The sequence below is a fragment of the Marinobacter pelagius genome (assembly GCF_900114925.1).
Classification (GTDB): Bacteria; Pseudomonadota; Gammaproteobacteria; order Pseudomonadales; family Oleiphilaceae; genus Marinobacter; species Marinobacter pelagius.
The window spans coordinates 172,185-287,090 of sequence record NZ_FOUR01000004.1; the positions used below are offsets into that span (position 1 = coordinate 172,185).

General features: G+C 59.7%; 107 protein-coding genes and 5 tRNA genes (2 of these 112 running past the window's edge). 49 read left to right on the top strand and 63 right to left on the bottom strand.

What is annotated here, in order from left to right; genetic code table 11:
- A protein-coding gene (locus BM254_RS10220; RefSeq protein WP_092003134.1) for an ABC transporter ATP-binding protein crosses the window boundary here: on the bottom strand, positions 1–33 show its beginning. 687 nt of this gene lie to the left of the window's left edge; only the first 33 of its 720 coding nucleotides appear in the window; it begins with the start codon at positions 31–33; its stop codon lies beyond the left edge, outside the window.
- Between the two features lie 78 nt (positions 34–111).
- On the opposite strand from BM254_RS10220, the gene BM254_RS10225 reads away from it, so the two are divergent.
- Positions 112–753 (top strand): arylesterase, encoded by a 642-nt coding sequence (locus tag BM254_RS10225; RefSeq protein ID WP_281248050.1) that lies wholly within the window; start codon positions 112–114, stop codon positions 751–753.
- On the opposite strand, the gene BM254_RS10230 is transcribed toward BM254_RS10225, so the two are convergent.
- Positions 748–1,656, bottom strand: a complete 909-nt coding sequence (locus BM254_RS10230) for a YheT family hydrolase (RefSeq protein WP_245777425.1) — start codon at positions 1,654–1,656, stop codon at positions 748–750. The two genes, BM254_RS10225 and BM254_RS10230, sit on opposite strands and share 6 nt — an antisense overlap.
- A 130-nt stretch (positions 1,657–1,786) precedes the next feature.
- On the opposite strand from BM254_RS10230, the gene BM254_RS10235 reads away from it, so the two are divergent.
- Positions 1,787–1,862, top strand: a tRNA-Asn gene (locus BM254_RS10235).
- A 52-nt stretch (positions 1,863–1,914) separates the two neighbouring features.
- On the opposite strand, the gene BM254_RS10240 is transcribed toward BM254_RS10235, so the two are convergent.
- Positions 1,915–3,204 carry a M18 family aminopeptidase gene (locus BM254_RS10240; protein ID WP_092002732.1) on the bottom strand — a complete coding sequence of 430 codons (1,290 nt, stop codon included), beginning with the start codon at positions 3,202–3,204 and terminating at the stop codon, positions 1,915–1,917.
- A 116-nt stretch (positions 3,205–3,320) separates the two neighbouring features.
- Between BM254_RS10240 and BM254_RS10245 the strand changes: the two genes are divergently transcribed.
- Both BM254_RS10245 and BM254_RS10250 read left to right on the top strand, forming a co-directional pair.
- Entirely contained in the window at positions 3,321–3,806 is a 486-nt protein-coding gene (locus BM254_RS10245; protein ID WP_092002735.1) for a hypothetical protein, read from the top strand.
- A 279-nt stretch (positions 3,807–4,085) separates the two neighbouring features.
- Positions 4,086–4,703, top strand: coding sequence for an outer membrane beta-barrel protein (locus tag BM254_RS10250; protein WP_092002738.1), 618 nt, complete (start codon positions 4,086–4,088; stop codon positions 4,701–4,703).
- 15 nt (positions 4,704–4,718) lie between these two features.
- On the opposite strand, the gene rlmKL is transcribed toward BM254_RS10250, so the two are convergent.
- Entirely contained in the window at positions 4,719–6,893 is a 2,175-nt protein-coding gene (rlmKL, locus tag BM254_RS10255; RefSeq protein ID WP_092002741.1) for a bifunctional 23S rRNA (guanine(2069)-N(7))-methyltransferase RlmK/23S rRNA (guanine(2445)-N(2))-methyltransferase RlmL, read from the bottom strand.
- 320 nt (positions 6,894–7,213) lie between these two features.
- Between rlmKL and rmf the strand changes: the two genes are divergently transcribed.
- Positions 7,214–7,426, top strand: a complete 213-nt coding sequence (gene rmf, locus BM254_RS10260) for a ribosome modulation factor (RefSeq protein WP_092002744.1) — start codon at positions 7,214–7,216, stop codon at positions 7,424–7,426.
- Positions 7,427–7,587: 161 nt separating this feature from the next.
- Here the strand turns inward: rmf and BM254_RS10265 are convergent, their stop codons facing one another.
- Positions 7,588–8,616, bottom strand: a complete 1,029-nt coding sequence (locus BM254_RS10265; protein WP_092002747.1) for a quinone-dependent dihydroorotate dehydrogenase — start codon at positions 8,614–8,616, stop codon at positions 7,588–7,590.
- 408 nt (positions 8,617–9,024) lie between these two features.
- Between BM254_RS10265 and BM254_RS10270 the strand changes: the two genes are divergently transcribed.
- Complete coding sequence (locus tag BM254_RS10270) at positions 9,025–10,185, top strand: cation diffusion facilitator family transporter (RefSeq protein ID WP_092002750.1); 1,161 nt, start codon at positions 9,025–9,027, stop codon at positions 10,183–10,185.
- 16 nt (positions 10,186–10,201) lie between these two features.
- Here BM254_RS10270 and BM254_RS10275 read toward each other — a convergent pair whose 3' ends face one another.
- Entirely contained in the window at positions 10,202–11,701 is a 1,500-nt protein-coding gene (locus tag BM254_RS10275; RefSeq protein ID WP_092002753.1) for a RimK family protein, read from the bottom strand.
- Between the two features lie 197 nt (positions 11,702–11,898).
- Between BM254_RS10275 and rimI the strand changes: the two genes are divergently transcribed.
- Positions 11,899–13,017 (top strand): ribosomal protein S18-alanine N-acetyltransferase, encoded by a 1,119-nt coding sequence (rimI, locus tag BM254_RS10280; RefSeq protein WP_092002756.1) that lies wholly within the window; start codon positions 11,899–11,901, stop codon positions 13,015–13,017.
- Here rimI and uvrB read toward each other — a convergent pair whose 3' ends face one another.
- Entirely contained in the window at positions 13,018–15,078 is a 2,061-nt protein-coding gene (gene uvrB, locus BM254_RS10285) for an excinuclease ABC subunit UvrB (protein WP_092002759.1), read from the bottom strand.
- Between the two features lie 184 nt (positions 15,079–15,262).
- On the opposite strand from uvrB, the gene BM254_RS10290 reads away from it, so the two are divergent.
- Together BM254_RS10290 and BM254_RS10295 are read left to right on the top strand one after the other, a co-directional pair.
- Positions 15,263–16,447 (top strand): pyridoxal phosphate-dependent aminotransferase, encoded by a 1,185-nt coding sequence (locus BM254_RS10290; protein ID WP_092002762.1) that lies wholly within the window; start codon positions 15,263–15,265, stop codon positions 16,445–16,447.
- A 70-nt stretch (positions 16,448–16,517) separates the two neighbouring features.
- Positions 16,518–16,593, top strand: a tRNA-Asn gene (locus BM254_RS10295).
- Positions 16,594–17,096: 503 nt separating this feature from the next.
- On the opposite strand, the gene pyrF is transcribed toward BM254_RS10295, so the two are convergent.
- The 12 genes from pyrF to purU form a co-directional block, all read right to left on the bottom strand.
- Positions 17,097–17,807 carry an orotidine-5'-phosphate decarboxylase gene (gene pyrF / locus BM254_RS10300; protein WP_092002765.1) on the bottom strand — a complete coding sequence of 237 codons (711 nt, stop codon included), beginning with the start codon at positions 17,805–17,807 and terminating at the stop codon, positions 17,097–17,099.
- 31 nt (positions 17,808–17,838) lie between these two features.
- A complete protein-coding gene (lapB, locus tag BM254_RS10305; protein ID WP_092002767.1) occupies positions 17,839–19,008 on the bottom strand; it encodes a lipopolysaccharide assembly protein LapB in 1,170 nt (389 codons plus the stop codon).
- Positions 19,008–19,310, bottom strand: coding sequence for a LapA family protein (locus tag BM254_RS10310; RefSeq protein ID WP_092002770.1), 303 nt, complete (start codon positions 19,308–19,310; stop codon positions 19,008–19,010). Before BM254_RS10310 ends, lapB begins: the two co-directional genes overlap by 1 nt.
- A 57-nt stretch (positions 19,311–19,367) precedes the next feature.
- Positions 19,368–19,664, bottom strand: a complete 297-nt coding sequence (locus tag BM254_RS10315) for an integration host factor subunit beta (protein WP_008938050.1) — start codon at positions 19,662–19,664, stop codon at positions 19,368–19,370.
- A gap of 130 nt (positions 19,665–19,794) precedes the next feature.
- Complete coding sequence (gene rpsA / locus BM254_RS10320) at positions 19,795–21,486, bottom strand: 30S ribosomal protein S1 (RefSeq protein ID WP_092002775.1); 1,692 nt, start codon at positions 21,484–21,486, stop codon at positions 19,795–19,797.
- Between the two features lie 130 nt (positions 21,487–21,616).
- On the bottom strand, positions 21,617–22,297 hold the full coding sequence (gene cmk, locus BM254_RS10325; protein ID WP_092002778.1) for a (d)CMP kinase: 681 nt from the start codon (positions 22,295–22,297) through the stop codon (positions 21,617–21,619).
- The gene (locus tag BM254_RS10330; protein WP_092002780.1) at positions 22,297–24,525 is read right to left on the bottom strand and encodes a bifunctional prephenate dehydrogenase/3-phosphoshikimate 1-carboxyvinyltransferase; all 2,229 of its coding nucleotides are present in this window, start codon (positions 24,523–24,525) and stop codon (positions 22,297–22,299) included. The genes cmk and BM254_RS10330 overlap by 1 nt, the downstream gene beginning before the upstream one ends.
- Positions 24,526–25,650 (bottom strand): histidinol-phosphate transaminase, encoded by a 1,125-nt coding sequence (gene hisC / locus BM254_RS10335; RefSeq protein WP_092002784.1) that lies wholly within the window; start codon positions 25,648–25,650, stop codon positions 24,526–24,528.
- Between the two features lie 12 nt (positions 25,651–25,662).
- Positions 25,663–26,760: a prephenate dehydratase gene (gene pheA / locus BM254_RS10340; protein ID WP_092002787.1), complete on the bottom strand. Its 1,098-nt coding sequence runs from the start codon at positions 26,758–26,760 to the stop codon at positions 25,663–25,665.
- Positions 26,761–26,762: 2 nt separating this feature from the next.
- Entirely contained in the window at positions 26,763–27,845 is a 1,083-nt protein-coding gene (serC, locus tag BM254_RS10345) for a 3-phosphoserine/phosphohydroxythreonine transaminase (RefSeq protein WP_092002790.1), read from the bottom strand.
- Positions 27,842–30,409 carry a DNA gyrase subunit A gene (gyrA, locus tag BM254_RS10350; RefSeq protein ID WP_092002793.1) on the bottom strand — a complete coding sequence of 856 codons (2,568 nt, stop codon included), beginning with the start codon at positions 30,407–30,409 and terminating at the stop codon, positions 27,842–27,844. Before gyrA ends, serC begins: the two co-directional genes overlap by 4 nt.
- A 126-nt stretch (positions 30,410–30,535) precedes the next feature.
- Positions 30,536–31,390: a formyltetrahydrofolate deformylase gene (gene purU / locus BM254_RS10355; RefSeq protein ID WP_092002795.1), complete on the bottom strand. Its 855-nt coding sequence runs from the start codon at positions 31,388–31,390 to the stop codon at positions 30,536–30,538.
- A gap of 144 nt (positions 31,391–31,534) precedes the next feature.
- On the opposite strand from purU, the gene ggt reads away from it, so the two are divergent.
- The 3 genes from ggt to ftsH are packed head-to-tail and all read left to right on the top strand — an operon-like array spanning position 31,535 to position 35,437.
- Complete coding sequence (gene ggt, locus BM254_RS10360) at positions 31,535–33,238, top strand: gamma-glutamyltransferase (RefSeq protein WP_092002798.1); 1,704 nt, start codon at positions 31,535–31,537, stop codon at positions 33,236–33,238.
- A 43-nt stretch (positions 33,239–33,281) separates the two neighbouring features.
- Positions 33,282–33,530, top strand: a complete 249-nt coding sequence (locus tag BM254_RS10365; protein WP_092002801.1) for a YkoF family thiamine/hydroxymethylpyrimidine-binding protein — start codon at positions 33,282–33,284, stop codon at positions 33,528–33,530.
- On the top strand, positions 33,527–35,437 hold the full coding sequence (ftsH, locus tag BM254_RS10370; protein ID WP_092002804.1) for an ATP-dependent zinc metalloprotease FtsH: 1,911 nt from the start codon (positions 33,527–33,529) through the stop codon (positions 35,435–35,437). Before BM254_RS10365 ends, ftsH begins: the two co-directional genes overlap by 4 nt.
- 9 nt (positions 35,438–35,446) lie before the next feature.
- Here ftsH and BM254_RS10375 read toward each other — a convergent pair whose 3' ends face one another.
- Genes BM254_RS10375 through BM254_RS10385 form a run of 3 tightly spaced genes read right to left on the bottom strand, consistent with a single transcriptional unit; the run spans position 35,447 to position 39,465 of the window.
- On the bottom strand, positions 35,447–36,172 hold the full coding sequence (locus BM254_RS10375; protein WP_092002807.1) for a ZIP family metal transporter: 726 nt from the start codon (positions 36,170–36,172) through the stop codon (positions 35,447–35,449).
- A gap of 31 nt (positions 36,173–36,203) precedes the next feature.
- Positions 36,204–37,073: a universal stress protein gene (locus tag BM254_RS10380; protein ID WP_245777426.1), complete on the bottom strand. Its 870-nt coding sequence runs from the start codon at positions 37,071–37,073 to the stop codon at positions 36,204–36,206.
- On the bottom strand, positions 37,060–39,465 hold the full coding sequence (locus BM254_RS10385) for a Lon protease family protein (protein ID WP_092002810.1): 2,406 nt from the start codon (positions 39,463–39,465) through the stop codon (positions 37,060–37,062). Before BM254_RS10385 ends, BM254_RS10380 begins: the two co-directional genes overlap by 14 nt.
- Positions 39,466–39,764: 299 nt before the next feature.
- Here BM254_RS10385 and BM254_RS10390 point away from each other — a divergent pair, with 299 nt between their 5' ends.
- Positions 39,765–40,499, top strand: a complete 735-nt coding sequence (locus BM254_RS10390) for a DUF2202 domain-containing protein (RefSeq protein ID WP_092002812.1) — start codon at positions 39,765–39,767, stop codon at positions 40,497–40,499.
- A 76-nt stretch (positions 40,500–40,575) separates the two neighbouring features.
- Here BM254_RS10390 and yghU read toward each other — a convergent pair whose 3' ends face one another.
- From yghU to BM254_RS10420, 6 genes are all read right to left on the bottom strand, one after another.
- Positions 40,576–41,451, bottom strand: a complete 876-nt coding sequence (gene yghU / locus BM254_RS10395; RefSeq protein ID WP_092002814.1) for a glutathione-dependent disulfide-bond oxidoreductase — start codon at positions 41,449–41,451, stop codon at positions 40,576–40,578.
- 91 nt (positions 41,452–41,542) lie between these two features.
- On the bottom strand, positions 41,543–42,658 hold the full coding sequence (locus BM254_RS10400; RefSeq protein ID WP_092002816.1) for a Glu/Leu/Phe/Val family dehydrogenase: 1,116 nt from the start codon (positions 42,656–42,658) through the stop codon (positions 41,543–41,545).
- A 103-nt stretch (positions 42,659–42,761) separates the two neighbouring features.
- Entirely contained in the window at positions 42,762–43,673 is a 912-nt protein-coding gene (locus tag BM254_RS10405; protein WP_092002819.1) for a homocysteine S-methyltransferase family protein, read from the bottom strand.
- Between the two features lie 43 nt (positions 43,674–43,716).
- Positions 43,717–44,565, bottom strand: a complete 849-nt coding sequence (locus BM254_RS10410) for a sulfurtransferase (protein WP_092002821.1) — start codon at positions 44,563–44,565, stop codon at positions 43,717–43,719.
- Between the two features lie 102 nt (positions 44,566–44,667).
- Positions 44,668–45,057 (bottom strand): hypothetical protein, encoded by a 390-nt coding sequence (locus tag BM254_RS10415; protein WP_092002824.1) that lies wholly within the window; start codon positions 45,055–45,057, stop codon positions 44,668–44,670.
- A gap of 203 nt (positions 45,058–45,260) precedes the next feature.
- The gene (locus BM254_RS10420) at positions 45,261–45,710 is read right to left on the bottom strand and encodes a hypothetical protein (protein ID WP_092002827.1); all 450 of its coding nucleotides are present in this window, start codon (positions 45,708–45,710) and stop codon (positions 45,261–45,263) included.
- Positions 45,711–46,159: 449 nt separating this feature from the next.
- On the opposite strand from BM254_RS10420, the gene BM254_RS10425 reads away from it, so the two are divergent.
- The 3 genes from BM254_RS10425 (at position 46,160) to BM254_RS10440 (ending at position 48,486) form a co-directional block, all read left to right on the top strand.
- Entirely contained in the window at positions 46,160–46,399 is a 240-nt protein-coding gene (locus tag BM254_RS10425; protein ID WP_092002830.1) for a type II toxin-antitoxin system ParD family antitoxin, read from the top strand.
- Positions 46,399–46,695 (top strand): type II toxin-antitoxin system RelE/ParE family toxin, encoded by a 297-nt coding sequence (locus tag BM254_RS10430; RefSeq protein WP_092002833.1) that lies wholly within the window; start codon positions 46,399–46,401, stop codon positions 46,693–46,695. Before BM254_RS10425 ends, BM254_RS10430 begins: the two co-directional genes overlap by 1 nt.
- A gap of 300 nt (positions 46,696–46,995) precedes the next feature.
- The gene (locus BM254_RS10440) at positions 46,996–48,486 is read left to right on the top strand and encodes a helicase HerA-like domain-containing protein (protein ID WP_092002839.1); all 1,491 of its coding nucleotides are present in this window, start codon (positions 46,996–46,998) and stop codon (positions 48,484–48,486) included.
- Between the two features lie 36 nt (positions 48,487–48,522).
- Here BM254_RS10440 and BM254_RS17685 read toward each other — a convergent pair whose 3' ends face one another.
- The 4 genes from BM254_RS17685 to BM254_RS10455 form a co-directional block, all read right to left on the bottom strand.
- Positions 48,523–48,702: a hypothetical protein gene (locus tag BM254_RS17685; RefSeq protein WP_139227061.1), complete on the bottom strand. Its 180-nt coding sequence runs from the start codon at positions 48,700–48,702 to the stop codon at positions 48,523–48,525.
- A 17-nt stretch (positions 48,703–48,719) separates the two neighbouring features.
- Entirely contained in the window at positions 48,720–49,022 is a 303-nt protein-coding gene (locus BM254_RS10445; protein ID WP_092002842.1) for a type II toxin-antitoxin system RelE/ParE family toxin, read from the bottom strand.
- Positions 49,010–49,267 (bottom strand): type II toxin-antitoxin system Phd/YefM family antitoxin, encoded by a 258-nt coding sequence (locus tag BM254_RS10450; RefSeq protein WP_092002845.1) that lies wholly within the window; start codon positions 49,265–49,267, stop codon positions 49,010–49,012. The genes BM254_RS10445 and BM254_RS10450 overlap by 13 nt, the downstream gene beginning before the upstream one ends.
- A 127-nt stretch (positions 49,268–49,394) precedes the next feature.
- Complete coding sequence (locus tag BM254_RS10455; RefSeq protein ID WP_092002848.1) at positions 49,395–49,742, bottom strand: 4a-hydroxytetrahydrobiopterin dehydratase; 348 nt, start codon at positions 49,740–49,742, stop codon at positions 49,395–49,397.
- Between the two features lie 122 nt (positions 49,743–49,864).
- Between BM254_RS10455 and imuA the strand changes: the two genes are divergently transcribed.
- From imuA to BM254_RS10470, 3 genes are read left to right on the top strand one after another with little or no spacing between them, the layout of a single operon-like run.
- On the top strand, positions 49,865–50,554 hold the full coding sequence (imuA, locus tag BM254_RS10460; RefSeq protein ID WP_092002851.1) for a translesion DNA synthesis-associated protein ImuA: 690 nt from the start codon (positions 49,865–49,867) through the stop codon (positions 50,552–50,554).
- A gap of 7 nt (positions 50,555–50,561) precedes the next feature.
- On the top strand, positions 50,562–51,980 hold the full coding sequence (locus tag BM254_RS10465; RefSeq protein WP_092002854.1) for a Y-family DNA polymerase: 1,419 nt from the start codon (positions 50,562–50,564) through the stop codon (positions 51,978–51,980).
- Complete coding sequence (locus BM254_RS10470; protein ID WP_092002857.1) at positions 51,964–55,098, top strand: error-prone DNA polymerase; 3,135 nt, start codon at positions 51,964–51,966, stop codon at positions 55,096–55,098. The genes BM254_RS10465 and BM254_RS10470 overlap by 17 nt, the downstream gene beginning before the upstream one ends.
- 242 nt (positions 55,099–55,340) lie before the next feature.
- On the opposite strand, the gene BM254_RS10475 is transcribed toward BM254_RS10470, so the two are convergent.
- The 4 genes from BM254_RS10475 to dbpA all read right to left on the bottom strand — a co-directional run bounded on the left by BM254_RS10475 (position 55,341) and on the right by dbpA (position 60,367).
- Complete coding sequence (locus BM254_RS10475) at positions 55,341–56,675, bottom strand: sodium ion-translocating decarboxylase subunit beta (RefSeq protein WP_092002860.1); 1,335 nt, start codon at positions 56,673–56,675, stop codon at positions 55,341–55,343.
- Positions 56,676–56,688: 13 nt separating this feature from the next.
- Entirely contained in the window at positions 56,689–58,476 is a 1,788-nt protein-coding gene (oadA, locus tag BM254_RS10480) for a sodium-extruding oxaloacetate decarboxylase subunit alpha (protein WP_092002863.1), read from the bottom strand.
- Positions 58,477–58,517: 41 nt separating this feature from the next.
- Complete coding sequence (locus tag BM254_RS10485; protein ID WP_092002866.1) at positions 58,518–58,769, bottom strand: OadG family protein; 252 nt, start codon at positions 58,767–58,769, stop codon at positions 58,518–58,520.
- 224 nt (positions 58,770–58,993) lie between these two features.
- Positions 58,994–60,367: an ATP-dependent RNA helicase DbpA gene (dbpA, locus tag BM254_RS10490; RefSeq protein ID WP_092002869.1), complete on the bottom strand. Its 1,374-nt coding sequence runs from the start codon at positions 60,365–60,367 to the stop codon at positions 58,994–58,996.
- A 106-nt stretch (positions 60,368–60,473) separates the two neighbouring features.
- On the opposite strand from dbpA, the gene BM254_RS10495 reads away from it, so the two are divergent.
- Both BM254_RS10495 and BM254_RS10500 read left to right on the top strand, forming a co-directional pair.
- Positions 60,474–61,010, top strand: coding sequence for a DUF2058 domain-containing protein (locus tag BM254_RS10495; RefSeq protein ID WP_092002872.1), 537 nt, complete (start codon positions 60,474–60,476; stop codon positions 61,008–61,010).
- A gap of 74 nt (positions 61,011–61,084) precedes the next feature.
- Positions 61,085–61,591, top strand: coding sequence for a hypothetical protein (locus BM254_RS10500; protein ID WP_092002874.1), 507 nt, complete (start codon positions 61,085–61,087; stop codon positions 61,589–61,591).
- Between the two features lie 86 nt (positions 61,592–61,677).
- Here BM254_RS10500 and BM254_RS10505 read toward each other — a convergent pair whose 3' ends face one another.
- The gene (locus tag BM254_RS10505; protein ID WP_139227063.1) at positions 61,678–63,645 is read right to left on the bottom strand and encodes a choice-of-anchor F family protein; all 1,968 of its coding nucleotides are present in this window, start codon (positions 63,643–63,645) and stop codon (positions 61,678–61,680) included.
- Between the two features lie 196 nt (positions 63,646–63,841).
- Here BM254_RS10505 and BM254_RS10510 point away from each other — a divergent pair, with 196 nt between their 5' ends.
- From BM254_RS10510 to BM254_RS10555, 10 genes are read left to right on the top strand one after another with little or no spacing between them, the layout of a single operon-like run.
- Entirely contained in the window at positions 63,842–65,326 is a 1,485-nt protein-coding gene (locus tag BM254_RS10510) for a putative PEP-binding protein (protein WP_092002878.1), read from the top strand.
- Entirely contained in the window at positions 65,323–66,732 is a 1,410-nt protein-coding gene (gene atpD / locus BM254_RS10515) for a F0F1 ATP synthase subunit beta (RefSeq protein WP_092002880.1), read from the top strand. Before BM254_RS10510 ends, atpD begins: the two co-directional genes overlap by 4 nt.
- Complete coding sequence (locus tag BM254_RS10520) at positions 66,722–67,150, top strand: F0F1 ATP synthase subunit epsilon (RefSeq protein ID WP_245777427.1); 429 nt, start codon at positions 66,722–66,724, stop codon at positions 67,148–67,150. The genes atpD and BM254_RS10520 overlap by 11 nt, the downstream gene beginning before the upstream one ends.
- The gene (locus BM254_RS10525) at positions 67,143–67,457 is read left to right on the top strand and encodes an AtpZ/AtpI family protein (RefSeq protein ID WP_092002883.1); all 315 of its coding nucleotides are present in this window, start codon (positions 67,143–67,145) and stop codon (positions 67,455–67,457) included. Before BM254_RS10520 ends, BM254_RS10525 begins: the two co-directional genes overlap by 8 nt.
- Positions 67,450–67,767 carry an ATP synthase subunit I gene (locus tag BM254_RS10530; RefSeq protein ID WP_175497253.1) on the top strand — a complete coding sequence of 106 codons (318 nt, stop codon included), beginning with the start codon at positions 67,450–67,452 and terminating at the stop codon, positions 67,765–67,767. Before BM254_RS10525 ends, BM254_RS10530 begins: the two co-directional genes overlap by 8 nt.
- On the top strand, positions 67,764–68,477 hold the full coding sequence (locus tag BM254_RS10535; RefSeq protein WP_092002890.1) for a F0F1 ATP synthase subunit A: 714 nt from the start codon (positions 67,764–67,766) through the stop codon (positions 68,475–68,477). Before BM254_RS10530 ends, BM254_RS10535 begins: the two co-directional genes overlap by 4 nt.
- A gap of 11 nt (positions 68,478–68,488) precedes the next feature.
- Complete coding sequence (locus BM254_RS10540) at positions 68,489–68,767, top strand: F0F1 ATP synthase subunit C (protein WP_092002893.1); 279 nt, start codon at positions 68,489–68,491, stop codon at positions 68,765–68,767.
- A gap of 3 nt (positions 68,768–68,770) precedes the next feature.
- The gene (locus BM254_RS10545) at positions 68,771–69,538 is read left to right on the top strand and encodes a F0F1 ATP synthase subunit B family protein (RefSeq protein WP_092002896.1); all 768 of its coding nucleotides are present in this window, start codon (positions 68,771–68,773) and stop codon (positions 69,536–69,538) included.
- A 4-nt stretch (positions 69,539–69,542) separates the two neighbouring features.
- Positions 69,543–71,072, top strand: a complete 1,530-nt coding sequence (locus tag BM254_RS10550; protein ID WP_092002899.1) for an alternate F1F0 ATPase, F1 subunit alpha — start codon at positions 69,543–69,545, stop codon at positions 71,070–71,072.
- Between the two features lies 1 nt (position 71,073).
- The gene (locus BM254_RS10555; RefSeq protein ID WP_092002902.1) at positions 71,074–71,976 is read left to right on the top strand and encodes a F0F1 ATP synthase subunit gamma; all 903 of its coding nucleotides are present in this window, start codon (positions 71,074–71,076) and stop codon (positions 71,974–71,976) included.
- Positions 71,977–71,979: 3 nt separating this feature from the next.
- On the opposite strand, the gene BM254_RS10560 is transcribed toward BM254_RS10555, so the two are convergent.
- The 8 genes from BM254_RS10560 to alaS form a co-directional block, all read right to left on the bottom strand.
- Positions 71,980–72,489, bottom strand: a complete 510-nt coding sequence (locus tag BM254_RS10560) for a BCAM0308 family protein (RefSeq protein ID WP_092002905.1) — start codon at positions 72,487–72,489, stop codon at positions 71,980–71,982.
- Between the two features lie 38 nt (positions 72,490–72,527).
- Complete coding sequence (locus BM254_RS10565; RefSeq protein WP_092002909.1) at positions 72,528–72,719, bottom strand: hypothetical protein; 192 nt, start codon at positions 72,717–72,719, stop codon at positions 72,528–72,530.
- Positions 72,720–73,065: 346 nt separating this feature from the next.
- Positions 73,066–73,142 (bottom strand) — tRNA-Arg (locus BM254_RS10570).
- Positions 73,143–73,358: 216 nt separating this feature from the next.
- Positions 73,359–73,435, bottom strand: a tRNA-Arg gene (locus BM254_RS10575).
- 81 nt (positions 73,436–73,516) lie between these two features.
- Positions 73,517–73,606: transfer RNA gene (locus BM254_RS10580), tRNA-Ser, on the bottom strand.
- A gap of 126 nt (positions 73,607–73,732) precedes the next feature.
- Positions 73,733–73,930, bottom strand: a complete 198-nt coding sequence (gene csrA / locus BM254_RS10585) for a carbon storage regulator CsrA (protein ID WP_092002912.1) — start codon at positions 73,928–73,930, stop codon at positions 73,733–73,735.
- Positions 73,931–74,128: 198 nt separating this feature from the next.
- Positions 74,129–75,367, bottom strand: a complete 1,239-nt coding sequence (locus tag BM254_RS10590; RefSeq protein ID WP_092002915.1) for an aspartate kinase — start codon at positions 75,365–75,367, stop codon at positions 74,129–74,131.
- A gap of 106 nt (positions 75,368–75,473) precedes the next feature.
- Complete coding sequence (alaS, locus tag BM254_RS10595; RefSeq protein WP_092002919.1) at positions 75,474–78,104, bottom strand: alanine--tRNA ligase; 2,631 nt, start codon at positions 78,102–78,104, stop codon at positions 75,474–75,476.
- A gap of 141 nt (positions 78,105–78,245) precedes the next feature.
- Between alaS and BM254_RS10600 the strand changes: the two genes are divergently transcribed.
- A complete protein-coding gene (locus BM254_RS10600; protein ID WP_092002922.1) occupies positions 78,246–78,791 on the top strand; it encodes an RDD family protein in 546 nt (181 codons plus the stop codon).
- A 14-nt stretch (positions 78,792–78,805) separates the two neighbouring features.
- On the opposite strand, the gene lptG is transcribed toward BM254_RS10600, so the two are convergent.
- Complete coding sequence (gene lptG / locus BM254_RS10605; protein WP_092002924.1) at positions 78,806–79,867, bottom strand: LPS export ABC transporter permease LptG; 1,062 nt, start codon at positions 79,865–79,867, stop codon at positions 78,806–78,808.
- Positions 79,860–80,963 (bottom strand): LPS export ABC transporter permease LptF, encoded by a 1,104-nt coding sequence (gene lptF, locus BM254_RS10610; protein ID WP_092002926.1) that lies wholly within the window; start codon positions 80,961–80,963, stop codon positions 79,860–79,862. Before lptF ends, lptG begins: the two co-directional genes overlap by 8 nt.
- A gap of 229 nt (positions 80,964–81,192) precedes the next feature.
- Here lptF and BM254_RS10615 point away from each other — a divergent pair, with 229 nt between their 5' ends.
- The 5 genes from BM254_RS10615 (at position 81,193) to BM254_RS10635 (ending at position 87,787) form a co-directional block, all read left to right on the top strand.
- Entirely contained in the window at positions 81,193–82,686 is a 1,494-nt protein-coding gene (locus BM254_RS10615; protein ID WP_092002929.1) for a leucyl aminopeptidase, read from the top strand.
- The gene (locus BM254_RS10620; protein ID WP_092002932.1) at positions 82,686–83,198 is read left to right on the top strand and encodes a DNA polymerase III subunit chi; all 513 of its coding nucleotides are present in this window, start codon (positions 82,686–82,688) and stop codon (positions 83,196–83,198) included. The genes BM254_RS10615 and BM254_RS10620 overlap by 1 nt, the downstream gene beginning before the upstream one ends.
- A 258-nt stretch (positions 83,199–83,456) precedes the next feature.
- Entirely contained in the window at positions 83,457–86,309 is a 2,853-nt protein-coding gene (locus tag BM254_RS10625) for a valine--tRNA ligase (RefSeq protein ID WP_092002935.1), read from the top strand.
- A gap of 4 nt (positions 86,310–86,313) precedes the next feature.
- The gene (locus tag BM254_RS10630; protein ID WP_092002938.1) at positions 86,314–87,210 is read left to right on the top strand and encodes a ketopantoate reductase family protein; all 897 of its coding nucleotides are present in this window, start codon (positions 86,314–86,316) and stop codon (positions 87,208–87,210) included.
- 19 nt (positions 87,211–87,229) lie between these two features.
- Positions 87,230–87,787, top strand: coding sequence for a cob(I)yrinic acid a,c-diamide adenosyltransferase (locus tag BM254_RS10635; RefSeq protein WP_092002940.1), 558 nt, complete (start codon positions 87,230–87,232; stop codon positions 87,785–87,787).
- A 27-nt stretch (positions 87,788–87,814) separates the two neighbouring features.
- Here the strand turns inward: BM254_RS10635 and BM254_RS10640 are convergent, their stop codons facing one another.
- The 3 genes from BM254_RS10640 to BM254_RS10650 are packed head-to-tail and all read right to left on the bottom strand — an operon-like array spanning position 87,815 to position 91,490.
- Positions 87,815–88,702 carry a histidine kinase gene (locus BM254_RS10640; RefSeq protein WP_092002943.1) on the bottom strand — a complete coding sequence of 296 codons (888 nt, stop codon included), beginning with the start codon at positions 88,700–88,702 and terminating at the stop codon, positions 87,815–87,817.
- Complete coding sequence (ampD, locus tag BM254_RS10645) at positions 88,702–89,295, bottom strand: 1,6-anhydro-N-acetylmuramyl-L-alanine amidase AmpD (protein WP_092002946.1); 594 nt, start codon at positions 89,293–89,295, stop codon at positions 88,702–88,704. Before ampD ends, BM254_RS10640 begins: the two co-directional genes overlap by 1 nt.
- The gene (locus tag BM254_RS10650) at positions 89,295–91,490 is read right to left on the bottom strand and encodes a DUF1631 domain-containing protein (protein ID WP_092002949.1); all 2,196 of its coding nucleotides are present in this window, start codon (positions 91,488–91,490) and stop codon (positions 89,295–89,297) included. The genes ampD and BM254_RS10650 overlap by 1 nt, the downstream gene beginning before the upstream one ends.
- 220 nt (positions 91,491–91,710) lie before the next feature.
- Here BM254_RS10650 and nadC point away from each other — a divergent pair, with 220 nt between their 5' ends.
- Complete coding sequence (nadC, locus tag BM254_RS10655) at positions 91,711–92,550, top strand: carboxylating nicotinate-nucleotide diphosphorylase (RefSeq protein ID WP_092002952.1); 840 nt, start codon at positions 91,711–91,713, stop codon at positions 92,548–92,550.
- Positions 92,551–92,556: 6 nt separating this feature from the next.
- Here nadC and BM254_RS10660 read toward each other — a convergent pair whose 3' ends face one another.
- The 5 genes from BM254_RS10660 to BM254_RS10680 are packed head-to-tail and all read right to left on the bottom strand — an operon-like array spanning position 92,557 to position 96,383.
- A complete protein-coding gene (locus BM254_RS10660; protein ID WP_092002954.1) occupies positions 92,557–92,892 on the bottom strand; it encodes a YqcC family protein in 336 nt (111 codons plus the stop codon).
- An 8-nt stretch (positions 92,893–92,900) separates the two neighbouring features.
- On the bottom strand, positions 92,901–93,698 hold the full coding sequence (locus BM254_RS10665) for a ParA family protein (RefSeq protein ID WP_092002957.1): 798 nt from the start codon (positions 93,696–93,698) through the stop codon (positions 92,901–92,903).
- 55 nt (positions 93,699–93,753) lie between these two features.
- Positions 93,754–94,452, bottom strand: coding sequence for a DnaA regulatory inactivator Hda (gene hda / locus BM254_RS10670; RefSeq protein WP_092002960.1), 699 nt, complete (start codon positions 94,450–94,452; stop codon positions 93,754–93,756).
- Positions 94,449–95,009 (bottom strand): CDP-alcohol phosphatidyltransferase family protein, encoded by a 561-nt coding sequence (locus BM254_RS10675; RefSeq protein ID WP_092002963.1) that lies wholly within the window; start codon positions 95,007–95,009, stop codon positions 94,449–94,451. Before BM254_RS10675 ends, hda begins: the two co-directional genes overlap by 4 nt.
- Positions 95,010–95,030: 21 nt before the next feature.
- The gene (locus BM254_RS10680) at positions 95,031–96,383 is read right to left on the bottom strand and encodes a DUF2066 domain-containing protein (RefSeq protein ID WP_217647749.1); all 1,353 of its coding nucleotides are present in this window, start codon (positions 96,381–96,383) and stop codon (positions 95,031–95,033) included.
- Positions 96,384–96,495: 112 nt separating this feature from the next.
- Between BM254_RS10680 and purM the strand changes: the two genes are divergently transcribed.
- From purM to BM254_RS10695, 3 genes are all read left to right on the top strand, one after another.
- Positions 96,496–97,560 carry a phosphoribosylformylglycinamidine cyclo-ligase gene (purM, locus tag BM254_RS10685; RefSeq protein ID WP_092002969.1) on the top strand — a complete coding sequence of 355 codons (1,065 nt, stop codon included), beginning with the start codon at positions 96,496–96,498 and terminating at the stop codon, positions 97,558–97,560.
- Positions 97,557–98,219 (top strand): phosphoribosylglycinamide formyltransferase, encoded by a 663-nt coding sequence (gene purN / locus BM254_RS10690; RefSeq protein ID WP_092002972.1) that lies wholly within the window; start codon positions 97,557–97,559, stop codon positions 98,217–98,219. The genes purM and purN overlap by 4 nt, the downstream gene beginning before the upstream one ends.
- A gap of 136 nt (positions 98,220–98,355) precedes the next feature.
- Positions 98,356–99,045: a DUF3108 domain-containing protein gene (locus BM254_RS10695; protein ID WP_342714241.1), complete on the top strand. Its 690-nt coding sequence runs from the start codon at positions 98,356–98,358 to the stop codon at positions 99,043–99,045.
- Here BM254_RS10695 and BM254_RS10700 read toward each other — a convergent pair.
- From BM254_RS10700 to apbC, 4 genes are all read right to left on the bottom strand, one after another.
- Positions 99,042–100,319 carry a valine--pyruvate transaminase gene (locus BM254_RS10700; RefSeq protein WP_092002975.1) on the bottom strand — a complete coding sequence of 426 codons (1,278 nt, stop codon included), beginning with the start codon at positions 100,317–100,319 and terminating at the stop codon, positions 99,042–99,044. The genes BM254_RS10695 and BM254_RS10700 overlap by 4 nt on opposite strands.
- A 65-nt stretch (positions 100,320–100,384) precedes the next feature.
- Entirely contained in the window at positions 100,385–100,984 is a 600-nt protein-coding gene (locus tag BM254_RS10705; RefSeq protein WP_092002977.1) for a YjaG family protein, read from the bottom strand.
- Positions 100,981–101,547 carry a dCTP deaminase gene (dcd, locus tag BM254_RS10710; protein WP_092002980.1) on the bottom strand — a complete coding sequence of 189 codons (567 nt, stop codon included), beginning with the start codon at positions 101,545–101,547 and terminating at the stop codon, positions 100,981–100,983. Before dcd ends, BM254_RS10705 begins: the two co-directional genes overlap by 4 nt.
- A 292-nt stretch (positions 101,548–101,839) precedes the next feature.
- Positions 101,840–102,940 carry an iron-sulfur cluster carrier protein ApbC gene (gene apbC, locus BM254_RS10720; protein WP_092002986.1) on the bottom strand — a complete coding sequence of 367 codons (1,101 nt, stop codon included), beginning with the start codon at positions 102,938–102,940 and terminating at the stop codon, positions 101,840–101,842.
- Positions 102,941–103,130: 190 nt separating this feature from the next.
- Here apbC and metG point away from each other — a divergent pair, with 190 nt between their 5' ends.
- The 8 genes from metG to nth are packed head-to-tail and all read left to right on the top strand — an operon-like array spanning position 103,131 to position 111,294.
- Positions 103,131–105,161: a methionine--tRNA ligase gene (metG, locus tag BM254_RS10725; RefSeq protein ID WP_092002990.1), complete on the top strand. Its 2,031-nt coding sequence runs from the start codon at positions 103,131–103,133 to the stop codon at positions 105,159–105,161.
- 25 nt (positions 105,162–105,186) lie between these two features.
- Positions 105,187–105,768 (top strand): electron transport complex subunit RsxA, encoded by a 582-nt coding sequence (gene rsxA / locus BM254_RS10730; RefSeq protein WP_092002993.1) that lies wholly within the window; start codon positions 105,187–105,189, stop codon positions 105,766–105,768.
- A gap of 16 nt (positions 105,769–105,784) precedes the next feature.
- Positions 105,785–106,363, top strand: a complete 579-nt coding sequence (gene rsxB, locus BM254_RS10735) for an electron transport complex subunit RsxB (protein ID WP_092002996.1) — start codon at positions 105,785–105,787, stop codon at positions 106,361–106,363.
- Positions 106,363–108,195, top strand: a complete 1,833-nt coding sequence (gene rsxC / locus BM254_RS10740; RefSeq protein WP_092002999.1) for an electron transport complex subunit RsxC — start codon at positions 106,363–106,365, stop codon at positions 108,193–108,195. The genes rsxB and rsxC overlap by 1 nt, the downstream gene beginning before the upstream one ends.
- 21 nt (positions 108,196–108,216) lie before the next feature.
- On the top strand, positions 108,217–109,269 hold the full coding sequence (rsxD, locus tag BM254_RS10745) for an electron transport complex subunit RsxD (RefSeq protein WP_092003001.1): 1,053 nt from the start codon (positions 108,217–108,219) through the stop codon (positions 109,267–109,269).
- Between the two features lie 3 nt (positions 109,270–109,272).
- Positions 109,273–109,908, top strand: a complete 636-nt coding sequence (gene rsxG, locus BM254_RS10750; protein WP_092003004.1) for an electron transport complex subunit RsxG — start codon at positions 109,273–109,275, stop codon at positions 109,906–109,908.
- Between the two features lie 2 nt (positions 109,909–109,910).
- Positions 109,911–110,627, top strand: a complete 717-nt coding sequence (locus BM254_RS10755) for an electron transport complex subunit E (RefSeq protein ID WP_092003006.1) — start codon at positions 109,911–109,913, stop codon at positions 110,625–110,627.
- A 28-nt stretch (positions 110,628–110,655) separates the two neighbouring features.
- On the top strand, positions 110,656–111,294 hold the full coding sequence (nth, locus tag BM254_RS10760) for an endonuclease III (RefSeq protein ID WP_092003009.1): 639 nt from the start codon (positions 110,656–110,658) through the stop codon (positions 111,292–111,294).
- A 79-nt stretch (positions 111,295–111,373) separates the two neighbouring features.
- Here nth and BM254_RS10765 read toward each other — a convergent pair whose 3' ends face one another.
- The 4 genes from BM254_RS10765 to BM254_RS10780 all read right to left on the bottom strand — a co-directional run.
- Positions 111,374–111,949 (bottom strand): chalcone isomerase family protein, encoded by a 576-nt coding sequence (locus BM254_RS10765; protein ID WP_092003012.1) that lies wholly within the window; start codon positions 111,947–111,949, stop codon positions 111,374–111,376.
- Between the two features lie 200 nt (positions 111,950–112,149).
- Complete coding sequence (rpoS, locus tag BM254_RS10770; RefSeq protein WP_092003015.1) at positions 112,150–113,139, bottom strand: RNA polymerase sigma factor RpoS; 990 nt, start codon at positions 113,137–113,139, stop codon at positions 112,150–112,152.
- Between the two features lie 206 nt (positions 113,140–113,345).
- Complete coding sequence (locus BM254_RS10775; protein ID WP_175497254.1) at positions 113,346–114,137, bottom strand: peptidoglycan DD-metalloendopeptidase family protein; 792 nt, start codon at positions 114,135–114,137, stop codon at positions 113,346–113,348.
- A gap of 205 nt (positions 114,138–114,342) precedes the next feature.
- Positions 114,343–114,906: the 3' portion of a polyprenyl-phosphate transporter gene (locus BM254_RS10780; protein ID WP_483869255.1), read on the bottom strand. 372 nt of this gene lie beyond the right edge of the window; only the last 564 of its 936 coding nucleotides appear in the window; its start codon lies beyond the right edge, outside the window; it ends in the stop codon at positions 114,343–114,345.

Genomic DNA, 114,906 nt, shown 5'->3' on the forward strand with positions numbered 1-114,906 from the left:
CGGCGGCTGGCTTTCAGGTGTCGGTTTGGTCATCTGATTCACGGGCACTCCCGGCTCAATGGTTTAAAACGTTTTATCAAGGTAAACGAATTGTCTATGGATACGCTATTGATGCACGCCAGATCAATCCTTCTGGTGCTGTTCACCGCCCTGGCCGCTCCGGCACTGGCCAGCCAGAACACCATCCTGATCATGGGTGACAGCCTGAGTGCTGCCTATGGCGTGCCCTCCGAAACCGCCTGGGTCCAGCTGCTGCGCCAGCGCCTGGAGCAGAATGGTCTGAGCCACTGGCAGGTGGTCAACGCCAGTATCAGTGGCGAAACCACCGATGGCGGCGCACGACGACTGCCCGAGCTGATCGAGAAACACGGCCCCGAAGTCGTGGTCATCGAACTGGGTGGCAATGACGGGCTAAGGGGCTTTCCGCCGAACGTGATCGAGTCCAACCTCGCGTCCATGATCGAAAACACCCAGCAGTCCGGCGCGAAAGCACTGCTGGTGGGTATGCAGATGCCACCCAACTACGGGCCCCGTTACACACAGATGTTTGCGGAGCTGTATCCGACTCTCTCGGACCGCTACAACACCGAACTGGTTCCCTTCTTTCTGGATGGCATCTACAACCATGAGAATATGATGCAGGAGGACGGCATTCACCCGACCGAACAGGCCCAACCGAAACTCCTGGACAAGGTCTGGCCGGTACTCGAACCCATGCTGGAAGAAGCGCGTACAGCCGCTACCGGCTCATGACAGGTGACTGAGGAATCCCAGGGCACGGCGTTCCGACCAATAGAATCCGTCCCGGGCGTGCTCGACAAAGCCGACATGCCCACCCCACCGGGGTGCTTCAAGGCGCACATGGTCGCCCAACAGCTTTCGCGTCTCCGGAAAGCATTTTGCGGACAGGAACGGGTCATCCGTGGCATTGATCATCAGCGCAGGTACCCGGATGTCCCGAAGACGCGGCAGGGCCGAACACTGGGCCCAGTAATCCTCGGCATTCCGGAACCCATGCAGGGGCGCGGTATAGCGGTCATCGAATTCCCTGAACGTCCGGATCGACTCAAATCCATTGGTATCAATAAGATCCGGGAATCTTCTCGATTTCTCCTGCATTTTTACGTGCAGGTCCTTCAAAAACCTCTGCATGTAGATCCGGCGACTGGGAAGTGCAAGCACCTCCGCGCTGCCGGCCAGGTCGCAGGGCACCGAATAGGTCACGGCACCACAGATCCGGCTGTCCACCATCTCCCCCTGCTGCCCCAGGTACAATAGCGTCAGGTTTCCGCCCATACTGAAGCCCGACAGGAACAGGGATTTGTAGTCGCCGGAAAGGGCGTGATTGACCACGTGGGTCAGATCCTCGGTGGCGCCACTGTGGTAGAAACGGGGCTGAAGGTTCATCACCCCGCCACAGGATCGATAGTTCCAGGCCAGCACGTCCCATCCTTCGGCCAGCAGGGCACGGGCCAGGCCAAGCACGTAGGGTCTGCGGCTGTGGCCTTCCAGGCCATGGGAGATGACCGCCAGACGATCGCTACCCTGGCGGTACCAGTCCAGCTGCAGCTCGTCTTCATCCAGAGTGGGCAGTACTTCCCGGGTCGGCTCCTGCATCGGCACGGACCGGAACAGGGTTGACCACACCGATTGCACGTGGCCATTCCTCAGCCACACCGGCGGCCTGTACCGTAACGTCTTGCTTCCGTACAATTTTTAACCTTTCATTTCAGGGGGTTGACGACTCAAATCAAAGCGCTTAATATGCGCGCCACTTCGACATTGTTCCCCGATAGCTCAGTTGGTAGAGCAACGGACTGTTAATCCGTTTGTCGCTGGTTCGAGCCCAGCTCGGGGAGCCACTTATTCCGAAAGGCCGCTAATTTCCGATCAGCGGCCTTTTTCATTTCTATCCTAGAATACTTTCTCACGCTGCATGAACTCCGCCAGCACGCGGAACAGGGTGAAGCCATCCTCCGCCCCGATCAGCTCGCGAATCGAGTGCATGCCGAACTGGGGCACCCCGATATCCAGCGTGGTCACCCCCAGGTTGCCGGCAGTCAGCGGCCCGATGGTGCTGCCACAGCCCATGTCGCTGCGCACCACGAAGGTCTGGTGCGGCAGGCCCAGCTCATCGCTGATGTGGCGGTACAGTGCCGCGGACCGGCTGTTGGTGGCATAGCGCTGGTTGTGGTTGACCTTGATCACCGGCCCCTGGTTCAGGACCGGCCCATGATTCTCGTCGTGTCTGTCCAGGTAGTTCGGATGCACCCCGTGGGCGTTGTCCGCGGAGATCATCATGGAATGGGCAATAGCCCGGGCCTTGCCGGCGCCGCACCAGCGATCCAGGACCGCGGTCAGGAATGGCCCCTGCGCACCCTCGGCGGACATGCTGCCCACTTCCTCGTGATCGTTGCAGACCAGCAGCGCGGCCTCGTCACCGGAAGTGTGGATCAGGGACTGCAGGCCGATGTAGCAGCTCAGCAGATTGTCCATCCGGGCGGAGGCGACAAAGTCATTGCGCAGCCCGACGAATTCCGCCTGCTGGGCATCGTAAAAGCTCAGCTCGTAACCCAGGATCTTGCGGGCCTTGATACCGCTTTCCGCAGCCACTTGCTGGCTCAGCAAATCCGCAAAACTGGTGGTGTCGTCCTCCGGCACCTGCATGAGCACCGGCGGTAAATCGGTCTGGGCGTTGATCGACCGGTTGCTGTTGGCTTCCCGGTCGAGGTGGATCGCCAGGCTCGGGATAAACGCGACCGGCTTGCGGAAATCCACCAGAACATCCTGCACCTCACCGGCTTCGTCCAGCAGGGTGACGCGACCGGCCAGGGACAGGTCCCGGTCAAACCACGGGTTCAGCAACACGCCCCCGTAGACTTCCACACCAAGCTGGAAGTAGCCCTTGCGGCGCAGCTCCGGGTTAGGCTTGACCTTAAGGCACGGGCTGTCCGTGTGGGCACCAACCATGCGGATACCGCTGGTTGAGACATCCTTGTTGCCGGTTCGGAAGGCCACGATAGAGGAGCCGTTGCGAATGACGTAATATCCGCGGTTACGATCCAGTGACCAGTCATCGCGCTCGTCCAGCTGCTGGAATCCGGCTGCATCAAGCCGGCTTTTCATGGTCGACACCGCATGCCAGGGAGTCGGTGAGCTGTTCAGAAATTCAATCAAATCTTTGTTAAATTCAACGTGTTCCATGATGTCCCTGATTGATTGATAATTGCGTTGTAACAGTATGGCATGAAGCGATAACAGCTCCTACAGGCCATAGTGACATTCCTTATATCCACCCATGCGGCGGAGCGGAGACGACCTTGTCCCTACCCAGATTTCTCGATATCGAATACTGCCAGACCGACGATGTCCTGTTCCCCACGGCGATAGCCTGGTCCCTCGGTGACGGGCAGATGAAGGCCGTGGTCATTGCCCCGGATGAGAGCTGGCTACCTGACGACGGCGACCCGGGTGATACTGATATCCGCTACCTGATGGAACAGGGCGTTCCACTCATCGAACTGGTCCGGGAGCTGCACGAAGACCTGCCCGACCAGACCGTGTACGTCGACAGCCTGGATCCGGACGAGATCCTGGTGGACCTGATCTTCAGTGCCGTCGGCCACGAGGCGCCTTTCGAGATTGCGCCGATCGGCGATCTGATCACTGGCCTGGATATTGAAAGCCTGGAGGATCGTCGCCATCAGCTGATGATCGAGGAGGGGCTGGAGCCGCAGTTGCCGGAGAATGGAGTGTATGCGTTGCTGCTGCTGGCGCGGGAAGAGGGCTACCTGGACGAAGACTGAGGCCCGGGAGATATCGTCGTGAAGATGGGGTCAGATGAAAGCGTTCATCTGACCCTGGAGTTTGAAGTCGGGGTCTGTCGTGTGAAAGTGAGGTCAGATGAAGGCGTTCATCTGACCCCGGGGTCGAAGTCGGGGTCTGAAGAAAGCCTTCTTCTGACCCCTTTCTAGACCAACCCTCTCCCCAGTGGGCACAGGGAACTGTGACACGGGTCGACGTAACAAACCGTTACACAAGGCAGAATCGGGCCAACCGCTCACCCGTCAGGAAGCCCGATAACAATGACAAAGGTTGTACCCACTGCCCTTCGATCCGCCCTGGCACCGTTTTTCTTCTGCGCCCTTCTGGCCTCGCCACAGGCACTCGCCCAGGAAACCACCCCAAGGGCCGACAAGCACTACATCGGCCTGCTGGCCACGGCCATTAATCACCGCACCATCGGACCCGCCGCCGAGCGCGCCTGGGGCAGCGCCGCTACCCTGGTGGTGGGTGGGCACATCACCGACCTGTTCCATGCGGAGTTGCGAGCCGGGGGCGGCTACAAGGATGCCGAGGTCCCGGACAGCGACTTCACCCTGGCGGTGGATTATTTCGCCAGCTGGTATATCGGGATGCACTACCCCCTCGGCGAGTACGCCAATATCTATGGCCAGTTCGGATTTTCCTACATTCACGGCGAGGCCACCCTGGAAAACCCAGAGGCCGACCGCAACGTTTTCTATCGCAGCTTTGGCGAGGAGTTCCCGGACAGCGGCTTCAGCACCAGCTGGCTGGCCGGCTTGGATATCGAGGTGATGGACGACACCTTCCTGGTGTTCGAGGGTGGAAAGCTGTTCGAAGACACCGGCAGTGAAGTGAACAGCTTCCAGTTCTCGGGCGGCCTGAGATACGAGTTCTAGTTCCCGGGCCGTTTCTCAGACCTTGTGCCGAATGTGCCAGCAGCGGTGAATCCTCGGATTGCGCTGGAAATCCTTGTCCAGGGTGCTGCGTGAGACTTCCTCCACCGCAAACTCCTCCTCCAGCGCCTCATCAAGCCGGAACCTTCTGAAGTTATTGGAAAAGATCAGCAAGCCGTCCGAGGTCAGCCGTGCCATCGCCTGCTGGATCAACGTGGCGTGATCCCGCTGGATATCCAGCACCCCGGCCATGCGGGCGGAATTGGAGAAGGTCGGCGGGTCCATGAAGATCAGGTCAAAACGCTGGTCCGCCGCAGGCTTCTCCGCCAGCCACGCCAGGCAGTCTGCCTGTTCCACCATGTGTTTTTTCGGGTCGGCATCGTTGAGCGCCAGGTTTTCCCGGGCCCAGTTCACGTAGGTCTTCGACATATCCAGGCTCAGGGAGCGGCTGGCGCCACCCACTGCTGCATGGACCGAGGCCGCGCCGGTGTAACAGAACAGGTTGAGGAAGCGCTTGCCCCGGGCGTTCTGCTGGATCCAGTGCCGCACCGGACGATGATCGAGGAACAGGCCAGTGTCGAGGTAATCCTTGAGGTTCACCCGCAGCAGACAGCCATGTTCATGCACGGTGAAGAACTCGCCGCTGGCGGCCTGCTTCTCGTACTGCTGGGTACCGGCCTGACGCTGGCGCTGTTTGCACACCAGGTCCGAGCGCTCGATCCCGAGCACGTCCGGAATCACCGCCAGGGCTTCGGCCAGCCGCTCCCGAGCGGCACGCTCATCCACAGACTTGGGCGCAGCATACTCCTGCACATGCACCCGGCCCTCGTAGATATCGATCGCCAGGGCATATTCCGGCATATCGGCATCGTAAAGCCGGTAGCAACCGATGCCCTGTTTCCGGGCCCACTGGCCGATGGTTTTCATGTTCTTTTTCAGGCGATTGCGCAGCATAGCTGCGCGCTCTTCGTTGGCGATACGCGGGCGAATTTCCCCGGGAACGTCCGGCTCCCGCGGGGTCATGGCATTCTCCTCGGCCACCTCGAACAGCAGCAGCTGGGCCGGGAGCTTGCCATTGAACAGTTTGTACTGCTTGAAACTGCGCAGCCCGACGGACTTGCCGAACTCCGGCGCGCCGGTAAAGACCCCAAGCCGCCAGCCTGGTACTGACTGTTTCACGGCATCACCGAGAGCCTGGTAAAGACCGCTCAGCTCCTTGCGCTCGCTCAGGCGCTCACCATAAGGCGGGTTGGTCAGCACCAGGCCACGCTCCGACCACTGCCCTTCCACAGTGAATTCCTGCACCGCCCGGGCTTCCACATGCACCACACCGTCAAGACCCGCACGCTCGATGTTCTTCCAGGCTGTGGCGATCACCCGGGAATCCTGGTCAAATCCGGCAAACCTGGGGATCCGGCCCTGCTTGCCCTCATGGGCCCGGCGTTCCGCTTCCTGCCGGAGCGCGAGCCAGACTTCGGGCTGGTGACCGGGCCACTTCTCGAAACCGAACCGTTCCTGCCGGCGCCCGGGAGCGATATCCAGGGCCATCATCGCAGCTTCAATCAGCAGCGTCCCGGAGCCGCACATCGGGTCCACAAAATCACCGCCCTGCCCGGCAATCTCCGGCCAGCCGGACCGCATCAGCAGCGCTGCCGCCAGGTTCTCCTTCAGCGGCGCAATGCCCTTGTCGGTACGGTACCCGCGCATGTGCAGGCTGTGACCGCTGAGATCCACACCAATGGAAAGCCGGTTGCGATTGAGACGGGCGGAGATCGTCACGTCGGGATTCTTGGCATCCACCGCCGGCCGGGCTGCGCCCTTGGCGCGAAAACCATCGACAATGCCGTCCTTGACCCGCTGGGCGCCGAACTGGGTATTGCGGATCGCCTGGTTCTGGCCAAGAAAAGTTACCCGGAAGCTGCCCTTCTCAGGAATGTGCTGTGTCCAGTCCACGCCGAGCACGCCTTCGTACATGGCGTCCCCGTTACCCGCATCCACCTCGGCGATGTTGAGGATGACGCGGTTGGCCAGACGCGACCACAGGCAGGCCCGGTATCCCGCTTCCAGCTCGCCTTCAACCCATACCCCGGCCGGCGCGTTACGGACCGTTTCCAGGCCGAAGGTCCGAAGCTCATCCCCCAGCAGGTACTCAACACCTTTCGGGCAGGTTACGAAAAAGACACATTTAGACAAAGCGAGCTCCTGGGCAAAATAACAATCCGGGTAAGTTTCCGTTTTTCGCAGTAATTCCAATTTTGCTGCGTCATTTTTAGTTCATAAAACTATAAGAAAACGGTCACATAGATGAAATAATTAGTGTACACGCGCTCAAGGTTCGTTCTACCTTGTACTTGACGCGTCGTTCCGGAGGTCTGAAAAGCCTCCGTTAACAGGATCCTGACTGCTCTGGTCAAAGCTGGCAATAGGGGGTTGTCCCGGAGGGAAACCCGGATCGCCACGACCACTGCAGATGTGCACACGCTTGTTCTGTTAATCCATTAGTGAGGAACGGCATGAAAAGACAGAAAAGAGACATGTACGCCCGTGCATATAAAAGGGGTTATCTCGCCGGAGTGTCCGGAAAGCCGAAAGACAGCTGCCCGATTGAACAACCGGAAGTGCGACAGGAATGGCTGAACGGGTGGCGCGAAGGTCGCACAGATAACTGGGAGGGCATGACCGGCGTCTCCGGTATTCACAAACTTGCCAATGTCACATCAGCGTGACGGACATTCACCAGCAACCCCGAATCTTGATCTGATCTTTTTCTACACAATTTGACGCAGTACCAAGAGCAACCAAAACGGGGCCTCCCGCCCCGTACCATGCGAAGAAGCGCAACGGGGTTTATTCCCCGCACGGGCCCGCTAAGCGGGCCCATCTTTTTTCAGCTTCCCGATGTTTCCCGCCGAATGGCCTCCACCGCCTCTTTGATCAACGCCGGCCCCTTATAGATGAAGCCCGTGTAGATCTGCACCAGTTTTGCACCCGCCCTGACCTTCTCTGCGGCACTCTCGCCGTCGGTAATGCCACCTACGCCGATAATGGGCAAACGTTCCCCGAGTTCTGCATAGAGCCCCTGAATAACTCTCAGGGAGGCCTCACGGACCGGATCACCACTGAGGCCACCCGCTTCGTCCGCGTGGCGGTGGCCGGCCACGGCATCACGGCTGATGGTGGTGTTGGTGGCGATAACGCCGTCAAGGCCGGTGTCCAGCAGCGCATTGGCAACAAACCGGATTCCGGTGTCGTCCATGTCCGGCGCAATCTTTACCGCAATGGGAACGTACTTTCCGGTCTCCTGTTCACACCGGCGCTGCTCGTCCTTGATCGCCTCCAGCAGACCTTTCAGGGAATCCCCGAACTGCAGGTCCCGAAGCCCCGGGGTATTGGGCGAGGACACGTTCACCGTGATGTAATCAGCCCGGGAGTATACCGCTGCGATGCCCTTGCGATAGTCAGTCTCGGACTCGTCGTTCGGAGTGTCCTTGTTCTTGCCGACATTGATCCCGAGAATGCCCCGGTAACGCCGGTGATCCACCCTGTCGAGCAGGTGCTCCAGGCCTTCATTGTTGAATCCCATCCGGTTGATGATGGCCTGGTGCTCCGGTAGACGGAACATACGGGGCTTGGGGTTACCCGGTTGAGCCCGCGGTGTGACCGTGCCCACCTCGATGAATCCAAAGCCCAGGGCGCCAAGGGCGTCCAGATGATCGGCATTCTTGTCCAGGCCTGCCGCCAAGCCTACGGGATTGGGGAAGTCCAGCCCCATAACATTGACCGGCAATGCATCTATCTTTGGCGAAAAAGCACTCAACAAGCCCAGTTTCTGGGCAACATCAAGGCTGCCCAGCGCGATGTTGTGAGCTTGCTCGGGTGGAAAACGGAATAACAGGTTGCGGATAACGCCGTACATCAGATAACTCCCTGAATGTCAGTGGGCGGGAGTATACCGGAAGTTTTCCACAGCATCCCGTCTGCCTGAGCAATCGCTCGTAACTGCTTGTCTCATTAACATCTCGTGAGCTTTTCCACGGAATCTGTGGATAACCCTGTTGAAAATCACGGGGCAAACTTTCAGACCCCTTGATAACTGCGCCAGCCTACAAATTGATCATTTTTTGACCAGTTTATTTTATTTTATTTTTCAATAACTTATAATTTACAAAGCTCCCATGGCTACACATAGTCAAGGTTCTTTACACCGTCATCAAAATGCAACCATGTGCATAAATCGCACGATCACGCGTGTAACGCCCGTCCCCACAGGAGCGGGGTTTAACGTTATACTTTCCGGATCACTCAACCGCCGGAGCCATTCCGAATGCAAGACCCCGTTTCCACAACGTCCAGCACCCAGGATGCCCTGAACAAGGAAATGAGGGCGGCCTCGAAAGTCACCATTATCGGAATGATTCTTGATGCCGTCCTCGGCGTCATAAAAGTCATCGCTGGTACACTTTTCAACTCCCAGGCCCTGTTTGTTGACGGCATCCACTCCTTTACCGATGTCGTTTCTGACTTCGTTGTACTGGCGGTAATGCGCGTATCCCGGCAGGAACCGGACGAGAATCACCCCTACGGCCACCAGCGCATCGAAACCTTTGGTACTTTGCTGCTGGGCAGTATTCTCATCGCTGTTGGTGCCGCACTGGCGTGGGAAAACCTGTTGCGGCTCTTTGCCGGTGGAATCAGCGAGGTGCCGGGCTGGCCGGTCCTGGTGGCCGCGGCGTTATCGGTCGCCGGCAAGGAGTGGATCTATCATTACACCCGCCACGTGGGTAAGGCGATCCGTTCGGACCTGATCATCGCCAACGCCTGGCACAGCCGCACCGATGCCTTCTCGTCGGTTGTGGTCCTGCTCTCCACCGTGGGAGCCATGATGGGTTGGGAATGGCTCGACGTGCTGGCCGCGGTAGTCATCGCTCTGATCATCATCCACATCGGCTGGAAGTTCACCTGGGACAGCGTCAAGGAACTGGTGGATACCGGGCTCTCCCAGGAAGACACCCAGAAGCTGAAAACCATCGCCCGGGAGACCGACGGTGTGCGCAATGTCCATGAACTGCGCACCCGCCGCATGGGCCATGACATCCTGCTGGATGTCCACCTGGTGGTGCGACCCGATATCAGCGTCTCGGAGGGTCATCAGATCGGCATGAAGGTGGTTTCGGGCATGCGCGACGCCCTGGACAACATCCGGGACATCAACTTCCATATCGATGCCGAGAATGACGAGAACCAGCCGCACACCTCCGAGAGCCTTCCCTCGCGGGAACAGATCCGGGATGTTCTTTATCAGAAAATCGGTGAGTTGCCGGCCAACAGCCGACTCAGGCTCCACTACCTGAAGAACAAGGTGCATCTGGAGCTGTTCTTCGACGCACCGGACAAGTCCGATGGCATCACCAGCGAAAGGATCAGGGAAGCCCTTGAGGACTGCTCCTGGTTCGGCAGCGCCAGGGTCTGGCTGGGCGAGCCGTAACAGCCGCCCTGCCCCCTCAGCCCCGCCGCTTGGCCTCCATGCGGGACAGGAACTCCTGCATGATCAGGGTGTAGAGTTCGCCACCGAGGAACTTGTCCTCGACGCCGGAATCGACACTGGGGTTGTCATTCACCTCGATGATCGCCACCCGGTTTCCGGACTGTTTGATGTCGACCCCATAGAGCCCATTACCAATCAGCCGCGTAGCGTTCAAGGCGGCCTGGATCACGGCTCTGGGCACCTCATAGGTGGGCAGCGTCTCGAAATCGCCACTCTCCACCTTGGACTCTCCATGCTGGTAGATCTGCCAGTGCCCTTTGACCATCATGTACTTGCAGGCATAGATGGCACGGCCACCCAGCACGCCGATCCGCCAGTCATAGTCCGTGTACAGGTATTCCTGGGCCAGCACCAGGGCTGACTGCCGGAACAATTCCCGAAGCCCAGCCCGCAATTCCTTCTCGTCCCGGGCCTTGGTCACCCCACGGGAGAATGCCCCGTCCGGGATCTTGATGACCACCGGGAAGCCCAGCGTACTGACCACATGCTCCACCGCATCTTTCTGGTCCCGGGACAGGATCAGGGTTTTCGGTGTCGGCACCTTGTTGTTTCGCAGCAGGTCCGCCAGGAACACCTTGTTGGTACAGCGCAGGATGGAGACCGGGTCATCAATGACCACCATGCCCTCGGCTTCGGCCTTGCGGGCAAAACGGTAGGTGTGATGGTCAATGGCGGTGGTCTCGCGGATAAACAGGCCATCGTATTCCGGCAACCGCATGTAGTCCCGCCGGGTGATCCGTTCCACATTGATACCCAGTTTCCGGCCTGCTTTCTCGAAACGCTTGAGGGCTGCCTCATCGCTCGGCGGCATCTCCTCCTCGGGATTCACCAGCATCGCCAGATCAAAGCGATAGCGCCGGCGGGTCCGGGGCTTGCGCCAGACCATGGTACTGAAACGGTCCAGTGCGGTCGCAAAAAGATCCTGTTCCTGCTCGGACAGGTCCGCCGGTGCCGCAGGCCGCATGGAGGCAATCTGCCACTTCTTGCGGCGCTTGAAGACGATTTCCAGGATCGGGCACGGGAAACTCTCAAACAGCGCCCTGGCGACCGGCTTCAGGTCCAGGTGCTCGGCCTGGCCAAAGTAGGTGCGGATCCGTACCTCAGGGGTTGCCTCCTTTTCCTCGCTCGCAGATTCAATTTCGGAGCCGGCGGCATCCAGCCAGTTGAGTACGCTGGGGTCCAGCTCTTCCAGCTCCAGCGAGAACAGGCCCTTGCGACTGAGATCGTTGAGGGTCATCACGGAAGGCACCACGTGGTGACCACGGGCTTCTGCCAGCAGCGAACAGTAGTAACCCTTGCTCAGGTATTTTGCGCTCTGGCACAGGTTGATGACCCGCACCCGTCCGGTGGATGACGAGGAGTACTGCAGATACTGGTCAAAGGTCAGCACATCTTCGCTGGGGTAGTACGGTGCCCAGTCTTTGGCGCGATCAACAACAATGAGCAAACGGGACATCTGTGGCATTCCTCCCTGAAGGTCAGCCGCCTGAATTTGCGCAACAATACGCCCGGCCCCGAAGTTGCACAATCACCGAGGCGTGCGTGCTTTTACGCATGCCGGCGGGGCTTGCGTACCAGCCACTCTCTACCATAATAGCCGCGAGAGGGAAGCCCGCGAGCCTGCCCTTCCCACCGACCAGGGCCAGCAAAACCATGCCTGATGTAACACTTCGCCAAGCCGCCAGTACCGACCTGGACAACCTGGTACAGCTGGAGCATCGCTGTTTCAGTGACGACCGGCTTTCCCGGCGGAGTTTCCGTCGTTTCCTGGAGATGCCACGGGACCGGCTGATTGTGGCCGAGCAAGACGGCGAGCTGATCGGCTATTGCCTGGTGTTGATGAATGCCGCCACGCGCCTGGCGCGGATCTACTCCATTGCGGTCGCTCCCGCGGCCCGGGGCCGGGGTATTGGTGAAATGCTGATCCGGGAGGCCGAAAAGGAAGCAGCCGAGGCCGACCGCATTATCATGCGCCTGGAAGTGCGGGAGGATAATCCCGGCGCCATCAATCTCTACAAGCGCCTGGGCTACCGGCAGTTCGGTACCTACCGCGATTACTACGAAGATCACGGCAATGCGCTCAGATTCGAGCGCAGGATCCTGTACTACGAGCCAAGCCGGGAGTTTGTGCCGGTTCCCTATTACCCGCAGACCACCGAGTTCACCTGTGGCCCTTCAGCCCTGATCATGGCCATGGCTGCACTGGATGAGAACCAGCCGGTCACCACCCTGGAAGAACTGAAGATCTGGCGCGAGGCCACGACTATTTTCATGCTCGCCGGCCACGGAGGCTGTGGTCCCCATGGCCTGGCCCTGGCCTGCTGGAACCGGGGTTTTGACGCCAGTGCCTGGATCAGCCAGGAAGGTGCCCTGTTCAAAGACACAGTGCGGAATGAAGACAAAAAAAGAGTGCTGGAACTGGTGCATGAAGGTTTCCTGCACGATATCGGCGCCACCGGCATCCAGCTTCACCATGACCCGCTGACCCTCGAGGGCATGGAGAACGCCCTTCACGAGGGACGCATCCCGGTCATCCTGATCAGCACCTGGCAACTGAACCGCAGCCGGGTGCCGCATTGGGTCACCGTCTGTGCCATCGACGAGGAGTTCGTTTACCTGCACGATCCGGAAATCGACGTGCAGGCGGGCGAAACCGTTGCGGACAAACAGTACCTGCCGGTGGACAAACGGGTCTTCACCCGGATGTCCAGCTACGGCCGGAACCAGCCGCTGCAGGCAGCCGTCATTGTCGGGCCAAAGCGAATCGGCTGATTACCCGGTTCGCAGGGCCGCCTCCTTGAGTTCGGCAATCTCGTCCCGAAGGCGCGCAGCGGTCTCGAAATCCAGATCCGAGGCCGCCTTGTACATTTCGTCCTCCAGGCGCGCCACCTCCTTGAGCACTTCCTCCGGTGACCGGTTGCCGGCCTTCGCCCGATATTTTTCGGCTTCCTCGGCCGCCTTCTGACCCGGACGCTCAACCTTGCGACGGCCACGGCCGCCACCACCGGCCGCACCCTCCATGATGTCGGCGATCTTCTTGTTCAGGCCAGTCGGCGTGATGCCATGCTCTTCGTTGAAAGCCGTCTGTTTCTCCCGGCGCCGCTGGGTCTCATCAATGGCCCGCTGCATGGAACCGGTGATCTTGTCACCGTAGAGGATCGCCTTGCCGTGCACGTTACGGGCAGCCCGGCCGATGGTCTGGATCAGGGAACGTTCACTGCGCAGGAAGCCTTCCTTGTCGGCATCCAGGATCGCCACCAGGGAGACTTCCGGCATGTCCAGACCTTCCCGCAGCAGGTTGATCCCCACCAGCACATCAAACTCGCCCCGGCGCAGGTCCCGGATGATCTCAACCCGCTCCACGGTGTCGATATCCGAGTGCAGGTACCGGACCTTGATGTCGTGTTCCATCAGGAAGTCGGTCAGGTCTTCCGCCATGCGCTTGGTCAGCGTGGTCACCAGAACCCGCTCCTGCACCTTCACCCGGGCGTGGATCTCGGACAGCAGGTCATCCACCTGGGTGGAGGCCGGCCGAACCTCGATTTCCGGATCCAGCAGACCGGTGGGACGGACCACCTGCTCAACCACCTGGCCGGCATGTTCGGCCTCATAATTCCCCGGCGTCGCCGAGACAAAAATCATCTGCGGCGCAATACGTTCCCATTCCTCGAAGCGCATCGGCCGGTTATCCAGCGCCGAGGGCAGCCGGAACCCATACTCCACCAGGGTTTCCTTGCGCGACCGGTCACCCTTGTACATGGCACCGATCTGGGGAATGGTCACGTGGGACTCGTCCACCACCAGCAAGGCATTGGGTGGCAGGTAGTCAAACAGGGTTGGTGGAGCCTCCCCCGGCCTGCGTCCGGACAGGTACCGGGAGTAGTTCTCGATGCCGTTGCAGTAACCGAGCTCCAGCATCATCTCGATGTCGTACCGGGTGCGCTCCTCGAGGCGCTGGGCTTCCACCAGCCGGTTGTTGTCCCGCAGCTGCTGCAGACGCTCATCCAGCTCCACCTTGATGTGCTCCACCGCATCCAGCACCGTCTGGCGCGGAGTGACATAGTGGGATTTCGGGTAGATGGTCACCCGGGGCACCCGACGCAAGACCTCGCCGGTGAGCGGATCGAAATAGCTGAGATTCTCCACCTCATCATCGAACAGCTCGATCCGGATGGCCTCCTTCTCTGATTCTGCCGGGAACACATCGATGACATCGCCCCGGACCCGGTAATTGGCCCGGTGGAATTCCACGTCATTGCGGGTGTACTGCAGCTCGGCCAGCCGACGCAGGATGAAGCGCTGGTCAATCTGATCGCCCCGGTCCAGGTGCAGCATCATCTTCAGGTAGGACTGGGGGTCACCCAGACCGTAGATGGAGGACACCGTGGCCACGATGATGGCATCCGGCCGTTCCAGCAGCGCCTTGGTGGCGGACAGCCGCATCTGCTCGATGTGCTCGTTGATGGAGGCGTCTTTCTCGATAAAGGTATCCGAGGACGGCACATAGGCTTCCGGCTGGTAGTAGTCGTAGTAGGAGACGAAGTACTCCACCGCGTTGTCCGGGAAGAACTCGCGGAACTCGCCATACAGCTGGGCCGCGAGAGTCTTGTTGTGGGCCATGATGATGGTGGGCCGCTGCACCTGCTCGATCACATTGGCGACGGTGAAGGTTTTCCCCGAACCAGTCACCCCGAGCAGCGTCTGGTGCGCCAGGCCGGACTGGATACCATCCACCAGCCCCTCGATCGCCTTGGGCTGATCACCGGCCGGCTGGTAGGGGGAATCGACTCGGAACACCCCGCTCTGTGCGGTACTGGTTTCTTTCTTTGCCATAACTGGCGGATAACCTCCGGATTTGCGCGGCGCCCGCCGTGGCGGACTTATACCATCGAGAAATTTAGCGTTACGCTGGCTTCATGATACCATCAGTGCGATCGACGGCTGGGCGAAAATCAGCCAGCAATGGCTCCCCCGGCCGATCGCAGCCCAATAGGACGCAGCTTTAAGGAGCTCAAGTTTGGACCTTCAACTTTCCAGCCGAGTACAGGCTATCAAGCCCTCTCCCACCCTCGCAGTCACCAACAAGGCCGCGGAACTCCGCGCAGCCGGCCAGGACATCATTGGCCTGGGTGCAGGCGAGCCGGACTTCGACACCCCCGAGCACATCAAACAGGCAGCCATTGAAGCCATCAACAACGGCCAGACCAAATACACTGCCGTGGATGGTACGCCGGCCCTGAAGAAAGCGATTATTGCGAAGTTCAAACGGGACAACGGCCTGGAATACGAAGCCAACCAGATACTGGTAAGCAGTGGTGGCAAACAGAGCTTTTTCAACCTGGCACTTGCCACACTGAACGAGGGTGACGAGGCCATCATCCCGGCCCCGTACTGGGTTTCCTACCCGGACATGGTACTGGTCGCCGAAGGCAAGCCGGTCATTATCGAGACCAGCGCCGACACCCGCTTCAAGATCACCCCGGAGCAGCTGGAAAACGCCATCACCGAGCGTACCCGCCTGTTCGTGATCAACAGCCCGTCCAACCCGAGTGGCATGGCCTACTCCATGGAAGAGCTGAAGGCGATCGGTGAGGTGCTGAAGAAGCATCCGAACATCATGATCGCCACCGACGACATGTACGAGCCGATCCTGTGGACCGGCAAGCCGTTCTGCAACATCGTGAACGCCTGTCCGGAACTGTACGAGCGTACCTTCGTACTGAACGGTGTCTCCAAGGCCTATTCCATGACCGGCTGGCGTATCGGCTATGCCGCCGGCCCGGCCAAGATCATCGGCGCCATGAAGAAGATCCAGTCCCAGAGCACTTCCAACCCCTGCTCCATCTCCCAGGCCGCTGCTACCGCCGCCCTGGACGGTGATCAGGCGTGCGTGGGCGAGATGGTCAAGGCGTTCAAGGAACGTCACGACTGGCTGGTAGATGCCCTGAACAAGCTGCCGGGTGTTGAGTGCCTGACCGGCGACGGCACCTTCTACGTGTTTCCGAGCTTCCAGGGTGCCATTGACGCCGATGACAGCGTCAGCACTGACGTGGAATTCGCCGAGAAGCTGCTGACCGACGCCGGCGTGGCGATCGTTCCGGGCTCCGCCTTCGGTGCTCCGGGCCACATGCGCCTGAGCTTCGCGACCAGCATGGATAACCTGCAGAAGGCGGTTGAGCGTTTGCAGAAGGCGCTTGGCTAAAAAGTTTTTGTCAGGGGTTGACGAGGCGGTATAGCCACCTTAATATACGCGCCTCGTCACATGACGACGTTCCCCGATAGCTCAGTTGGTAGAGCAACGGACTGTTAATCCGTTTGTCGCTGGTTCGAGCCCAGCTCGGGGAGCCAATATTTCGAAAGCCCGCTAATTCTCTGAGTTAGCGGGCTTTTTTGTGTTTGTTCGTTTTTTGGTGCTTTGTCGTTTTGGTCCTGCCCTAGCCTTCGAGTGTTGGGGGAAGGGGCATCTGGCAGGGCTTTCAAAAACACGCTACGAGCACGTCCATGTGCGCTTGTTTCGGGCCGTCCCTGGCCCTCAACAGTTTTTGAAAGCCCTGCCAGATCCCCCTCTCTTAATACCGGAGGGGTCAGCAACCTTGTGAACAGAACCTTTGAGTCAAGCCTGATCAAACAGGCCAAAGTTTGCAGTCTCCCGCCGCTCGTTTTCAGCTGTTTCCTATCACTGCTTTTGCTGAGTGGCGTGGTGGGGGCTGCCTCCCAAAAATGTTGAAGGCCAAGGATGGCCTGAAACAAGCGCACATGGACGTGCTCGTAGCGGTTTTTGGGAGGCAGCCCCCACCGCGCCACACCCCCGAACCATGCAGGCTAGGTCAGGATTCGAAGCCAGGAAAACGCTAGAGGCCAACCACCTCAGAATGGATAGCCTCCAGAGCAGCCAAAGGATCCGGCGCCTGGGTAATCGGACGGCCAATAACGAGGTAATCGGAACCGGCCTTGAGGGCATCCGTGGGAGTCATGATGCGTTGTTGGTCGCCTTTTTCGGCGGTCAGCGGCCGGATACCCGGGGTGATCAGTTTGAAGTCGGCGCCCTGCTCGGCTTTGAGCTTTGGGGCTTCCTGAGCGGAGCAGACGACGCCGTCGAGGCCGCAGTTGCGGGTCAAGGTTGCCAGGCGTGAGACCTGGGCTTCAGGGGAGTCGGTGATGCCAATGCCGGCCAGGTCTTCGGCGCCCATGCTGGTGAGAACCGTGACAGCAATCAGTAGCGGTTTATCTGCACCGAAGGATTCCAGGCGTTCGCGGCAGGCGACCATCATTTTTTCACCGCCGGACGCGTGGACATTAACCATCCAGACGCCCAGATCCGCAGCAGCGGCGACCGCTGCGGAGGTGGTGTTCGGGATGTCGTGGAATTTCAGGTCCAGGAACACGTCGAAGCCCCTGCCCTGCAGTGACTGCACCAGTTGCGGACCGGAGCGGGTGAACAGCTCCTTGCCGACTTTCAGGCGGCATTTGGCCGGGTCCAGCTGGTCGACCAGGGCCAGTGCCGGGTCCTGGGAGGGGAAGTCGAGGGCGACGATGATTTTGGGGTCAGAGGGGTTTTGCACGGTTCGGTTCCTGGGGTAAGTCGTAACGGATTTATTCGGCTTCCACGCCCTGGATCGGGCGGATGGTTTCCCACTGTTTGCAGCTCGGGCAGAGCCAGTGTAACTGCTGGCCGGAGAAGCCGCAGCTTACGCAGCGGTAGACCGGGCGATTGGACAGGAGAAGATGGCCGATCCGGCTCACCAGGCGGCCTTCATCCGTGGTCATGCCCTTCTCGTAACCCGCCATTTCCACCAGCCGGAGCAGTCCACGCACGGACGGGCGGCTTTCCAGTTCCTGGCGCAGCAGGTCAATCGCCGCCGGTCGCCCGGAGGCGCGTTCGACAGATTCTACCAGAGCCAGCAACAGACTCGTGCTGGGATATTTCTCGTAGAGTTTGCGCAGTTTCTTTGCCAGGCGGCCGACGTCGCCGTGCTCGCGCTCGAGTTTCATAAGGCGGTCAATCGCCTCCGGCCCGAACTCCGGGTTCTGGTCGAATACCTTCAGGCTTTCCTTGCCCGCTTCACGGAAGCTGCCCTGGCGAATGAGGAGGCTCATCAGGATAAGCGTGGCGCGAACGCAGGAGTGGTCGTATTCCAGAGCCTCCTTGGCCAACTTCTGGGCCGTCCACCGGTCGTCGTGTTTAAGCGCCTGCTCGGACAGCTCACAGGTGATGTAGGCCAGGGTCTTGAACAGCGCCACATCGGAGTCGCCCTTGGCGAGTGTGCGGGCCACGTCGGCGGCTTTGCCCCACTCGCGTTCCTGCTGGTACAGCTCGATCAGCTGGAGCGCGGCGTCGCGGCCGTATTCCCTGTCACCCATGATCTGGTGCAGGAGCGCTTCGGCGCGGTCCAGCAAGCCGGCATTGAGATAGTCCAGGGCAAGCTCCATCGTCACCTGTGGCGAAAAACGGCCGGGCAACTCGGGGCGGGCAAGGAGGTTCTGGTGAATGAGGATGGCGCGGTCGGTCTCGCCCTTGTTCCGGAAGTGACTGCCGATGGACAGGTGCAGGCTGACGGTGTCCTTGTTGACGGCGAGGGACTGGACGAAGTTTTCGACCGCCTGGTCGGAGTAGTTGGTAAACAGGAACTGGAGGCGATCGCGGACCGAGTCTTCGTCAGAGATGGCGCTTTTCGAACTGCGGTTGTTACTGCCAAGCCGGCCCGCCATCCAGCCGGCCGCAACTGCCGCAGTCAGCAGCAGCCACTGAAGCACTATATCCATTAAAGAGTCCGGTCGTTCTCAGCCCTGGATTTCTCCAATGCCTGCTCGGCACGATCGAGTCGTTTCTTGAGGGTTCGCCGTGACACGGATGTCCGCACGGTCGCCAGCATGGTCATCAGAACGCCAAACAACGCGCCAATGACAAACGCCATGATAATCCAGACGGCCACGCCGTGGGGTTGGGTCTCGAACAGCAGAAAATTAAGGGATACCGCCATCTGGTTATTCAGCGAGAATACGAGTGCCAATAAAATCAGGACCAGTACCAACAGAATAATGAGGATCTTCTGAAATCCTGCCATAGCGTAAGCACTCCGTAGGGCTCAACTGGCCCGAATCTTCATATTCTCTGCGAGACCCTAGAAACCTTTTTTCAGGCTGTCATTGACCTGTTCCCGGAGTTCCTTCCCGGGTTTGAAATGGGGCACATACTTTGCCGGCAGGTTCACAGCCTCACCGGTCTTGGGGTTACGGCCGACTCTGGCCGCCCGGTGATGGAGGGAAAAGCTGCCAAATCCCCGAATTTCGATTCTCTGACCATCCGCAAGCGACTGGGACATGTGCTCTATGATGGTTTTCACTGCAAGCTCAACATCCTTCACAGACAACTGGGTCTGCTTGGAAGCAATCAGTTCGACCAGTTCGGACTTCGTCATGAGGCGCTTCCCTCTTATTTATTATTCGGTAGTCAGTTACCGTGATTTCTTGTCCTAGTTTAGTCAAACCAGAAAAAAACACAAAAAAAACGGGCTCTTAGAGCCCGTTTTTTTCACACCAGAAGGAAACTTATTCCTTGTTGGCGTTCTGCTGCTGCATCTGCTCCTTGATGAGATCACCGATGGTGGTCGCACCAGAAGTTTCAGCGGTCTTGCTGCGGACGCTTTCCAGCGCCTGCTTGTCGTCTTCAACGTCCTTGGACTTGATGGACAGGTTGATGACGCGGTTCTTGCGGTCGATGCTGATAATCTTCGCTTCGACTTCTTCGCCTTCCTTCAGCGCGTTGCGTGCGTCTTCCACACGATCACGGCTGATTTCGGAGGCCTTCAGTACCGCCTCAACCTCGTCGTTCAGAGCAACGGTTGCGCCTTTGGCGTCAACAGAAGATACAGTGCCCTTGACGATGGAGCCCTTGTCGTTCAGCTGTACAAACTCGGCGAACGGATCGCTTTCCAGCTGCTTGATGCCCAGGGAGATACGCTCACGCTCGGGATCAACAGACAGGATAACGGTCTCGACTTCGTCGCCCTTCTTGTATTCGCGAACGGCTTCTTCGCCAGTCTCGTTCCAGCTGATGTCGGACAGGTGAACCAGTCCGTCGATGCCGCCTTCCAGACCGATGAAGATACCAAAGTCAGTGATGGACTTGATCTTACCGGAGATGCGGTCACCCTTGTTGAACTTGCTGGAGAAGTCTTCCCACGGGTTGGATACACACTGCTTGATACCCAGGGAGATACGACGACGCTCTTCGTCGATATCCAGGATCATGACTTCTACTTCGTCACCGACCTGAACAACCTTGGACGGATGGATGTTCTTGTTGGTCCAGTCCATTTCGGACACGTGTACCAGACCTTCAACACCCTCTTCCAGCTCGGCAAAGCAGCCGTAGTCAGTCAGGTTGGTTACGCGTGCAGTAACCTTGGAACCTTCCGGGTAACGACCCTTGATATCCACCCAGGGATCTTCGCCCAGCTGCTTCAGACCCAGGGAAACACGGTTGCGCTCACGGTCGAACTTCAGAACCTTGACGTTAATCTCGTCGCCAACGTTCACGATTTCGCTCGGATGCTTGATGCGCTTCCAGGCCATATCAGTGATGTGCAGCAGGCCGTCAACGCCACCCAGATCCACGAACGCGCCGTAGTCGGTCAGGTTCTTGACGATACCCTTGATTTCCATACCCTCGGTCAGGGTCTCGAGCAGAGCTTCACGCTGCTCGCTGTTCTCAGCTTCCAGAACGGCGCGGCGGGAAACAACCACGTTGTTACGCTTCTGGTCCAGCTTGATAACCTTGAATTCCAGCTCTTTGTTCTCCAGGTGCGCAGTGTCGCGAACCGGACGAACGTCTACCAGGGAACCCGGCAGGAAGGCACGAATGCCAGACAGGTCGACGGTGAAACCGCCCTTGACCTTGCCATTGATCACGCCTTTAACAACTTCTTCAGCCTCGAAGGACTTCTCCAGTACTTTCCACGCTTCGGCACGCTTGGCCTTCTCGCGGGAAAGACGGGTTTCACCGAAGCCATCTTCAACAGCATCGAGAGCCACATCGACAACATCGCCGACAGCTACTTCCAACTCGCCTTTTTCGTTGAGGAACTGGGAGGCGGGGATAACGCCCTCGGACTTCAGTCCGGCGTTAACGGTGACCCAGTCGTTGTCGACGTCAACTACGGTTCCCTGGACGATGGAACCCGGTTGCATGTCAATTTCTTTCAGGCTTTCTTCAAAAAGATCCGCAAAGCTCTCGCTCATTATGTGTCCTATGTGATCAACGCAAGTGTACTCCGTGCCGCCAGCAACACGGTCTGTTAGCGATTTCCGGAATCAGCCAGCGGCTGGCAAATAACGCTGTTTCCGGCATTTCAACGACAAAAAGGTGTAGTCAGGCCTGACCTGCTGCGGCCATACACCTGTCCAACACCTCTTCTATACTCAACCCCGTAGAATCAATGACTTGCGCATCATCCGCGGGCCTGAGAGGGGCTGCGGAACGGTTCATATCCCGTTCATCACGAACCCGTATCTCCTCTAAAAGGGCATCAATATTAACATCGACACCCGCTTCCTTCAACTGGTTAAAACGTCGCCGGGCCCGTTCCTCGGCACTGGCCGTCAGGAAGATTTTCACCGGCGCATCCGGGAACACCACCGTGCCCATATCGCGGCCATCGGCAACCAGACCGGGCGCCTGGCGAAAGTCCCGCTGCCGCTGCAACAACGCATCCCGGACGGGCTGCATGACCGCCACCCGCGAAGCGTTATCGCCACAGGTTTCGGTGCGGATCTCGGAGGTGACATCTTCGCCTGCCAGCAATACTTTCGCGGGCTGACCGGCCGGGGTCGGCTCGAAGGTCACGTCCAGCGAGGACGCCACCCTGACCAGCCCTTCTTCATCATCAAAGGAAACACCCTGCCGCATGGCTGCCAGGGCGGTCAGACGATACAGGGCGCCACTGTCCAGCAGATGCCAACCCAGCTTCTGCGCCAGCATCTGGGTGATGGTGCCCTTGCCCGAACCGCCGGGGCCATCCACCGCGATGACCGGTGCCTTGCTGTCTGCCATTACTCACCACCTTCTGTACGAATCTGGATACCAGTCTGCTGCGCCAGCTCCACAAAACTCGGGAAGGAAGTGGCCACATTCGCGCAGTCCGTGATCTCGATCGGGCCGTTTGCCCTCAGGGATGCCACCGCAAACGACATGGCGATCCGGTGATCCCCGTGACTGTTCACGGTTCCGCCGCCGATGTCCTGGCCGCCATCGATGATGATGCCATCCGGGGTAACAGTCGTCTCAACACCCAGGGCTGCCAGGCCATCCGCCATGACCTGAATCCGGTCACTCTCTTTCACCCGCAGCTCTTCGGCGCCGCGGAGCACTGTACGGCCCTGCGCGCAGGTGGCGGCGATGAACAGCACAGGGAATTCGTCGATGGCCAGGGGAACCTGCTCTTCCGGGATGTCGATGCCCTTGAGCTCGGCAGAGCGCACACGCAGGTCGGCCACCGGCTCGCCGCCAATTTCGCGCTCCTCAAGCACTTCGATATCGGCGCCCATCTGGCGCAGGATATTGATGACACCCACCCGGGTCGGGTTCATGCCGACATGGCGCAGCACCAGTTCGGAAGCCGGGGCAATGCTCCCGGCCACCAGGAAGAAGGCGGCGGAAGAAATATCCGCGGGTACATCGATGGCGCAGGCCGTCAGCTTGCCGCCACCGGTCACACTGGCGGTCGCGCCATCCCGGTGAACGTGATAGCCGAAGCCCACCAGCATGCGCTCGGTATGGTCCCGCGTTGGCGCAGGCTCAGTTACCGAGGTAACGCCTTCGGCATAGAGGCCCGCCAGTAACAGACAGGACTTGACCTGGGCACTGGCCACGGGCATTTCATAATGAATGCCAGTCAGTTTATGACCACCACGAATCTTCAGCGGCGGGCGGCCTCCCTCGGCGGTGTCGATCACCGCACCCATGGCCCGGAGCGGATCGGCAACGCGTCCCATGGGACGCTTGGACAGGCTGGCATCACCGGTCAGCTCGGAATCGAACGGCTGGGCGGCCAGCAAGCCGGCAAACAGGCGCATGGCGGTTCCGGAGTTACCCAGGTAGAGCGGGCCCCGGGGTGCCTGCAGGCCGTGCATGCCGACACCGTGGATGCGAACGAAGCCGTCTTCCGGGCCTTCGATGGTCACCCCCATGTCACGGAATGCCTGCAGGGTCGCCAGGCTGTCTTCACCTTCGAGGAAACCTTTGACCTCGGTAATTCCCTCCGCCAGGGCACCCAGCATGATGGAACGGTGGGACATGGATTTGTCACCCGGAACCCGGATATCACCCCGGATGGAGCCACCGGGCTGGAGCTGGAAGGTTACCTGCTTTTCGCTGTTGTTAGTCACGTACGCCTGTCCTGAAAGCATCTTGGTGAAGTGTTCCCGCGCCGCCTTGGCGCGACTGAAGACCCGGAGCAGCATTGCACCATCGCCAGCGGCAATGGCAGACCGCAACTGGTCCAGATCATGGGTAAAGTGGTCAATAACCCGGAGCACCGCATCCCGGTTCGACAAAAAGATGTCGTGCCACATCACCGGGTCGCTGGCCGCGATCCGGGTGAAATCCCGGAAACCGCCGGCGGCATACCGGAAGATATCCATATTCTCGTCTTCCCCCGCCAGGGTGTCCACGAGCGAGAAGGCGATAAGATGCGGCAGGTGGCTTGTCGCGGCCAGTACTTCGTCGTGGTAGGCCACGGACATGGTCAGCACCGTGGCACCACACCCCTCCCACAGCGCCCTGAGCCGCTCGACATCGGGCTGATGGGCGTTATCCGCCGGCGTCAGGATGACCTTGTGATTGGCAAACAACTCGGGATTGGCCGCCCGGATACCGCTTTTTTCGGAACCGGCAATCGGGTGACCTGGAATCACGTGGGGAGAAAGCTCGCCGAAAACGGCTTCAACGTCCGCTACAAAACTGGACTTGGTACTGCCGACATCGGATAAGACTGTGTCACTGTCGAGAAACGGTTTGAGCTCTGCAAGCACCGCACGGGTCGCGCGTACCGGAACCGCCAGCACCACCAGATCACTGCCGCGAACGGCCTGCTCCAGGGACTCGGCCGCAACATCGATAACACCCAGCTCCTCGCCGAGGGCAAGCTCTTCGGCCCGACGGTCATAACCGACTACCTGGCCGGCCAGCCGGTGCTGTCTGATGGCACTGGCCAGGGACCCGCCGATGAGTCCCAGACCGATAATGGCAACGCGCTTGAAAAGTGGCTCGCCGTCGCCCACTCAGCCACCCTCCCCGGCGGCACTCAGGGCCTCGGCAAGGGCGTCGAGGAAGCGTTCGTTTTCTTTGGCAAGGCCGACAGAAACCCGCAGATGTTCCGGCATGCCGTAACCGGCAATCGGCCGCACGATGACCCCGTGCTCCAGCAACGCGTGATAGATCGCCAGGGCCTGTTTCCCGACTTCCACGGCGATGAAGTTGCCTGCGGAAGGGATATACGGCAGCCCCATTCGGTCGAAACCGTCCGCCAGCTGCTTCAATCCCTCGGTATTCACCTCACGGGAACGGTTCAGATAATCCTCGTCCCCCAGGACTGCGGTTGCCGCAGCCAGCGCGACAGTGTCCACGTTGAACGGCTGACGCACCCGATTGAGAATGTCCGCAATCGCGGGCGAACTAATGCTGTACCCCACCCGCAGTGCCGCCAGACCCCAGGCCTTGGAGAAGGTACGGCAGACGATCAGGTTGGGAAAACGCTCCAGCAGTTCAAGGCCGTCCGGGTATTCGGTACCGGTGAGGTATTCACAATAGGCTTCATCCAGAACCACCAGCACATCTTCGGGAATCTTCGCCAGGAAGCCCTCGATCGCATCGGCGGTATGTACAGTACCGGTCGGATTGTTCGGGTTGGCCACGAATACCAGGCGGGTGCGCTCGGTCACGGCATCGGCCATGGCATCGAGATCATGCCCCCAATCCTTCGCTGGCACCGACACCCCTTTGGCACCGATGGCCTGGGTCACCAGCGGATAAACCGCAAAGGCATACTGGGAGAACACCACTTCGGAATCCCTATCGGCGAAGCAGCGGGCAATCACTTCCAGGACATCGTTCGAACCGTTGCCCAGGGTGATCTGATCCATGCCCACGCCGAAGCGCTCGGACAGCGCCTGCTTGAGATCAAAGCCGTTGCCATCCGGATACAGGCACATTTCAGACAGTGCTTCCCGGGCGGCAGCCAGTGCCTTTTCACTGGGTCCCAACGGATTCTCGTTACTGGCCAGCTTGATGATCTCGGCGGGCTTCAGGCCCAGCTCCCGTGCCAGCTCTTCGATCGGTTTGCCCGGCTGGTAGGGAGACAAAGCCTGGACACCTTTAACCGCAAGACTCTGGTAATCGACTGCCATTCAAAGCCTCCTTTACAAAACGCCGATTGGGTAGGAACCGAGCCGCTTGAGCTCCACCGCCTCTTCGTCCACCTCAGCCAGTACCTTACGGACGGTTTCGTCCTCCATGTGTCCCTCGAAGTCGATGTAGAACACGTAGGCCCAGGTACCACTGGGCGATGGCCGGGTCTCGATGCGGGTCAGACTGATGCCGTGACGGTGGAACGGCTCCAGCAGCTGGTACAGAGCGCCGGGCTTGTTGCGCATGGACACCAGGATGGAGGACTTGTCGTGACCACTGGCCGGAACCTCTTCACGGCCGATGATCAGGAACCGGGTGGTGTTGTCCGGACGATCCTCGATGCTGTTGGCCAGTTTCTCCAGGCCATACAGTTCCGCTGCCATATCCCCGGCAATGGCAGCCGTGCCCGGCTCCTCGGCGGCCCGGCGGGCGGCTTCGGCGTTACTGGACACGGTCACCCGCTCGATGCCGTAGCGATGGGTATCCAGCCACTGCCGGCACTGGGCAAAAGACTGCTGGTGGGAGTAAATGCGGGTAATCTCCTGGTCCTTGTGCTTCGGAGACACCAGCAGGTGGTGGTGAATCCGCAACTGCACCTCACCGCAGATCTTCAGCGGCGAGGACATGAACATGTCCAGGGTGTGGTTGATCATGCCTTCGGTGGAATTCTCCACCGGCACCACGCCGTAGTGGGCCGCGCCGGACTCCACTTCGCGGAAGACCGCGTCGATGGCTGGCAACGGTACGCTGATGACGGAATGGCCGAAATGCTTCAGCGCCGCCGCCTGGGTAAAGGTACCGATCGGCCCCAGGAAAGCGATGTGCATCGGCTTTTCCAGCGCCAGGCAGGCGGACATGATTTCACGGAACAGCCGCGCCATTTCCTCGGCGGGCAGCGGCCCCGGATTGTGCTCCTTGATACGACGCAGCACCTGGGCCTCGCGTTCGGGACGGTAGAAGAACACATTCTCGTCCGGATTCGCAGCCATCTTTACATGGGCCACTTCCTGGGCACAGCGGGCCCGGGCACTGATGAGGTCCATGATCTGCTGGTCAAGACTGTCAATTTCGTCCCGGAGTTCGCCCAGACGGGTCTTCTCGTCCGTCATGATCAGCCACGCTCCTTCGCAAATTCCGTCATGTACTGGATCAGTGCGTCGACACCGGCTTCGGGCATGGCGTTATAGATACTGGCGCGCATTCCGCCCACGGAGCGATGGCCCTTGAGGTTCAGAAGGCCCCGGGCGTCCGCCCCCTTGAGGAACTCGTCATTCAGGGCATCGTCGGCAAGGGTGAACGGTACGTTCATCCAGGAACGGAAACGCGGCTCAATCGGGTTGGCGTAAAAATCGTTGGCGTCGATGAAGTCGTACAACTTCCTCGCCTTGCGATAGTTGATCTCGCCCATGGCCTTGACGCCACCCTGCTCTTTCAGCCACTTGAACACCAGCCCCGCCAGGTACCAGGAATAGGTCGCCGGGGTGTTGTACATGGAGCCGTTATCGGCGATGACCTGGTAATTCATCATCGTCGGCGTTTCCTTGCGTGCCTTGCCGAGCAGGTCCTTGCGGATGATGACCACCACCAGACCGGACGGGCCGATGTTCTTCTGGGCGCCGGCGTAGATCAGCCCGTAGCGGGACACATCCACCGGCCGGGACAGCATGGTAGAGGACATGTCCGCCACCAGGGGCACATCACCGCTGTCCGGTGTGAAATCGAATTCCAGGCCGCCAATGGTCTCGTTCGGGGTGTAATGCAGGTAGGCGGCATCGGCATTGGTGTTCCAGGTGGCCTGTTCCGGCACGGTGGTAAAACCGCTGTCCTCGGAACTGGCAACCACGTTCACGTCACCGTAGCGCTTGGCCTCGGCAATCGCCTTCTTGGACCAGATACCGGTGTTGACGTAATCCGCCGAGGTCTTGTCGCCAAGCAGGTTCAGCGGGATGGTGGAGAACTGGCTGGAAGCTCCACCCTGCATGAAGAGTACGGCGTAATCGTCTGAAATTCCGGCCAATTCACGCAGATCTTTTTCGGCAGTTTCGGCAATGGCCACGAACTCGTCGCTGCGGTGGCTCATTTCCATCACCGACATGCCGGTACCACGCCAGTCCAGCATTTCGTCCCGGGCCTGTTTCAGCACCGGCTCCGGCAAGGTAGCCGGACCCGCGCAAAAGTTGAACGCCCTGCTCATTCTTCGCTTTCCTCGCCTTCTATCTCTTCATCATCGGATTCTGCAATCCGCTCCACGCCGACCAGGCGCTCATCTTCCTGAGCCAGGCGGATGAGACGAACCCCCTGGGTATTACGGCTCAGGATGGAAACCTCATCGGTGCGGGTGCGCACCAGGGTACCCTTGTCGGAAATCAGCATCATTTCGTCGCCATCAAACAGCTGGAGCGCGGTGACCAGGTCACCGTTACGCTCGGAGCACTGCATGGCGATAACGCCCTGGCTGCCACGGCTGTACGTGGGGAACTCGTCGATCGCGGTGCGCTTGCCGTAGCCGTGCTCACTGGCAGTCAGGATCACACCACCCTCTTCCGGAATGATCAGGGACACCACGTGCTGGCCTTCCGGCATCCGGATACCGCGCACGCCGCGGGCAGTCCGGCTCATCGGCCGCACCTGGTCCTCGGTAAAGCGCACGGCCTTGCCGGCGCTGGAGAACAGCATGACCTCGGCATCACCCTTGGTGATGGCGGCGCCAACCAGGGTATCGCCCTCATCCAGGTTCAGGGCGATCAGACCGTTGCTGCGCGGACGGGAGAAATTCGGCAGCGGGGTCTTCTTGACCACACCGTTGGAGGTGGCCATCAGCACAAACTGGTCTTCCGGGTAATCCTTCACTGGCAGGAAGGTGGTGATACGCTCACCCTCGTCCAGCGGCAGGATATTGACCATCGGCCGGCCCCGGGAACCACGGCTGCCACGGGGAATCTCGAACACCCGCAGCCAATAGACCTTGCCACGGTTGGAGAAACACAAAATGGTGTCGTGGGAGTTGGCCACCAGCAGTTTCTCGATGAAGTCCTCGTCCTTCATGGAGGTAGCGGCCTTGCCACGGCCACCGCGGCGCTGGGCCTGGTAATCCTCTACCGCCTGGGTCTTGGCGTAACCACCGTGGGAGATGGTGACCACCAGGTCCTCTTCGTCGATCAGGTCCGCGATGGTCAGGTCACGGCGGGAGCTGGTGATCTCGGTACGGCGGTCATCGCCGTAGTCATTCACAATCGCTTCCAGCTCTTCACGGATCACCTGCAGCAGGCGCTCCGGATCGCCCAGGATATCGAGCAGATCGGCGATCTTCTCGAGAATTTCCTTGTACTCGTTCTGCAGCTTCTCGGTTTCCAGACCGGTCAGGCGGTGCAGACGCAGGTCCAGGATGGCCTGGGCCTGTTCCGGCGACAGATAGTACAGGCCTTCGCGCAGACCGTAGATCTCCGGCAGGTCGTCCGGACGGCAGGCATCTTCGCCGGCACGCTCGAGCATGGCCAGCACATCGCCCGGCGCCCAGCCCTTGTCCATCAGCTTTTCTTTGGCCTCGGCCGCAGTCGGGGACTGCTTGATCAGCTCGATGATCTCGTCGATGTTGGCCAGGGCAACGGTCAGGCCTTCGAGAATATGACCGCGCTCGCGGGCCTTGCGCAGCTCATAGATGGTCCGGCGGGTCACCACTTCACGGCGGTGGCGCAGGAACGCATCCAGCATTTCTTTCAGATTGAGGGTCTTGGGCTCGCCGTTGATCAGGGCAACCATGTTGATACCGAACACGGTTTCCAGCTGGGTGTGGGCGAACAGGTTGTTGATCACCACGTCGGCGTTCTCGCCACGACGCAGCTCGATCACAACGCGGATACCCTCCTTGTTGGATTCGTCCCGCAGTTCGGAAATACCCTCAACACGCTTTTCTTTCACCAGCTCAGCGATCTTCTCGATCAGGCGAGCCTTGTTGAGCTGGTAAGGAAGCTCGGTGATGATGATGGATTCACGACCGGTTTTCTTGTCCTGCTCGATCTCGTGGCGGGCGCGGATATAGATGCGGCCACGACCGGTGCGGTAGGCCTCGACGATGCCGGCACGACCGTTGATGATGCCCTCGGTCGGGAAATCCGGGCCAGGGATGTACTCCATGAGCTCATCCACGGTCAGGTCGCCGTTATCAATCAGCGCCAGACAGCCGTTGACCACTTCGGTCAGGTTGTGGGGCGGGATATTGGTGGCCATGCCCACGGCGATACCGGAGGAACCGTTTACCAGCAGGTTCGGAACCCGGGTCGGCAGCACATCAGGAATCCGCTCGGTGCCGTCGTAGTTGTCGACGTAATCAACGGTTTCCTTGTCCAGATCCGCCAGCAGGGAGTGGGCAATCTTCTCCATGCGGATCTCGGTGTAACGCATGGCCGCCGCGTTATCGCCGTCAATGGAACCGAAGTTGCCCTGGCCGTCCACCAGCGGATAGCGCAGGGAGAACGGCTGGGCCATCCGCACGATGGTGTCGTATACCGCAGAGTCACCGTGGGGGTGGTATTTACCGATAACATCACCCACCACACGGGCGGACTTCTTATAGGCCTTGTTCCAGTCATTGCCCAGCTCGGACATGGCGAACAGCACCCGACGGTGCACCGGCTTGAGGCCGTCGCGCACATCCGGCAGTGCCCGGCCGACGATCACGCTCATGGCGTAATCGAGGTAGGACTGCTTCAACTCGTCTTCAATGTTTACCGGCAGGATCTCTTTGGCTAACTCACCCATCGAGAAAGGTTCCTTTGCGTTATCTGGAAGTCGTGCGGGAGCCGTTTCCGGGCCCCGTATTTATTCTTCAACAAGCCGCCAAGCATACCACAGTCCGCCCTATTCCGGGGCACTTGTGGCCAAGCCTTAACCAAACACCACGGTCTTGTTTTCGTAGGTAATCACCCGGTCCTCAACGTGCGCCCGCAGGCCGCGTGCCAGCACGTTTTTCTCCACATCCTTACCCAGGCGAACCATGTCTTCGATGGAATCGCTGTGGTTGATGCGGATGACGTCCTGTTCGATGATCGGGCCCTCATCGAGGTCCTGGGTCACATAGTGGCAGGTGGCCCCGATCAGCTTCACACCGCGGCTGTAGGCCTGATGGTACGGCCGCGCGCCGGCGAAGGACGGCAGGAAGCTGTGATGGATATTGATCACCTTGCCGGCGTACTTCTCGCACAGCTCGGCCGGGAGGATCTGCATGTAGCGGGCCAGGACCACCACATCGGTCTCGTACTGCCCGAACAGTTCCTCGATGTGGGCGAAGGCCTCGGCCTTGTTCTCCTTGCTCACCGGCACGTGGTGATACGGGATTTCATGCCATTCCACCATGCGACGCAGATCATCATGGTTGGAAATCACCGCGACGATCTCGGCATTCAGCTCCTTGCTGTGCCAGCGGTGCAGGAGGTCCGCCAGACAGTGGGATTCCTTGCTGCACATCAGGATGACCCGCTTGGGCCGCGCGGAGTCGGCAATATGCCAGTTCATGTTGAACTCGCGGGCAATGGGCTCGAATGCGGCACGGAACTGGTCCAGCCCGAACGGGATGGACTCGGCCTTGATCTCGTGACGCATGAAGAACCAGCCGGTCTGGGTATCCGAATGGTGGCTCGCCTCGGTAATCCAGCCATTGTAGGTGGACAGGAAATTACTCACCTTGGCAACGATTCCGACCCGATCCGGGCAGGAAATCACAAGACGATAGGTATGCTCCATGAAAGCCTTTCCTTAACTTGAATCCGGGAAAGCAGGTGCGACGGGGACCCCGGTGGAAAAACACAAGGCGGGCAATCGGTACGCACCATCAAAAATGACCGGCTATCATAGCCTATCTGAACGCCTAAAACGAGGAATGGACGCATGCGGATAATCGTGCTTTTACTGCTAATGACTTGCCTGCCCACGGTATGGGCCCAGGCCATTCTTGAGGGTGAACGCTTCCACCCGGTCCAGGGCAAACATGGCATGGTGGCCACCAGCCATACCCTCGCTACAGAGGTGGCAATGGAGGTACTCAAAGACGGCGGTAATGCGGTTGATGCCGCCGTTACAGCGGGCTTTGCGCTGGCCGTCACCCAGCCCCGCTCCGGCAATATCGGCGGCGGCGGTTTCATGCTGTTTTCACCGGGAGACGGCAGTGCTCCCGAAGCCATCGATTACCGGGAGAAAGCGCCGGCGGCCGCCACTGAAACCATGTTCCAGGATGAGGATGGTAATGCAGTGACCAACCGCAGCCGGTTTACCCACCTGGCCGCCGGCGTACCCGGTACGGTCGCCGGTCTGGCGCTGGCCCTGGAGCGCCATGGCACCATCAGCCTCAAGGATGCCCTGGAACCAGCCATCAAGCTCGCCCGGGACGGCTTTATCGTGCCACACCGGTTCACCGAGGGCCTGGAACAGGCAAAGGAGCGACTGCAGCGCTGGCCAGCGACCCTCGAGACCTTCTACAAGGAAGACGGCTCGGCCTGGCAGCCGGGTGAGCGCTTCCGTCAGCCGGAACTGGCCGCCACGCTCCAGCGGATTGCCGATAACGGCGTCGAGGGCTTCTACGAGGGCGAAACCGCCCGCCTCATCGCCGAGGAAATGCAGCGCAATGGCGGCCTGATCACCGAGCAGGACCTGCGGGACTACGAACCGGCCATCCGCGAGCCGGTCCACGGCACCTATCGCGGCCACGACATCTACTCCATGTCGCCACCCTCCTCCGGCGGCACTCATATCGTCCAGATCCTGAACATCCTCGAGGGCTACCCCATTTCCGACTGGGGCCACAACTCCGCCAGCACCATCCACCACATGGCCGAAGCCATGAAACTGGCCTACGCCGACCGCTCGCAATACCTGGGCGATACCGACTATGTGGACGTCCCGCTCGCCGGCCTCACCAGCAAGGCCTACGCGGAGGGTCTGCGTGAGACTATCAAGCCGGACCAGGCCCGCCCCGCCAGCGAAATAGGCCCCGGCGAGCCAGCGGCCTACGAAAGCCCCGAGACCACACACTTCTCCGTGGTGGATCGCTGGGGCAATGCGGTCTCCAACACCTACACCATCAACTTCAGTTATGGCTCGGGCATCACCGTGGCCGGCGCAGGTTTTCTGCTCAACAACGAAATGGACGACTTCAGCGCCAAGCCCGGCGTGCCCAATGCCTATGGCCTGATCGGCGGCGAAGCCAACAAGGTGGAACCCGGCAAGCGCATGCTCAGCTCGATGTCGCCCACCATTGTCCGCAAGGATGGCAAGAACTTCCTGGTCACCGGCAGCCCGGGGGGCTCGAGGATCATTACCACCACCTTGCAGGTGGTAATGAACGTAATTGACCATAATATGAATATACAGACAGCGGTGAGCGTGCCCCGGATACATCACCAGTGGCTGCCGGACGAGATCCGCGTCGAACAGGGCATCAGCCCGGATACCACTCAACGACTGCAGGATTACGGCCACACAGTGGTGACAAAATCCGCCATGGGTGCCATCCAGAGCATCCAGATCGGCCCGGATGGTACCCTCTACGGAGGCGCGGATCCGCGCCGGAGCACCTCATCGGCCATGGGGTATTGAACGAATCCGATTGACCCGGGTCACTGATCCGAAAGGAGGTACCATGTATCTTTCAGTACAACTGAGCTGTTATCCGCTGAAGGATGACTACAAACAGCCGATCTGGGATCTCATAGCCCGACTTGAACAATCCGGGCTGGAGGTGTATTCCGGACGTATGAGTACAGAAATCTTTGGCGAATACGATGAAGTCATGAAGGTTCTCTCGGACACCATGAAGTGGTCATTCGAGACCTACGGCAAATCGGTATTCGTCGCAAAAATCATGGAGGGCGATCGGAGGCCCAGATGACAGCACCTCAAGGACCGGACCAGCAGAAACCGGGCAACAACAACCCGCAACCCGCGATTCCCAACCAGTTTGCCTTTCTCTGGTTGAGCGCCGCCATCTTCCTGATGGTGCTGTGGTTGCAGGATGGGGACCAGCCACGGCAGCAGGAACTCGCCTATTCCGAGTTCAAGAGCGCCGTGGCCGAGCGCCAGGTCTCGGAGGTAACCCTCCGATCCGAGGAAATTCTCGGCATGTTCAACGATCAGGGCGTGACGTCTTTCAGCAGCGAGAGCCAGGCCCGGCAACCGACCACCGGCTTCCACACGGTACGGCCGCCCATGGAAGACCCCGAACTGCTCCCCCTGCTTGAGCAGAACAACGTGACCATCCGGGCCACCAGCTCCGAACTGCCCTGGTGGCAACAACTGATCCAGGCATTCCTGCCGTGGATTCTGCTGCTGGCCCTGATGTTCTGGTTCTGGGGCGCCGCCCAGCGGCGGATGACCCAGGGCGGTGGCCTGTTCGACTATGCCAAATCCAAGGCCCGCCGGGCCCGCCCGGAAACCTCCCACACCACCCTGGACGATGTCGCCGGGATTGAGTCCGCCAAGCGGGAAATCACCGAGATTATTGACTTCCTGAAATCCCCGGAACGGTTCCGTCGGCTCGGCGCGGTGATGCCCAAGGGTGTACTGCTGGTCGGCCCGCCGGGCACCGGCAAGACCCTGCTGGCGCGGGCCATCGCCGGAGAGGCGGATGTACCCTTCTTCAGCATCAGCGCCTCGGAGTTCATCGAAATGTTTGTCGGTGTGGGCGCAGCCCGGGTTCGGGATATGTTCCAGACCGCCCGGAAAGAAGCCCCGGCGCTGATTTTCATTGACGAGCTGGACGCGGTTGGCCGTTCCCGTGGCACCGGCCTGGGTGGCGGCCACGATGAGCGGGAACAGACTCTGAACCAGATCCTCACAGAAATGGACGGTTTCGAAGAGCACGAAAACATTCTGGTGCTTGCCGCCACCAACCGGCCGGACGTACTGGACAGCGCCCTGCTCCGCCCCGGGCGCTTTGACCGCACCATCACTCTGGACCGCCCGCACAAGGACGCCCGGGAAGCCATCCTGAAGGTCCATGTCCGCAAGGTTCCTCTTGCCGACGACGTGAACCTGACCGAAGTTGCCGCCCGCACCATCGGCTTCTCCGGGGCCGACCTGAAGAACCTGGTGAACGAGGCTGCCCTGACCGCAGTCCGGGAAAACAAGGACAAGGTGGACGCCCAGTGCTTCGACGAGGCCAGGGACCGCCTGATTCTGGGTGAGGAACGGGATGCCCGGCTGACACCGGAGGAAAAACAGGCAGTGGCCTACCACGAGAGCGGCCACGCCATCATGGCCTACTTCATGCCGAAGGCGGACCCGCTTACCAAGATCACCATCATCCCACACGGCATGGCCATGGGTGTGACCGAGCAGACCCCCAAGGAAGACCGCTACACCTTCACCGAGAGTTACCTGAAGGACCGTATCAAGGTCATGCTCGGCGGCCGCTCGGCCGAGAAGATTATCTATGGCGAAGTCAGCACCGGTGCCCAGAATGACCTGAAGGAAGCCACCAAACTTCTGCGCAAGATGATCGGCCAATGGGGCATGAGCGAGAAACTCGGCCCTCTGGGCCTGAGTATCGGCGAGGAACACGTCTTCCTGGGCCGGGAGATGGGCGCACCGCGGGAGTTCAGTGAAAAGATGGCCGAACTTATCGACGGTGAGATCCAGTCCCAGCTAATGGCACTGGAGAAAGCCACGGTGGATTTCCTGACCGAGCACAAGAATCACCTAGAGGCGCTGGCCAAGGCGCTCCTGAAGAAAGAAACCCTCTCGGCAGAAGAAATCGACGACATCCTCAGTAAGGAAGGCGCCCGCAAGATCGCCTGAGGCTGGCCCTCAGGCGTGCGCCACCAGCATCTCACTGAACAGCGCAAGGCAGAACCCGAGCACGGCTCCGAGGGGTGGCCCCCAATGCCGCTCCAGCCGGGACTGGGGCGCAATGTCCTGAAAGATCAGATACAGGATCCCACCGGATGCAAAGAGCATGATGCCGCCCAATATGGCCTGGTGGTCTGACAGCACGAAGTAACCGAGCAGGCCGGCTATGGGCCCCGTCAAGACAAGCGAACTCATGAATCCGAGCGTTTTCCGTGAGGTGTAGTCCGGCTGATCGCACAGTTCGCGGTAGGCATTAAAACCTTCCGGCAGGTTCTGCAGAGCAATCAATGCCGCCAGGAGTGCCGCCATTCCAGGGCTCACTACAATCAGACCGCCGAGAGCCGTCGCTTCCGGAATATAATCGAGCATCAAACCGGTCAACTGGGGCGCTTCCCGGCGCCTCAGACCCAGCATCCGCTCAACGCCGAAAAACAGCAGCCCTCCCAATAGAATGATGGGAATACTCCATAACGAGTTCTGCATGCTGGTGCGCCCCTCCGGCACCAGCACCACCGCAACGGCCCCGAGCAGAATCCCACCGCCAAAGGCGATGAGGAAATGACGAAACTCCTGCTCAAGCCAGTTCGGCCTGATTCGCTCAAAGCTCGCCAGCAGACCACCGGCGGGAATACAGGCACCCGCCGCTGCAGTCAGGGCAATGATATAGACAACATCCAGAAACATCCGGAACCAAGACTCTGAAAGGAATTTTGAATCAGGGCGTAACCGTCACCGGCAGATTCAGTTCGACCAATAGCTGATCGGCACCCTGTTCATCAAACACACTGCACTGCCGGCTGACAACCAGCTCGGACGGGCGTTCCTGGCGAAGTATCCTGGCCACTTCGGCGGCACTGGCACGGGGAATAAGCCTGACGCGCGCGCCGGTCCCCCGGGCAATCAGCTGTTCCTCGATGGCCCTGACGACTTCCTGACCACCCTCTCCGTGGCTGCGAACCAGCACCGTCAGCGGCTGGTGATGGCGTCGCGCCTGTTCGATTCCGACGGCCAGCGCCCGATGGTTGGCACCCTGGTCGTCGTTGAGGAGCACAACCACACCGTGGCCGGGACGGCGCTGGATCTCGGCCCAGAGCAGCACATCCCCCGGGGCCTGGCGAATCAATCCCCGGGCAGTGGAGCCCAGCCGCGAGCCGGGTGCCGCCGACCATCCGACACGCCCCATCACCACCAGATCATCCGGACCTACCAGACCGAGAACCTCCTCGATAACGCTCCCCCGACACAACTTCAATGCCTGGCGCAGGCCGCGGCTGGCCACCGCCCGCTGCAACGAACGGCGTGCCTGTTCAGCAAGCGAGCGCATGCGCATCTCGAGCATGGCCGAATCCAGTGGACGAGCGGCGCCGGAGCTTGCGCCAATCTCCCGGGCAAAATCAAAACCGGAGCTGCGCAACAGGTTCACTTCCTCCACATACACGCCGAGAATGTCATGTCCCCGCATTGCCGCTATGTCGGCTGCGGCCTCCAGCGCAGACAGGCTGAGCCGGGAGCCATCCAGCAGGACAAGTACCCGGCCGGAACCGGGTTCGGAGGGGACGGATTCGGGCTGCTCAGTCATCGTCATCCTTGCCTCCGTTGCCATTGCCGTTGTCCTTGTCATCGTCCCGCTTCTTGCCCACTTCGGCGAAGGCCACGAGGCGGTCCTGAACCTTCCGGTTGAAACTGCCCTCCGGGTAGTCACCATTGTCATCGGCAACACCGGCTTCCATACCGGTCAGTAACTCGATTGCTTCATTGATATCCGAGATCGGATAGATGGTGAATTGACCCTCGCCCATGGCGTCCCTGACATCTTTCCTGAGCATCAGGTGCTCCACGTTGCTTTCCGGCAACAGCACGCCCTGATTACCCAAATTACCGGAATTCCGGCAGATACTGAAAAAGCCCTCGATTTTCTCGTTGACTCCGCCCACGGCCTGGACCTCGCCGTGCTGGTTCATAGACCCGGTGACCGCAAAGCTCTGCTTCAGCGGCGCTCCGGCAATCGCAGAAAGCAGGACACAGGTTTCCGCCACCGAAGCCGAATCCCCTTCCACACCACCATAGGACTGTTCAAAGGCCAGACTAGCCGATAGCGACAACTCCCCCTGTCCGGCATAGCGGCTGGCCAGGAACCTAGACAGGATCATTACCGCCTTGCTATGGATCGGGCCGCCCAGCTTGGCCTCCCGCTCGATGTCCACCACCTGGCCCTTGCCCGGGCGGGCGGTGGCGGTAATCCGGGTGGGCTGGCCGAACATGGAGGCGCCCAGCCGGAGCACGGACAGGCCATTCACCTGCCCCACTTCCTCGCCTTCGGTGGCGATCTTCACAATGCCCCGGGTGATCTGCTCCATGCTGCGTTCACGCACCCGGCTGGCCCGGTACTCGCGCTCATCAATTGCCTGCTGGATATGGTCGGCGGTGATGAGCTCTTCACCGGCCTGCCTGGCCCAGTGGTCTGCCTCGCTCATCAGATCCCTCAACACCCGGTCATGGGCGGTGAGCTTGCGCTGGTCACTGGCCAGACGGCTGGCGTGTTCGATCAGACGGGCCACACCATCACGGGTCAACGGTCGCGCTTTGACACCCCGGGCCATGGTGGCAATCATCCGGGCGTAGAGCCCGTAGCAGCCATCATCCCTATCAAGGTCATCCTCAAAATCCGCTTCCACCTTGAACAGGTCGAGGAAATCCGGATCGTAATGGGACAGGAGGTAATACAGCATCCGGTCCCCAATAATCACCACCTTGACCGACACCGGAATCGGTTCGGGCTGCAGGCTGGTGGTGCTCACCAGGCCGTAAAGCCGCTCCAGGGACTCGATGCGGATTTCACCGGAGAACAGAATGCGCTTGAGGCTTTCCCAGGCCATGGGCTGGGTCAGGATGCGGCGGGCGTCGATAATCAGGTAACCCCCGCTGGCCCGGTGCATGGCACCGCCCTTGATCAGGGTGAAATCCGTATACAGCGTGCCCTGGCGCGCCCGGTGCTCGATCTGACCGGTCAGGTGCTGGTGATTGGGCAGGTCTTCATAGATCACCGGAGCGCCCTGGGTCTCGGCGTTGTCCACCAGCAGATTGACCTTGTAGCGCACCAACAGGCCCGCCGGTGGACCACTTTCGCCATCCTGGAAGGCTTCGGCATGCTCGACCACGTCCTCCCTCACGGCGTCCAGATGCGCCACCACTTCGGGCAAGTGTGACCACTTCTCGCGCAGCTCACCCATGGGCCCACCGAGGGTAATCTGAACCATCTCCTCATTCAGGGCATGAACCCGCTCGCGAACTTCCTTGCGCAGCCTGGGAATCTGCTGGATGGTCTGCTGGAGTTTTTTCTGCAGCTCCTCCACCTTGGATTCGACGAGCTGCTTTTCCTCATCGGAGAATTTCTTGTATTCCTCGGGATCGATCACCTCCCCATCCCGCATGGGGGCAAAGGTAAACCCCGCCGGCGTGGTGATCATGGCAATGTTGTTGCGGTTGGCCTCTTCCTGGATATCGAACAGCCCCTGGTGCTGGCGCTTGGCCATCTCCTCCTGGAGCTCCTGAATCCGGGACTGGTATTCCTCACTCTCGAACGTCGCCGGGATGGCCGTGCGCAGCTCGTCGGTAAAATCGTTCATGTCCTTACGGAACTCGCGGCCCTGGCCGGCCGGAAAACGCAGCGCCTTGGGGCGGTCAGCGTTCTTGAAGTTATAGACATGGCACCAGTCCGGCGGAACTTCCTTTTCGCCTGCATGCCTGCCCAGAAAACGCTCCACCAGCTCCTGTTTTCCGGCTCCCGAGGGCCCCAGCACGAAGAGGTTGAATCCCCGGCCTTCCATGCTGGCGCCGAACTCCAGCGCCCGCAGTACCCGCTCCTGGCCGCAAGGCAACTCCAGGTCCTCGAGGGTTTCCGTGGTCTCGAAATCCAGTTTCTCCGGAGGACAACGGTGATAAACCTGATCAATGTTCAGTGGTGCGGGTACTGTCATCAACTACTCCTTCAGGCAAGTCGCACTTTCAAATAAGGAATCATCGGTGACTGAAAGGATAGACCACGACCAATGGTTGGTCAGGGCAGCGAATTCAGAATAAGAATGAAAACAGACAGGAACTGATGAAGGTCAAAAATATCAAGGTGCGACAATGTGACGCACTTTTCGTCGACGATAGATACCTTTACCTACATTTTATTGCAAAAAGGTAAGAAAATGAGTGAACCTTTCCAAAAGGGCAGCGTCTTAAGTAGTGAATTCGGGTTTTCCTATTACCTGTTCAAGAGAGGTCAACTATGAACACAAAACCCTTTATCACCGCCACCCTTATCGGTTCCATGTTTGCGAGCAGTGTTGCCCTGGCTGCCGGAGGGCCTGGCTACGGTAAGCAGAGCATGATGCTGGCCGAAGCAACAGAAACTTCTTCAGTAGAAGCAACATCTTCAACCGATACCGTCGTTGTGGACGACAGCGCTTTGACCGAGATCGAAACCGATGATCTCAAGTACATGCGTGAAGAAGAGAAACTCGCACGGGACGTGTATCTGACCATGGACCAGTACTGGGGGCAGCAAACCCAGGTCTTCGCCAAGATCGCACTGTCCGAGGAAGATCACACCAGCACAGTTGACTACCTGCTGGACAAATTTGACGTGGAAGATCCGGTGGTAAACGACACCATTGGCGTGTTCACCAATGAAGAACTTCAGGCGCTTTATAACGAACTCGTTGCCCAGGGCAAGACCTCCTTTATCAACGCCCTTTATGTCGGCGCGCTGATTGAAGAAAAGGACATGCGGGACATCCTGGCAGCCATCAACCAGACCGATGAGCGCCCGATCATTCTGGCCTACTCCAACCTGCTCGACGGTTCCAAGAGCCACCTGCAGGCCTTCGTGAGCGTGATCGAAGACCAGGGCCTGACATATGAGGCACAGATTCTCGACCCTGAAGAGGTGGAGTTGATCCTTGAGGACGAGAGTTCCCTCGACGACGACGATGACGACCACGACGACGAGGACGAGGACTAAAACCCTCCGCAACGAACAAGGGCAGCCAAACGGCTGCCCTTGTTGTTTCTTGCCCTGGTCTTAGTAACGGAGGCTATCAGCCTTCCTCACCTTCCAGCTTGTCCTGGGTCCTGAGTTCAAAGTCGCTGGCATCATGGCGCTCATGCAACTGGGAGGACAGATCTCCCCAGGTCTTGTTGACCATCCGGCCACGCTTGACCGCCGGGCGCTGCGCCACCTCATCGGTCCAGCGCACCACGTTCTTGTAGGTATGGGCCTCCAGGAACTCTGCAGCTTCGTACACCATGTTCTTCACCAGCGCGCCGTACCAGGGCCAGATGGCCATGTCGGCAATGGTGTATTCGTCACCGGCGATGTACTGATTATCCGCCAGCTGGCGATCCAGCACATCCAGCTGCCGCTTCACTTCCATGGTGTAGCGGTTGATCGGGTATTCATACTTCTCCGGCGCGTAGGCGTAAAAGTGGCCAAAGCCCCCACCCAGGAAAGGTGCGCTGCCCATCTGCCAGAATAACCAGTTCAGAGTCTCGGTCCGTTTTGCGAGATCCTTCGGCAGGAATTCACCGAACTTCTCCGCCAGATATAACAGGATGGAACCGGACTCGAATACCCGGATGGCCGGATCGACACTGTGGTCCATCATGGCCGGAATCTTGGAGTTGGGGTTCACCTTCACGAATCCGCTTCCGAACTGATCGCCTTCGGTGATCTGAATCAACCAGGCATCATACTCGGCTCCCTTGTGCCCCTTTTCCAGCAGCTCCTCGAGCATCACCGTGGCTTTCACACCGTTCGGTGTGGCCAGGGAATACAGCTGAATCGGATGTTCGCCGACCGGCAACTCCTTGTCATGGGTGGGGCCGGCGATCGGGCGGTTGATATTGGCAAACCGGCCACCGTTACCCGGATCCCATTTCCATACTTTGGGCGGCGTGTACGTTGGATCGCTCATCTGGGTACATCTCCGTTTGATGCGTGAGTAGAGTTTCCCGACTTTACCGGAAAATCGCTTTGGCGGTGAAGGTTTACGACAGGAAATCCATCTAGACCATGCCGCCCCAGCGGCGTGTGGCCATGGCCTTGCGAACCCGCTCTTTTGCGATTTTCACCGCGGCGGTACGGGGCAACACCCGGTCTTCCGTGGCTGCCTGCAACACCTGCGTGGTGTTATGGGTCAGCTTTTCGGCGATAGCGTCGAAGGCGGCGGTCTGGGTGGCACCGTGGTATTCCATGGCGGCACAGATCACGCCACCGGCATTGGCGACAAAATCAGGCAACACAAGCACACCACGTTGATGGAGAAGCTCCTCGGCACCACTGGTCAGCGGGATATTCGCACCCTCGGCGACCAGGCGGGTTTGCAAGCGGTCGGCATTCTGTTCAGTCACCACATCCGGCCGCGCCGCGGGAATCCAGATATCGCACTCGACATCAATGATTTCCTCCGGGCCACTGGCCTGGCCATCGCGGCACTCCCCCACGGATTTACCTTCCGCTTTCAGCCGGAAAAGCGCATCCGGATCCAGGCCTTCCGGCCGGTAAATGGTTCCCCGCGAATCCGACGCAGCAACAATCACCGCGCCTTCAGCGGCCAGGAACCGGGCCGCATGATAGCCCACCGAACCAAATCCCTGGACGGCAACCCGCGCACCTTTCAGATCCAGGTCACAGAACGGCAGGGCCGCCTTCACCGCATGGGCCAGACCCCAGCCAGTAGCACCCAGCTGGTCCAGCGGAATCCCGCCCAGCTCCCGGGGCAATCCCACGGAACGGCCAATCTCATCGTGGACCCAGGCCATGCACTGCTCGTTTGTGCCCATATCCGGCCCGGCAATGTACTGGGTCTCCGACCCAATAGCCGTGGCAAATGCCCGGATCAGCTGCTCCTTCTCGGATGCCGGCATTTTCGGATCGGCAAAAATCACGGATTTACCGCCCCCATGGGGTAAACCGGCCATGGCGTTCTTCAGGGTCATTGCCCGTGCCAGGCGCGCGCACTCAGTCAGCGACACATCCGGTGCCATCCGCACGCCCCCGATAGACGGCCCGGCGGCCACATTATCCACAACCAGAATGCCCTTCAGCCCCACTTTCGGGACATGGACATGAATGACTTTTGCCGGTCCGAGATCATCGGCGAGATCAAAAACGGTGGTCATGCAGCCTCCTTTACCCGTTGTTTCCAGTTGAGTATAGATAGTGGATCTGCATGTCGCCGCCAGCTGGGGACTGGAATCCTCACGGACGGCATGGCCGGGTATATCAGCCTGGCATGTGCTTTATCAGGTATTGCAGATGTTCAACACCGGTTCCACAACATCCCCCGAGTATCTTCACGCCATAGGATTTGTTGAGCGTTAGCATCAGCTGTCCCCACTCAACTACATCGTCTGCCTGTAATTGCTCTGCCTGTTCCAACTCGCAGTGATCCAGTGATGAAGCATTAGCCTGATAGCCGATCAATCGATTGAAAATATCCCCCGGTTGCTGCTCCGGGCACAGGAAAGAGGGATGAGCACAATTAACCATGTAGCCAAGAGGTGGCCGGCTCGTACCGGAATCAATGAGATCAATGGCAGCCTTCAAGCTCGAACCATCCAGCACATGGCCGTCTCTGGAGATAACGAAACTGATAATGTAAGGAACGCCTGTCACCTCCATGGCCCTTGCTATACCCAACGCCTCCTGGACATTCGGCAGCGTTTCCGCAATCAGGAAATCGACACCTCCGCTGGTGAGTTGCTGGATTTGCCATGCATGAAACTGCTCGGCCTCCGAAGCGGACAGCCCTTCATCTGGCTCATAGCAATCGTTCCTGCATCCGATCATTCCACCAATTTTCACAAACGCGTCGCCATAGCCTTCTGAGTCGCGAAGTTCCCGCATATAGGAAACCGCGTCCAGATTGACGGCATTGTTGACGCCGGACTCGTACACCCTGGCCTGATTCGCTCGCCAGGTAGGTGTGCAGACAAGAATCGGCAAGTGCGCACTCTGCGCCAGCCTCATATACTCCAGGTAGATTCCGCTCATGATCTCCCGGGCAGCAGGGTTATAAATCAACGGCGCATTTACGAGCGTCTCGTGGAGACGCACCGTCCCAGAGCGCCGCAACTGCTCAACGATGGCGGCTTCCATCAATATAAAAGGATTGTTTTCGAGGAGTTTCTTCATTCTCGGTTAACCTGGTGTGATATCGGGTCATTTATTCAGCGTGCTACGCCACCGGCAGCGACTCATTGCTGCCCCAATCGGCCCAGGAGCCGTCGTACAGGGATAGCCGGTTATACCCCGCCAGCTCAGCCGCCAACAGAATGATGCAGGCGGTGATACCGGAACCACAGGAAAACACCAGTTGGTGCCCGTTGCCGGGCTGAAGGGAGGGAGCGAGGCGGGCAAACATTGCCGCCAGTTGACTGGCAGGCTTGAATCGATACCCCTCAAGCACCTCGGTAAACGGCAGGTTGAGGGAATTGGGGATGTGGCCACCGCGCACGCCAGGCCGGGGTTCCGGCGCCTGTGCCAGAAAACGCGCCTGTGATCGCGCATCAATGACCAGTACGTGACCGTCCTCCAGATGTTGGGAAACGTAGGCGGAATCCCGAACCAGGCCCTGGTCGAGCTTGCCCACCACGCTGCCAGGCGTGGCCGCCTCTGCAACCGGAGCAGAAACGGTGTCCCGGCCTTCGGCCAACCACTGCGGCAGGCCACCATCCAGAACAAACACTTGCTTGAGACCCATAGCCCGTAGAATCCACCAGGCCCGGGGTGCCGAGTAGATGCCCTGGTTGTCGTACAGCACCACCAGACTTTCGGGCGTAATGCCCAGCCTGCGGGCTTCCTCTGTGAACTGCTCTTCCGTCGGGAAGGCATGGATTTGGGAAGATCCGGTATCGCAGAGCGTTCCTTCCAGGTCGATCTTGTAGCTACCCGGGATGAACACCGGTCGGTCATAAATGATCGGCTCCTTGCCAACGACATTGACCATACTCGCGTCGATCAGAACCAAACGTTCGTTATTCAGGTTCTCCTGCAGCCAGTCGGTAGTCACGAGGGGGGAAGGCATGGTGTTCTCCGGTCTGAAATAGAAATAAATGCCACACTCATTGGCAAATTTGGAGCAGCGCAGCGACCACTGGGTATGACCACGTTCGTTCGCAATATCCCCTCAAGGGTTGCCGCTGATCAAATGTTCACGAAGAAATAAAACGAATGGCAACACAATAATAGGCGCAAACAGATAAGCCAGAGCAGACCCTCGCAGCTCGGTCAGCATAATCAACAGACTCAAAATCAAGCTGAAGGCAAAGCCGACAATATACTGCCTGTGCCGAAATCGTGTTTCTTCGTGCTCCGCGAGAATAACTGGCGATGACCCTGGGTTCACGATCGCATTTCCGATCCCTATGGCAACGAGACTGGCGAAAAGCAGCAACGTGATTCCCGCGGGAACGATTGTAGCAAGCACGGAATTAGCAATAACAGAAAAGGACAGAAGCAATCCGAGCGTAACCACGACCACGCGCCAGAATTTGCGTTCTTTGGCTGTAGGTTTCATTAGGCATTGGCCCTACCAACGACAAACGCTACGATCATTAACCCACCAATCAGATACAAAGTGAAAACCACTTTATATTAACCAGTTAGCTTTTTCTGTAAGCCATTTCCTACACAGAAAGACACTACCCTGTGAACATGGGAAAGAGCCATTGGCAGGGGGTTGCCGTGCAAGCATGCCCTACTATGGAGGAGGCTGGCGTGTTATTCGCAGGCCAGGTTAGCGGCAGAGTCGCGGACCAGGCCGTTGTAGGCATAGATGGTCCAGTCTACGGTGCCCTGCCCGCCACGCACGGCGTCGTTGGTGACGGTGCACTTGTCGCTGTAGTTACCGGGGCAGCTGGCCACCTGGGCGCACTGGGGTTCGTAAATCTTGCGATCAGAGGCCAGCTCGAAATCGTACTCGGCACACAGGTCACCGCTTTTGCAGTACAGGGTGCCATTGGTCATGGATTCCTTGTAGCTGCTGGTATCTTCCTTGTCGCATTCGGCCAGAATCGGCGCCATTTGGCTTTTCAGGGCTTCCTGGTTGGCCGGATCCAGCTTGGAAAGCTGCATTTGCAGGGCAGCGCAGGTGGCCGCCATGTCATTGGCCAGAGCCGACATGGACATCATCATGGCAAGGATTGCGAGGACAACAAGACGTGGTTTCATGGTATTCCCTTCCCGTCGGGAGATAAGTGAATTGGCGTTCTCCGACGGTAGCAAAGGTCCGGGATACGGCCATCCCCCATTTTCGGTATAAGAGCGAAATATTTTCAGGAAATAAGGTATCCGAAGGGTGCAAGGTAGAGGGCGTCCCCGTGCCTGCATTGGTTGGCTCTTGTTGACGCCTACCTAAGTAAAGACTCCAAACACAGCCACGCTGAGGTCCGATTCGGACAATCGGTTAATTGCCGGAACTAAGACATTAGCCCTCTCTTGCTCGGTAAAGGTTCATCCATAACTTTCTCCTGGCTAATTCCCGCACTTTTAATTTCGCGATCAAACAATGTCATTCGATCGCCATTTAACGCCCCCAATCACGCGCTTGTCGCGTGGATTGCATTGTTATACCACCTGGACCAAAATATACCAATTATTGGTACTAGCGAGGTGGCATCATGCAAAAGAACACCAGCATCACTTTAGGCCAACATTTTGATGCGTTCATTGCGGAACAACTCAAAAATGGCCGATACAGCTCAACCAGCGAAGTTGTTCGTGCAGGATTGCGCCTGCTTGAAGAGTCCGAAACCCGCCTGACTGCTCTCCGCAAACTGCTTAAGGAAGGCGAGGACAGTGGTTTTGAAGACTACTCCTATGACTCGTTCATTCGCGAACTGGACAACGAAGAGCGCTGATGCTGAATTTCAAGCTTTCCAGGAAGGCCAAAGCTGACCTCAAATCGATTGCACTTTACACGGAGCGTGAATGGGGCCGGGATCAGCGAAACCACTACATTTTTCAGTTCGACCAGTGCTTCCACCTACTGGGTGAAAATCCGAACCTGGGGCAATCCTGCGAGGAAATCAGCCCGGGCTACCGACAGTACCCCCAAGGAAGCCACATCATCTTTTATCGGGTAGCCACCGACGGTGTTGTTGAAGTTATCCGCATCCTGCACAAACGCATGTTGCCAGAAGGGCATATTCTTTAAGGCATAACGCCAATATTAAGCGGCGCCCGACTAGGGCGTCCGATGGACGGCCGCCAGGCCACGAACTTGAATGACTGGTTAAATGCCATACTCGCGCTCCACTTTTGCCACCCGTACCCGAAAATCGGGTTGGGTAGCTGCCAACGCCACCATTCGGTCAGCCATTTCCGCCCTTCCGCCGTGTACTCCATTTATCGACCAAACTGATAGTTCTTGTACCTCCATCAACAAACACATCTTAGGCTAAGCTTGCTTTATTACCGTCAACAAATTTGTCCAATACCCAACGAGGTGCACCTTGTGCCGGAGAATTCAGTATTCATAGGCAATGGCAGTCACGTTCAAAGCCTGCTGCTAAGCCGTGCTAACCGTCATGGTCTGATTGCCGGCGCCACAGGTACCGGAAAAACCGTCACCCTGCAGATTCTGGCGGAAGGTTTTTCCGCCCAGGGTGTGCCGGTGTTCATGGCCGATGTAAAAGGCGACTTGTCTGGCATCTCCCAGCCCGGCACGCCCAAGCCTGCGCTGCTCAAACGTGCGGAGAAGATAGGCTTTGAACCCTACACGTTCAATGGCTTCCCCACGGTTTTCTGGGATGTATTCGGCGTTGAAGGCCACCCCATGCGGGCCACCATTTCGGATATGGGGCCCCTTTTGCTGTCTCGCCTGCTGGAGCTCAACGACACCCAGGAAGGCGTTCTGAACATTGCGTTCAAAGTGGTGGACGAGCACGGCATGGCCCTGCTGGACCTGAAAGACCTGCGAGCGCTGATGACCTTTGTGGCCGAGCAGTCACAAGAGCTCACAGCAATGTATGGCAACGTCAGCAAATCCTCTGTGGGCGCCATACAGCGCCGGCTACTTCAACTTGAGCAAGAAGGCGGAGACCAGTTTTTCGGTGAACCCGCACTGGAACTGACAGACCTCATGCGCTGCGACGCTGCAGGGCACGGACACATTAACCTGCTGGCAGCAGACCAGTTGATTCAACGCCCACGGCTATACGCCACTATACTGCTCTGGTTGCTTGCCGAACTGTTTGAAGAGTTACCGGAAGTCGGCGACCCCGACAAACCCAAACTCGTGTTCTTTTTCGACGAAGCGCACCTGCTGTTTGATGATGCCCCGAAAGCTCTCCTGCAGAAGGTTGAGCAGGTTGTTCGGCTGATCCGCTCCAAGGGTGTGGGTGTTTATTTTGTCTCCCAGAACCCCACTGACATCCCGGACACCGTGCTTGGCCAACTTGGAAACCGTGTACAACACGCACTCAGAGCCTTTACCCCCCGAGACCAGAAAGCCGTCCGCTCCGCCGCCTCCACCTTCCGGCAAAACCCGAACCTTGATACTGAAAAAGTCATCACCGAACTGGGTATCGGCGAAGCCTTGGTCTCCACCCTGGACGCCAAAGGCATGCCATCGATAGTTGACCAAACACTGATCCGACCACCCTCCTCCCGCCTGGGCCCGGCCACGGCCGAAGAACGCAGGCAAATCATCAATGCCAGCGAGTTTGGCCCAAGGTACAACACCACCATTGACCGCGAATCGGCCTACGAGAAACTGAAAGAACGGGCCGAGCAAGCCGCCAAGGAAGCCGAGCAGGCAGCGCTTGATGAGAGCCGGATGTACAAAGCGCCAACCAGCAAAAGAAAAGCCCCGGCGCGAGCAAGAACATCATCGCGCCAGGGCGTTTTTGAGACCATGGCAAAAAGCGTGGCCCGCACGGCAGGGCGGGAGATGACCCGGAGTATTTTGCGCGGGGTGTTGGGGTCTTTGTTCAGGGGACGCTGAAGGGCCTGGCTTAGCGGTGTGCCGGCACACCGCGGTTCAATACCCTGCTTTGTTTTTTACTTCTTGAGCCTGCTCCTTAATGATCATGATTTCTTCCGGATCAATAAGTGTGTAAATCGTGCCCATCATAACGGGGTAAGTCCACTGAGGTCCTTCTACTGTATAACGCCGAAGCGCACCGGTGACTTTGACGTAGCGAAGCGGAGAAAAAGGCATCCGAGTGACGCCTCTGGTTAGCTGCTCCCAAGCATATACGCACGAAGCTGCCGCTCCTCTCGCATAACATAGAGGACGAGAACCCGCTGCTCATCCTCACGATAAAATATGCGACACGGTGGAACCACTACCTCCCTGTATACCGAATTTGGAAGTTCTGGAGAAATCTGTCCGGACTGGGGGAGATCCTCCAAACGCTCGGTCTTCTCGAAAACTTCCTGGACCAGGTGACTAGCGGCAGCAGGATTATCCAAAGCAATGTACTCGGCGATGGCCTCCAACTCTTGAAGGGCGGGCTCCGTCCAGATTACTTCAGCCATTTATTCATTTTTTCCCTGGCCTCACTCTTGCTGTACGTTCTTTCCTCAAGTACAGCACGCTCTCCCCGTGAGAGCCCCTCAAGCAGCTCAAGTCGGCGCTGCATAAACTCATAATCCTGCACATCAACAAGGTATGCGGATGGCTGACCATGCTCCGTGATCAGTATCGGCTCCTTGGACAAATGGAGATCTGCCAGAATTTTTGTGGCTTGGCGCTTGAGGTTCGTAACAAGCTCAACTTTCATGGGCTCACCCTGATCCAAATTGATAGTGACACTATAGTATCACTTTGCGGGTGAGACAATTATGACCTGCCCCCAGTCTTTAATCCAACTGCTCCCTAGTAATGTCCGTTACTTGACCCTGAGGCCCTCACTGCATGTTCTGGTAAGCGTCGTCTGTGCGGGCGGCCATCACGAAGTCGTTTTTGTGCAGGCCGCCAATCTTGTGGGTCCACCAGCGCACGGTGGCTTTGCCCCACTCCAGCAGGATGGCCGGGTGATGATTTTCCTCCTCGGCCAGGTCGGCCACCTTGTTGGTGAATGCCTGGGCCTGGACGAAGTTGCGGAATTTGAACACGCGCCGGAGCTGTTCTTCGCCATCCAGCTCGACGATTTCCCAATCGGGAATGGAGTTGAGCAGTTCGGCTTTCTCGCCTTCGGTGACTTGGGGTGCATCAGCGCTGCAGGCTTCGCAGGCTTGCTGTTTCAGATCGCTCATATTCACCTCCTTTTGCCTCTCTTTTCAGCATGGGTTTCCGTACTCGCTTTATCAACCCGGTGCTTGAAATCAGGCCCTGTTCAGAATACTGTATATTTAAACAGTATTGGAGAACCTTCCCCATGAGTGAGCTGCTGAACACACTGATGCAGGATGCCCGTGTCTGGCAGGGGCACCGGCACCGTCAAACCACACAACCCTCAGAACCCACCGGCTACCAGGTGCTGGATAACCAGTTAGGTGGTATTGGCTGGCCGCGAGGGGCGCTGAGCGAATGTCTGCTGGATGCCCCCGGCATTGGTGAGCTGCATCTGTTGCTGCCCTTGATGCAGCGGCTGACGCAAGCAGGTAAAACGGTGTTCTGGCTGAATCCTCCCCATACCCCCTATGCCCCGGCGCTGGCCCGGGAAGGTGTGGATCTGGGCCAGGTGGTGATGATTCACACCGAAGACGCCGGCGACTTCCTGTGGACACTGGAAAACTGTCTTCGCTCCCCCGTCACCGGGCTGGTGCTGGCCTGGCCGGGCAAACTGGCCACCCGTGAGGTGCGCCGGCTGCAGCTGGCAGCGGAGGCGGGCAGCAATGTGTGCGTGCTGTTCCGGGAGCGCCGGTACGCAGAGCAGAACTCTCCGGCCGCATTGCGCCTGGAGCTGACCCCGGGTGATAACCGGGACCTCAAGGTCAATGTGATCAAGCGCCGGGGCAGCTGGCCCGGGCAGCGGTGCAGCCTGGCCATGGCCCACCGGGCAGACCTGGCGTTCCGGGAAGCTCCCCGGGTGGTGCAGGGTCCCTGGCAACACACACAACGATAGGGTTTCCATGCTCTGGCTGTACCTGCATTTTCCGCACCTGCTGTTGGACCATATCCGCCGTGACCGGGAGGACTCACGCCCCCTGGTGATCGTGGAAGGCTCCGGTCAGCGCGTTATCCAGGCCTGCCCGGATGCCCGGGACCAGGGTGTGCGCGCCGGCATGCGCCTGAAAACTGCCATCAACCTGGTCCCGGAACTGGGCATGGTGCGGGCACAGCCCGAGCAGGAAGCCCGGATACTGGAAGACCAGGCCCGGTGGCTGTACCGCTACGCCGCCCACATCGTATTGGTGCCCCCGGATGGCCTCCTGGCGGAAATCGGCAGCCTGCAGAAGCTGTACGGTGGCCTGCCGGCGGTTTGGCAAACGGTGGAGCAGGCCCTGAACGAGCACCGGCTTACCGCCTGGATTGCCATCGGCCACACCCCGCTGGCTGCCCGCCTCATTGCCCGGGCCGGCAAGGGAGAATGCACGGCGGACAAGGGCCACATCCTGCGGGCCCTAGAGAATATGCCCCTGGTGGCAGCGGAGTTTGACGGTAAAACCTGCACCCGCCTGCAGCGGCTGGGCCTGAATACCCTGGGCGAGGTGTTTGCCCTGCCCGCGCCTGAACTGGCCCGCCGACTATCGCCGGAAACCCTGGCACGCATCCAGAAAATCCAGGGCACAAGGCCAGACCCGCAAACACCCTGGCAACCGCCCCACTCGTTTCGCCAGCAGGCAGATTTCATTCAGGAGATCGAGCACACCCAGGGGCTGCTGTTTCCGTTGCAGCGCATGCTCTCGGAACTGGAAGACGACCTGTGCTGGCGCCAGCAGGATACCGACAGCCTGCACCTGATCCTGCGGCACCGGCACGAGGAAGACACCCGTCTGCGCATCCGAACCTCGGGGCCGGAGCACCGGGCCGAGGCCTTCCTGAACCTGATCCGCCTGCGACTGGAGCAGCAGCCGTTGCGGGCACCGGTGGTTGCCCTGGTGCTGTCGGTGAAACGCTTCCTGGGGCGCGAAACTCCTACCGGTCAGGATCTGCTGGGCGAAAGCCAGGACCTGAACGAGGCCTGGCACACCCTGATGAGCCGGTTACAGGCCCGGCTGGGCGAGCAATCCCTGAAACGCCTGTCACCCCAGGCGGACCATCGTCCGGAACGGGCCTGGTCGGCCTCCGAGGTTCAACAGAAGCACAAAACCCGTCTTGCAGCGCCGGAACACCTGCCCCGCCGGCCACTCTGGCTGCTCCAGGGGCCGCAACCGCTGACCGAACCGCCTGCAGCCTGGTTTGCCGGCCCGGAACGCATCAGCGGCGGCTGGTGGGACGGCCAGCGGGTACACCGGGATTACTACATTGCCCAGCTGCAAAGCGGCCAGCTGGCCTGGGTCTTCCGGGACGTCCGCGAGGGGTGGTTCATCCATGGCTGGTTCGGATAACACGATGTCCGGCTATGCCGAGCTCTTCTGCTTCAGCAACTTCACCTTCCTGACCGGCGCGTCCCACCCTCACGAACTGGCGGAGCGGGCGGCGGAGCAGGGCTACACCGCCCTGGCCATCACCGATGCCTGCTCCGTGGCCGGCATTCCCCGGGCCTGGGCGGCCCTGAAGGAAAGCCCGGTCAAGCTGATTACCGGCAGCTGGTTCGAGCTGGAGGATGCCCCGGCTGGAGCCGCAATACCTCGCTTCATCCTTCTGGCCCGCACCCGCAGGGGTTATGGCCAGTTGTGCCGGCTGATCACCACTGGCCGGCGCCGGGCGGAAAAAGGCCAGTACCAACTGTTCTTCAGGGATGTGGAAACCCACGAGCTGGATGACTGCCTGTGTCTCTGGCTGCCGCCGGCCATACCCGACGCAGATGCCGACCAGGCCCTGGCCTGCGGCGAATGGCTGCATCGGCTCTTTGATCTGCGCTTCTGGATCGGGGCCGCCCGCACCCTGGAGTCCGGTGAAGAACAGCAACTGGCCCGCATCCGCTGGCTGGCCGACCAGCTCCGCTGCCCCATCACAGCCTGCGGCGAAGTCCACATGCACCACCGGGAACGCCAGCCCCTGCAGGATGTGCTCACCGCCCTGCGCCATCACACCACCCTGGAAAACGCCGGCCATTGCCTGTTCCAGAACGGCGAACGTTACCTGCGCCCCCTGCCGGTCCTGCAGCGGCTGTTCCCGGAAGCCTGGCTACAACAGACCCTGCGCATTGCCGAAGCCTGCACCTTCGAGCCCGGCAGCCTGCGCTATGAATACCCGCCGGACCTGGTGCCAGAGAATGAAACGCCCGCCGGCTACCTCAAACGCCTGACCCGCGAGGGCGAGCGCCGGCGCTACCCGGAAGGCACTCCACTCCAGGTCCAGGGCCTGATCCGCAAGGAGCTGGAGCTGATCTCGGAGATGAAGTACGAACACTACTTCCTCACCATTCACGACATCGTCGCCTTCGCCCGCAGCCAGGGCATCCTGTGCCAGGGCCGGGGTTCGGCGGCCAACTCGGCGGTGTGCTACTGCCTGGGCATCACCGAAGTGAACCCGGCCAACGTGGAGCTGCTGTTCGAACGGTTCATCTCGAAGGATCGAAACGAACCGCCGGACATCGACGTGGATTTCGAGCACGAACGCCGGGAGGAAGTCATCCAGTACATCTACCGCCGCTACACCCGGGAACGGGCCGCCCTGGCCGCCACGGTGATCCGCTACCGCCCCCGCAGCGCCATCCGGGATGTAGGCAAGGCTCTTGGCTTCGATCCAGCCCTGGTGGAACAACTGCTGGACGGCATCGACTGGCGGGACAAGGCCACCAACTGGCGACAGCAGATCCTGGAAAAGAACCTCACCCGCAACCCGCAGGTAGCGGACCAGTTCTTCACCCTGGTAAACACCCTGCTCGGCTTCCCCCGGCACCTGTCCCAGCACGTGGGCGGTTTCGTGATCAGCTCCGGCCCGCTGGCCGAACTGGTGCCGGTCGAGAACGCCGCCATGGAAGGCCGCACCGTGATCCAGTGGGACAAGGACGACCTGGAAAGCCTGGGCCTGATGAAAGTGGACGTACTGGCCCTCGGCATGCTCTCGGCCATCCGCAAGGCGCTGGAGCTGATCAGTGAACAAAAAGGCGGCCCATTTACTATCCAGGACATCCCCCAGGAAGACCCGGCCACCTACGCCATGCTCCAGAAAGGCGACAGCATCGGCGTGTTCCAGGTGGAGTCCCGCGCCCAGATCAACATGCTGCCGAGACTGAAGCCCGAAACCTACTACGACCTGGTCATCGAAGTCGCCATCGTCCGCCCCGGCCCCATCCAGGGCGACATGGTCCACCCCTACCTGCGCCGCAAACACGGACTGGAACCGGTGGACTACCCCAACGACGCCGTCCGTCGCGTACTGGAACGCACCCTGGGCGTACCCATCTTCCAGGAACAGGTCATCAAACTCGCCATGGTCGCCGCCGGCTTCTCCGCCGGCGAAGCCGACCAACTCCGCCGCGCCATGGCCGCCTGGAAATCCCACGGCGACCTCACCCCGTTCCGAGAAAAACTCATCACCGGCATGCTCGAACGGGGCCACGACGCCGACTTCGCCGAACGCCTGTACCAGCAGATCTGCGGCTTCGGCGGCTACGGCTTCCCCGAATCCCACGCCGCCAGTTTTGCGCTATTGGTGTACGTCTCAGCCTGGATCAAACGCCACTACCCGGCAGCCTTCTACTGCGCCCTGCTCAACAGCCAGCCCATGGGCTTCTACTCCCCATCCCAACTGGTCCAGGACGCTCGCCGCCACAACGTCACCGTGTTACCGCCAGACGTCAATCACAGCCACTGGAACCACACCCTCGAAAACCCGGACCACCACCTGCGCCTGGGCCTCAGGATCATTCAGGGCCTCTCTGCCAACGGCGCCGACCGCATCCACCAGAACCGCCCTGCCAACGGCTACCGCTCAGCCGCCGAACTCCGCCGCCAGGCCAGCCTCAACCAGCGAGACATGGAACTCCTAGCCGGTGCCAACGCCATGCCCGGCTTCACCGCCAACCGCCACCAGGCCTACTGGCAACTACTCGACCACGAACAGCCCACCGAACTGTTCGCCGCAGAAGACCCGGACGACTACCAACCGGACCACTGCAACCAACTCCCCGAACCCACCGAAGGCCAGAACGTCGTAGCCGACTACGCCAGCCAGGGCCTGACCCTCCAACGCCACCCCCTGGCCCTGCTCCGGCAACAGGGCCACCTGCGGTTCTGCCTCACCTCCGAACAACTCAAAACCACCAAAGCCGGCATCCCCGTCCAGGTCGCCGGCCTAGTCACCGGCCGCCAACGCCCCGGCTCCGCCTCCGGCGTCACCTTCGTCACCCTCGAAGACGAAACCGGCAACGTAAACGTCGTGGTCTGGCTGGAAACCGCACGGCGGCAACGGAAGCCATTGCTGACTGCCCGGTTATTACACGTGAAAGGTGTGCTAGAGAGAGAAGGAGATATTGTTCATGTGATGGCAGGGAAGCTGTCGGACCTGAGCCATCTGATTAACTCATTACCGGTCAGTTCGAGAGATTTTCACTAACTGTTCTCTCAGCTGTACAGTTTCTTTATTTCTCGGGGCTCCTGCGAGGTTTGGCGTGCCTGTGTGGGCAGCCTTTCCAGGAATGTTGAAGGCCAAGGATGGCCTGAAACAAGCGCACATGGACGTGCTCGTAGCGGTTCCTGGAAAGGCTGCCCACACAGGCACTACCCGCAAAACCAGAACGCCAGAAACAAGAAAACCCCGCCCAAAGGGCGAGGTTTTCTCAAAGCAACGGCGAGAGATCAGCCCAACAGCTTGATCATCACACCCGCAGCCACCGCAGAGCCGATAACACCAGCCACGTTCGGCCCCATCGCGTGCATCAGCAGGAAGTTCTGCGGATTGGCCTCCAGGCCAACCTTGTTGGACACCCGCGCCGCCATTGGCACCGCAGATACACCGGCAGAACCGATCAACGGGTTGATCTGCTCCTTGCTCAGCTTATTCATCAGCTTCGCCATCAGAACACCGGATGCAGTACCCACACCAAAAGCCACAATACCCAGGCCCAGGATACCCAGCGTCTGGGCGTCCAGGAACTTGTCCGCCATCAGCTTGGAGCCAACAGACAGACCCAGGAAAATGGTCACGATGTTGATCAGCGCGTTCTGGGCAGTGTCACTCAGACGCTCCACCACGCCACACTCGCGCATCAGGTTACCGAAGGTGAACATACCCAGCAGCGGAGCGGCATCCGGCAGGAACAGAACCACCGCAATCAGAACCACCAGCGGGAAGATGATCTTCTCTTTCTTGCTCACCGGGCGCAGCTGGCTCATCTTGATGGCGCGCTCCTTCTGGGAGGTCAGCGCCTTCATGATCGGAGGCTGGATCATCGGCACCAGGGCCATGTAGGCATAAGCCGAGACCGCAATCGCCCCCAGCAGATGTGGAGCCAGTACGCTGGACACGTAGATCGAGGTTGGCCCATCGGCACCACCGATAATACCGATGGCGGCCGCTTCCAGGATGGTGAAATCCAGAATGCCGGCCCAATCCAGCAGGGCGGCCCCGATGACGGTACCGAAGATACCGAACTGGGCGGCGGCGCCAAGCAGCAGGGTCTTGGGGTTGGCCAGCAGCGGGCCGAAGTCCGTCATCGCGCCGACCCCCATGAAGATCAGCAGCGGACCAACGGTACTGCCAATAATCACAGAGTAGAAGTTATACAGCATGCCATTGCCGTAACCGAAATCCTGGGCCAGGGAGTTGGCCGCGGCCATTTCGGAGTGACTCGCCTCTTTCACCGCCTGCTTGAAGGCTTCCTTCAGCTCAGGCGTGACCGCCTGGCCGGCCTGATAGGCCACGTCCAGTGGCGCCGCAAGGGCCGCCAGGATTTGCGTGGATCCGTCCTTCAGCGCGAAGTGGATGGCGTTTTCCGCCGCAGTCAGGGCAAGCCCTGCCTCCGGAATGTTCGCCAGAATGCCACCGAACCCGATGGGTACCAGCAACAGCGGCTCAAATTTCTTGTTGATTGCAAGATAGAGAAGCAAAAGGCCGATGGCGATCATGATCACCTGGCCGAGCTCGATGTTGAACAGGCCACTACCTGTCCAGAGTGTCATTAATTTTTCCATGGAATGCTGGCCCTTATGCGATTGTCAGCATTTCATCATCAGGGGATACGGCGTCACCGACCTTGATGAAGACCTCACCGATGGTACCGGCTTTAGGTGCGCGAACTTCGGTTTCCATCTTCATGGCTTCGAGGATGATCAGGACATCGCCCTCTTCCACGGTGTCACCCGGAGAAACCAGAACCTTGAAGATGTTGCCGCCCAATGGCGCCACCAGAGGCTCGCCTTCACCGGCTGCCGGAGCAGGCGCGGAGGACGCGGCCGGTGCGGAAGCAGCACCACCCTCACCCTGGATCTGGCTGATCTCACCGCCTTCGGAAACAGCAACCACAAACTTCTTGCCGTTGACTTCCACGGTGTAGGTCTCGGGGCCCTCAGCCTTCTTGGCCGGCGCGGCGCTTTCGGCGGTCGGAACCGGCTCGAACGCATCCGGGTTGCCACGGTTCTCCAGGAACTTCAGGCCGATCTGCGGGAACAGCGCGTAGGTCAGTACGTCGTCTACGGTGTTTTCCGCCAGCTTGATGCCCTTCTCGTCGGCCAGCTTCTTCAGCTCGTCGGTCAGCTTGTCCATTTCCGGCTCAAGCAGATCGGCCGGACGACAGGTCACGGGCTCTTTTCCGTCCAGAACACGCTCCTGCAGTTCCTTATTGAACGGAGCCGGTGCAGCACCGTACTCGCCCTTCAGGATGGCGGAGGTTTCCTTGGAGATCGACTTGTAGCGCTCGCCAGTCAGAACGTTCAGTACCGCCTGGGTACCCACAATCTGGGAAGTGGGCGTTACCAGCGGAATGAAGCCCAGGTCTTCGCGGACCTTGGGAATCTCGTCCAGAACCTGATCGAACTTATCGCTCGCGTTCTGCTCACGCAGCTGGTTTTCCATGTTGGTCAGCATGCCACCCGGCACCTGGGCAATCAGGATGCGGGAATCGGTACCCCGGAGGCTGCCCTCGAACTTCGCGTACTTCTTGCGCACTTCGCGGAAGTAAGCGGCGATTTCTTCCAGCAGGTTCAGATCCAGGCCGGTGTCACGGTCAGTACCTTCCAGAATCGCAACCACGGCTTCGGTGGGCGAGTGACCGTAGGTCATGCTCATGGAGGAGATGGCAGTATCCACGTTATCGATACCAGCTTCCGCCGCCTTGATGGCGGTGGCGGTCGACATGCCAGTCGTTGCGTGGCACTGCATGTGGATCGGAATATCCAGTTCTTTCTTCAGGCGGCTGACCAGGTCATAGGCCACGTAGGGCTTCAGAATACCGGCCATGTCCTTGATGGCGATGGAATCGGCGCCCATGGAGGCGATTTCCTTGGCCAAGTCGACCCACATCTCGATGGTGTGCACCGGACTGGTGGTGTAGGAAATGGTGCCCTGGGCGTGCTTGCCGGTCTTGCGGACCGCCTTGATGGCGGTATCCAGGTTACGGGGGTCGTTCATCGCATCGAAGATACGGAATACGTCCACGCCGTTCTCGGCGGCACGGTCCACAAACCGCTCTACCACGTCATCCGCGTAATGGCGGTAACCCAACAGGTTCTGACCACGCAGCAACATCTGCTGCGGCGTGTTGGGCATGGCTTTTTTCAGCTCACGGATACGATCCCAGGGATCTTCACCCAGGTAACGGATGCAGGAGTCAAAGGTAGCTCCACCCCAGGATTCCAGAGACCAGAAACCGACTTTGTCGAGTTTCTCGGCAATGGGCAGCATGTCATCCAGCCGCATACGGGTGGCAAGCAGGGACTGGTGGGCGTCACGCAGAATTACGTCCGTAATCCCCAGCGGTTTCTTTGTGTCAGTCATCGTGTCAGCCTTCTGTTAAAAGGTTCTAATCTGTTACCGGGTCACTTCTTGTGGCGTGACCGGTATTGTGCAATCGCCTTCTTGATGGCCTCGGCGGTGTCAGGATCAACCGACGCTGGCGCCTGCGGCTTGGCACGTGGCGTTCTGGCCGGGGTTGCCGGCTCTGGTGGCGCAAACCGTCCAATGAGTTTGGACATGAGGAGTGTCGCGAATACCAGAACAATCAGGAACACGAACACGAAGCCCATGCCTGCGATCATCAGATCAAAGGCTTGTGACATCAGCTCATTCATATCGAACAGCTACCTGTATTGGTTTGTGTGATTTCCCCGCCTTGCCCGGTCAGACCACTTAGACTAAGGTCTCACAGCCTTATCGGGACAAATCGGGAGGCAAAATCCTGCGTAATTTACCGTTTTCGCCTGCCCTGAGCAACCTGAATGAGTTTTGCCATACGCGCTTTCCGAGGCTCGCGGCCTGAAATGACAACTTTTCAGCTCACTCCACCGTGCCGGATTCAGGCATATCGGACACGTATTTTCCGCCCCTTGATCCGCCCCTGTTCGAGCCGCTTAAGGGCCTTGGCTGCAAACTCCCGGTCGATCGCAACAAAACACTGAAAATCAAACAGATCGATCTTGCCCACGGCCTTGCCGGGAATACCCGCGTCACCCGTCAGCGCGCCCAGGACATCACCAGGGCGCACTTTGTCCTTGCGACCACCGGCGATGCAGAGCGTCCGCATGGCTGGCGCCACCGGGCGGCGCGGCACTGCCAGCAGGGCTTCGGTATCGCCCCACTCCACCGGTCGCTTGCGGGCGGCTTCCAGTTGGCTGATCTTGTGCCCTTTGGCAGGCGTGCAGAGGGTGACCGCCAAGCCCTGCTCACCCGCGCGGCCGGTCCGGCCCACCCGGTGCGTATGAACTTCGGGATCCCTCGCCGGCTCGGCGTTGATCACCAGCGGCAGGGATTTGATATCCAGCCCGCGAGCAGCCACATCGGTAGCCACCAGCACCGAACAGCTCTGGTTGCCGAAACGCACCAGCACACTATCCCGATCCCGCTGCTCCAGATCTCCGTGCAGCGCCAGAGCTGAAAAGCCGCTGTCCCTCAGGCTGCCGGCAAGATCGTCACACTGCTGCTTGGTGGTGCAGAAGACAATGCAGGAAGCCGGCTGCCGCTCCGACAGCACCGCCATCACCGCCTCGGCCGCGCTGCCTGCAGGAATTTCATAGAACAGCTCGCGGATGTCCGGGTTCTCCCCGGACGACTCCGCCCTCACATCCACCGGCTCACGCTGATACTGGCTGCTGAGTTTGCGGATGGCCTCCGGCCAGGTCGCCGAAAACATCAGGGTCTGGCGAGCATCCAGCGTGTGGGAAAGGATATCCTCCATGGCTTCCTGGAAACCCATGTCCAGCATCCGGTCGGCCTCGTCCAACACAACCGTGGTGGCTTTATCCAGCTTCAGCGTGCCCTTGCGCAGATGGTCCTGGATGCGTCCGGGCGTGCCCACAACAATATGGGCTCCGTGGCTCAGGGAGCCGATCTGGGGGCCAATGGCAACGCCACCACACAGGGTAAGCACCTTGATGTTCTTCCGGGCCCGGGCCAGTTCCCGCAGGGATTTGGCTACCTGGTCCGCCAGCTCCCGGGTCGGGCAAAGCACCACCGCCTGCACGGCGAACAGGCGCGGCCGGAGGCCCTCGATCAATCCAATGCCAAAGGCTGCCGTTTTCCCGCTGCCGGTCTGGGCCATGGCAATAACATCCCTACCGGCCAGGCAATGGGGCAATGCTTTGGCCTGGATCTCGGTAGGTTGCTTGAAACCAAGCTGCTCAAGATTGGCAACCATGGCGGGTGAAAGACCAAATTCTTTAAAGGAAGACATACAAGAAAATCCCGGGGACAGCCGATGCTGGTTATGGAGGCAAAAACGAGCGCGTATACTACACCATCAGGATACCCGATTTGGTAAATAAAGAACGGAGCTACCGATGGCATCCCTACAGGATCAGTTACTGAAAGCCGGCCTGGCCGACGAGAAAAAAGCCAAGGCCATCCGCAGCGAGAAGCGCAAGCAACGCAAACAGCAGCCCAAAGGGGCGGTACAGGTCAACGAGGCGGAAATCCGCGCCCGCCAGGCCCGGGAAGAAAAGGCCGAACGGGACCGCCAGCTGAACCTGCAGCGCCAGAAAGAGGCGGAGAAAAAAGCCATCCAGGCCCAGATCCGCCAGCTGGTGGAAACCAACCGCCTGGATCGCAGCCGGGGCGAAACCTCCTACCAGTTCGTGGACGGCAAGAAGATCAAGAAAATCCTGGTGGACGACACCATGGTGGACCAGCTCTCCCGTGGCCGCCTGGCGGTGGTTCGCCTGGGCGAAAACTACGATGTGGTACCGGAAAAGGTGGCCCGCAAAATCATGGAGCGTGACGAAGGCGCCGTCGTGGTGCTGCATGACCGCAAGCAGGACGACCAGGGCGATGACGATCCCTACGCCGGCTACGAGATCCCTGATGACCTTATGTGGTAGGTACTAGTAATAACTTCCCGCCAGGCGGCGCTGAACTACACTGCAGATACAGTCTCATTCGGGAGGAGAACACCATGAAACTGAAAACCTCACTGATTCGCACCGCCGGCGCTGCCATGCTCGTTACCATGGCCAGCTTTCCCCTCGCAGCCCAGGAAGAAGAAGCGGTCTTCGGCCGGGAGCTGATGACCCAACAGGAGATGCAGGAACACCGCCAGACCATGCAGAACCTGAACACCCAGGCGGAACGGCAGCAATACCTGCAGCGCCACCGGGAACGCATGCTTGAGCGCGCCCGCGAGCGCGGCGTAGAGCTTCAGAACGGCCAGGGCCAGGGCATGATGAATGGTCAAGGCCAGGGCCAAGGCATGATGAACGGCCAGGGCCGTGGTAACGGTCAGGGCATGAACGGCCAGGGCCAGGGTAATCGCCAGGGAATGGGAGGCGGACAAGGCCAGGGCAATGGTCAGGGCATGATGAATGGCAGCCAAGGCAGCCGCGGCGGCAAGGGCGCTGGCGGCGGTGGCAACAGCCAGGAGTACAAGATCAAGGGTTCCGGCGGCCAGGGTGGCGGTGGCTGATTCAAGGCCCGTCAACTTCACCGGGAATAAAAAAACGGGGCTGAAATTCAGCCCCGTTTTCGTTTACTACTCAGATACCAACCGAATCAGGCAGTCCCGCGACGCTTGCGCGCCCACAGACCGGCCAGAGCCGCCAGTACCATGCTGGGCAGAACCGGATCGAACGGAGATCCCGGCTTGCCTGCGGTACAACCGAAGATGGTGCCGTCACCGTCGCTGGAAGACGCCGCGGGCTCTTCCGGTTCAGGTTCAGGCGTCGGCTCAACCGGCGTTACCGGGATAGTCGGCACCTCGACAGCATCGTTCAGGCCTGTAACCCGCAGTGTGAAGGTACAGCTCGTTTCCGTACCGTCACCGGTACAGGTTGGCCAAGTGCTGGTGCCCGATACGGCAACCGAAGTGTTAATGTTTACGTTGGCCAGATCTTCAATCGGCCCCTGAACATAACCCGGCTGCCTGATAAGAGTAGCGGTATCTGAATCAGGAGGACCACTGATAGCAATCATCTCATCCAACGTAAAGGTCTCTGGAACAACAACCTCTTCAGCGTTGATCGTGACTGTCGTACCTACGTAGGCCCCATCGACCTCATAGATTCCCTCCTCACCTTCAACAGTGGGATCTGGATCAGGGTTCCAGGTTGCGAAGAGCGCATCACTATTGGTGCTGTCGATTACTGTTACTGGTGTGGTGTCCCAATCTCCGAACGGCGCAATTTCCACTGCTTCACCGTCGATTAGGACATAGAAACCTTCAGTAACATCATCCGTGGTGTCGTAATCCGCGACGTAGAGTGCGGAAGCTTCCTTTGGCTCAAGGATGACTGCATCTACAACAGCATCTTCAGGATCGCCCTCGCCCAAAGTTTCAACCAGCGGCGAAACGTCTTTCACGTAATCCTGAGTCGTAAAATCCGTGGGCGTGGTAGTTCCATCCCCGTTATCAACATCCACAGTTACAGTCACTGGGTCGGCAAATGAGTCCCCATTGGGGTCCCAGTTGACGGCGTCAATATCCACGAGAATAGGGTCGGTAGTTTGATCGTTGTCGTGATCAAACTCATAAGTTACTTTGCCATCCCAATCGCCAACCGCTGCCTGGAAGACCTTCTCATTGGTCATCCAATCCTCTTCAGCAGTCTCGGGATCATCGTAAGCCAGAAGGATGGAATCGTTCGATGGATTACCATCGTGGTCGATAAACCACCCCGTCGGCACGTTAGCCAAGGCCAGCCAGCCGCTGTCGGCGCCTACCAGATCAGTGTACGGAGTTGGTATTTCCCCATTGGTTTCCAACTTATCCTGAACACTAACCGTATCCGTACTTTCAATAAACTCGGCGACGCTAGTGCTGAAGAAAGGCAGGCCCTCTACTTTGCTGCCGCCAAACAGGCCGCCTGGGAATTTACCGAGATTGCCGGCGGAAATTTTCGACTGACCATCCGCTTCCATCCCGAAGGACAGGCCATCCTCAGCAGAAGAGGGCATAAACTCATTACCGACCCCGAAACCGGTTTCGAAGCGGAGGGCTTTGAGAATACCATCAACAGAATTTGTTCCGTCGGTCAGGTTTGAGAACTTACCAATTACCCGATAAAGCTTAGATGCTTCATCAGCGGTTACATCGAACACAAGATCAATGGGTCCGTTGGTTTCAGTTGTCTTGAGTTTAAACCGCTTACCGGAATCGCCAGGAGCCAGGCAATTTGGCGAATCCTGCTGGGCCTGAGGAGCTTCCGGGTCAGACTCAAGATCAGTTTGGGCCATAATGCAGCCCTGAAAAGTCTCCCCAGCAGCACTGAAGATTTCGTTATAGACAGACATTCCCAGACCAATGTCACCACTATCGTTGACCGGATCAAACCAGCCAAAAGTCGCGGTACCCGCAGTATCGGTATAAACCAGCGTCTTTCCCTCAACCGGCGGAACAGACAGATTATTGGTATTAACATTCTCAATTGTTGCCGCCAGCACTGCCGGCGACAAACCAATCGCAGAACACATCACCGCAGCAGCCAGCGGTTTCCTTACAAATTTTGTCGTTGTAGTTCTCATGATACTTCCCTTTATAAAAACAAATTTCGGGCCTCGCCCTAGTTGGACAATAGATAGAACTACAGGGATATTCAAATAAGTTTTCGGAATAAAAATAGCCTAACCACAGTACCTAAAATTTGGGCGTCCCAACGATAATTCACAGAGAGCCTGCTAACCTTTAGGCAAACCCACTCAATGCCTTACGGAGCCTGATATGGCCGTGCGGGACAGACAGATCTCCAATGAGGAATACTCAGGGCAAAGTCCGGAAGCCCCCGCCCTGCCAACCCCCATGCGTGCGACAAAATGTCGCAGGGTATCCTCCGTTCCCAACGGCTGCCTGAATCGCTTCAGCATCACCCATCGGGGTCGCGAACTGGCTCGAGGCATCGCCATTGGCACTGGCGTTAGCACTGGCACAGTCTGCAAAGCGGAGTCACTGCAGGCAGCTGGCGTTTGCCCGGATCACTGCGTGCTGGTCTGCGCCGACACCGGGCCTGAATGGCTACCGGTTCTGGAGCGTGCCAATGCCGTCGTGACCGAACATGGAACCCGCACCTCCCACACAGCCATCGCATGCCGCGAACTGGGGATTCCTGCCATCGTTAATGCTGGCGAGGCCATTACGCGGCTCAGGAATGGCGATCCCGTTACCGTTTCCTGTGCCGAAGGCGACGAAGGTTTCGTCTACGAGGGTTTTGCGGACATTCAGGTATCGGAGATAAACCCCGACTCCATTCCCACCACCCGCACTCGGATCATGCTCAATCTGGCCAATCCCACAGCTGCCCTGCGCTGGCAAGACCTGCCTGCCGACGGTATCGGCCTCGCGCGGATGGAGTTCCTCATCCGAAACCTCATCGGAGTCCATCCGATGGCCCTGCTCTACCCTGAACGGATTACAAACAAGGAAGAGCGCAAACGGATCTCGGCGCTCACGGCGGGCTGGCAGGATCCCGGAACCTACTTAACGGAAACCCTCGCCCAGGGCATCGCTCAACTGGCTGCCTCCCAATATCCGAAACCGGTCACCATCCGCACCAGCGACTTCAAGACCAACGAGCAGGTAAAACTGATCGGAGGCCGTGACTTCGAACCACTGGAAGCCAATCCGATGCTGGGCTGGCGTGGGGCGAGCCGCTATTACAGTGCCGAATTTCGGGAGGCCTTTGCTCTCGAGTGCCAGGCGATCAGAACAGCAAGGGATGAACTCGCAATGGACAACCTCCGGATCATGATCCCGTTTTGCCGCACGCCGGAGGAAGCGGACAAGGTGCTGGAGGAGTTGTCAGCGAACGGGCTGGTCCGCGGTGAGCGAGGCCTTGCCGTTTACATGACCGCCGAGGTGCCCGCCAATATCGAACTGGCGGACGAATTCAGTGAACGGTTTGACGGTTTCTCCATCGGCACCAATGACCTCACCCAGCTCACCTTCGGTGTGGACCGGGACTCGGAACGCCTGTCAGAACTATTCAATGATCACCATGAAACCATCAAGAGGATGATCGCCCGCCTGATCGATACCGCCCATCGCCATGGCCGGGAAGTCGGCCTCTGCGGGCAGGCACCAAGCGACCATCCGGAGTTTGCGGCGTTTCTGGTCAACTGCGGTATCGATTTTCTTTCGGTGAGCCCGGACAGCTTTCTCAGGGTTAAGGAAAAGGTGGCACAGGCCGAATCCGCAGGAGCAGCGCCATGACCAGCAGGAGCAGGCCTACCGACGGCCAGGGCAGCATCACAGCGGTACGGGGTAACGTGGTGGATGTGTGTTTTGGTTCTGCGCTGCCCTCCCGGAACGCCGAACTGCGAACCGGCAAGGACTGGCATGTGGTGCTGGAGGTGCAGACCCACCTAGATACCGCCACGGTCCGCTGCATTGCCCTGAATTCCACCCGGCGGCTGGCCCGGGGTATGCCGGTCAGACAGACGGGGGCCGGGCTCAAGGTACCGGTCGGCCCCGCATTGCTGGGCCGCATGATCAATGTGTTCGGCAAACCGGTGGATGGCGGCGCGCCCATAGAAACCTCCGAATACTGGCCCATCCACCGCCCCATGTTGCCGCTCGCTGAGCGCACCACCAGTACCGAGATTTTTGAAACCGGCATCAAGGCCATCGATCTGCTCGCGCCCATGGAGCGCGGCGGCAAGTCTGGCATGTTCGGCGGCGCGGGTGTGGGCAAGACGGTTCTGATCAACGAAATGATCAACAACATGGCGGAGCAGTACGAGGGCATCAGCCTGTTCTGCGGCATTGGCGAGCGCATGCGCGAGGCCGAGGATATGTACAGCTCCATGAAGGAATCCGGGGTGCTGGAAAAAGCCGTGCTGGTCTACGGCCAGATGAACGAGCCACCGGGCGCCCGGTTCCGGGTCGGCCATGCGGCATTGACCATCGCGGAGCACTTCCGGGATGTGCAGAAGCGGGATGTGTTGCTGCTGATCGATAATGTCTTCCGGTTCGTGCAGTCCGGCACCGAGGTGTCCGGCCTGATGGGGCGGATTCCATCCCGGGTGGGTTACCAGCCGACCCTGGCCACCGAACTGGCGGCCCTGGAGGAGCGGATCTGCAGCTCACGCAACGGCAGTATCACGTCGGTGCAGGCGGTCTATGTGCCCGCGGATGACCTGACGGATCCTTCCGCCACCCATATTTTCTCGCACCTGACCGCCTCCATCGTTCTGTCCCGGAAACGGGCCAGTCAGGGCCTGTACCCTGCTGTAGACCCGTTGAAAACCGATTCGAAAATGCTGACCCCCACCATTGTCGGCCATCGCCATTACCGGGTAGCCCAGGCCGTGCGCAGCACCCTGGCGGAATACGAGGATCTCAAGGACATTATCTCCATGCTCGGAATGGAAGAACTGTCCCGGGAAGACCGGGCCACGGTCAGCAAGGCTCGAAGGCTGGAGCGTTTCCTGACCCAGCCCTTCTTCACCACCGGGCAGTTCACCGGCAAAAGCGGTCGTCTCGTGCCCCTGGAAAAAACCATCGCCGGCTGCGAGCGGATACTGGCCGGCGAGTTCGAGAAGGTCAGCGAGAAAGCGCTGTACATGATTGGTGACATCGATGAAGTGGACATTCCGGAGGCCAGCCATGAGTCCTGATCAACCATCGCCCCCCGGCTCCATGCACCTCCGTTTGTTGCTGCCAACGGAAGTGCTGCTGGAGCAGCCCGTCTCCAAAATCATTGCTGAGGCGGAAAACGGCGAGTTCTGCCTGTTGCCCAGGCACATCGATTTTGTGGCGGCACTGGTACCGGGCGTCCTTTCCTTCTATACCGTGGAGGGGGAGGAACATTTTGCCGCCGTGGACCGGGGCATCCTGGTGAAGTGCGGGCGCGATGTGTCCATCTCCACGCCCCAGGGCGTCATCGGAACGGACATCACCGAGTTGCAGGCACTGATCGAGGAACGCTTCCTGGAGCTGGACGAACACGAACGCAAGGCCCGCAGCGCCCTGGCCCGGCTTGAAGCCGGTGCCTTGCGGCGGTTCCTTGATCTGAGGGAAGAATTCCATGGCTGATGACCCCAACACACCGGGGACAGACAAGGACCCCGGAGATCTGGGCCGCAAAGTGGGCCGCCGGGCCGAGCGCAAGCGGCAAGCCCGGGCGAGGGGCCGCCGGACGGCCTGGTTCGGGCTGGGCATGTTCGGGTTGGTGGGCTGGTCTGTGGCGGTTCCGACCCTGATCGGCATCGCCATCGGGGTCTGGGCCGACCGGCGCTGGCCCGGGGAGGTTTCCTGGACACTGACCCTGCTGATTATCGGCGTGGCACTGGGTTGCCTGAATGCCTGGTACTGGATCAAACAGGAGAGTGAGGATGATTGAAGGAGAAACCCTTGCCGGAGTCATGCTGGGCTACGGGGCCAGTTTTGCGTTCGGTTGCCTGCTGGGTAGCGCCTTTCTCTGGGGCCTGTGGCTGACCGTCCGCCGGTTACCAACCGCTGATCATCCCGCCTTGCTGATGCTCGCCAGCCTGTTAATCCGGTTTGGAATCACCCTCGCGGGATTCCTGTTGCTTGCCCGAGTGGCCGGCTGGGAGTATTTGCTGGTGGCGGCAATCGGCTTCACCCTGCCCCGGCTGGTCATGAAGCACCGGATTCAGGCCACCCTGGCCGGGGAGGATCCGCAGGCATGACCATCACGCCGGACAGCATTGTCTATTGGCAATGGGGCGATTTCGCCCTGAATGCGACCATCGTGTTTACCTGGCTGGTGATGGCGCTGCTCACTCTGGGCTCCTGGCTGGTCACCCGGGGACTGTCCGAAGACCCCAAGCTGTCTCGCTGGCAGAACCTGCTGGAAGTGCTGGTGGTCGGCATCCGGAACCAGATTGCCCAGGTCAGCCACCAACAACCGGGGCCCTACCTGCCCTTCGTCGGCACCCTGTTCCTGTTCATCGCCATGGCCAACCTGCTCAATGTGATTCCCGGTTACATGGCTCCCACGGGGTCACTGTCGACCACCACGGCCCTGGCCATCTGCGTGTTTGTGGCGGTGCCGGTATTCGGCATTGCCAGCAAGGGTGCCGGGGAGTACCTCCAGCATTACATCAAGCCGACCCCGCTGATGCTGCCGTTCAACGTGATTGGCGAGGTTTCCCGCACCGTGGCCCTGGCTGTGCGCCTTTACGGCAACATCATGAGCGGTACGGTGATTGTCGCTATTTTGCTGAGCCTGACGCCCTATTTCTTTCCGGTGGTCATGCAGTTACTGGGGCTGCTCACCGGCATGATCCAGGCTTACATCTTTGCCATTCTCGCCATGGTCTACATCGCTTCGGCCACCTCGGCCCATGAACATGGCGAGTCCGATGAACACCAGCACAACACACCCTCGGAACCCTAAAGGAGTTGCCTATGGACAGTATTTCCCTGATCGGCATGGTGTCGGTTATCACCGCCGGCCTGACCATCGCTATCGGCTCGATCGGGCCCGCGTTCGGGGAAGCCCGCGCCGTGGCCCAGGCCCTGAGCGCCATTGCCCAGCAGCCGGATGAATCCGCCACGATTACCCGCACGCTGTTCGTGGGTCTGGCCATGATCGAGTCAACCGCGATCTACTGCTTTGTGGTGGCGATGATCCTGATCTTCGCCAATCCGTTCTGGGATCACGTAACGGCCGCCGCCGGAGGCTGATCCATGGAGATCAACTGGATCACGGTCTCAGCCCAGGTCGTCAACTTCCTGATCCTGGTCTGGCTGCTCAAGCATTTCCTCTATCAGCCGGTGATCCGGGCCATGGACCGGCGTGATCAGAAAATCCGCAACCGCATGGACGAGGCGGACAGCCGTGAGCAGGAGGCGCTCAGGGAGAAACAAAGCTACCAGCAGAAACTGGCCAGTTTCGAGAAAGAACGGGAGGAATTGCTGGAAGAGACCCGCCAGGAAGCGAGGCAGACCCGCAGCCAGATGATCGATCAGGCCCGGGAGGAAACCGCCCGTGTACGTAGCCACTGGATGCGGGAAGTCAGCGAGGAAAAGACGGCATTTATCGACGGGTTGAGGCACCAGTCCCTGGAGGTAGTCGAAACCGTTATCCGGAAGGCCCTGCAGGATCTGGCCGACGAACGACTTGAGGAGCGCATTGCCCATACCTTCATCCGCAAACTGCATGAGCTGGATGAGGAAACCCGCGAAGCCCTGGGGCGCTCTTCAGAACCGGCCACCATTGCCACTTCCTTCGAGCTTGATCCAGGCCAGCGCAGCACCCTCACCCGCGCGATTCACGAACTGGTCGGCGCTGACCTGGCGGTCAACTACACCCAAGTACCGGAGCTGATCTGCGGCGTCGAACTGACCTGTGAAAGCCAGCGGATCAGCTGGAACCTGTCCGATTATCTGGAAGAGCTTACCGCCAGCGTCGAGAAGGCCTTCGAGCCTCTCGAAACCACCGAGCCGGGAGCCTGACGCCATGCTGATTCAGATGCTGGATGAGACCATGGCCACCATCCGGACCGTGGCCCAGGACAACCGGTTCACCCTGCACAGCCAGGAAACGGGGACCGTGCTGCAGGTGGGTGGCGGCATTGCCCGGGTGCGGGGCCTCGCCAGCGTTACCTCGGAGGAGCTGGTGCAGTTTCCCGATGGGGTTCTCGGGGTGGCCATCAACCTGGAGCCGGAGGAAGTGGGCATCATGCTGCTGGGCGACAGCGACAAGCTCAGTGCCGGCATACGGGTGACCGCAACCGGTCGGGAAACCGATACCCCCGTGGGCGACGGGCTGCTGGGCCGGGTGATTGACGCCACCGGTCGGGTGCTGGACGGGGGCAAACCGCTTGAGTTCCATGAACGCCGCCCCATTGAACGACCGGCACCGGAAATCATCGAGCGGGCGCCGGTGACCACGCCGCTGGAGACCGGCATCAAATCCATCGACGCCCTCATTCCCATTGGCCGGGGGCAGCGGGAACTGATCCTCGGCGACCGGCAGACCGGCAAGACCTCCATTGCCATCGACACCATCATCAACCAGCGAGACAAGGATGTAGTATGCATCTACTGTGCGGTCGGCCAGCGTGCCACCTCGGTGGCCAAGGTGGTGGGAACCCTCCGCGAACACAAGGCCATGGAACATACCGTGGTGGTGGTCGCCTCGGACGACGATCCCCCGGGCCTGCGCTACATCACGCCCTACGCCGCCACCACCATGGCGGAGTATTTCATGGAACAGGGCCAGGATGCGCTGATCGTCTACGACGACCTGACCCGCCATGCCAGAGCCTACCGGGAGCTGTCACTGCTGTTACGACGGCCGCCGGGCCGGGAGGCGTATCCGGGTGATATCTTCTACATCCATTCCCGGCTGCTTGAGCGTAGCACTCACCTGCGCAGCGAATTCGGCGGCGGTTCACTGACCGCGCTGCCCGTGATCGAGACCCAGGCCCAGGATATCTCCGCCTACATTCCCACCAACCTGATATCCATCACCGACGGCCAGATCTACCTGTCGCCAACGTTGTTCCAGAAAGGTCTCCTGCCGGCCATCCACGTGGGTAAATCGGTGTCACGGGTGGGCGGGAAAACCCAGCATCCTTCGCTGCGCAGCGTTGCCAGCGATTTGCGCCTCGCCTACTCGCAGTTCGAGGAACTGGAGACCTTTGCACGATTTTCCACCCGCCTGGACGACGATACCCGCGCCACCATCGAGCGCGGCCGGCGGGTTCGGGAGGTGCTGAAACAGCACGAACACCAGCCCCTGAGAGCCTGCGAGCAGGCCGTCATTCTCTTCGCGGTTAATGCGGGGCTGCTGGATGACCTGCCAGCAGAAAAGGTGACGGAAGCGGAGCAGAAGATTCAGCAGCACCTGGTGTCGGCCCTGCCGGAAATCTGCGCACAAATGGACGCCGGCAAGAAGCTGGATGACGAACAGTGGCAGCGGACCACCGAGTGCATTCAGGATGCACTGGCAGAATTCGCACCTTCGGAAACGGACGACACCTGACATGGAATCGCTCGAGCATCTGCAGAAACAGCTGGACAGCCTTGACGACCTCCGTGGCATCGTGAAAACCATGAAGGCGCTCTCGGCGGCCAATATCCACCAGTACGAGCAGGCCGTTCGGGCACTCTCGGGCTACTACCGGACCGTTGAAATGGGGCTGCACGTGGTCCTGAAGGACTTTGATCCCTCAAGCTTCGCGGCGGTTTCCAGTTCAGAGGGGCATCGGCTGGGCGCTGTCATTTTCGGTTCGGATCATGGACTGTGCGGGCGTTTCAACGAGGAAATCGTGGAGTTTTCGCTCGAACGCATGGAGGGCATTCCGGCGGACAAGGACAACCGGAGAATCCTCGCCGTGGGTACCAGGGCCGCAGCCAGCCTGGAACACGCCGGGCAAGCTATCGAGGAGGAGTTTCCGGTACCGGGCTCGGCCAGCCAGATCACCAAAACCGTCGGCCAGATTCTCCTGAAGATCGATGAATGGCGCGAACAGGGCGGCGTGCATTATGTCTACCTGTTTTACAACCGCCACTCCAGGATGCAGGGCTACCACCCCACCGGCGTAGAGCTGTTACCGGTAAACCTCAGACGTTTCCACCGGCTGGAAGAGGAACCCTGGCCCTCCCGCAGCCTGCCCACCTACAGCATGGACCGGGCAGCACTGTTCCGGCGTCTGTTGGATCAGTATCTGTTCGTTCTGCTGTTCCGGGCCTGCGCGGAATCCCAGGCCAGCGAACATGGTGGGCGCCTGGCCGCCATGCAGGCGGCCGAACGTAATCTGGAGGAAAGACTCGGTGACGTGACGATGGACTACCGACGCGCCAGGCAAACGGTCATAACCTCGGAACTGCTGGACCTTGTGGCCGGATTCGAGGCTATTGAAACCGATGCCGGGCGTTCACTCTAACGGTTACTGATCGCGGTTCCAGTAAACCCGGACGAGATTCGACTCCTTGGTGTACTGGATTTCCAGGTCACCTTCGTAGGCCCGCTCAATGGCCTCCCCGGTGCCCCGGGGCAGGTGGAGGTCTGTGAACTTCACTATCAGCTCTCCTTCCGGCCCATCCTCGACACCCATCAGACGCTTCATCGGGTGCTCTGCCTTCTCTTCTTCCACCTTGTTCTGGATCAGCTTCAGGATTTCGTCCCTGTGCTTGCCGAGGAAAGCCCCGGTGAGTGTAAGTATGCCCGCCGGCATGTCATCCCGGATCCGCTCACAGGCCGGGCACATCAGCTCGTGGGCATCACTCACCGGCTCTGTTGACCACTGCCAGCGCCCTTTCTGGAAAACCGCGTTGCATTGCGGGCAAACAGTCGGCTCCTTGGGCTTGCTCCGGGCCATGTACGGATCGTGAATTTCCTCCTGGATCAACCTGTCACGGCGACCGCGTTCGGCTACATCACCATCTTTTCCACTCATAGATTTGCTCCTTTCCCTGTTAGTCCGGAATGCCGGTGTCAATGCAGCCTGTGCCGCTCAAAGATCTCCCGGACTTCCCGCTCGGTTTCCTCCGGCACAATCACCTTGACCTGCTTGGCGTCTTCATCGATGTAGATGTTGTCCCGTGGAATGCCGGTTGCGATCAGATCATCCCAGGTGTTCTTGGCCTGGTCGTGATCGTCGTAGGAGCCGTTTATGGTTTTATTCATGGGTGGATCTCCTTGCCAAATGATTTGCTTGCACCTTGAAGAATAGGCAGGAGGGTGTGATTTGTGCAAATAGTGATCGGACGGAAATTGACGGAGAGCAATACAACGCAAAACGCCTCAGCCTGTGGGGTACACAAACTGAGGCGTCTCGACTTCAATATGGCGCGGCTGGGAGGATTATTCGGGCCTTCGGCCCTCACCCCCTTCGGGGGCCGCCGTCGCTTTGCTCCGGCGTTCCTCAACCCACTGCGTGGGTTTCGGTCGAACCTCTTTCGGTTCAAATCCTTTCAGACTCCGAGATCTGCAAATAAAAAACCCCGCACGAGGCGGGGTTTTTTATTTGATATGGCGCGGCTGGGAGGATTCGAACCTCCGACCGCCTGGTTCGTAGCCAGGTACTCTATCCAGCTGAGCTACAGCCGCTTTTAACCTTTTAATCCTCTCCAATCTGGCGAATAGCCTTTGGGGAGGATTATTCGGGCCTTCGGCCCTCACCCCCTTCGGGGGCCGCCGTCGCTTTGCTCCGGCGTTCCTCAACCCACTTCGTGGGTTTCGGTCGAACCTCTTTCGGTTCAAATCCCGTCTGACTTATGAGTACGTCTCAATGTCAGTGGTGCACGAAAGAGTGTTCTAAAATAGTGGCGCGGCTGGGAGGATTCGAACCTCCGACCGCCTGGTTCGTAGCCAGGTACTCTATCCAGCTGAGCTACAGCCGCGCATCAAAACTCTTATTTCAGGTTTCTTCCTGAATAGTTGAGTGCTACCTCAACGGTCCTCTGCCTTCCGCAAAAAGGAAATGGCGGAGAGGGAGGGATTCGAACCCTCGGTACGATTGCTCGTACGGTTCCTTAGCAGGGAACTGGTTTCAGCCACTCACCCACCTCTCCTTGAGAACGGGGCGTATACTACCATAATTTTTCTGTTTTCATAGGGTTGACACGAGATTTTTCAGCCTCGATTTACCCGGATATAAAAAAAGCCGTTCGGGATATTCCTGAACGGCTTTTTACTGATCAACGATTGCCCGGTTCCGGCTCTTCGGAGCCTTTTTCGGATTGAATCCGCTGATAGATTTCTTCGCGGTGTACCGCAACATCCTTCGGGGCGTTTACACCAATGCGAACCTGATTCCCCTTCACTCCAAGAACGGTGACAGTGATTTCATCACCGATCATCAGAGTTTCGCCAACGCGGCGAGTCAAAATCAACATATCCCTTACTCCCTATCCAGAGCTTCTACCTGTTCCGAAAAAAAATGCTTTTGCGTACTTTTTGTACTTCTTACTTTTATAATGGGATCACTGATCGATCAACAGACGCACATTCACTTATACGAATGCAATTTCTGATAGATTCGATTAATGACTCCCTTGTTATGAGACCCTCGGATAAGCCTGGCATCCGCTGGTTCAGGCCTCTTCCTGTACCCCGTTCTTGTCCAGCTCAAAAGCACTATGCAGTGCACGAACGGCAAGTTCGAGATATTTCTCATCGATCACCACGGAAATCTTGATTTCCGATGTGGAGATCATCTGAATGTTGATGCCTTCATTGGACAGCGCTTCGAACATCCGGGAGGCAACACCCGCGTGGGAGCGCATGCCCACACCCACGATGCTGACCTTGGCAATCTTGCTGTCGCCAACCACTTCGCCGGCGGTCAGTTCATCGGCAACGCCCTGGAGCACTTCCTTCGCCCGCTTGAAGTCGTTGCGGTGAACGGTAAACGTGAAGGCAGTCTTGTTATCCTCACCCACGTTCTGGACGATCATGTCGACTTCGATATTGGCGTCGCTGACCGGCTTCAGGATACGCGAGGCGCTGCCCGGGGTATCGGGAACACCGGAAATAGTCAGTTTGGCTTCATCACGGTTAAAAGCAATGCCGGAAACAACCGGTTGTTCCATGGCGTTTTCATCCTCAAATGTAATCAGGGTGCCCTCGCCTTCCTGGAAGCTGGACAGCACCCGTAATGGAACGTTGTATTTACCTGCAAACTCGACGGAACGAATCTGGAGCACCTTGGACCCCAGGCTCGCCATTTCGAGCATTTCCTCGAACGTGATCCGCTCCAGGCGACGTGCACTGTCAACGACCCGTGGATCGGTGGTGTAAACACCATCTACATCAGTGTAGATCTGGCACTCATCTGCCTTCAATGCCGCCGCCAATGCCACTGCGGTAGTATCGGAACCGCCACGGCCGAGAGTCGTGATATTGCCGTTCTCGTCGATACCCTGGAATCCGGCTACGACGACCACCCGGCCGGCATCGAGGTCGGAGCGCATGTTGTGCTCGTCAATGTGCTGGATGCGTGCCTTGGTGTGGCTGCTGTCGGTGAGGATCCGCACCTGGGAACCGGTGTAGGAACGGGCATCACAACCTCGTTTCTGCAGGGCCATGGACAGCAGGGCGATGGTGACCTGCTCACCGGTGGAGACCAGTACATCCATCTCCCGGGGCGTAGGCTCTTCCATAATGTCATTGGCAAGAGCAATCAGGCGGTTGGTTTCGCCGCTCATGGCGGAAACCACGACCACCACATCGTGTCCTTCCTTGCGGAACCGGCATACCTTCTCGGCAACCGCTTCTATGCGCTCGGTGGTTCCCACCGAGGTACCACCAAATTTCTGAACCAACAGAGCCATGTCTTTCCCAAACTCCGATACGGGGCTTCGCAGCGGGGGCCTGCCCCGCCAATCAAAAGAAAACGGGCGGGATTATAAACCCCAGCCCGCTTCCAAAAACAGTTGCTTAAGCGATATTTTTTTCAACCCAGGCCGGCACACCGTCGAGGGCCTCCGCCAGCCTGGATGGATCGTTGCCACCGCCCTGGGCCATGTCCGGTCGGCCACCGCCCTTGCCATCCACCTGGGCGGCCAGATGCTTCATCAGGTCGCCGGCCTTGATGCGATTCGTGGCGGACTTGGTCACGCCGGCCACAAGAATCACTTTGCCATCCTCGACCGTCGCCAGCACGACTACGCCCTCACCCAGCTTGTTCTTCAGCTGGTCAGCGGTTTCCATCAGGGCCTTGCGGTCTGCGCCTTCCAGTTCGGCGGCGACGACCTTCAGGCCGGCAACGTCCACCGCAGAGCCGGCCAGGTCAGTGCCCGCGGAGCTGGCAAGCTTCGCCTTGAGTGCGTCCACTTCCTTCTCGAGCTGGCGATTGCGGTCCAGCGCGTTCTGGACCTTTTCCACCACGGTTTCACGGGTCGCCCGGACCAGCTTCGCGGTATCGCGCAGCGTCCGCTCGGTTTCCTCGACCCACTCCAGGGCGCCGAAACCGGTCACCGCCTCGATGCGGCGAACGCCGGAGGAAATGCCGCTTTCAGAGGTAATACGGAACAGGCCGATATCACCGGTGCGGGCCACATGAGTACCACCGCACAGTTCGACTGAGTAATTGTCGGTACCCATGCTCAGGACACGGACGCTATCACCGTACTTCTCACCGAACAGGGCCATCGCACCTTTCTCTTTGGCGCTTTCCATGTCGGTAATTTCGGTCTGGACCGGGGTGTTCTCCAGCACCTGCTCGTTCACCTGGCGCTCGATTTCCCGGAGCTGCTCAGGCGTCACCGCCTCGAAGTGGGAGAAGTCGAAACGCAGCTTGTCCGGATCCACCAGGGAACCCTTCTGGGTCACGTGTTCTCCCAGCACCTTGCGCAGGGCGGCGTGCAGCAAGTGGGTCGCCGAGTGGTTACGCTTGGTGCGCTCGCGGCGGGCGTGGTCGATGCGGGCATCCACCTCCAGCCCCGGGAACAGTTCACCCTCGATCACGGTACCGATGTGCAGGTGGTTGTTACCTTCCTTGCGGGTATCGGTGACCTTGAACCGGCCGCCGCTCCAGGTCAGCAGGCCGGTATCGCCCACCTGACCACCGGATTCGGCATAGAACGGGGTACGTTCCAGTACCACCACCGCTTCATCGCCGGCCTCGGCGTTTTTCTCGTCGGTGCCTACCAATACGGTACGAATGCGCTCGTGACCATCGATGTGGTCGTAACCGGTGAACTCGGTCTCGCCTTCGAGCTTCAGACCGGTGGCGTTGTAGTCGATGCCGAACTTGCTGGCGGCACGGGCACGGTCACGCTGGGCTTCCATCGCCTTTTCATAGCCTTCGTAATCCAGGGTCAGGCCACGCTCACGGGCGATGTCGTTGGTCAGGTCCACCGGGAATCCGTAGGTGTCATACAGGGTGAAAATGGTCTCACCCGGAATCTCGGATCCTTTCAGCTCGGCGATATCCTGCTCCAGCAGACGAAGGCCCTTATCCAGGGTCTTGGCAAACTGTTCTTCTTCCTGCAGCAGTACCTTTTCGATCTGCTTCTGGCTGCTGGCCAGCTGCGGGTAGGCCTCGCCCATCAGTTTCACCAGGGCATCGGTGAGCTTGTAGAAGAACGGCTCGGTGGCGCCCAGCTTGTTGCCGTGGCGCGCGGCCCTGCGGATGATGCGGCGCAGCACGAAGCCACGGCCTTCATTGGAGGGCATGACGCCGTCGGCGATCAGGAAGGCACAGGAACGGATATGGTCCGCCACCACGCGCAGAGATGCTTCGGTGGTCGCCACGCCGCCCAGGATTTCAGAAGCCGCCTTCAGCAGATTCTGGAACAGGTCGATTTCATAGTTGCTGTGCACGCCCTGCAACACCGCGGTGATACGCTCCAGGCCCATGCCGGTGTCCACAGACGGCTTGGGCAGCTTGAGCATTTCGCCATCAGCCGTACGGTTGTACTGCATGAACACCACGTTCCAGATCTCGATGTAGCGGTCGCCATCCTCTTCCGGGCTGCCGGGAGGGCCACCGGCCACTTCCGGGCCGTGGTCATAGAAAATCTCGGTACAGGGACCGCAGGGGCCGGTATCGCCCATCTGCCAGAAGTTGTCTGAGGCGTAACGGGCACCTTTGTTGTCACCGATACGGACGATGCGGTCCGCGGGCACACCGATTTCCTTGTTCCAGATATCGTAGGCCTCGTCGTCCTCGGCGTAGACGGTCACCCAGAGCTTGTCCTTGGGCAGGTTCAGCCACTGCTCACCGGTCAGGAAGGTCCAGGCGTAGTTGATGGCTTCGCGCTTGAAGTAGTCACCGAAGCTGAAGTTACCCAGCATTTCAAAGAAAGTGTGGTGACGCGCAGTGTAACCGACGTTCTCCAGGTCATTGTGCTTGCCACCGGCACGCACGCATTTCTGGGAGGTGGTGGCTCGGGTATAGTCGCGCTCTTCGCGGCCAAGGAACACATCCTTGAACTGGTTCATGCCCGCGTTGGTGAACAGCAATGTGGGATCGTCATGGGGTACGAGCGAACTGCTCTCGACAATGGTGTGCCCCTGCTGTCTGAAATACTCGAGAAACGCCTGTCGCAACTCTGCGGTTTTCATAGACCTTTGATACCTTTCCAGAAACCCGGCGGGGAGCCCCTCGGGTCCGCGATTGAATACGAATACTTACATGCGTGTGCAAATCCGCTACTCTAGCACACGCCGAGAACATGAAAAACGTGAAACCTCACAGGAGACCCCATGCCCCGACGCTTTCATGACGCCGAGGAACTGCTCCCGCCAGCAACGTTTACCAAGCGCGCCCTCGCCATCATTTACGATGGTCTGATCAGCATCGCCGTGTTGCTGGTGGCCACCTGGGTGTACACCATGATTGCCGGCTGGATCATCGGCTGGGAACACTACGAACAGATGGCTGAATCCGGCCAGTTATCCGGGGACCCGGGCCTGACCTTCGTGCTCTTCCTGGTGCTGTACCTCTTCTTCGCCTACTTCTGGACCCGGATCGGACAGACTCTGGGCATGCAGGTGTGGCGGATCCGCATCGAAAACCTGGACGGCACCTCCGTGACCTGGACCCAGGCCCTGCTGCGCTACGGCACTGCCGCGGCGGTGATCTTCATCACCATGCTGGCCGGCTATTACGTGGGACCTGTCACCCTGCTCCTGACCATTCCTGCCATCATTGCCCTGTTCCTGCCGATCAACGGGCTATCGGTTACCGACCGCACATCCAACAGCGTGGTCGTCCAGGTACCCAGGGAAGCGAAGAAAAAGAAACTCTGAGTCCGGCCGGGGAGTTACCCGGCCCGCCGCATAAGCACGGCGCCCACCGCCGCGTTGACCGCGATCGGAATCAGCACCGCCAGCATCGGATTGAAACCGTACACCACGCTCATGGGGCCGAGCAGGTCCTGCATATACTTGAACAGCAGACCCACCAAAAGACCGGTGAACACCCGGAACCCCATGGTAACGGACCGCAGCGGCCCGAAGATGAACGAGATGGCCACCAGCACCATCACCGCCGTTCCCAGCGGCATCAGGGTCTTTTTCCAGAACGCCAGCCAGTAGTTGGCCGCGTTCAGGTCCTGCTCGTCAAGATAGGATGCGTAGGTGTAGAGACCCGTCATCGACAGGTTCTCGGGCTTGACGATGAGCACGCTGAGAACCTGCGGCGTCAGCCCGGTTTCCCAGCGCAATACCTGTTGTTTTTCCAGGCGCGTGCCGTCTTCTCCGATATGGGTTGTACGCACCTTCTCCAGTGACCAGTAATCACCCTGGTAGATCCCCCGCTCAGCGAAGCTGGAGGATTCCAGCTGCATGTCATCACTGAACCGGAACAGGGAAACCCCGTGCAGCACGCCATTGGGCTGCACGGCATTGAGGTGCATGAACACATTCCCTTCCCGGTGCCACACCCCGTGGGCTGAGGCCACGTTCTTGCCGGCCCCAAGGGCCATCGCCTTCTCGCTCTGGGCGTAGCGCTCGGCGGGCGGCGCCACGTATTCGCCGATCACTACTCCCAGCAGAACCACCACCAGGGCGGGCTTCATGGCCGACCAGACAATGCGCTTCAGGGAAACACCGGCGGCCCGTATGACCGTGAGCTCCGAGGAGCTTGCCATGGAGCCAAGGCCGATCAGACACCCCATGAACGCACCGAGCGGCAGATAGTCATAGATCCGCCGGGGCAGCGTGAGCATCACGTACCACAGTGCCTGCAGGGTGTCGTAGTCGTTGCGGGTATCTTCAAGCTCACCGATAAAAGCAAAGATCAGGTCCAGCGACAGCACCACCACCATGACCAGGAACATCGCCCCGCCCACGGTGCGCATGGTATAGGCATCAATCTTACGCATGGCTCGCGCCCTCCCTCATCAGACGGCGCCGGTGCAGCCAGGGAGGGCCAAACTGCAGCCACAGACCAAACAACAGGAACAGGGCATGAACCCAGAGCATGCCGACCCACTCCGGCACCTTGCCGTCAGCCAGGGCATCCCGGGCTACGATGAGCAAGCCGAGGTATGTGATGTAAACCAGCATGGCCGGCAGCAGATGGAAGAACCGCCCCTGCCTCGGGTTAACCCGGCTCAGGCGCACCGCCAGAAGAGTGACGATGGGCACAATCAGCGGCAGCGACAGCCGCCAGTGCAGCATGGCGCGATCCTCGGGATCATCCGATGCCCATAACCGCGCGGTGCTGACACCATCCTCGAGCTCGACATCCCGCGCGGTGCCACTCTGGATCTTGAGGCCGTAAGCCCCGAACTCCGTCACTTTGTAATCCAGCGCCCCGGGCGAACCGTCAAACCTGGCGCCCTCTTCCAGAATCAGAAACCGGCTCCCGGTTTCCTGGTCAATCAGCTGGGAACCGGCCTCCGCCGTGATGATACTCAGGCCCTCGCCATTGCGACCGTATTCCGCAATGAACACGCCCTCCAGACGACGCTTGTCATCGCTGAGATCTTCCGTGTAGGTCACCCGGCCGCCGGAAAGCAGGTTCTGGAAGCGGCCCGGCGCCAGCATCTCGAACTCGGTGGCCTTGGCCTGCTCGGCAAAGATGTACTCCACCTGTTTCATGCCCCACGGGGATACGTACAAACTCATGGCGCCGACCGTCAGCATCACCGGCAGACTGCCCAGCAGGGTTTTGGTCAGAAGCTGCCGGTCACTAATGCCGCAGGCCGACAGCACCGTCATCTCGCTTTCGAGATACATCCGCCCATAGGCGAGCAGGATGCCGATGAACAGGCCAAGCGGAAGGATAAGCTCAAGGAAGCCGGGGAACCGGTACATCATGATCAGCGCCAGCACATCCGCCGACAACTTGCCCTCGGCGGCACTGGCCAGGTACTTCAGGAAGCGGCCACTCATGAAAACCAGCAGCAGGATGCCGGAGACAGCAACCATGCTGATCATGACCTGGCGAATGAGATAACGGAAAATAATGCTCAAAACGGTCTCTCTGGCCGCACCTGCGGAAACGAATGGAGGAATCCTGAAACAGCGCGTATTCTATGTAACCTTTGGTCTGAATGACAGAGCCGGCGGATTACAACCGGGCCATCGCGGTACCTGCCCCGGCCGGTTGATTAACCCCCTGCCGACCCCAATGCTAGACTAGAACAGACATTCAACCCGCATCCCCGCGGACGTTTCTTCAGAATCACCAACAGGAGTTGCCATGAACTTCAGCCTGAGCAGCAAAGCTATCGCAACCACCAAGGCGGATTGCCTTGTCGTCGGCGTGCCGGAAAAAGGCGACTGGCCCGAATCCACCACCCACGCGGACGAAGCGCTCGAGGGACTGATCAAAAAGCTGCAAACGGCAGGAGACATCACCGGCAAGAACGCCAGCACCGGCGTATTCCCGCTCGACGGGCGCCCCTGGAGCCGCCTCCTGGTAGTCGGCACCGGCAAGAACGACGACCGCACACCGGCCAACTTCCGCAAGGCCGTTACCGCTGTCCTCGGCGCCCTCAAGGACGGCCCCTCGAAAAGCGCCCTCATCACCATGGCGGATACCCAGGTCAAAGGCGAGCAGGCCGTCACCTCCGAAGAGGCACTGCTGAACGTCATCGGCCGCATCCTGGAAGAGCAGCTCTACACCTTCAACCAGTTCAAGAGCGACAAGCCTGCGTCCCGGAAACTGAACAAGGTCACCGTGGTCGCCTCTGGCGGCGGCAAAGCCCTCAAGGAAGCCTTCAACCTGGGCCTGGCTACCGGCCGCGGCATGAACTTCACCCGCGACCTGGGCAACACCCCGCCCAACGTCTGCCACCCGAGCTGGCTCGCCGACCAGGCCAAACAGCTCGCCAAGGAATACGACTGCATCAAGACCGAAGTGCTTGATGAAAAGCAGATGGAAAAGATGGGCATGAACACCATCCTTGCCGTCGGCAAAGGCAGCACCCAGCCTCCACGCCTGATCGTCATGGAATACCGTGGCGGCAAAACCAAGGACAAGCCGTATGTCCTGGTGGGTAAAGGCATCACCTTCGACACCGGCGGCATCAGCCTCAAGCCCGGCGAAGGCATGGACGAGATGAAGTACGACATGGGCGGCTCCGCCGGCGTCTTCGGCACCATGAAAGTACTCGCCGAAACCAAACCCAAGATCAACGTCGTCGCGGTCGTGGCCGCTGCCGAAAACATGCCGGACGGCGGTGCCTCCCGCCCGGGCGACATCGTCACCACCCTCTCCGGCCAGACCGTCGAAATTCTCAACACCGACGCCGAAGGCCGGCTCGTGCTGTGTGACGCCCTCACCTATGTGAAGAAATTCGACCCGGAAGTGGTGATCGACATGGCCACCCTCACCGGCGCCTGCATCATCGCCCTGGGCAACCAGGCCACCGGCCTGCTGGCCAACAACGACGAACTGGCCAACGAACTGCTCGCCGCCGGCGAACGCACCGGCGACCGCGCCTGGCGCCTGCCGCTGTGGGACGAGTACCAGAGCCAGCTCGACAGCAACTTCGCCGACATGGCCAACATCGGCGGCCGCCCGGCCGGCACCATCACCGCCGCCTGCTTCCTGTCCCGGTTCGCCAAGGAATACCGCTGGGCCCACCTGGACATCGCAGGCACCGCCTGGCTCTCCGGCAAAGCCAAAGGCGCCACCGGCCGCCCGGTACCGCTGCTGGTTGACTACCTCATGTCCCACGCCGGCAAATAATGCAGGACAGTCAGCCCCAAACCACCCCGGACCCCGGCAGCAACCCTGCCGGCCCGTCCGGGCAGGAAGACCGGAACCAGCGCTACTGGTTCCACATCCTCGCCAAAAACACCCCCGCTGCCCGCAACCTCCACGCCGTCAAACTCGTGGACAAAGCCTGGCACCAGGGCGACCGCGTCTGCATCGTCTGCGACACCATGCAACAGGCCCAGGAACTGGACGACCTCATCTGGAACTTCAGCCCCGATGCCTTCATCCCCCACACCATCGTCCCGGACTCGGCCACCACCTGCACCGACCGCGTCGGCATCCTTCTGTGCCCACCGGTAGCCGAAGACTGGGATACGGTGATCATCCTCTCGGCCACCCTGCCGGCGGATGCGGATCGCTTCAAACGGCTGGCGCTGGTGGCCCATAGCGATCCGAATGTACTGAATCAGGCACGGTCTCACTTCAAGCAACTCAGGGCTCTCGGGATCGAGCCAAGGGTCCACGACCAGCGGAAACGTTGAAGAGCGAATTACTCACAGGCCCGTGCGCCGAAGGGAAAGCCCCTTTCCAAAACTGTTGAGGGCCAAGGACGGCCCGAAACAAGCGCACATGGACGTGCTCGTAGCGTGTTTTGGAAAGGGGCTTTCCCTTCGGCGCCACTCCTGGACAAGCAGTCCTGATAGATAGAAACCCGAGGTTCGCCGCAAACAACCCGACCATGTATAATCGGGCGTCTAATTTTTCCCTTGTGAATCAACCAACGGTCACTGCAGAAACCCATGGAAAAAACCTACCAGCCAGAAAACATCGAGCGCCAGTGGTACGAAAACTGGGAATCCAAAGGGTACTTCCGCCCCAGCGGTGAAGGCCAGTCCTACAGCATCGCCATCCCGCCCCCCAACGTGACCGGCAGCCTCCACATGGGCCACGCCTTCCAGCACACCATCATGGACACCCTCACCCGCTACAAGCGCATGCAGGGCCGTAACGCACTGTGGACCGTCGGCACCGACCACGCCGGCATCGCCACCCAGATGGTTGTCGAGCGCAAACTCGCCGCCGAAGAAGGCAAAACCCGCCACGACCTGGGCCGGGAAGAATTCATCAAACGCATCTGGGACTGGAAAGAACACTCCGGCGGAACCATCACCCGCCAGATGCGCCGCCTGGGCAACTCCGTGGACTGGAGCAACGAACGCTTCACCATGGACGATGGCTTCTACAAAGCCGTCCAGGAAGTCTTCATCCGCCTGTACGAGGATGGCCTGGTCTACCGCGGCAAACGGCTGGTGAACTGGGACCCGAAACTGCACACCGCCATCTCCGATCTCGAGGTCGAGAACAAGGAAGAAAAAGGTTTCTTCTGGCACCTGCGCTACCCGCTGGCCGACGGCGAACAGACCCAGGATGGCAAAGGTTACCTGGTGGTCGCCACCACCCGACCCGAAACCCTGCTCGGTGACACCGCCGTCGCCGTCCACCCGGACGACGAGCGCTACCAGCACCTGGTCGGCAAGTTCGTGACCCTGCCGCTGGTCAACCGCCGGATCCCCATCGTGGCCGACCACCACGCCGACCCGGAAAAAGGCTCCGGCTGCGTCAAGATCACCCCGGCCCACGACTTCAACGACTACGCCGTGGGCAAGCGCAACAACCTGCCCATGATCAACGTCATGACCCAGGATGCCAACATCCGGGACATGGCCGAAGTCTTCAACGCCGACGGCACCGAAAACACCGAGATCGACGGCAAGATCCCCGCGGCCTACGCCGGTCTGACCCGGGAAAAGGCCCGGGAACAGGTAGTCACCGACATGAAGGTCAACGGCCTGCTCGAGCGGGTTGAGGACCACGTGCTGAGCGTGCCTCGCGGGGATCGCTCCGGCCTGATCATCGAGCCGATGCTGACCGACCAGTGGTTTGCCGACGCCAAGACCCTGGCCAAGCCGGCCATTGAAGCGGTGGAAGACGGCCGTATCCAGTTCGTACCCAAGCAGTACGAGAATATGTACTTCTCCTGGATGCGCGACATCCAGGACTGGTGCATCTCCCGCCAGCTGTGGTGGGGCCACCGGATCCCGGCTTGGTACGACGCCGAGGGCAACATCTACGTTGGCCGCAGCGAAGAGGAAGTTCGCCAGAAGCACAACCTGGCTGCCGACGTCGCCCTGGAGCAGGACGAAGACGTACTCGACACCTGGTTCAGCTCCGCCCTGTGGACCTTCGGCACCCTGGGCTGGCCGGAAATCACCGAACGCCTGAAGAGCTTCCACCCCACCGACGTGCTGGTCACCGGTTTCGACATCATCTTCTTCTGGGTTGCCCGGATGATCATGATGACCATGCACTTCATGAAGAATGAGGATGGCACTCCGCAGGTGCCGTTCAAGACCGTCTACGTGACCGGTCTGATCCGGGACGAGCACGGCGACAAGATGTCCAAGTCCAAGGGTAACGTCATCGACCCGCTGGACATGATCGACGGTATCAGCCTGGACGACCTGCTCGAGAAGCGCACCGGCAACCTGATGCAGCCCAAGCTGGCCGAGAAGATCGGCAAGCGCACGAAGAAGGAGTTCCCGGAGGGCATCGCCGCCCACGGCACCGACGCCCTGCGCTTCACCCTGTCGGCCATGGCCACCACCGGCCGCGACATCAACTGGGACATGAAGCGCCTGGAAGGCTACCGCAACTTCTGTAACAAGCTGTGGAACGCCGCCCGCTACGTCCTGATGAACACCGAGGGCGAAGACTGCGGCGTGAACGACGAGCCGGTACAACTGTCCCTGGCCGACCGCTGGATCATCAGCGAACTGCAGCACTGCGAACAGGAAGTCATCCGACACCTGGACCAGTACCGCTTCGACCTGGCTGCCTACGCCCTGTACGAGTTCATCTGGAACGAATACTGCGACTGGTACCTGGAGCTGTCCAAGCCGGTGTTGAACGACGACAACGCCAGCGCCGAAGCCAAGCGTGGTACCCGTCGCACCCTGGTGCGCGTGCTGGAAGCGGTCCTGCGCCTGGCGCACCCGATGATGCCGTTCATCACCGAGGAAATCTGGCAGCGCATCGCCCCGCTGGCCGGCAAGACTGGCGACAGCATCATGCTGCAGCCGTTCCCGCAGCCGGACGTAAGCAAGCAGGACGCCGCCGTCGCCGCCGATATCGAGTGGCTCAAGGGCGTGATTGTGGCGGTACGGAACATTCGTGGCGAGATGAACATCTCCCCCGCCAAACAGGTCCCCGTTCTGCTCAAGGGCGGCAGCGCCGAAGATGAACGCCGCATGAACGACAACCGCCAGTTCCTGATCTCCCTGGCCAAGCTGGAGAAACTCGAGTGGTTCGAGGGTGACAAGGCACCCATGTCCGCCACCCAGCTGGTGGGCGAAATGGAGGTTCTTGTACCCATGGCCGGCCTGATCGACAAGGATGCCGAGCTCAAGCGCCTGGACAAGGAGCTGGACCGCCTGCAGAAGGAAATTGGCCGGCTCGAAGGCAAGCTGGGCAACGAGAAATTCACTGCCAAGGCCCCGGCTGACGTGGTCGAGAAGGAAAAAGAAAAGCTGAAGGACGCCCAGGGCAGCCTGCAGCGACTCAGTGCACAGCGGGCTGAAATCGAGGCCATGTAAGCCGATGATCGGCATCCTGGGCGCAGGCTCATTGGGGCGGCTCTGGGCCGCCCTGCTTCCGCAGGGCCAGGTTGCCTTTCTGCCGCGGCCGGACGCAGATCCGGGCGCGGCCACCCTCAGCTATACCTTCGAATCAATCCGGGGCAGCCATCGCACCCTTGCCCTGCCCTGGCTCCAGTCCCCGGATGACCTGAGCCTGCTGCTGGTCACCACCAAGGCCGGCGATACCCTGAACGCCCTCCAACACTGGCTGGCCCGGATACCGGCATCGGTCCCCATCGTACTGTTCCAGAACGGGCTTGGCAGCCAGCAGGCGGTAGCGAACGCCTGGCCGGAACATCCCATCCTGGCCGCCTCCACCACCGAGGGTGCCAACCGCCCTGAACCGAATCGGGTGGTTCACGCCGGTACCGGAGAAACCTGGGTTGGCCCACTGACCCCCGCCGCACGGCCAAAGCTTGCCGGCGTGGTCTCACAACTGGCGACAACCGGTCTCGTGGTCCATGCGGAAGACCAGATCCTCCCCCGGCTCTGGCAGAAACTGGTGGTCAATGCCGGCATCAACCCCTTTACCGCCATTCTTGATTGCCCCAACGGGGACATCCTGGCCAACGATTTCTTCCTGAGTCACATCAACCCGCTGTGCAACGAAATAGCCGGGCTGATGGCGGCCGAAGGCATCGGCAACCCCACTCCCGAAGAGCTGCGCCAGAGAATCGAGACCGTCGCCCGCAACACCGCACGGAACACCTCGTCCATGCGCGGTGATATCCTGAACGGACGCAGGACCGAGATCGACTTCATCAACGGGTACCTGGTCCAGCTCGGCGAGCGCCTTGATATCCCGACACCGGTGAACCAATTGCTGACCGACAGGGTAAAACAACTGTCGCCACATTAAGAGTCAGAGGAGTTACCTGATGGGCAACCGCCTTTCGAAGATCTACACCCGTACCGGAGATGACGGTTCCACCGGTCTCGCGGACGGCAACCGCATCGCCAAGAACGCCCAACGGGTCGAGGCCATGGGTACGGCCGACGAACTCAACTGCCACATCGGCCTGCTGATCGAGACCCTGGATCAGGACGACGAGCTGATCGAATCCCTGCGCCGCATCCAGCATCACCTGTTCGATCTCGGTGGGGAATTTGCCATTCCCGGAAGCCGGGTTATCGGGGATGACCACATCCAGTGGCTCGAGGAAACCCTGGACCGGCACAATGAACATTTGCCGCCGCTGAAGAATTTCGTACTTCCCGGAGGAACACCTGCCGCAGCCCAGTGCCACCTTGCCCGGGCCGTTTGCCGCCGGGCCGAACGGGTGGTTGTGGCGCTCGGCCACGAGGATTCCATCAACACGGCGTCACGCCATTACCTCAACCGGCTGTCAGACCTGTTGTTTGTCATCGCACGGGTACTCGCCCGCCGGGGTGACGGTGAAGAGATTCTCTGGGAGCAAAAAAAATCCGGCCTCTGAGGGCCGGATTTTTTCGATCAGATCAGGTCAGACGACGCCGGCAATGACCAGCAGCGCCACCGCACATAGCCATACCAGCATGGTTCGATTGAGCAGGTCCCGGACTGCGCCCAGGCTGGTTGAGCCGAACCGGGACCATTCATCCGGGTGCACTTTCAGAAACCGTTCCGGGTCAAGCGCATAACCGGTCAAGGCGCTGTTCGCCGATTCGGCCAGTAGCTCTCCGGCCGGCTTGCGAACAGCCAGCAACAGGCCCTTCGCCTCACTGAGCCAGCCGGCAAGGTCGCCGGCAATCCCGAAAGTGATCGAGACAACACGGGCAGGAATCCAGGCCAGCCACTCGGCCCAACGGACGAACCGGGGCCGGGCCGCAGCCTGGGGCCACTGTTCCGCCAGGGCAACCAGCCCCCGTGCCAGGATTGCGGCAGGCATCCCGCCAACAACGAACCAGAAAGCCACCAGAAAATAACGTTCAAAAATCGATACCATGAAAGCCCGGGACAATGACAGGTGCATGCTTTCGGCAGAGCTGTCTTCCTGGCGCTCCTCAAGAGGCAACCAGTCCCGGACATGGTGCCAGGCGCCCTGCATGTCATCCCGGCTCCAGGCATCGGAATAGGCCCGCAACACCCGCTTCCAGCCCGGAGCCCCCATCATCGCAACCAGCACGATGAACTCCACGGGATAGACCAGCCAGCGTATCCCGTAGCCGGTCAGCAGATATTCCAGCAAACCACTGAGGAAGGCCGGCAGCAGTACCAGTGCCAGTCCGCCGCCAACACTGGTTTCCGCACCGGCATGAACCCGACTGCCCCGGTGAAACCACGCCCGCCACAGGGCATCCCCGGAGAAATGCCCCGAACTGTCGAGTTTCCGGCGCACCAGGTAAGCCAGCAGGAAAACAATCAGCACCATCAGGCGAGCTCCCCGGATCCGGAACGGGTGTCCAGGCAGGCCATGAAATACTGCCAGTCAAAGGCCGGTCCGGGATCGGTCTTGCGCCCGGGCGCGATATCACTGTGGCCGGTGATACGGCCGGCATCGATCTCAGGCCAGGCCATCATCACCTGGTGGGCAATACCCGCCAATGCCCGGTATTGGGCCTCGGTATAGGGGATATCGTCAGCCCCCTCAAGCTCGACGCCGATAGAGAAGTCGTTGCACTCCTCACGGCCGTCAAAGCAGGATCGCCCGGCATGCCAGGCCCGGTCCAGCAGGCTGACAAACTGCACTACCTCGCCATCCCGGCGAATCAACGCATGGGCGGACACCTGGATATCGGCAATGGTTTCAAAATAAGGGTGCGCGGCCGGATCCAGCCGGTTACAGAAGAAATTCTCGATCTCGGGGCCGCCGAACTGCCCCGGCGGCAGGCTGATGTTGTGAACGACCAGCAAGCTGATATTGGCCCCTTCCGGTCTGGGGCCGTAATTGGGCGAAGGGCACCACCTGGCCCCCGAAAGGCGCCCTGTTTCCCTGAGGCTGGCAATCCTCCGCTCTGAAATCATCAGTCTTTTCGGCTGCTGCGCAGATTATCGATGATCGACTCCAGGGCCCGGTCAAAGATCAGGCCGTCATCCAGCATTCCGATCTCGCCGGCAGCCATGGCCCGGGCCAGATCTTCCCGCTGGTATTCTGCCACTTTCGCGCCACTGCGGTTGACGAAAATGTACTTGCCGGTGGCCTTGATGAAGGCCGCGAGCTTGCAACGGACCCGGTTGTCTTCCCGGTTCAGCTCAATCCAGGAACCGACCCTCAGGCTGTCCGCGCGGGCAAGCCATTCTGCCTCGACACCCGGTTCTTCATCCGCGACATCGTAGTCCTCGGGAATAGCAGGCTCTGGCAACGCTTCCTCCCGGGAAGCCTCCTGAGACTCGGCCGGCGCTTCCGGCTGCGGCACAGCGGTGACCAGGCGCTGGAACACATCCACATGGGCCAGTTCCAGATCCCGGATCGCGGAATCCGTGGCAAACGGGTCCCATGAAATTTCCTGCATGGCCTTGCGGAACTGGTCAACGATTGCGGGAATGGCCCGAAGCAGCTCGCTTCGGGTGGTTTCAGTAACCGGGCTCGGGTCAACGCTCCAGACCAGGCGTTCAGTGAATTCCTCCGCCTTTTGCCAGGCTTCACTCTGCTCACCCTGACGCAGATAGATCCACTGCAGGTAACGGGTCCAGGGTTGTTCGAGCAGTGCCATTACGGGCTCCGGGACCTCCCGGTTATGCGCAACCCCGGACACCATGGATTCGACCATCGCATTGGCCCGCTCCTGACGTGCCCGGCCCTCCTCGGCGTCCCTGAGACGCTGCTCCACCAGTTCCCGGCGGCGGCGATCCAGGTCCATGAAATGACTGAAGTCCTGGAGCAGCTCCTCGAACAGGGACACGTTGGTGGTGAATTCGTTCAGGATCCGGTCAACAATGTATTCGATCTTTTCCCGCAAGGGATCCCGTTGGCCCGGTCGCTTCTCCGTCCAGCCGATGGCAGACAATGCCATGTCGTTGAGCAGCTTGCGTACCGGGTGACCACCCCGATTGAAGAAATTGGGATCGCTGAGGGCAACCTTGAGAACCGGAATCTGTAACCGGGAAATCAGGGCTTTCATCACCGCATGCAGCTGCCGGTCCTCGAGGATGAAATCAAACAGCATGGACACGAGGTTGATCACATCGTCGTCCATCTGCCCGACCTGCATCGGCTTGCCGTCATCGGTCTTCAGCACCAGCAGGATCTGTTCCCGGAGCGGCACCACCTGTTCCGCATCCCAGCTTACCGCCTGAACCTGCACCTGGCTGAGTTTCGACATCAGCTCTTCGGTATCAAGGAAGGCAACGCCGGATTGCCCCGCACCGGCACCGGATGCGTCACCGCCCTGGCGCAGCAACGCGCTCAACTCCGAGAAGGTCGCACCGCCCCCTTTTTCTCCAGAGCTCGTATCTGCGGCTGCCGGTTGCGCCTGACCAGTCCTGGCATCGGCGGCCTTCCCGGCGGAGCCGGATTTGGAGCCTGGCACCGGGGGCCGCTTCATATCAGCGAGCACGCCCTCGTCAATCAGGGTCTTGTTGGCCTGCTGGTAGAAATTGGCCAGGATATCCGCCAGCAGTTTGTCGAAAAGCTTGAGTACCACCAGCTTGGCCCGGATATCGATATCCAGGTCGGCGCAGGCCTCGCTGACACCGCCACAAATGACTTCGGGGCTCAGGGGCATCTGGCTGTCGGAGAGCTCGATGGCAGGCACCAGATGATTGACCCTGACCGTCAGCAGCCGGATGGCATCGGCGTAGCGATTGCGCAGCTTGTTGATCAGGTTCTCGATGGCAACCTGTTGCTCGAGTTCACCGTGGTCCATCAGGCTAAGGTTATTCTGGTCGATCTCCTCCAGGTCTCCCTTTGCAACATGGGGGCGGAACCGGCCAATCTCGTTGAAAGCCCGGGAGACATACTGCAGGATCGACACGGAGATGGACTTGCGACGCAGACGGAGCTCCCGCATGGCGTCAAAATAGGCAAGCTGGCCGTGTTCATTGCCGGCCCGGTCGGCCAGCTCGAACAGGGCATCGTCAGAGCGGTCAAAGAATTCGTTGAGGACGGATTTCAGTTCCCGCCCCGAAGCATCGCGCAAACGGATCAGCGCAGGTGGTAACGAGAACTGGCCCGCCTGCTTCCGGTCCTGAAAGCTGACTACCTTGTTATCCTGCGCCATTGCCTAACTCCGGGGTCATGGATTGTCGAGTGTCCGTGTGTATAAGTTACTATAATAGAAGCTCTTAGCGTCAGATTCTGTCAGATTTTGTCACCAAATGTGTCGCAGAGGAGCCATCCGCGGAGCAAACGTGACACCGCTCACATTTGGTGATTGCCAGACATGGCTTTAGAATCGTGCGCCAGTTTTCTTTTCCCATGACCAGACCGGACCCGACACCATGCTCCCTGCCGAACTCCTGCGCCAGTCCAGAATCGAATCCGTTGCCCAAAGCCTGCGGGAAGACATCGGTGATGGTGACATCACGGCCAGGCTGATTCCAGCCGACAAACTCGCTACCGGCCGGGTGATTACCCGGGAAGCCGCTACCCTGGCCGGCCGGGAATGGGTCGATGAGGTGTTCCGCCAGGTGGATCCTCAGGTGACCCTGTTGTGGCAGGCCAATGACGGCGACCGGGTCAGCCCGGACCAGGTCCTGTTCACCATGGAAGGCGCCGCCCGCAGCCTACTCACCGCAGAGCGCACGGCCCTGAACTGGCTTCAGACCCTGTCCGGAGTCGCGACCACCTGCACAGCCTATGCCGGGAAAGTCGCCCATACCGGGGTAAAACTCCTGGATACCCGCAAGACTCTGCCGGGCCTCCGGCTTGCGGAGAAATACGCGGTCACCTGTGGCGGCTGCCACAACCACCGAATCGGTCTGTGGGATGCGTTCCTGATCAAGGAAAACCACATTGCCGCCTGCGGCTCCATCGCCAAAGCCATCGAAGAAGCCCGCCGAATTGCCCCGGGCCGCCCGGTGGAAGTTGAAACAGAGAGCCTGGACGAACTCGATCAGGCCCTGGCGGCCGGCGCCGACATCATCATGCTTGATGAATTCTCACTGGATGACATGCGCACCGCCGTGAAGGTCACCGGTGGCCGCGCCAGGCTCGAAGCCTCCGGCGGCATCAATGACCAGACCCTCGTGCCCATTGCCGAGACCGGGGTGGACTATATCTCCATCGGTGCGCTGACCAAGGACCTGAAGGCCGTCGACCTGTCCATGAGACTGGACTGAGCCGGTTTATTTGCCGGACAACAGCTTGTCCATCATCTCCAGTTCCCTGATCAGTCCGTGGCCGGATTCCGCCCGGCCCCGGAAATGCTCCTCCGCCATGGGCGCAATCCCCGACACCTCCGGCAAGGGGTGATCATTCTCGATCAGGATTTTCATCCGTTCCACGAACACAAACTGGAGCCACTGGGTGAACTCCATGGTATCCAGGCAAAAAGGCTTGTCGCTCTGGAAGGCTTCCTCGGGGGGCGGCTCGCTCTCCCAGACCTCCAGCTGGCGCAGTTCGATCTCGATCTGCAGCAGGCTGTCCGCTACCCGGGCAACCTTTTTCTGTTCATCAGTCATGCAAATACCTAGTCGGTCAGCGGCTCCAACTCCACCGCTTCACCATGCAGAACCCGGAACAGGTCTTCATACTGGCGGGTCAGCGGGTGCTTCGGAGCCATATGAATGAGTGGCTGCCGGCTCTGATGGGATTCCTTCATCTTGACCGAGCTGGACAGCCGGACCGGCAGTACCGGCAGGCCTTCCTCGATCAGCTCCATGACCAGCTTCCTCGGCAGGCTGGCCCTGGGCTGGAACTGGTTGGCGATAATACCCTCCACCACCAGGTCCTGGTTGTGATCTTCCTGCAACTCCCGGATCTCGTTGAGAATGTTATACAGCGCCTGGCGGGAGAAGTCGTCACAGTCAAACGGAATCAGGCAACGCTGGGCCGCAATCAGTGCGGAGCGGGTATAGAAATTCAGCGCCGGGGCGGTATCGACATAGATGGCGTCGAAACTGTCGCCCAGTTTTTTCAGGGCTTCCCGCAGCTTGTATATCTTGTGCTTGGCTTCAAGCTTACGCTCCAGAAAGTCCAGCTCGGGGCTTGAAGGCATCACAAACAGGTTATCGAAGGGCGTGGCATGGACAAACTCGTCCGGGCGACGGTTGAACACGGTGAACGCCACCGTCTGCTCCAGCAGATCGGCCACCGTGTCCCGGAGTTCCGATGCCGGCTTGCCCAACAGATAATGGGTCGAGTTGCCCTGGGGATCCAGGTCGACCACCAGGGTACGCTTGCCCCGGGCAGCGCTGATAGCCGCCAGGTTGCAGGTGATACTGGACTTGCCTACCCCGCCTTTCTGATTGAATACAACCCGTCTCATGTCGTTCCTCCGTTAACCCGTGATCGTTTTGCCATCCTTTGTACCATTGCCGCCATCACCATCCCATGACCGTTTTGACGAAAGGAATGGTCAGCCGCCTCTGGGCCTGCAATGAGTTCTCGTCCAGGACATCGAGCATGGCGAGCAGATCACCCAGGCGCCGGGGCGCCCTGCGCATGATGAAGCTGGCGACATCGTCACTCATGACCAGGCCCCGCTGTTCGGCCCTGGCCTGCAGAATGGTCTGGCGATCTTCATCGCGGTAGATACCAAGCTGCAGGGTCAGCCCATGGGTGAGCCGTGACACCAGGTCCGGCAGCTGGAAGCCCAGGGAAGTCAGCACTTCAGAGATGCTGACCATCAACAGGCCACCACGATCGTGGATACGGTTGTAAAGGTGGAAAACAGCTTCTTCCCAGGCGGGATCACCGGCAATCCGGTCCAGGTCGTCGAGACAGACCAGATCCTGGGTATCAAGGCCCGCCAGCGCCTCGGGGCCGAAAGGCTCGAGCTCCGCGATGCTGATGCAGACGGCGGACCAGCCGCGGGCCTCGGCATAGTGACAGGCCGCCTGGAGCAAATGGCTTTTACCGGTATCCGAATCGCCACAGACCACCACCACCGGCACTCCGGCGGGCTGATCGCAGATCGCTTTCAGACGCCGTGCCGCTTCGATATTGCGATCGCCGTGAAAGTTGTCGAACCGGGCGTCGTCCCGCAACTTGACCCCGAGAACCAGCTGGGAAGCGCTCATGACTGCTTGGCCCTCCAGGCCCGTACACCCCAGACCAGCATGTAATGCCCGCCGCTGATCACGGCAGAAGCCGCCACCAGCAGGATACCCGCATCCAGGACCCATGGCTGCATGGGCAAATCCGCAAGCAGGATGATGATGGCCAGCACCACCAGAATCTGGATCAGCGTGTTGATTTTACCGAGCATGCTCGGTTCCATTTCGTACCGCCCGATGCCGTAGTGATAGGCAAGTGCCCCGGCAACAATCAGCAGGTCCCGCCCCAACACAACAAGGAACAACCACACCGGCAATACCGAGGTCAGTGTCAGCATCAGGTAGGCGGTAATGAGCAGCGCTTTGTCCGCCAACGGATCGGCGATCGCGCCAACCCGGGACCGCCAGTTGAAATGACGTGCCAGGAAACCGTCAAAACCATCGGAAACCGCCGCTACAAAAAAAATCAGCAGCGCCAGCCGATAGTTCTGCATCAACAGGGCGCCGGCAAAGGGAGCTATCAGAACAATGCGCAAAAACGTCAGCGCATTGGGTATCCATCGCCAGCGTTGCGATATCACAAGGCTCCCTCCGGTAACGCCTTACTCTTCTACACCATTTCCAATGGCTGGTGACGGTTGCCAGCGGTAATACAGCAACTGGTACAGCGACTCGAAGGCCTGTTCCGCACCCTCGGAATCCAGTGGCAGCTCCCCGGACACAGGCTCGGCATCTGCTGCCTGTTCGCTGGCCGCATTGTCCACGGCCCCGGCACCACTCTCAACCCCGGCTTCCGGCGCGGCTTCCGCTTCTGCTTCTGTTTCAGAAGCAGGGCCCGCCTCCCGCTGCGTTTCCGGGCTCTCCGACTCCGGCTGAGGCTCAGAGCTTTCCGGCTCCGGCTCGGGTACAAAGGAACCGGCATCCAGGGGGATAAAGCGGGGGTCCAGCGCAACATATTCCTTGAGCTGGTCCAGTTCGCCGTTGAAGGTGACTCTCAGGGTCAGCTGATCGCCTTTGACCCGCGAGGCGCCCACCGCCTGAACAGGGGTGAATCCCTCGAGAATCCGGGTCGCCTTGCCGTAATCCTCCACCGACTGGATGCCCTGCACCACAATATCGACCTGGGGAAGATCACCCACTTCGCCGGCGGCTACCGCATAGCGACCGGCATAGCGGTCCGCCCAACGGCCAATCACCGCCCGGGCAAGGGCCTGGGGATTTGCTGCGGTGACCACTTCCTCGCCACCATCCATGGCCATGCCGTCGAACACCCAACCGGCACGCCACTGGCCGCCGCTCTGGCTGACCCGGACCAATGCCATCACATCGTGACTGGTGTCCGGGGCGGAGGAACGCACCCGGCCGACAAACTGGCCCCAGATCTCGGACAGCAATTCCCGGTCGCCCCGGAAGTTCTCGGAGGGAAGCGCTACCGGGAGCCCCCGCTCACTGGCCGCCTGCGCAAAGGCCGATTGCCATTGGTCAGACTCGGCACCTTCGGTGATCAGACGACGGGAACCCCGTTCCTCGACCGCAATCCAGGCCAGGGTCAGGGGCCGGTTGGCACCCCATACCGGGGCATCGATGGAAGCCAGAGCCCGGTTGACGCCAACCGCCCCGAACGACATCTGCAACCGGTTGCCACCGTCGTCTCCACGGAGAAACTGGTAGGAAAGCAGCAGCGATTCTGCTTCGGCAAGCACCGACTGGATGCCGTCCCGGGACAGCACGTCCCGGCTACCGGAGACGCGCACCAGCACCCGGCGCAACCCCTCTTCATAACCTTGCTGCAACTGCGCTGATGAGGAGCCGTCCACCGGCACCTCGACGGAATAGAGCCCGGAGACTGTTACTGCCTGAGCCGGCGCACCCAGAAAGGCAAAGCCCATTAACAAAACGGCCGCCCGCACGGCAGCCCTGGATACCCGCGCCAAGTAGTGTCCTTTTACTGACATGAATCACCCTGGTGTTCGCATGGATGGCGCATAGGATACACCATGGCCTATACAGTGAGTAGCTGTTAAAATCCGCGGCCTGTCCCACTTTTGCCAACGGCCATAAAACACCATGAGCGAACAGAAGCCCTCCCTGACTTACCGCGACGCCGGCGTTGACATCGACGCGGGTAACGATCTCGTCAACCGGATCAAGGATACCGCCGCCCGCACCCGCCGTCCGGAAGTGCTTGGCGGCCTTGGCGGCTTCGGCGCCATGGTGGCGATCCCCGCCGGCTACAATGAACCGGTGCTGGTCTCCGGCACCGACGGCGTCGGCACCAAACTGCGCCTTGCCATGCAGCTCGAAAAGCACGACAGCATTGGCATTGATCTGGTGGCCATGTGCGTCAACGACCTGGTCGTTGGTGGCGCCGAGCCATTGTTTTTCCTCGACTATTACGCCACCGGCAAACTCAACGTTGACGTGGCGGCCCAGGTTGTTTCGGGCATTGGCGAGGGCTGCGAGCAGGCCGGATGCGCACTGGTCGGTGGCGAGACCGCCGAAATGCCGGGCATGTATGAAGGCGAAGATTACGATCTGGCAGGATTCTGTGTCGGCGTGGCGGAGCGCAGCGAAATCATCGACGGCAGCCGTGTCCAGGCTGGCGATGTGTTGCTGGCCCTGGGCTCCTCTGGCCCCCATTCCAATGGCTACTCGCTGATCCGCAAGATCCTGGAAGTCAGCAAGGCCGATCTTGACCAACCGATGGGTGACACTACCCTGGCCAACGCACTGATGGCTCCGACGCGGATCTACGTCAAGAACCTGCTGCAGCTGATCCGCGAAGTGGAGGTGCGCGCCCTGTCCCACATCACCGGTGGCGGCCTGCCCGAGAACATCCCCAGGGTCCTGCCAGCCGGCAGCATCGCGGCCATCGATACCGAGAGCTGGGAACTGCCGCCAGTATTCCAGTGGCTGAAGGATGCCGGTGGCGTCGCCATCGAGGAAATGTATCGCACCTTCAATTGCGGTATTGGCATGATTGTCTGCGTTCCGGCCAACCAGAAAGACCTGGCCCTGGATACCCTCAACGCCATGGGCGAGAAGGCCTGGCAGGTTGGCATAATCGAAAGTGCCGATGACCCGCAAGCCGATGCGGTGGTCCGTTACACACCGGGGCTGCTGTCAGTATGAAGGCAGATCCAGCTCCACTGCCCAAAATACTCGTTCTCGTTTCCGGCAGCGGTACCAACCTGCAGGCGCTGATTGATGCCAGCCGGGAACGGGACTTTCCCGGCCAGATCACTGCGGTTGGCTCCAACCGCCCCGGGGCCTTCGCCCTGGAACGGGCGGCCCAGGCCAATATCGAAACCTTCGTGGTCGATCACAAGAATTTCGACAGCCGGGAAGAGTTTGATGCCGCACTGATGGCGGAGATTCGCCGCCACAACCCCGATCTCATCGTCCTGGCGGGCTTCATGCGGATCCTGACCACGGATTTTGTGCGCGCCTTCCGGGGCAAGATGCTCAATATTCATCCGTCCCTGTTGCCCAGGCACACCGGCCTCAACACCCACCATCGCGCCATTGAAGCCGGTGATGACTTCCATGGTGTATCCGTGCACTTCGTGACAGAGGAACTGGATGGCGGCCCGGTGATCGCCCAGGCGGAAGTTCAGGTAGCCCCGGATGACACCCCGGAATCCCTGGCGGAGAAAGTGCTGGAGAAGGAACATATCCTGTATCCGATCGTGGTTCGCTGGTTCTGCGAAGGTCGCATCCAGCTGGGCAGTGACTACATCCTGTTTGACGGCGAAATCCTGAAAGCCCCGATGCGGCTACCCGACAACTGAACAGATTGTCATCCCCACGCCGTCCGGGAGCAGCTACACTGTCGCTGACTTTGACAGTTTGAAGGTTTGGCTCATGCGCATGTCAGGACTATCCAGAAGACACGGCAGGATCCCTGCATTCCGGCGGCTGGCCTTGTTGGCCCTCCTGCTTTTCCCTCTTGTCTCCGCGGCACAGGAAGCTGCCCAGGAGCTGATTCCCTCCCGCGTGAGCTACACCGCCTCCATGGACAAGGGCCTGGAGATCAACGGCACCGCCGAGCGCAGCCTTACCTTCCAGAATAACGGCATCTGGCTCTACCGCACCGATGTCGACTCTTTCATCGCCGATATTGACGAATCCCTGATCCTGAAATGGGAAAACGGCCGGGTGATTCCCCTGCGTTACCGCTACCACCTCTCCGGTGTCTTCATCAGGGATCGGAAACAGTCCATCGACTTTGACTGGGACAAGGGAGTCGCCACCGGCAGCTATCGGGACAAGAGCTTTGAAATACCCTTGAAGGAAGGCGCCCTCGACCCGCTCGGTTTCCAGTTACAGCTCCGCCAGGACATCAAGGCCGGCATGCGGGAAATGAGCTACCAGGTGATCGACGGCGGTGACTACGATGAAGAGAAGTTCGCCGTCATCGACGAAGAGCGGGTATCCACCAATGGTGACACCATCAGCCTGCTCAAGGCTGAGAAGGTCCGGGGCGAGAACGCCCGGCGCCAGACCCTGATGTGGTTCGATCCACGACAGGATTTTCTGCTGTCACGCCTGCTGCAGATCGAACCTGACGGCAGCCGCTATGAACTGCGCCTGAAGGATGCCGAGCTGGGCGATTAAGCCTTCCTTCCGGCCTCGGCCCAGACCGTTTTCACTTCGTCCGCAATGATCCGGAGGCCTTCAGCCACGCGCTCATCGTCCTGGGAATAGGTCACCCGCAGGCACTCATGGCGGTGGCGCCAGCCATCCTCCGGCAATCCCGGGAAGAAGTAGTGACCGGATACCACCAGCACCCCCCTGCTCTTCAGTCGCTGGTAAAGCTCCAGACTGGAGATGGGCAGGTCCGGGAACCATAACCACAGGAACATGGCGCCTTCGGGTTTGTGGATGTACCAGCGGCAACTGTCCTCGCCCATGGCCTCCCGGAACGCGGCAACCGCCTTTTCCATCTTGGCCTTGTAGAAGGGGCAGACCACATCCCGACTCAGGGACAGGATTTCCCCGGATCGCACCAGAGGCTCCGCCAACATGGCTCCGAAACTTCCAGTGGCCAGGTTCAGGATCGCATTGATACCGGACATGGCCTTGATGATCGGCTCGGCGGCGATAACGATGCCGGTTCGCGCCGCCGGCAGGCCGAGCTTCGACAGGCTGAGGCAGAGAATGATCTGCTCGTTCCAGGTCGGGTGCGCATCGACAAACAGCAGGCTCGGGAACGGCGTACCGTAGGCCCCGTCGACAATCAGGGGAATGTCGTGCTGCCTGGCCATGACTTCCAGCCGGGCCAACTCACCGTCGGTGATCACATTGCCGGTGGGGTTGGTCGGGCGTGACACGCAGATGGCCCCGGTCTCGCCGGTGACTTCCACCGCATCGAAGTCCACCCGGTACTTGAACTCGTGGGCATCGGTGAACGAGATATCCGGCTGCACGGCCCGGAACAGCTCCGGCTCGATGCCGGCATCGGCATAACCGATATATTCCGGTGCCAGGGGCAGCAGGATGTGTTTGCGGTGGCCGTCGCCGTAATCGCCGCCAAACATGTTGAACAGCATGAAGAAGGCGGCCTGGCTGCCGTTGGTCAGGGCAATGTTTTCGGGTTTCAGGCCCCAGCCATACTCCCGGTTCAGCAGGTCCGCCAGCGAGGCGATAAACTGCTTCTCCCCCTGGGGCGGATCATAGACGCCCACCAGACGCCGGACGTCGTCCTCGTTCCGGCTCATATCTCCGAGGATTTCCTGAACCCGCTGCTGGATTTCGGGGATGTGGCCCGGATTCCCCCCGCCCATCATGATCATGTCATCCCCGGAGGCCATGGCATTCCCCAGATCATCCATCAGGGAAGTGATACCGGCATCGGCGGTGAATTTGCGACCAAAAGCAGAGAGTTTCATGGCTCTATCCAATCAGGGCTGACAAACGGGTTTAACATCAAGTGTAGCGCGGACCGCAGGGTTGTTTAGCTGTCCGGGGCAATTCCGAGATTGCTGACGCCGTCGTTGGCGGCTTGCGCCTTCAACTCGGCGATAAAGGACTCCTTGGGAACCCGCTGGCGTTTCAACTCAAGTACCAGGTCCCGCTGGAACATCTTGTCTTCTTTCATCAGGGGGTGATGATCGAGCAGGCGAACCAGTTCATCTTCCGGCAGATCTTCGCCTTCGGACATCTCGATGAAGTTCATCACCGTTGCGGTGGCCAGCTGGGAGGCCTCGGTTGCCCGATGCTTGTTGGGATTCAGGCGGTTGAGCAGCGCTTGCTCCAGCAACTGGCAGAAGTCGAACGCCGGGTAGACGCCGTAGGCGTCGTAGTCGTCCACGTTGGGCGACAGGGTTTCGAGTTTGCTCAGCAACTGGGGAATGGCGGCTTCACTGGCCTCTTTCTGGAGCATGTCCCAGGCCAGGTCCAGGAGCTGGCGCATTTTGGCGCCTGTTTTCAGGCCAACGGCGTCGGCGAACAGGGCATAGTTCGGGAACGAGCGTTCCGCAAGAGCGAGCAGGAAGGCGCATTCACGCCATCCCTGCAGTTGTGCGACGGCTTTGAGAAACTGGTTGGCGTTCATGTCCTGGGCAGGGTCACGCCGGTCTGGCCCAGGTATTTGCCGCCCCGGTCTTTGTAGCTGGTTTCACAGACTTCGTCAGACTCGAAGAAGAGCATCTGGGCAACACCTTCGTTGGCGTAGATCTTGGCTGGGAGGTTGGTGGTGTTGGAAAATTCCAGGGTCACCTGCCCTTCCCATTCCGGCTCCAGCGGGGTGACGTTTACGATGATGCCGCAACGTGCGTAGGTGCTTTTGCCCAGGCAGATGGTGAGTACGTTGCGCGGGATGCGGAAGTACTCGACGGTGCGGGCCAGGGCGAAGGAGTTCGGTGGAATGATGCAGACGTCACCGGTGTAGTTGACGAAGCTGTTGTCGTCGAAGTTCTTGGGGTCGACGGTGGCGCTGTGGACGTTGGTGAAGATTTTGAATTCGTTGCTGCAGCGGACGTCGTAACCGTAGCTGGAGGTTCCGTAGGAGATGACACGGCCTTTTTCGGTTTCGCGAACCTGTCCATGTTCGAACGGTTCGATCATGCCGTGTTGTTCGGACATCCGGCGGATCCACTTGTCGGATTTGATGCTCATTGGTGAAATCTCGTTTCCACTGGAAAAATTGAGGCGTAGTTTACCTGTTCCCTTGGGGTCTGTCGAAGGCCCCTCGGCTTATCCCAGGACTGCTTGATCTGGGGGCTGCGACTTTGGGCTCGGGCCTCAAGATTTGCGGGCTGCGCCCATAGGGGCAGCCTTCCAAAAACCGCTACGAGCACGTCCATGTGCGCTTGTTTCCGGCCATCCCTGGCCTCCAACATTTTTGGAAGGCTGCCCCTATGGCCGCGATCATGCCTCCAAGTGGACCGCCGCATACATCAGGAAGTTGTCAGTGCTCGGTTACCGAAACACTTGAAATCGAACCACTTAGGTTGCGTTCGCGGGTAGAGAGTTCTGCCCCAACCCTCCTGGCAATATCGCGATACCGCCGAGCCACTTCCGAGTCCGGCTCGGCGATCACGGAAGGAGTGCCGCCGTCGGTCTGTTCCCGGATGGTCATGTGCAGCGGCAATTGACCAAGCAGTGTGGTGTCGTATTCCTCGGCGATGCGTTCGCCGCCGCCGTGGCCGAACAGGGATTCTTCGTGGCCACAGTTGCTGCAGATGTGGACGCTCATGTTTTCGACCACGCCCAGGACCGGGATGTCGACTTTGCGGAACATTTCTATGCCTTTTTTGGCATCCAGCAGGGCGATGTCCTGGGGGGTGGTGACGATGACGGCGCCGGTTACCGGGACTTTCTGGGCCAGGGTTAGCTGTATGTCGCCGGTGCCCGGGGGCATGTCGATGATGAGGTAGTCGAGTTCGTTCCAGAGGGTCTGTTGCAGCAGTTGCATTACGGCGCCGCTGACCATGGGGCCGCGCCAGACCATGGGGGTTTTCTCGGTGACGACGAAGGCCATGGAGTTGGCTTGCAGGCCGTGGGCTTCCATGGGGACGAAGTATTTGTTCTCTCGCGTTTCCGGGCGTTTGCCTTCGGGCACGCCGAGCATCATGCCGATGCTGGGGCCGTAGATGTCGGCGTCGAGGATACCGACTCTGGCACCCTCGGCCTGCAGTGCCAGGGCGAGGTTGACGGCGGTGGTGGATTTGCCGACACCGCCTTTGCCGGAGGCCACGGCGATGATGTTTTTGACGCCGGGGACGGACGGGAGGTCTTTCTGGACTTTGTAGGAGTGGATCTTCTGGCCGACGTGAACGTCGGCGCTGTCAACGCCGTCGACGTTTTCCAAAGCGTTGGTGACGATCTGTTTGAGCGCTCCGGCAATGCCCCTGGACGGGTACGGCAGCTCGACCATGAGGGTGACTTTGCCACTGTGGTCGGCACTCAGGTTTTTGACGGCGCCGAGGTCGTACAGGTCCTTTTCGAGGTAAGGGTCCCGGTATTCGCGGACAGCGGCTTCGAGGGCCTGCTGGGAAATCTGGGTCATCGGGTTCTCCGGAATAAGCTCATGAACACGGAAACGGGCGTTTCAGGTGAAAAATTGCTGCTTGGAAGGTATCATCTGTGCCCGTTTCTGACCATATGGGGTCTTTACCTGGAGCAATCAATTCAGGATCTGCACCAGGGCCCTGTTTTTGTCTTTCCAACCCTTACCAACAGAAGGTTCGGACATCACCATGACGCAAGCGAGCAAGCATCAGCGCGATATTCTGGTTACCAGCGCCCTGCCCTATGCCAACGGGCCGATCCACCTGGGTCACCTGCTGGAGTACATTCAGACCGATATCTGGGTGCGCTACCAGAACATGCGTGGCCACAACTGCTACTACGTTTGCGCCGACGATGCCCACGGCACCGCGATTATGCTGCGGGCCGAGCGTGAGGGTATTACTCCTGAGCAGCTGATTGACCGGATCCGTCAGGAGCACCAGGAAGACTTTGCCGGCTTTCACATCCGTTTCGATAACTATTACTCCACCCATTCGGAGGAGAACCGTTACTTTTCCGAGTACATCTACCGCCAGTTGCAGGAAAACGGGCACATCGCCACCCGGAAGATCACCCAGTTCTTCGATCCGGAGAAGGAGATGTTCCTGGCCGACCGTTTCATCAAGGGCACCTGCCCGAAGTGCAAGGCGGAAGACCAGTACGGGGATAACTGTGAGGTTTGTGGTGCCACCTACACGCCGGCCGAGCTGATCAATCCACGCTCTGCGGTCTCCGGTGCCACGCCGGTTGAGAAGGAATCCGAGCACTATTTCTTCAAGCTGCCGGATTTCCATGATTTCCTGGCCAAGTGGACCCGCAGCGGCACCCTGCAGCCCCAGGTTGCGAACAAGCTGGCCGAGTGGCTGGACGCCGGGCTGCAGGAGTGGGATATCAGCCGTGATGCGCCCTACTTCGGTTTCGAGATTCCGGATGCGCCGGGCAAGTTCTTCTATGTCTGGCTGGACGCCCCCATTGGCTACCTGGCCAGCTTCAAGAATCTGTGCAACCGCGAAGGCATTGATTTCGAGCACTTCTGGAAGGCGGATTCCGAGGCCGAGGTCTATCACTTCATCGGCAAGGACATCATCAATTTCCACGCCCTGTTCTGGCCGTCCATGCTGCACGATGCCGGTTTCCGGACGCCGACCGCGGTCTGGGCCCACGGTTTTGTGACCGTCAATGGCAAGAAGATGTCCAAGTCCCGTGGCACCTTCATCATGGCGCGCACCTATCTCGATCATCTGGATCCGGAGTACCTGCGCTACTACTTCGCTGCCAAGCTCACCGGCAGTGTCGATGACATGGACCTGAACCTTGAAGACTTCGCTGCGCGGGTAAATTCGGACCTGGTGGGCAAGGTTGTGAACATCGCCAGCCGCAGTGCAGGCTTCATTACCAAGCGTTTTGACGGTCAGCTGGGCAAGGTGACCGAGCATGGGAAGCTGAAGGAATTCATCGAGGCCGGCAAGGAGATCGAGGACTTCTTCGAGGCCCGGGAATTCGGCCGCGCCATGCGCCGGATCATGGAACTGGCGGACATCGCCAACCAGTACGTGAACGATGAGCAGCCCTGGGTCATTGCCAAGCAGGAAGGCCAGGACGACAACCTGCAGGCCATCTGTACCAATGCCATCAACATGTTCCGCATCCTGATGACCTACCTGGCGCCGGTGCTGCCGAAAACCGCCGAGGCCTCCGAGGCGTTCCTGAATGCAAAACTGGACTGGAACAAGCGTGCCGAGCTGCTGGAACACCACGGCATCAACAAGTTCAAGCCGCTGATGAGTCGGGTGGACATGGCCCAGATCGAGAAGATGCTGGATGCCTCCAAGGAGGAACTGCCTGCAGCGACCGGTCAGCCGGAACCTGCTGCCAATCTTGAGCCGATCGCCGATGAGATAGAATTCGGTGATTTCGCGAAAGTGGACCTTCGGGTCGTTAAAATTGTCAAAGCCGAGCATGTTGAAGGTGCAGACAAGCTCCTTCGCCTGACTCTTGACGTAGGACATGGCGAACGCAACGTGTTTGCTGGTATCAAGTCTGCCTACAAGCCGGAAGATCTGGAAGGCCGCATGACCGTGATGGTGGCCAACCTGAAGCCGAGAAAAATGAAGTTCGGCATGTCCGAAGGCATGGTTCTGGCAGCCGGTCCGGGCGGGAAGGACATTTTCATTCTTTCTCCGGATTCCGGCGCCACCCCGGGCATGCGGGTAATGTAAGGCAGCGCGAGGAAGAGCAGCTCCGATGACAGAGTATTTGCTGATACTGGTCAGCACCATACTGGTGAACAACTTTGTGTTGGTTCAGTTTCTGGGACTGTGCCCGTTCATGGGTGTGTCCGGGAAACTGGAGACCGCCATGGGTATGTCCCTGGCCACCACGTTTGTGCTGACCCTGTCATCGGTCTGTAGCTACCTCGCCTACACCTACCTTCTGGCGCCGCTGGACCTGGCGTTCCTGAAGACCATCACCTTCATCCTGGTGATTGCGGTGGTGGTCCAGTTCACTGAAATGGTGGTTCGCAAGACCAGCCCGCTGCTCTACCGGGTTCTGGGCATTTTCCTGCCCCTGATCACCACCAACTGCGCTGTTCTCGGCGTGGCACTTCTTAACCTTAATAAAAACAACAACTTCGTTGAGTCTGTCCTGTACGGTTTCGGTGCAGCGGCCGGTTTCTCCATGGTGCTGGTGCTGTTTGCCGCCATGCGCGAGCGTATCGCGGTGGCGGATGTTCCGGTTGCCTTCCGGGGTGCCGCCATTGGTATGGTAACCGCAGGACTGATGTCGCTGGCATTCCTGGGCTTTACCGGCCTGGTCACTGTCTGACGGAGCGTTTGTTGTTATGTGGACAGGCATTCTGATCGCCGTTGTTGTGCTGTTGGCCCTGGCCGTGGTGTTTGGCGGCCTGCTGGGCTTTGCCTCCGAACGGTTCAAGGTTGAGGGCAATCCTCTGGTGGACCAGATCGATGCTCTGCTGCCACAGACCCAGTGCGGCCAGTGTGGCTATCCCGGCTGCCGCCCTTACGCCGAAGCCATCGCCCAGGGCGAAGCCATCAACAAGTGCCCACCCGGCGGCGAAGCCACCATCAAGGCGCTCGCCGATCTGCTGGATGTCGAACCCCAGCCGCTGGATGCGGAGCACGGTGTCGAACAAGCCCGACGCGTGGCGGTCATCCGTGAGGATGAATGTATCGGCTGCACCAAGTGCATCCAGGCCTGTCCGGTTGACGCTATCCTCGGCGCGGCGAAGCACATGCATACCGTTATCGAAAGCGAATGCACCGGCTGTGATCTCTGCGTCGAGCCCTGCCCGGTTGACTGCATCGACATGGTGACCATCGAGCCGGACATCCGCACCTGGACGTGGACGCCACCGCGTTCTGGCATCATTGCCACCGACCGCCAGGGAGCCAGTGCCTGATGACTCAATTGTGGGATTTCACCGGCGGCATCCACCCGGCCGAGAACAAGCAACAGTCCACGGCCCGACCGATCCGGACAGCCGGGTTGCCCGAGCGGCTGGTCCTGCCACTGCAGCAGCACATCGGTGACCCGGCAGAGCCGCTGGTGCAAGTCGGCGAACGGGTACTGAAGGGACAGAAGATCGCCGATGTTACCGTTGGCATGGGCGTGCCGGTCCACGCCCCCACCTCCGGCGTGATCGAGAGTATTGCAGAAATGCCGGTGCCGCATCCTTCGGGCCTCAATGACTGGTGTATCACCCTGAAGCCTGATGGTGAGGACCAGTGGCGGGAACGGCATCCGGTGTCGGATTACCGCAGCCTGGACCGGGAGGCCGTACTGGGAATCATCCATGAGGCTGGCATTTCCGGCATGGGCGGTGCCGGTTTCCCCACCGACATCAAGCTTCGCCCACCCAAGGACCGCAAGGTGGACACCCTGATCCTCAACGGTGCCGAGTGCGAGCCCTACATCACCGCCGATGACATGACCATGCGGGAGAAAGCCGCCGAGGTGGTTGCCGGCCTGAAGGTCATGGCCTGGATCCTGCGGCCGGAGCGCTGCGTGATCGGTATCGAGGACAACAAGCCTCAGGCCATCGAGGCCATGCAAAAGGCCTGCGAAGGCACACAGATCGAGATTGCCGTCATCCCGACCAAGTATCCGTCCGGCGGCGAAAAACAACTGATCCGGGTCCTGACCGGCCAGGAAGTTCCGAGCGCCGGGATCCCGGCCGATATTGGCGTCATGTGCCAGAACATCGGCACCGCCGTTGCGGTCTCCCGGGCGGTCTTTGAAGACAGCCCACTGATTTCCCGGATCGTAACCATTACCGGTGAGGCAGTCCGTGAACCCGGCAATTTCGAGGTGCTGATCGGCACACCGATCGATTACCTGCTGGAACAGGCGGGCCTCGAATCGCCGAAGGTTAACCGCCTGGTACTCGGGGGCCCCATGATGGGCTACACCCTGACCACCACCGCAGTTCCGGTGACCAAGACCACCAACTGTGTGATCGCCGCCACCGAGGCCGAATTGCCGGCGCCACCACCCGAACAGCCCTGCATCCGCTGCGGCCAATGTGCCGAAGTGTGCCCCATGGAGCTGCTGCCCCAACAACTGTTCTGGTATTCGAAATCCGGCGAATTCGAGAAGGCGGAACACCTGAACCTGTTCGATTGCATCGAATGCGGCGCCTGCTCCTACGTTTGCCCCAGCTCCATTCCCCTGGTGCAGTATTACCGCTACGCCAAGGGCGAAATCCGAGTCCAGCGGGCCGAACAGATCAAGGCCGACCGCGCCCGGGAGCGTTTCGAGGCGCGGAAGGCTCGCCTGGAGCGGGAGCAACAGGAGAAGGAGCAGCGGCGCAAAGAGCGTGCGAAAGCCGCTGCCGAAGCCCAGGCGAAGAAGCAGGCGGAGGCTGAAAAAGCCGCCGAGGCCGGAGAGGCGGTTGACGAACGCGCCGCCAAGGCCGCGCTGGTCCAGCAGGCACTGGAACGCAAGAAGGCAAAAACAGCCACCAAGGCGAGTCAGCCCGCCAGTGCGGAGGCGACTGCCAGCGAGGACAAACCCGACATCGAAGCGCTGGAAAAACAGCTTGAGCAGGCCAAATCCAAACTGGATAACATGCAGGGCATGTTGGATGACGCCAAGGCCCAGCAGGCGGACAACGTCGACAAGCTTGAACGCGCCGTGGCCAAGAACCACGACCGCGTGCAGCGCGCCGAACAGGCCCTGGCAGACGCCCGCAAGGCCCTGGCCAGCACCACCGAATCCCAGACATCCGATTAACCGAGCCCAGGCCCGATCTCAATGGCACTTGTTCAGCAGTCATCACCCCACGCTCACAACGCCCGACCGACGTCGCGGGTCATGCTCTGGGTCATCATCGCGGCGCTGCCCGGGTTAGTCGCCCAGACCGTCTTCTTCGGCTGGGGCAACCTGATCAATGTGGTCTGGTGCATTGCGGTCGCCCTGGCCTCCGAGGCGGCTTTCCTGAAACTGCGCGGCAAGCCCGTGGCATTTTTCCTGAAGGACAATACCGCGGCCGTCACCGGTTTGTTACTGGGTCTCTCCCTGCCCCAGTTTGCGCCCTGGTGGGTGTCCGCCATTGCCGTCATCACCGCCATCATCATAGCCAAGCAACTTTATGGCGGCCTCGGCTCCAACCCCTTCAATCCTGCCATGGTCGGCTACGCGCTGGTGCTGATTTCATTCCCGGTTGCCATGACCACCAACTGGGCCGAGGCGGCGATGCTGTTCCAGGGTGCGCCCGGAGTCGGTGAAACCCTGGCCCGGATCTTCTCGGCCTCCCAGACGGCCGTGGATGGCTGGACCATGGCCACGCCGCTGGGCGAATACAAGCACAAGATTGCTTCCCATACGGCCACCGAGGTTCTGACCCACCCTACATTTGGTGAAGGCATCGCGCGGGGCTGGGAATGGGTTAATGCAGCCTTCCTGGCCGGCGGCCTGGTGCTGGTATTCCTGCGCATCATTACCTGGCATATTCCCGCTGGCTTCCTCGGTGCCCTGATTGTCATGAGCCTGGCCTTCGGCGCCAATGCCGACCAGTATGCGCCTCTGTCCCTGCACCTGCTGGCCGGCGGCACCATGCTGGGCGCCTTCTTTATTGCAACGGATCCAGTCTCGGCGGCAACCAGTCACCACGGCAAGCTGATCTATGGTGCCGGCATCGGGGTGCTGATCTACGTCATCCGTTCCTGGGGGAACTACCCGGATGCAGTGGCATTCAGCGTTCTGCTGATGAATTTTGCCGTGCCTTTTATCGATTACTACACGCCACCGCGTGCCTATGGCCACCACAAGGCCCGCCGCGGTTTGCCTGGCAAGAATCAGGGGTAAGACATGGCTGCACTGGCACAATCCATTCGACGCAGCGCCATCGGCCTGGGCCTCTTTGCCATCATCACCGGCGGCTCCATCGCCGTGACACAGGCCCTCACCGAAGAGCGCATCCAGGAAGAGGCGGCAAGGGCGGAAGCACGGGCCCTGTTTGAAATCATCCCGGAATCCCAGCATGACAACGATCTGCTGAACGATAGGGTTCAGCTGCCGGCCAGTGAGCGGCTTGCCACCCCAGGGCCGGTAACCGTCTGGGTCGCGCGGCAAGGCGGTGCCCCTACCGGCTTCATCATGCCGGCGGTGGCCCCAGACGGATACTCCGGCGACATCCGGCTGCTGGTCGGCATTGACCTTGAGGGCACGGTGCTTGGCGTACGGGTGGTGAGTCACCGGGAGACGCCGGGCCTCGGCGACCGCATCGAGACCAAGAAGTCTGACTGGATCTACAGTTTCGAGGGCCGATCCCTCGATAACCCCGAACCACGCAACTGGAACGTGAAGAAAAACGGCGGTGTGTTTGACCAGTTTACCGGTGCCACCATCACCCCCCGTGCGGTGGTCAAGGCGGTCCAGAAGTCTCTGGTATACTTCCGCCAGAATCGTAGGGAAATCCTGAACCGGCTTGAGGAGACGTCCTGATCATGGCAAGCAAGACCTCGGCAGAAATCATCCGTGACGGGCTCTGGAACAACAACCCGGCGCTGGTTCAGGTTCTGGGCTTGTGCCCCCTGCTGGCGGTAACCAGCACCGTGGTCAATGCCATCGGCCTTGGCCTGGCCACCCTGATGGTACTGATGGGCTCGAACCTGGCGGTATCGCTGATTCGCAATTTTGTAGGTGAGTCGGTCCGCTTACCGGCGTTTGTAATGATTATTGCCTCGTTCGTCACCTGTGCCGAGTTGCTGATGCAGGCCTTCACCTACGAGCTTTACCAGATTCTGGGCATATTCATTCCCCTGATTGTCACCAACTGCACGATCCTGGGCCGGGCAGACGCCTTTGCCTCCAAGAACAGCCCGGGGCCGGCAGTGCTGGATGGTGCCATGATGGGCCTGGGTTTCCTGGCGGTGCTGATTGTTCTGGGGGGAATGCGTGAGCTGATTGGCCAGGGCACCCTGTTTGCGGACATGAACCTGCTGTTGGGCCCCATGGCTGCCGACTGGGTGGTCCGCCCGTTTGAAGACTATCCTGACATGCTGTTCATGGTGCTGCCTCCCGGTGCTTTTGTCGGCCTGGGACTGCTGATTGCCCTGAAGAACGGCATCGACAGTCACCTGGAAGCCAGGCGCAAGGCCGCAGCGCCCGAACCCGCGACCAGTGGCAGCAAGCGTGTCCGCGTCACTGGCAATGTTTCCTGAACCCACACCAGAGCAGTATTGCTGACGGATGAACAAGCAGAAACGTATTGAAATCTTTACCCGGCTGCGGGATGCCAACCCCAACCCGACCACGGAGCTGAATTACTCGTCGCCGTTCGAGTTACTGATTGCCGTGATTCTCTCGGCCCAGGCTACCGACGTAGGCGTCAACAAGGCCACCGACAAGCTATTCCCGGTGGCCAACACTCCGGAGGCAATCCTGGCGCTGGGCGTGGACGGGCTCAAGGAATACATCAAGACCATTGGCCTGTTCAACAGCAAGGCCGAAAACGTCATCAAGACCTGCAGGATCCTGATCGAAAAGCATGGCGGCCGGGTCCCGGAGAAGCGTGAGGATCTCGAGGCCCTGCCTGGTGTCGGACGCAAGACCGCGAACGTGGTGCTTAACACCGCCTTCGGTCACATGGCTATGGCCGTGGATACCCATATTTTCCGGGTATCGAACCGCACCGGAATTGCCCCGGGGAAAAACGTCCTGGAAGTGGAAAAGCGCCTGTTGCGCCTGGTACCGAAGGAATTCCTCCTGGATGCCCACCACTGGCTCATCCTCCACGGCCGTTACACTTGTACAGCCCGCAAGCCCAAGTGTGGCGCCTGCATCATTGAGGATCTGTGCGAGTTCAAGGACAAGCGGGACTACCTCTGATCCCCTGTGTCAGAAACAAAAAAGCCGACGCTCCCTGGCGGGTACGTCGGCTTTTCAATGCCATTTCAGCGCCTGACAATCAGCGCTGACCCAGCATCCGCTCTTTCAGGTTTTCCTGGGCTGGTTTGTCGGACAGCCAGATTCCGAACAGTGCCTTCTTGAACGCCAGATCACCCACGGTATCCCGCACCTCGCCGTTCTTCAGGACCCGAACGCCCTCTCCCGGCAGGTAAACCAGATCAAACACATCGCCTTCCTTGATCTCTTCCTGGAATACGGCCATGAACTGGTCGACGTCATCCTGGACCGGTGCCATGTTGCCGTCGGTAGAGGCCTTGAAGCCCTCAAGAGTCGCCTCGGTCATACGCTCACTGGTGATCATCCCCGAGATGATGTGCAGGGTAATGGCCTGGGGCTCGTCGGCATTGATCACCGCTTCGCCGTCGCTGATGCTTTCCGGAACGTATAGACCACCCACATAGAGGTCCATGAACCACTTGGAGCGGGTACCGGCGCCATTGAGCTTCAGCTCGGTGCCCATGGCCTGGTAGGTATCGGGAACATCGACGCCTTCAACGGTCAGGGCCGAGGCAGGGGCTGATAACATTGCTGTGAGGATCAGGGATGCAAATCCTGATGAGAGAGCCTTCTTCATAGTCCTTTCCTTTTCCATCGTTATTATTCAATGCGTTTTCATTCGTCACCGGGGCTCGACACCCTATCCTGCCCGGTCAACGCATTCTAACAACGACCCCGGGCAGCAGAGCGCCACCTGGTTCTCATTTGCGAGGCATGAAAACAGAAAAGCCGGCCAAGGTCATTGGCCGGCTTTTCTCTTACTGGCGTCAGTGGAACTTATTGGAACAGCAAATTACCGGAGAGGCCCTCCTTCTCCAGGATTTCCCGCAGGCGGCGAAGCGCTTCCACCTGGATCTGACGAACCCGCTCCCGGGTCAGCCCGATCTCCTGACCGACTTCCTCCAGGGTACTCACCGGATAGCCGCGCAGACCAAAGCGGCGGGAAAGCACTTCCTGCTGCTTGTCGCTGAGCTGGTCAATCCACTTCTCGAGGCAGGAACACATGTTGTTGTCCTGCAGCAGGTCCGCGGGGTCCGAGGCACCCTCGTCTGCCACGGTATCCAGCAGGGACTTCTCACCTCCGGCACCGATCGGGGTGTCCATCGAGGCAACCCGCTCATTGAGACCCAACAGGCGCTTCACGTCTGACGCTGGCTTATCGACCATCTGGGCGATTTCTTCCGCAGAAGGCTCATGATCCAGCTTCTGGGTCAGCTCCCGGGCCGCCCGCAGGTACAGGTTGAGTTCCTTGACCACATGAATCGGCAGACGGATCGTCCGGGTCTGGTTCATGATGGCCCGTTCGATGGTCTGACGGATCCACCAGGTCGCATAGGTTGAGAACCGGAAGCCGCGCTCAGGATCGAACTTCTCGACCGCACGGATCAGGCCCAGGTTACCCTCTTCGATAAGGTCAAGCAGGGTAAGACCACGATTGACGTAGCGGCGGGCGATCTTGACCACCAGGCGCAGGTTGCTTTCAATCATGCGCTTGCGACCTGACTCCTCGCCTTTGCGGGCGAGACGGGCGAAGTAGACTTCCTCTTCCGGCGTCAGGAGGGGTGAAAAACCGATTTCGTTGAGATAGAGCTGGGTTGCGTCCAGCTGTTTCTGGCTGGTGAAGTACCGTCCCTGTGTGGAGATTTCCTCTTCATCGGCGCTGTCCGCCGACTCCTTTTCAACTTTGTCTTCTGCTAGCACCTGATCCTCGGAATCATCCAGATCCTCGACACGATCAACAATGATATCTTCTTGCTCTGCTGACATCTTTCTTGCCCCGCCTCTCAATAATCCTGTGGAAGGTCCGATACTTCTTCTTATCCCGGACTCTGCTTCATTCGTCTTCGTTTTATTCAGGACATTTGTTGTTTGGCCAAATCCGGCCGGATCATTCTTGTTGTTTTGTCGTACGCGGTTTCTGTCAGTGCCGGGCTTCAGGTTTGCAACAGCGATCCTGGCTGTATGCGTGAGGGCTAGCGGGGTGGCAGGTAATGGAGTGGATCGACGGGGTTGCCATTCTTCCGGATTTCAAAATGCAACATGGGTCGTTCCGCACCGCTGCTCCCGAGCTCTGCGATCACCTGTCCGGCGTTAACGTCCTCCCCTTCCTGCACCAGAATCTTCCGGTTGTGGGCGTAAGCACTCAAATAGTGCTCGTTGTGATTCACGATAATGAGGTTGCCGTAACCAAGCAACCCGTTACCGGCGTAGACCACATTTCCTCTGGCCGCCGCTTTCACAGCATCACCGGCTTTTCCGGCAATATCAATACCTTTATTGACTTTTCCGGATGTTGAATATCCTGCAATTACGGTGCCAGCGTGTGGCCAGCGCCAGCTGACACTGGCCACGGTCTGCGAGCGTTTGTCCAGGGATTCGTCCGCTGCTGCGGGCTTGGTCACCTTTGGTCTGGGGGCCGGTTTTGGCGCCGGAGGCGCAGTCCTGGACGGCGCAGCCGCAACTCTCTGCTTCTGACTATTCTGGCTGGAAGATGTGACAGTTCCGCGAAGGTCCAGGCGCAGGACCTGTCCGGGTTTGATGGTCCAGGGCGGTCCGATACCGTTGGCACTGCCGAGCTCCCGGTAGTCGCGGCCATATTGCCAGGCAATCCGGTAAAGGTTCTCGCCGGGCTTGACCACGTGCCGTCCCCAGTACACGGGCGGGTTATAGAGATCATCCTGGTAGATTGCCTGGGTGTTGCAGGCCGTGAGCGCAACCACGCCCAGTCCGACCAGGAGCATTTTCAGGAAACGAGGCTGGAGCATGGCACCTGAGTGGAACCGCGGGGAGGCCGACCGGGCGGCATTGACGAGCCCACGCAAAAATCTCACAGGAATAAAGCTGCCCCAGTTATGAAAAATCCGTCTAAAAAGACCAAAGGATCAATCCAGATTCTAAAGTTTTTATAGTAACTCGCTAATTTATTGCATATTTTCAGAGGCAATCCAAGTTACGTGCCGGTCGTCTTTGTTACCTTGGGGAACACTCATTCTGTGCGTCAGGTAACACTTTTCGATTCCCGACCCATTCGATTGCCAGCACCAACAGCAACCCGACCAGAGCCATCAACAGCGCCATGGGCACCTGGGGATCCTGCCCGGTCAGCTGTTCAAATGTCGCCGGAGCAATACTGACTTCGTTCAGAGGCACCTGCTCTCCCGAACTGTTGGTGCGCCAGCTGAGAACCTCCTTCCAGGGCCAGACCTTGTTCAGCGCCCCGATCATGAAACCGGTCAACACCGCCAACACCATGTCATGGAAGTGATGAAAGGCCCAGGTTATCAGCCGGGCGATCGACAACAGCCCGACCAGGCACCCGGCCATGAACAAAACCAGAACGCCCAGATCCGGTGCCTTGATAGCGGCCAGAACCGGCGCATACATACCAATAATCACCAGGATAAAGCTCCCGGAAATCCCCGGCAGGATCATGGCGCAGATCGCCAGGGCGCCGGAACCGAAAAATGCCAGGGCCGAAGGTGTAAGTTGCCCCCCGGACAGGGTGGTAATCCACCAGGCCACCGCGATGCCCGC

Bases quoted from the DNA above. Each gene is read 5' to 3' on its own strand.
- BM254_RS10510 (WP_092002878.1), top strand. From the start codon at position 63,842: ATGGCCGTGCGGGACAGACAGATCTCCAATGAGGAATACTCAGGGCAA.
- BM254_RS10540 (WP_092002893.1), top strand. From the start codon at position 68,489: ATGGACAGTATTTCCCTGATCGGCATGGTGTCGGTTATCACCGCCGGC.
- BM254_RS10520 (WP_245777427.1), top strand. From the start codon at position 66,722: ATGAGTCCTGATCAACCATCGCCCCCCGGCTCCATGCACCTCCGTTTG.
- BM254_RS10225 (WP_281248050.1), top strand. From the start codon at position 112: ATGCACGCCAGATCAATCCTTCTGGTGCTGTTCACCGCCCTGGCCGCT.
- metG (WP_092002990.1), top strand. From the start codon at position 103,131: ATGACGCAAGCGAGCAAGCATCAGCGCGATATTCTGGTTACCAGCGCC.
- nth (WP_092003009.1), top strand. From the start codon at position 110,656: ATGAACAAGCAGAAACGTATTGAAATCTTTACCCGGCTGCGGGATGCC.
- csrA (WP_092002912.1), bottom strand. From the start codon at position 73,930: ATGTTGATTTTGACTCGCCGCGTTGGCGAAACTCTGATGATCGGTGAT.
- serC (WP_092002790.1), bottom strand. From the start codon at position 27,845: ATGAGCAGGGCGTTCAACTTTTGCGCGGGTCCGGCTACCTTGCCGGAG.
- purU (WP_092002795.1), bottom strand. From the start codon at position 31,390: ATGGAGCATACCTATCGTCTTGTGATTTCCTGCCCGGATCGGGTCGGA.
- BM254_RS10275 (WP_092002753.1), bottom strand. From the start codon at position 11,701: ATGTCCCGTTTGCTCATTGTTGTTGATCGCGCCAAAGACTGGGCACCG.
- yghU (WP_092002814.1), bottom strand. From the start codon at position 41,451: ATGAGCGATCCAACGTACACGCCGCCCAAAGTATGGAAATGGGATCCG.
- BM254_RS10445 (WP_092002842.1), bottom strand. From the start codon at position 49,022: ATGGCTGAAGTAATCTGGACGGAGCCCGCCCTTCAAGAGTTGGAGGCC.
- BM254_RS17685 (WP_139227061.1), bottom strand. From the start codon at position 48,702: ATGCCTTTTTCTCCGCTTCGCTACGTCAAAGTCACCGGTGCGCTTCGG.
- BM254_RS10380 (WP_245777426.1), bottom strand. From the start codon at position 37,073: ATGACGATGACTGAGCAGCCCGAATCCGTCCCCTCCGAACCCGGTTCC.
- BM254_RS10505 (WP_139227063.1), bottom strand. From the start codon at position 63,645: ATGAGAACTACAACGACAAAATTTGTAAGGAAACCGCTGGCTGCTGCG.
- dbpA (WP_092002869.1), bottom strand. From the start codon at position 60,367: ATGTCTTCCTTTAAAGAATTTGGTCTTTCACCCGCCATGGTTGCCAAT.
- BM254_RS10375 (WP_092002807.1), bottom strand. From the start codon at position 36,172: ATGTTTCTGGATGTTGTCTATATCATTGCCCTGACTGCAGCGGCGGGT.
- BM254_RS10365 (WP_092002801.1), top strand. From the start codon at position 33,282: ATGTATCTTTCAGTACAACTGAGCTGTTATCCGCTGAAGGATGACTAC.
- atpD (WP_092002880.1), top strand. From the start codon at position 65,323: ATGACCAGCAGGAGCAGGCCTACCGACGGCCAGGGCAGCATCACAGCG.
- lapB (WP_092002767.1), bottom strand. From the start codon at position 19,008: ATGGATATAGTGCTTCAGTGGCTGCTGCTGACTGCGGCAGTTGCGGCC.
- BM254_RS10615 (WP_092002929.1), top strand. From the start codon at position 81,193: ATGAACTTCAGCCTGAGCAGCAAAGCTATCGCAACCACCAAGGCGGAT.
- BM254_RS10625 (WP_092002935.1), top strand. From the start codon at position 83,457: ATGGAAAAAACCTACCAGCCAGAAAACATCGAGCGCCAGTGGTACGAA.
- BM254_RS10310 (WP_092002770.1), bottom strand. From the start codon at position 19,310: ATGGCAGGATTTCAGAAGATCCTCATTATTCTGTTGGTACTGGTCCTG.
- BM254_RS10240 (WP_092002732.1), bottom strand. From the start codon at position 3,204: ATGGAACACGTTGAATTTAACAAAGATTTGATTGAATTTCTGAACAGC.
- BM254_RS10640 (WP_092002943.1), bottom strand. From the start codon at position 88,702: ATGGTGCTGATTGTTTTCCTGCTGGCTTACCTGGTGCGCCGGAAACTC.
- BM254_RS10500 (WP_092002874.1), top strand. From the start codon at position 61,085: ATGAAACTGAAAACCTCACTGATTCGCACCGCCGGCGCTGCCATGCTC.
- BM254_RS10650 (WP_092002949.1), bottom strand. From the start codon at position 91,490: ATGGCGCAGGATAACAAGGTAGTCAGCTTTCAGGACCGGAAGCAGGCG.
- BM254_RS10405 (WP_092002819.1), bottom strand. From the start codon at position 43,673: ATGAAGAAACTCCTCGAAAACAATCCTTTTATATTGATGGAAGCCGCC.
- purM (WP_092002969.1), top strand. From the start codon at position 96,496: ATGAGCGAACAGAAGCCCTCCCTGACTTACCGCGACGCCGGCGTTGAC.
- BM254_RS10410 (WP_092002821.1), bottom strand. From the start codon at position 44,565: ATGCCTTCCCCCCTCGTGACTACCGACTGGCTGCAGGAGAACCTGAAT.
- BM254_RS10390 (WP_092002812.1), top strand. From the start codon at position 39,765: ATGAACACAAAACCCTTTATCACCGCCACCCTTATCGGTTCCATGTTT.
- BM254_RS10665 (WP_092002957.1), bottom strand. From the start codon at position 93,698: ATGAGACGGGTTGTATTCAATCAGAAAGGCGGGGTAGGCAAGTCCAGT.
- hda (WP_092002960.1), bottom strand. From the start codon at position 94,452: ATGAGCGCTTCCCAGCTGGTTCTCGGGGTCAAGTTGCGGGACGACGCC.
- lptG (WP_092002924.1), bottom strand. From the start codon at position 79,867: ATGCGTAAGATTGATGCCTATACCATGCGCACCGTGGGCGGGGCGATG.
- BM254_RS10485 (WP_092002866.1), bottom strand. From the start codon at position 58,769: ATGAATGAGCTGATGTCACAAGCCTTTGATCTGATGATCGCAGGCATG.
- BM254_RS10560 (WP_092002905.1), bottom strand. From the start codon at position 72,489: ATGAGTGGAAAAGATGGTGATGTAGCCGAACGCGGTCGCCGTGACAGG.
- oadA (WP_092002863.1), bottom strand. From the start codon at position 58,476: ATGACTGACACAAAGAAACCGCTGGGGATTACGGACGTAATTCTGCGT.
- BM254_RS10590 (WP_092002915.1), bottom strand. From the start codon at position 75,367: ATGGCTCTGTTGGTTCAGAAATTTGGTGGTACCTCGGTGGGAACCACC.
- BM254_RS10765 (WP_092003012.1), bottom strand. From the start codon at position 111,949: ATGAAGAAGGCTCTCTCATCAGGATTTGCATCCCTGATCCTCACAGCA.
- BM254_RS10265 (WP_092002747.1), bottom strand. From the start codon at position 8,616: ATGTACGGCGTTATCCGCAACCTGTTATTCCGTTTTCCACCCGAGCAA.
- BM254_RS10600 (WP_092002922.1), top strand. From the start codon at position 78,246: ATGCCCCGACGCTTTCATGACGCCGAGGAACTGCTCCCGCCAGCAACG.
- rpsA (WP_092002775.1), bottom strand. From the start codon at position 21,486: ATGAGCGAGAGCTTTGCGGATCTTTTTGAAGAAAGCCTGAAAGAAATT.
- rsxB (WP_092002996.1), top strand. From the start codon at position 105,785: ATGTGGACAGGCATTCTGATCGCCGTTGTTGTGCTGTTGGCCCTGGCC.
- rmf (WP_092002744.1), top strand. From the start codon at position 7,214: ATGAAAAGACAGAAAAGAGACATGTACGCCCGTGCATATAAAAGGGGT.
- alaS (WP_092002919.1), bottom strand. From the start codon at position 78,104: ATGAAAACCGCAGAGTTGCGACAGGCGTTTCTCGAGTATTTCAGACAG.
- BM254_RS10700 (WP_092002975.1), bottom strand. From the start codon at position 100,319: ATGAAACTCTCTGCTTTTGGTCGCAAATTCACCGCCGATGCCGGTATC.
- rsxC (WP_092002999.1), top strand. From the start codon at position 106,363: ATGACTCAATTGTGGGATTTCACCGGCGGCATCCACCCGGCCGAGAAC.
- BM254_RS10555 (WP_092002902.1), top strand. From the start codon at position 71,074: ATGGAATCGCTCGAGCATCTGCAGAAACAGCTGGACAGCCTTGACGAC.
- ftsH (WP_092002804.1), top strand. From the start codon at position 33,527: ATGACAGCACCTCAAGGACCGGACCAGCAGAAACCGGGCAACAACAAC.
- BM254_RS10420 (WP_092002827.1), bottom strand. From the start codon at position 45,710: ATGAAACCACGTCTTGTTGTCCTCGCAATCCTTGCCATGATGATGTCC.
- ampD (WP_092002946.1), bottom strand. From the start codon at position 89,295: ATGATTTCAGAGCGGAGGATTGCCAGCCTCAGGGAAACAGGGCGCCTT.
- BM254_RS10415 (WP_092002824.1), bottom strand. From the start codon at position 45,057: ATGAAACCTACAGCCAAAGAACGCAAATTCTGGCGCGTGGTCGTGGTT.
- BM254_RS10450 (WP_092002845.1), bottom strand. From the start codon at position 49,267: ATGAAAGTTGAGCTTGTTACGAACCTCAAGCGCCAAGCCACAAAAATT.
- apbC (WP_092002986.1), bottom strand. From the start codon at position 102,940: ATGACCCAGATTTCCCAGCAGGCCCTCGAAGCCGCTGTCCGCGAATAC.
- BM254_RS10635 (WP_092002940.1), top strand. From the start codon at position 87,230: ATGGGCAACCGCCTTTCGAAGATCTACACCCGTACCGGAGATGACGGT.
- BM254_RS10455 (WP_092002848.1), bottom strand. From the start codon at position 49,742: ATGAGCGATCTGAAACAGCAAGCCTGCGAAGCCTGCAGCGCTGATGCA.
- BM254_RS10470 (WP_092002857.1), top strand. From the start codon at position 51,964: ATGGCTGGTTCGGATAACACGATGTCCGGCTATGCCGAGCTCTTCTGC.
- BM254_RS10530 (WP_175497253.1), top strand. From the start codon at position 67,450: ATGATTGAAGGAGAAACCCTTGCCGGAGTCATGCTGGGCTACGGGGCC.
- rpoS (WP_092003015.1), bottom strand. From the start codon at position 113,139: ATGTCAGCAGAGCAAGAAGATATCATTGTTGATCGTGTCGAGGATCTG.
- BM254_RS10425 (WP_092002830.1), top strand. From the start codon at position 46,160: ATGCAAAAGAACACCAGCATCACTTTAGGCCAACATTTTGATGCGTTC.
- gyrA (WP_092002793.1), bottom strand. From the start codon at position 30,409: ATGGGTGAGTTAGCCAAAGAGATCCTGCCGGTAAACATTGAAGACGAG.
- BM254_RS10315 (WP_008938050.1), bottom strand. From the start codon at position 19,664: ATGACGAAGTCCGAACTGGTCGAACTGATTGCTTCCAAGCAGACCCAG.
- pheA (WP_092002787.1), bottom strand. From the start codon at position 26,760: ATGACGGACGAGAAGACCCGTCTGGGCGAACTCCGGGACGAAATTGAC.
- BM254_RS10680 (WP_217647749.1), bottom strand. From the start codon at position 96,383: ATGTCAGTAAAAGGACACTACTTGGCGCGGGTATCCAGGGCTGCCGTG.
- BM254_RS10495 (WP_092002872.1), top strand. From the start codon at position 60,474: ATGGCATCCCTACAGGATCAGTTACTGAAAGCCGGCCTGGCCGACGAG.
- BM254_RS10775 (WP_175497254.1), bottom strand. From the start codon at position 114,137: ATGCTCCAGCCTCGTTTCCTGAAAATGCTCCTGGTCGGACTGGGCGTG.
- cmk (WP_092002778.1), bottom strand. From the start codon at position 22,297: ATGGCAGACAGCAAGGCACCGGTCATCGCGGTGGATGGCCCCGGCGGT.
- dcd (WP_092002980.1), bottom strand. From the start codon at position 101,547: ATGAGCATCAAATCCGACAAGTGGATCCGCCGGATGTCCGAACAACAC.
- BM254_RS10755 (WP_092003006.1), top strand. From the start codon at position 109,911: ATGGCAAGCAAGACCTCGGCAGAAATCATCCGTGACGGGCTCTGGAAC.
- BM254_RS10430 (WP_092002833.1), top strand. From the start codon at position 46,399: ATGCTGAATTTCAAGCTTTCCAGGAAGGCCAAAGCTGACCTCAAATCG.
- BM254_RS10385 (WP_092002810.1), bottom strand. From the start codon at position 39,465: ATGACAGTACCCGCACCACTGAACATTGATCAGGTTTATCACCGTTGT.
- BM254_RS10475 (WP_092002860.1), bottom strand. From the start codon at position 56,675: ATGGAAAAATTAATGACACTCTGGACAGGTAGTGGCCTGTTCAACATC.
- BM254_RS10250 (WP_092002738.1), top strand. From the start codon at position 4,086: ATGACAAAGGTTGTACCCACTGCCCTTCGATCCGCCCTGGCACCGTTT.
- rsxA (WP_092002993.1), top strand. From the start codon at position 105,187: ATGACAGAGTATTTGCTGATACTGGTCAGCACCATACTGGTGAACAAC.
- BM254_RS10630 (WP_092002938.1), top strand. From the start codon at position 86,314: ATGATCGGCATCCTGGGCGCAGGCTCATTGGGGCGGCTCTGGGCCGCC.
- BM254_RS10535 (WP_092002890.1), top strand. From the start codon at position 67,764: ATGACCATCACGCCGGACAGCATTGTCTATTGGCAATGGGGCGATTTC.
- BM254_RS10525 (WP_092002883.1), top strand. From the start codon at position 67,143: ATGGCTGATGACCCCAACACACCGGGGACAGACAAGGACCCCGGAGAT.
- BM254_RS10705 (WP_092002977.1), bottom strand. From the start codon at position 100,984: ATGAACGCCAACCAGTTTCTCAAAGCCGTCGCACAACTGCAGGGATGG.
- ggt (WP_092002798.1), top strand. From the start codon at position 31,535: ATGCGGATAATCGTGCTTTTACTGCTAATGACTTGCCTGCCCACGGTA.
- BM254_RS10565 (WP_092002909.1), bottom strand. From the start codon at position 72,719: ATGAATAAAACCATAAACGGCTCCTACGACGATCACGACCAGGCCAAG.
- BM254_RS10550 (WP_092002899.1), top strand. From the start codon at position 69,543: ATGCTGATTCAGATGCTGGATGAGACCATGGCCACCATCCGGACCGTG.
- BM254_RS10660 (WP_092002954.1), bottom strand. From the start codon at position 92,892: ATGACTGATGAACAGAAAAAGGTTGCCCGGGTAGCGGACAGCCTGCTG.
- rsxG (WP_092003004.1), top strand. From the start codon at position 109,273: ATGGCTGCACTGGCACAATCCATTCGACGCAGCGCCATCGGCCTGGGC.
- imuA (WP_092002851.1), top strand. From the start codon at position 49,865: ATGAGTGAGCTGCTGAACACACTGATGCAGGATGCCCGTGTCTGGCAG.
- rsxD (WP_092003001.1), top strand. From the start codon at position 108,217: ATGGCACTTGTTCAGCAGTCATCACCCCACGCTCACAACGCCCGACCG.
- BM254_RS10545 (WP_092002896.1), top strand. From the start codon at position 68,771: ATGGAGATCAACTGGATCACGGTCTCAGCCCAGGTCGTCAACTTCCTG.
- uvrB (WP_092002759.1), bottom strand. From the start codon at position 15,078: ATGGCAAAGAAAGAAACCAGTACCGCACAGAGCGGGGTGTTCCGAGTC.
- hisC (WP_092002784.1), bottom strand. From the start codon at position 25,650: ATGGCAGTCGATTACCAGAGTCTTGCGGTTAAAGGTGTCCAGGCTTTG.
- nadC (WP_092002952.1), top strand. From the start codon at position 91,711: ATGCTCCCTGCCGAACTCCTGCGCCAGTCCAGAATCGAATCCGTTGCC.
- BM254_RS10400 (WP_092002816.1), bottom strand. From the start codon at position 42,658: ATGACCACCGTTTTTGATCTCGCCGATGATCTCGGACCGGCAAAAGTC.
- BM254_RS10620 (WP_092002932.1), top strand. From the start codon at position 82,686: ATGCAGGACAGTCAGCCCCAAACCACCCCGGACCCCGGCAGCAACCCT.
- rimI (WP_092002756.1), top strand. From the start codon at position 11,899: ATGCCTGATGTAACACTTCGCCAAGCCGCCAGTACCGACCTGGACAAC.
- purN (WP_092002972.1), top strand. From the start codon at position 97,557: ATGAAGGCAGATCCAGCTCCACTGCCCAAAATACTCGTTCTCGTTTCC.
- BM254_RS10465 (WP_092002854.1), top strand. From the start codon at position 50,562: ATGCTCTGGCTGTACCTGCATTTTCCGCACCTGCTGTTGGACCATATC.
- BM254_RS10270 (WP_092002750.1), top strand. From the start codon at position 9,025: ATGCAAGACCCCGTTTCCACAACGTCCAGCACCCAGGATGCCCTGAAC.